Annotated in this window: 89 protein-coding genes, 1 tRNA gene and 3 pseudogenes (1 of these 93 running past the window's edge); 35 read left to right on the top strand and 58 right to left on the bottom strand. The window is 69.7% G+C overall.

All coding sequences use genetic code 11. The features are described 5' to 3' along the window. Positions 1-766: the 3' end of an ATP-binding protein gene (locus ACGFY9_RS25130; RefSeq protein ID WP_393757604.1), read on the top strand. It extends 2,033 nt beyond the left edge of the window; only the last 766 of its 2,799 coding nucleotides appear in the window; the start codon falls outside the window, past its left edge; the stop codon is at positions 764-766. Positions 767-776: 10 nt separating this feature from the next. Here ACGFY9_RS25130 and ACGFY9_RS25125 read toward each other — a convergent pair whose 3' ends face one another. From ACGFY9_RS25125 to ACGFY9_RS25095, 7 genes and pseudogenes are all read right to left on the bottom strand, one after another. Continuing rightward, positions 777-1,628: a GNAT family N-acetyltransferase gene (locus tag ACGFY9_RS25125; protein WP_393757602.1), complete on the bottom strand. Its 852-nt coding sequence runs from the start codon at positions 1,626-1,628 to the stop codon at positions 777-779. Between the two features lie 113 nt (positions 1,629-1,741). Then, positions 1,742-2,431, bottom strand: a complete 690-nt coding sequence (locus ACGFY9_RS25120; RefSeq protein WP_393757600.1) for an alpha/beta hydrolase — start codon at positions 2,429-2,431, stop codon at positions 1,742-1,744. A gap of 82 nt (positions 2,432-2,513) precedes the next feature. After that, positions 2,514-3,452 (bottom strand): alpha/beta fold hydrolase, encoded by a 939-nt coding sequence (locus ACGFY9_RS25115; RefSeq protein ID WP_393757598.1) that lies wholly within the window; start codon positions 3,450-3,452, stop codon positions 2,514-2,516. Positions 3,453-3,537: 85 nt separating this feature from the next. Then, positions 3,538-4,511 (bottom strand): annotated as a pseudogene (locus tag ACGFY9_RS25110) (RNA polymerase sigma factor). 244 nt (positions 4,512-4,755) lie between these two features. Further along, the gene (locus tag ACGFY9_RS25105; protein ID WP_393757596.1) at positions 4,756-6,111 is read right to left on the bottom strand and encodes an MATE family efflux transporter; all 1,356 of its coding nucleotides are present in this window, start codon (positions 6,109-6,111) and stop codon (positions 4,756-4,758) included. A gap of 71 nt (positions 6,112-6,182) precedes the next feature. Beyond that, the gene (locus ACGFY9_RS25100; protein ID WP_393757594.1) at positions 6,183-7,163 is read right to left on the bottom strand and encodes a dipeptidase; all 981 of its coding nucleotides are present in this window, start codon (positions 7,161-7,163) and stop codon (positions 6,183-6,185) included. 25 nt (positions 7,164-7,188) lie between these two features. Further along, the gene (locus ACGFY9_RS25095) at positions 7,189-8,196 is read right to left on the bottom strand and encodes a LacI family DNA-binding transcriptional regulator (RefSeq protein WP_393757592.1); all 1,008 of its coding nucleotides are present in this window, start codon (positions 8,194-8,196) and stop codon (positions 7,189-7,191) included. A 137-nt stretch (positions 8,197-8,333) separates the two neighbouring features. Here ACGFY9_RS25095 and ACGFY9_RS25090 point away from each other — a divergent pair, with 137 nt between their 5' ends. Together ACGFY9_RS25090 and ACGFY9_RS25085 are read left to right on the top strand one after the other, a co-directional pair. Then, positions 8,334-9,488 carry a Gfo/Idh/MocA family protein gene (locus tag ACGFY9_RS25090; RefSeq protein ID WP_393757590.1) on the top strand — a complete coding sequence of 385 codons (1,155 nt, stop codon included), beginning with the start codon at positions 8,334-8,336 and terminating at the stop codon, positions 9,486-9,488. 142 nt (positions 9,489-9,630) lie between these two features. Continuing rightward, positions 9,631-11,952, top strand: a complete 2,322-nt coding sequence (locus ACGFY9_RS25085; protein ID WP_393757588.1) for a LuxR C-terminal-related transcriptional regulator — start codon at positions 9,631-9,633, stop codon at positions 11,950-11,952. A gap of 270 nt (positions 11,953-12,222) precedes the next feature. Here the strand turns inward: ACGFY9_RS25085 and ACGFY9_RS25080 are convergent, their stop codons facing one another. The 7 genes from ACGFY9_RS25080 to ACGFY9_RS25050 form a co-directional block, all read right to left on the bottom strand. Then, positions 12,223-13,146, bottom strand: a complete 924-nt coding sequence (locus ACGFY9_RS25080) for a trypsin-like serine peptidase (RefSeq protein ID WP_393757586.1) — start codon at positions 13,144-13,146, stop codon at positions 12,223-12,225. A 45-nt stretch (positions 13,147-13,191) separates the two neighbouring features. Further along, positions 13,192-13,581, bottom strand: coding sequence for a hypothetical protein (locus ACGFY9_RS25075; RefSeq protein WP_393757584.1), 390 nt, complete (start codon positions 13,579-13,581; stop codon positions 13,192-13,194). A 46-nt stretch (positions 13,582-13,627) separates the two neighbouring features. Beyond that, positions 13,628-14,332 (bottom strand): DUF4232 domain-containing protein, encoded by a 705-nt coding sequence (locus ACGFY9_RS25070; RefSeq protein WP_393757582.1) that lies wholly within the window; start codon positions 14,330-14,332, stop codon positions 13,628-13,630. 239 nt (positions 14,333-14,571) lie between these two features. Then, on the bottom strand, positions 14,572-15,459 hold the full coding sequence (locus ACGFY9_RS25065) for a glycoside hydrolase family 19 protein (RefSeq protein ID WP_393757580.1): 888 nt from the start codon (positions 15,457-15,459) through the stop codon (positions 14,572-14,574). A gap of 228 nt (positions 15,460-15,687) precedes the next feature. Further along, positions 15,688-16,674, bottom strand: coding sequence for a penicillin acylase family protein (locus tag ACGFY9_RS25060; RefSeq protein ID WP_393757987.1), 987 nt, complete (start codon positions 16,672-16,674; stop codon positions 15,688-15,690). After that, positions 16,584-18,095 carry a penicillin acylase family protein gene (locus ACGFY9_RS25055; protein ID WP_393757578.1) on the bottom strand — a complete coding sequence of 504 codons (1,512 nt, stop codon included), beginning with the start codon at positions 18,093-18,095 and terminating at the stop codon, positions 16,584-16,586. The genes ACGFY9_RS25060 and ACGFY9_RS25055 overlap by 91 nt, the downstream gene beginning before the upstream one ends. A 196-nt stretch (positions 18,096-18,291) precedes the next feature. Then, on the bottom strand, positions 18,292-19,200 hold the full coding sequence (locus ACGFY9_RS25050) for an SGNH/GDSL hydrolase family protein (RefSeq protein WP_393757576.1): 909 nt from the start codon (positions 19,198-19,200) through the stop codon (positions 18,292-18,294). 144 nt (positions 19,201-19,344) lie between these two features. Here ACGFY9_RS25050 and ACGFY9_RS25045 point away from each other — a divergent pair, with 144 nt between their 5' ends. Then, positions 19,345-19,629, top strand: a complete 285-nt coding sequence (locus tag ACGFY9_RS25045) for a Smr/MutS family protein (RefSeq protein ID WP_393757574.1) — start codon at positions 19,345-19,347, stop codon at positions 19,627-19,629. A gap of 25 nt (positions 19,630-19,654) precedes the next feature. Here the strand turns inward: ACGFY9_RS25045 and ACGFY9_RS25040 are convergent, their stop codons facing one another. Further along, positions 19,655-22,987 (bottom strand): lectin, encoded by a 3,333-nt coding sequence (locus ACGFY9_RS25040; protein WP_393757572.1) that lies wholly within the window; start codon positions 22,985-22,987, stop codon positions 19,655-19,657. 875 nt (positions 22,988-23,862) lie between these two features. Here ACGFY9_RS25040 and ACGFY9_RS25035 point away from each other — a divergent pair. Beyond that, positions 23,863-25,458 carry a carbohydrate binding domain-containing protein gene (locus ACGFY9_RS25035; RefSeq protein ID WP_393757570.1) on the top strand — a complete coding sequence of 532 codons (1,596 nt, stop codon included), beginning with the start codon at positions 23,863-23,865 and terminating at the stop codon, positions 25,456-25,458. 96 nt (positions 25,459-25,554) lie between these two features. On the opposite strand, the gene ACGFY9_RS25030 is transcribed toward ACGFY9_RS25035, so the two are convergent. The 5 genes from ACGFY9_RS25030 to ACGFY9_RS25010 form a co-directional block, all read right to left on the bottom strand. Beyond that, positions 25,555-27,261, bottom strand: coding sequence for an MFS transporter (locus ACGFY9_RS25030; RefSeq protein ID WP_393757568.1), 1,707 nt, complete (start codon positions 27,259-27,261; stop codon positions 25,555-25,557). Between the two features lie 188 nt (positions 27,262-27,449). Beyond that, positions 27,450-30,059 (bottom strand): glutaminase domain-containing protein, encoded by a 2,610-nt coding sequence (locus tag ACGFY9_RS25025; protein ID WP_393757566.1) that lies wholly within the window; start codon positions 30,057-30,059, stop codon positions 27,450-27,452. 277 nt (positions 30,060-30,336) lie between these two features. After that, positions 30,337-32,163 (bottom strand): coagulation factor 5/8 type domain-containing protein, encoded by a 1,827-nt coding sequence (locus ACGFY9_RS25020; protein ID WP_393757564.1) that lies wholly within the window; start codon positions 32,161-32,163, stop codon positions 30,337-30,339. A 197-nt stretch (positions 32,164-32,360) separates the two neighbouring features. Beyond that, positions 32,361-32,445 (bottom strand) — tRNA-Leu (locus ACGFY9_RS25015). Positions 32,446-32,629: 184 nt separating this feature from the next. Further along, entirely contained in the window at positions 32,630-33,073 is a 444-nt protein-coding gene (locus ACGFY9_RS25010) for a MarR family winged helix-turn-helix transcriptional regulator (RefSeq protein WP_393757563.1), read from the bottom strand. Between the two features lie 72 nt (positions 33,074-33,145). Here ACGFY9_RS25010 and ACGFY9_RS25005 point away from each other — a divergent pair, with 72 nt between their 5' ends. Beyond that, positions 33,146-34,102: an LLM class flavin-dependent oxidoreductase gene (locus tag ACGFY9_RS25005; RefSeq protein WP_393757561.1), complete on the top strand. Its 957-nt coding sequence runs from the start codon at positions 33,146-33,148 to the stop codon at positions 34,100-34,102. Here ACGFY9_RS25005 and ACGFY9_RS25000 read toward each other — a convergent pair. From ACGFY9_RS25000 to sucC, 3 genes are all read right to left on the bottom strand, one after another. Next, a complete protein-coding gene (locus ACGFY9_RS25000; protein ID WP_393757559.1) occupies positions 34,092-35,660 on the bottom strand; it encodes an aldehyde dehydrogenase family protein in 1,569 nt (522 codons plus the stop codon). The two genes, ACGFY9_RS25005 and ACGFY9_RS25000, sit on opposite strands and share 11 nt — an antisense overlap. Before the next feature lie 167 nt (positions 35,661-35,827). Then, on the bottom strand, positions 35,828-36,709 hold the full coding sequence (sucD, locus tag ACGFY9_RS24995; protein ID WP_393757557.1) for a succinate--CoA ligase subunit alpha: 882 nt from the start codon (positions 36,707-36,709) through the stop codon (positions 35,828-35,830). Between the two features lie 11 nt (positions 36,710-36,720). Next, entirely contained in the window at positions 36,721-37,851 is a 1,131-nt protein-coding gene (gene sucC, locus ACGFY9_RS24990) for an ADP-forming succinate--CoA ligase subunit beta (protein ID WP_393757555.1), read from the bottom strand. A 143-nt stretch (positions 37,852-37,994) separates the two neighbouring features. Here sucC and ACGFY9_RS24985 point away from each other — a divergent pair, with 143 nt between their 5' ends. The 5 genes from ACGFY9_RS24985 to ACGFY9_RS24965 all read left to right on the top strand — a co-directional run bounded on the left by ACGFY9_RS24985 (position 37,995) and on the right by ACGFY9_RS24965 (position 45,978). Beyond that, entirely contained in the window at positions 37,995-39,677 is a 1,683-nt protein-coding gene (locus ACGFY9_RS24985) for a thiamine pyrophosphate-binding protein (RefSeq protein ID WP_393757553.1), read from the top strand. Between the two features lie 11 nt (positions 39,678-39,688). After that, on the top strand, positions 39,689-40,921 hold the full coding sequence (gene frc, locus ACGFY9_RS24980) for a formyl-CoA transferase (RefSeq protein WP_393757551.1): 1,233 nt from the start codon (positions 39,689-39,691) through the stop codon (positions 40,919-40,921). Between the two features lie 4 nt (positions 40,922-40,925). After that, positions 40,926-43,070, top strand: a complete 2,145-nt coding sequence (locus tag ACGFY9_RS24975) for an acetate--CoA ligase family protein (RefSeq protein ID WP_393757549.1) — start codon at positions 40,926-40,928, stop codon at positions 43,068-43,070. A 120-nt stretch (positions 43,071-43,190) separates the two neighbouring features. Next, positions 43,191-44,579 (top strand): OFA family MFS transporter, encoded by a 1,389-nt coding sequence (locus ACGFY9_RS24970; protein ID WP_393757547.1) that lies wholly within the window; start codon positions 43,191-43,193, stop codon positions 44,577-44,579. 1 nt (position 44,580) lies between these two features. Further along, a complete protein-coding gene (locus ACGFY9_RS24965; protein WP_393757545.1) occupies positions 44,581-45,978 on the top strand; it encodes an OFA family MFS transporter in 1,398 nt (465 codons plus the stop codon). 110 nt (positions 45,979-46,088) lie between these two features. Here the strand turns inward: ACGFY9_RS24965 and ACGFY9_RS24960 are convergent, their stop codons facing one another. From ACGFY9_RS24960 to ACGFY9_RS24940, 5 genes are all read right to left on the bottom strand, one after another. After that, entirely contained in the window at positions 46,089-46,766 is a 678-nt protein-coding gene (locus ACGFY9_RS24960; protein WP_393757543.1) for a GntR family transcriptional regulator, read from the bottom strand. Between the two features lie 181 nt (positions 46,767-46,947). Continuing rightward, positions 46,948-47,886 (bottom strand): beta-ketoacyl-ACP synthase III, encoded by a 939-nt coding sequence (locus ACGFY9_RS24955; protein WP_393757541.1) that lies wholly within the window; start codon positions 47,884-47,886, stop codon positions 46,948-46,950. A 149-nt stretch (positions 47,887-48,035) separates the two neighbouring features. Then, positions 48,036-48,170, bottom strand: coding sequence for a hypothetical protein (locus tag ACGFY9_RS24950; RefSeq protein WP_318019845.1), 135 nt, complete (start codon positions 48,168-48,170; stop codon positions 48,036-48,038). Then, positions 48,139-49,470, bottom strand: coding sequence for an OFA family MFS transporter (locus ACGFY9_RS24945; protein WP_393757539.1), 1,332 nt, complete (start codon positions 49,468-49,470; stop codon positions 48,139-48,141). The genes ACGFY9_RS24950 and ACGFY9_RS24945 overlap by 32 nt, the downstream gene beginning before the upstream one ends. Positions 49,471-49,650: 180 nt before the next feature. Next, positions 49,651-50,175, bottom strand: coding sequence for an ATP-binding protein (locus ACGFY9_RS24940; protein WP_393757537.1), 525 nt, complete (start codon positions 50,173-50,175; stop codon positions 49,651-49,653). Between the two features lie 209 nt (positions 50,176-50,384). Here ACGFY9_RS24940 and ACGFY9_RS24935 point away from each other — a divergent pair, with 209 nt between their 5' ends. The 3 genes and pseudogenes from ACGFY9_RS24935 (at position 50,385) to fdhD (ending at position 52,360) form a co-directional block, all read left to right on the top strand. Further along, on the top strand, positions 50,385-51,356 hold the full coding sequence (locus ACGFY9_RS24935; protein WP_393757536.1) for a 2-dehydropantoate 2-reductase: 972 nt from the start codon (positions 50,385-50,387) through the stop codon (positions 51,354-51,356). A gap of 10 nt (positions 51,357-51,366) precedes the next feature. Beyond that, a pseudogene (locus ACGFY9_RS24930) lies at positions 51,367-51,504 on the top strand (Fe-S-binding domain-containing protein); the annotation flags it as partial. A 7-nt stretch (positions 51,505-51,511) separates the two neighbouring features. After that, the gene (fdhD, locus tag ACGFY9_RS24925) at positions 51,512-52,360 is read left to right on the top strand and encodes a formate dehydrogenase accessory sulfurtransferase FdhD (protein ID WP_393757534.1); all 849 of its coding nucleotides are present in this window, start codon (positions 51,512-51,514) and stop codon (positions 52,358-52,360) included. 115 nt (positions 52,361-52,475) lie between these two features. Here fdhD and ACGFY9_RS24920 read toward each other — a convergent pair whose 3' ends face one another. Next, positions 52,476-53,294: a LysR family transcriptional regulator gene (locus tag ACGFY9_RS24920; protein ID WP_393757532.1), complete on the bottom strand. Its 819-nt coding sequence runs from the start codon at positions 53,292-53,294 to the stop codon at positions 52,476-52,478. A gap of 138 nt (positions 53,295-53,432) precedes the next feature. Here ACGFY9_RS24920 and ACGFY9_RS24915 point away from each other — a divergent pair, with 138 nt between their 5' ends. Then, entirely contained in the window at positions 53,433-54,152 is a 720-nt protein-coding gene (locus ACGFY9_RS24915) for an SDR family oxidoreductase (protein WP_393757530.1), read from the top strand. Between the two features lie 78 nt (positions 54,153-54,230). Here ACGFY9_RS24915 and ACGFY9_RS24910 read toward each other — a convergent pair whose 3' ends face one another. Both ACGFY9_RS24910 and ACGFY9_RS24905 read right to left on the bottom strand, forming a co-directional pair. Further along, entirely contained in the window at positions 54,231-54,779 is a 549-nt protein-coding gene (locus ACGFY9_RS24910) for an isochorismatase family protein (RefSeq protein WP_393757528.1), read from the bottom strand. Positions 54,780-54,798: 19 nt separating this feature from the next. Next, a complete protein-coding gene (locus ACGFY9_RS24905) occupies positions 54,799-55,236 on the bottom strand; it encodes a MarR family winged helix-turn-helix transcriptional regulator (RefSeq protein WP_393757526.1) in 438 nt (145 codons plus the stop codon). 82 nt (positions 55,237-55,318) lie between these two features. Between ACGFY9_RS24905 and ACGFY9_RS24900 the strand changes: the two genes are divergently transcribed. The 3 genes from ACGFY9_RS24900 (at position 55,319) to ACGFY9_RS24890 (ending at position 59,543) form a co-directional block, all read left to right on the top strand. Further along, entirely contained in the window at positions 55,319-56,245 is a 927-nt protein-coding gene (locus ACGFY9_RS24900) for a zinc-binding alcohol dehydrogenase family protein (protein ID WP_393757524.1), read from the top strand. A 177-nt stretch (positions 56,246-56,422) separates the two neighbouring features. Then, entirely contained in the window at positions 56,423-58,294 is a 1,872-nt protein-coding gene (locus ACGFY9_RS24895) for an exo-alpha-sialidase (RefSeq protein WP_393757522.1), read from the top strand. A 10-nt stretch (positions 58,295-58,304) separates the two neighbouring features. Next, positions 58,305-59,543, top strand: coding sequence for a DUF4185 domain-containing protein (locus tag ACGFY9_RS24890; RefSeq protein ID WP_393757520.1), 1,239 nt, complete (start codon positions 58,305-58,307; stop codon positions 59,541-59,543). On the opposite strand, the gene ACGFY9_RS24885 is transcribed toward ACGFY9_RS24890, so the two are convergent. Further along, on the bottom strand, positions 59,476-60,546 hold the full coding sequence (locus ACGFY9_RS24885; RefSeq protein ID WP_393757518.1) for a bile acid:sodium symporter family protein: 1,071 nt from the start codon (positions 60,544-60,546) through the stop codon (positions 59,476-59,478). The genes ACGFY9_RS24890 and ACGFY9_RS24885 overlap by 68 nt on opposite strands. Positions 60,547-60,730: 184 nt before the next feature. Between ACGFY9_RS24885 and ACGFY9_RS24880 the strand changes: the two genes are divergently transcribed. Then, a complete protein-coding gene (locus ACGFY9_RS24880) occupies positions 60,731-61,600 on the top strand; it encodes a LysR substrate-binding domain-containing protein (protein WP_328676604.1) in 870 nt (289 codons plus the stop codon). 145 nt (positions 61,601-61,745) lie between these two features. On the opposite strand, the gene ACGFY9_RS24875 is transcribed toward ACGFY9_RS24880, so the two are convergent. Then, positions 61,746-62,894, bottom strand: coding sequence for a DUF3500 domain-containing protein (locus tag ACGFY9_RS24875; protein ID WP_393757516.1), 1,149 nt, complete (start codon positions 62,892-62,894; stop codon positions 61,746-61,748). 239 nt (positions 62,895-63,133) lie between these two features. Between ACGFY9_RS24875 and ACGFY9_RS24870 the strand changes: the two genes are divergently transcribed. Both ACGFY9_RS24870 and ACGFY9_RS24865 read left to right on the top strand, forming a co-directional pair. After that, a complete protein-coding gene (locus tag ACGFY9_RS24870) occupies positions 63,134-63,322 on the top strand; it encodes a hypothetical protein (RefSeq protein ID WP_393757514.1) in 189 nt (62 codons plus the stop codon). A gap of 241 nt (positions 63,323-63,563) precedes the next feature. After that, positions 63,564-65,390: an AMP-dependent synthetase/ligase gene (locus ACGFY9_RS24865; RefSeq protein WP_393757512.1), complete on the top strand. Its 1,827-nt coding sequence runs from the start codon at positions 63,564-63,566 to the stop codon at positions 65,388-65,390. A gap of 12 nt (positions 65,391-65,402) precedes the next feature. On the opposite strand, the gene ACGFY9_RS24860 is transcribed toward ACGFY9_RS24865, so the two are convergent. Genes ACGFY9_RS24860 through ACGFY9_RS24845 form a run of 4 tightly spaced genes read right to left on the bottom strand, consistent with a single transcriptional unit; the run spans position 65,403 to position 73,958 of the window. Next, positions 65,403-67,469: a PQQ-dependent sugar dehydrogenase gene (locus ACGFY9_RS24860; RefSeq protein WP_393757510.1), complete on the bottom strand. Its 2,067-nt coding sequence runs from the start codon at positions 67,467-67,469 to the stop codon at positions 65,403-65,405. Beyond that, positions 67,466-71,980, bottom strand: a complete 4,515-nt coding sequence (locus ACGFY9_RS24855) for a glycosyl hydrolase family 28 protein (RefSeq protein WP_393757509.1) — start codon at positions 71,978-71,980, stop codon at positions 67,466-67,468. Before ACGFY9_RS24855 ends, ACGFY9_RS24860 begins: the two co-directional genes overlap by 4 nt. A gap of 12 nt (positions 71,981-71,992) precedes the next feature. Beyond that, entirely contained in the window at positions 71,993-72,778 is a 786-nt protein-coding gene (locus tag ACGFY9_RS24850) for a Tat pathway signal sequence domain protein (RefSeq protein WP_393757507.1), read from the bottom strand. Between the two features lie 4 nt (positions 72,779-72,782). Continuing rightward, on the bottom strand, positions 72,783-73,958 hold the full coding sequence (locus ACGFY9_RS24845; protein ID WP_393757505.1) for a glycoside hydrolase family 105 protein: 1,176 nt from the start codon (positions 73,956-73,958) through the stop codon (positions 72,783-72,785). Positions 73,959-74,513: 555 nt separating this feature from the next. Between ACGFY9_RS24845 and ACGFY9_RS24840 the strand changes: the two genes are divergently transcribed. Continuing rightward, on the top strand, positions 74,514-75,350 hold the full coding sequence (locus ACGFY9_RS24840; RefSeq protein ID WP_393757503.1) for an aldo/keto reductase: 837 nt from the start codon (positions 74,514-74,516) through the stop codon (positions 75,348-75,350). 187 nt (positions 75,351-75,537) lie between these two features. Beyond that, positions 75,538-76,230, top strand: coding sequence for a glycoside hydrolase family 75 protein (locus tag ACGFY9_RS24835; RefSeq protein ID WP_393757501.1), 693 nt, complete (start codon positions 75,538-75,540; stop codon positions 76,228-76,230). A gap of 56 nt (positions 76,231-76,286) precedes the next feature. Here ACGFY9_RS24835 and ACGFY9_RS24830 read toward each other — a convergent pair whose 3' ends face one another. Continuing rightward, the gene (locus ACGFY9_RS24830) at positions 76,287-76,991 is read right to left on the bottom strand and encodes an SDR family oxidoreductase (RefSeq protein ID WP_393757499.1); all 705 of its coding nucleotides are present in this window, start codon (positions 76,989-76,991) and stop codon (positions 76,287-76,289) included. A 101-nt stretch (positions 76,992-77,092) separates the two neighbouring features. Then, the gene (locus tag ACGFY9_RS24825) at positions 77,093-77,980 is read right to left on the bottom strand and encodes a class I SAM-dependent methyltransferase (protein WP_393757497.1); all 888 of its coding nucleotides are present in this window, start codon (positions 77,978-77,980) and stop codon (positions 77,093-77,095) included. Positions 77,981-78,104: 124 nt separating this feature from the next. On the opposite strand from ACGFY9_RS24825, the gene ACGFY9_RS24820 reads away from it, so the two are divergent. Continuing rightward, entirely contained in the window at positions 78,105-78,884 is a 780-nt protein-coding gene (locus tag ACGFY9_RS24820; protein WP_393757495.1) for a phytanoyl-CoA dioxygenase family protein, read from the top strand. A gap of 87 nt (positions 78,885-78,971) precedes the next feature. On the opposite strand, the gene ACGFY9_RS24815 is transcribed toward ACGFY9_RS24820, so the two are convergent. Both ACGFY9_RS24815 and ACGFY9_RS24810 read right to left on the bottom strand, forming a co-directional pair. Further along, positions 78,972-80,687: a glycoside hydrolase family 6 protein gene (locus ACGFY9_RS24815; protein WP_393757493.1), complete on the bottom strand. Its 1,716-nt coding sequence runs from the start codon at positions 80,685-80,687 to the stop codon at positions 78,972-78,974. A 65-nt stretch (positions 80,688-80,752) separates the two neighbouring features. Next, positions 80,753-82,234: a cellulase family glycosylhydrolase gene (locus ACGFY9_RS24810; RefSeq protein ID WP_393757491.1), complete on the bottom strand. Its 1,482-nt coding sequence runs from the start codon at positions 82,232-82,234 to the stop codon at positions 80,753-80,755. A gap of 278 nt (positions 82,235-82,512) precedes the next feature. On the opposite strand from ACGFY9_RS24810, the gene ACGFY9_RS24805 reads away from it, so the two are divergent. Beyond that, the gene (locus ACGFY9_RS24805) at positions 82,513-85,431 is read left to right on the top strand and encodes a glycoside hydrolase family 48 protein (RefSeq protein ID WP_393757489.1); all 2,919 of its coding nucleotides are present in this window, start codon (positions 82,513-82,515) and stop codon (positions 85,429-85,431) included. A gap of 250 nt (positions 85,432-85,681) precedes the next feature. Then, positions 85,682-88,348, top strand: a complete 2,667-nt coding sequence (locus tag ACGFY9_RS24800) for a cellulose binding domain-containing protein (protein WP_393757487.1) — start codon at positions 85,682-85,684, stop codon at positions 88,346-88,348. 46 nt (positions 88,349-88,394) lie between these two features. Here ACGFY9_RS24800 and ACGFY9_RS24795 read toward each other — a convergent pair whose 3' ends face one another. The 4 genes from ACGFY9_RS24795 to ACGFY9_RS24780 form a co-directional block, all read right to left on the bottom strand. Then, positions 88,395-90,299, bottom strand: coding sequence for a rhamnogalacturonan lyase (locus ACGFY9_RS24795; protein ID WP_393757485.1), 1,905 nt, complete (start codon positions 90,297-90,299; stop codon positions 88,395-88,397). A 39-nt stretch (positions 90,300-90,338) separates the two neighbouring features. After that, positions 90,339-91,118, bottom strand: a complete 780-nt coding sequence (locus tag ACGFY9_RS24790; protein WP_393757483.1) for a class I SAM-dependent methyltransferase — start codon at positions 91,116-91,118, stop codon at positions 90,339-90,341. 46 nt (positions 91,119-91,164) lie between these two features. Continuing rightward, a complete protein-coding gene (locus ACGFY9_RS24785) occupies positions 91,165-91,470 on the bottom strand; it encodes a 4a-hydroxytetrahydrobiopterin dehydratase (RefSeq protein WP_393757481.1) in 306 nt (101 codons plus the stop codon). A 152-nt stretch (positions 91,471-91,622) separates the two neighbouring features. Next, entirely contained in the window at positions 91,623-92,651 is a 1,029-nt protein-coding gene (locus tag ACGFY9_RS24780; protein WP_393757985.1) for an ADP-ribosylglycohydrolase family protein, read from the bottom strand. A 93-nt stretch (positions 92,652-92,744) separates the two neighbouring features. Here ACGFY9_RS24780 and ACGFY9_RS24775 point away from each other — a divergent pair, with 93 nt between their 5' ends. The 4 genes and pseudogenes from ACGFY9_RS24775 to ACGFY9_RS24760 form a co-directional block, all read left to right on the top strand. Continuing rightward, entirely contained in the window at positions 92,745-93,578 is an 834-nt protein-coding gene (locus ACGFY9_RS24775) for a helix-turn-helix domain-containing protein (RefSeq protein ID WP_393757479.1), read from the top strand. 86 nt (positions 93,579-93,664) lie between these two features. Further along, entirely contained in the window at positions 93,665-94,528 is an 864-nt protein-coding gene (locus ACGFY9_RS24770) for a helix-turn-helix domain-containing protein (protein WP_393757477.1), read from the top strand. A 51-nt stretch (positions 94,529-94,579) separates the two neighbouring features. After that, complete coding sequence (locus ACGFY9_RS24765) at positions 94,580-95,395, top strand: SAM-dependent methyltransferase (RefSeq protein WP_393757475.1); 816 nt, start codon at positions 94,580-94,582, stop codon at positions 95,393-95,395. A 152-nt stretch (positions 95,396-95,547) separates the two neighbouring features. Next, positions 95,548-95,871: pseudogene (locus ACGFY9_RS24760) on the top strand (nitrate reductase); the annotation flags it as partial. A gap of 122 nt (positions 95,872-95,993) precedes the next feature. Here the strand turns inward: ACGFY9_RS24760 and dnaK are convergent. The 6 genes from dnaK to ACGFY9_RS24730 form a co-directional block, all read right to left on the bottom strand. Then, a complete protein-coding gene (dnaK, locus tag ACGFY9_RS24755; RefSeq protein WP_393757473.1) occupies positions 95,994-97,877 on the bottom strand; it encodes a molecular chaperone DnaK in 1,884 nt (627 codons plus the stop codon). 116 nt (positions 97,878-97,993) lie between these two features. Beyond that, on the bottom strand, positions 97,994-98,419 hold the full coding sequence (locus ACGFY9_RS24750) for an OsmC family peroxiredoxin (protein WP_033279332.1): 426 nt from the start codon (positions 98,417-98,419) through the stop codon (positions 97,994-97,996). 53 nt (positions 98,420-98,472) lie between these two features. Next, positions 98,473-100,290 carry a hypothetical protein gene (locus ACGFY9_RS24745; RefSeq protein ID WP_393757471.1) on the bottom strand — a complete coding sequence of 606 codons (1,818 nt, stop codon included), beginning with the start codon at positions 100,288-100,290 and terminating at the stop codon, positions 98,473-98,475. Then, positions 100,287-101,348, bottom strand: coding sequence for an ATP-binding protein (locus ACGFY9_RS24740; RefSeq protein ID WP_393757469.1), 1,062 nt, complete (start codon positions 101,346-101,348; stop codon positions 100,287-100,289). Before ACGFY9_RS24740 ends, ACGFY9_RS24745 begins: the two co-directional genes overlap by 4 nt. Before the next feature lie 79 nt (positions 101,349-101,427). Continuing rightward, a complete protein-coding gene (locus ACGFY9_RS24735) occupies positions 101,428-103,503 on the bottom strand; it encodes an alkaline phosphatase family protein (protein ID WP_393757467.1) in 2,076 nt (691 codons plus the stop codon). 94 nt (positions 103,504-103,597) lie between these two features. Further along, positions 103,598-104,029 carry a hypothetical protein gene (locus ACGFY9_RS24730; protein ID WP_393757465.1) on the bottom strand — a complete coding sequence of 144 codons (432 nt, stop codon included), beginning with the start codon at positions 104,027-104,029 and terminating at the stop codon, positions 103,598-103,600. Between the two features lie 85 nt (positions 104,030-104,114). On the opposite strand from ACGFY9_RS24730, the gene ACGFY9_RS24725 reads away from it, so the two are divergent. Together ACGFY9_RS24725 and ACGFY9_RS24720 are read left to right on the top strand one after the other, a co-directional pair. Continuing rightward, complete coding sequence (locus ACGFY9_RS24725) at positions 104,115-104,888, top strand: MBL fold metallo-hydrolase (protein ID WP_393757463.1); 774 nt, start codon at positions 104,115-104,117, stop codon at positions 104,886-104,888. Beyond that, on the top strand, positions 104,885-105,505 hold the full coding sequence (locus ACGFY9_RS24720) for a DedA family protein (protein ID WP_393757461.1): 621 nt from the start codon (positions 104,885-104,887) through the stop codon (positions 105,503-105,505). Before ACGFY9_RS24725 ends, ACGFY9_RS24720 begins: the two co-directional genes overlap by 4 nt. Before the next feature lie 92 nt (positions 105,506-105,597). Here ACGFY9_RS24720 and ACGFY9_RS24715 read toward each other — a convergent pair whose 3' ends face one another. From ACGFY9_RS24715 to ACGFY9_RS24685, 7 genes are all read right to left on the bottom strand, one after another. Then, positions 105,598-106,653, bottom strand: coding sequence for an MBL fold metallo-hydrolase (locus ACGFY9_RS24715; protein ID WP_393757459.1), 1,056 nt, complete (start codon positions 106,651-106,653; stop codon positions 105,598-105,600). Then, entirely contained in the window at positions 106,650-107,897 is a 1,248-nt protein-coding gene (locus ACGFY9_RS24710; protein WP_393757457.1) for an aminotransferase class I/II-fold pyridoxal phosphate-dependent enzyme, read from the bottom strand. Before ACGFY9_RS24710 ends, ACGFY9_RS24715 begins: the two co-directional genes overlap by 4 nt. Before the next feature lie 53 nt (positions 107,898-107,950). Beyond that, the gene (locus ACGFY9_RS24705) at positions 107,951-108,547 is read right to left on the bottom strand and encodes a hypothetical protein (RefSeq protein WP_393757455.1); all 597 of its coding nucleotides are present in this window, start codon (positions 108,545-108,547) and stop codon (positions 107,951-107,953) included. Positions 108,548-108,734: 187 nt separating this feature from the next. After that, complete coding sequence (locus ACGFY9_RS24700) at positions 108,735-109,553, bottom strand: RNA polymerase sigma factor SigF (RefSeq protein WP_393757453.1); 819 nt, start codon at positions 109,551-109,553, stop codon at positions 108,735-108,737. Between the two features lie 144 nt (positions 109,554-109,697). Further along, complete coding sequence (locus tag ACGFY9_RS24695; protein WP_393757451.1) at positions 109,698-109,970, bottom strand: DUF6158 family protein; 273 nt, start codon at positions 109,968-109,970, stop codon at positions 109,698-109,700. Between the two features lie 31 nt (positions 109,971-110,001). Beyond that, positions 110,002-111,621, bottom strand: a complete 1,620-nt coding sequence (locus ACGFY9_RS24690) for an ABC-F family ATP-binding cassette domain-containing protein (protein WP_393757449.1) — start codon at positions 111,619-111,621, stop codon at positions 110,002-110,004. 99 nt (positions 111,622-111,720) lie between these two features. Beyond that, positions 111,721-112,392, bottom strand: a complete 672-nt coding sequence (locus ACGFY9_RS24685) for a histidine phosphatase family protein (RefSeq protein ID WP_393757447.1) — start codon at positions 112,390-112,392, stop codon at positions 111,721-111,723. Positions 112,393-112,524: 132 nt separating this feature from the next. Between ACGFY9_RS24685 and ACGFY9_RS24680 the strand changes: the two genes are divergently transcribed. The 3 genes from ACGFY9_RS24680 to ACGFY9_RS24670 all read left to right on the top strand — a co-directional run bounded on the left by ACGFY9_RS24680 (position 112,525) and on the right by ACGFY9_RS24670 (position 115,195). After that, complete coding sequence (locus tag ACGFY9_RS24680) at positions 112,525-114,078, top strand: bifunctional phosphatase PAP2/diacylglycerol kinase family protein (protein ID WP_393757445.1); 1,554 nt, start codon at positions 112,525-112,527, stop codon at positions 114,076-114,078. An 81-nt stretch (positions 114,079-114,159) separates the two neighbouring features. Further along, positions 114,160-114,981 carry a class I SAM-dependent methyltransferase gene (locus ACGFY9_RS24675; RefSeq protein ID WP_393757443.1) on the top strand — a complete coding sequence of 274 codons (822 nt, stop codon included), beginning with the start codon at positions 114,160-114,162 and terminating at the stop codon, positions 114,979-114,981. A 43-nt stretch (positions 114,982-115,024) separates the two neighbouring features. Continuing rightward, positions 115,025-115,195, top strand: a complete 171-nt coding sequence (locus tag ACGFY9_RS24670) for a hydrophobic protein (RefSeq protein ID WP_352177549.1) — start codon at positions 115,025-115,027, stop codon at positions 115,193-115,195. The last annotated feature ends 148 nt before the right edge of the window (positions 115,196-115,343 follow it).

Here is a 115,343-nt window from a genome sequence, read left to right as displayed (position 1 = left end):
CCCGCGCGGACTGGGCGCGCTGCGGGTCTACGCCTCGCACATCCGGGCCCTGTCGGCGCTCGGCGGCGCGGACTTCGACGCCGCCCGCCGGCTGCTGCGCACCCTCGTCACACCCGGCGAGGTGCCGCGGTTCATGCCGCACGCGCTGTGGCTCCTGCTGGACTTCACCGAGGCCGCCGTGCACACCGACCACCACGCGGAGGCGGCCGCGCACATCGCGGCGGTCCGCAAGACCGACATCCCTTCGATCTCACCCCGGTTGGCCATGCTGGCGGACGCCGCCGAGGCGATGGCGGACCCGGACGTCATCGACCATGACCTGTTCGAGGCGGCCATCGCCACGTCCGGTGCCGAGCGCTGGCCGTTCGACTGGGCGAGGATCTGCCTGGCCTACGGCGAGCGACTGCGCCGCGCCAAGGCGGGCGGCGCGGCCCGGGTGCACCTGGACGCGGCGCTCGGCACGTTCGAGCGGCTCGGCGCCACCCCGTGGAGTGCGCGGGCGGCCAACGAGCTGCGGGCGAGCGGGATTCCCGTCAAGCCGTTCCAGCCCGTCGAGTCCGACGGCCGGGACCGGCACGCGCTGCTGACCCCGCAGGAGCGGGTGGCGGCCCAACTGGCCGCCACCGGGCTGACGAACAAGCAGATCGCCGCGCGGCTCTTCCTGTCGCCGCGCACGGTGGCGGCCCATCTCCGCAGTGTCTTCCGGAAGTTGAACGTCACCTCACGGGGCGGCCTGCGCGACGCGCTGACCGGCCCCATGCCGTGACGCCTCCCGCTCAGCCCGCGTCGGGTTCCGACTGCCAGGTCCAGTTGGGGCGTTCGTAGGCCACCTCGAAGCCGAGTCGGAGCATGTTGTGCAGGGAGCTGTTGTGGGTGCCGGGCTGCTCGGCGCCGGTCTCGGCGACGAGGACACGGCACCCCAACTCCCGTGCCGTGCGCGCCCGGGCGGCGAGCAGGGCGGTCTGCCCGCCGCGCCCCCGCGCGTGGGGCAGTACGGCGCCGGCGAACATCTGCGCCGTGTCACCGCGGACGAGCATGGTGCCGGTGCCGACCAACTCGCCCTCCAGCCACGCCCCGTAGGGATGCCAGCCCGGCCGGGACACGGTCGCGGCGCCCATCTCGGCGTAGTGCTCGACCGGTGTTCCGAAGGCCCGCATCATCACCGTGCCCCATTCCAGGGCGTGTTGGGCCTCCAGCGGGGTGACGCTGATGCCGTCGGGCGGTACGTCCAGGGCGTCGGCGCGGGCGATGGCCTCCTCGGTCGTGCCGACGAGCTTCGCCCAGGACGAGGACTGGACGATGCCCTCCCGTGCGCAGATCTCCGGCCAGTCCTCGGGCAGGAAGGCGGGCGCTATCTGGAAGGCGGCCTGCGGGGTACCCGCCGCACGGTAGAAGTCGCAGACCTCCTCGACGAGTTGGGCCGTGACGGGGGCGGTGATGCCGAAGCCGAGGGCCTTGCTCCAGAAGCGGGTGATGTCGTCGCGCATCGACAGCACCACACCGCCGCCGATCCTCGTGGCGGTCATGCCCAGCGCGGTGCGGACGGGCTCGGGGGTCTCCGTCTGGAATCGGTAGAGGGCCTCCGCCTCGGACTGCTCGGCGACGGACGGCTGGACGACGGTCGTCATGGATCTGTTTCCCTCTCGGGTTCACTCGGCTTCCCTAGGGAAGCGACGCGGACAGCCCGCCTGCGAACAGGCGGGCTGAAGCGGGGGGTTGGCATGTGGTCAGGGGCGGGACGTCAGGCCTGGCGGGCCGCCGCCTGCTTGATCAGGTCGGCCACCGCCGCGGGCTGGGACACGTAGATGGCGTGGCTGCCGGCGGCCTCGGCCACGGTGGCTCCGGCGCGCTCGGCCATCTGGTGCTGGACCGGCGGCGGGATCATGTGGTCGTCGGTCGCGACGAGGTACCAGCTGGGCTTGGCCCGCCAAGCCGGCTCCGTGATCGGTCCGTTGAGCGCGTCGAGGCCCCACGGAACCTGCGAGTCGGCGAGGAACGCGGCGTCCTCGGCCGGCAGGTCGCCCGCGAAGGACGCGGCGAACTTGTCACGGTCCAGGAAGAGGAAGCCGTCGACGGGCGGCAGGATCGGCGGCACGGGCGCGCCGGGCGCGGGGTCGGCGACCAGCGTGCCGACGGACTCGTCCTTGTCCGGCGCGAAGGCGGCGATGTAGACGAGCGCGGCGACACCGTCGTGGCGGCCGGCCTCGGTGATCACGGCACCGCCGTAGGAGTGGCCGACGAGGACGGCCGGGCCGTCGAGGGCGTCGAGGGCCCGCTGGGTGACGGCCACGTCCTCGACGAGGGACAGGGTCGGGTTCTGCACGACGCTGACGTTGTAGCCGTCCTGGGTGAGCAGGCGGTGCACGGACTGCCAGCCGGAACCGTCGACGAATCCGCCATGCACGAGAACGATGTTCTTCACGGCATTCATGCCGATGCTCCTTGTTTGTGGGAAACCCTGCGGGCAAGTCCAAACTAGGCCGGACCGCCCGCCGGGGCTTCGACCAAATGACCTAGTTGCCCATGACCTGGTTGCCGGCAGGGGTCCCGTCGCCGCCGACGGGGGCCTCGACGAACGCCGTCACCGCCTTCGCGAAGGCCTCGGGTTCCTCCAGGTGACCGAAGTGCCCGCTGTTCTCGAAGATCACCAGCTCCGAGCCCGGGATGAGCTCGTGCAGCTCCTGCGCCCAGCGCACCCCGCAGATGACGTCGTGGCGGCCGACGAGGACGAGGGCCGGCACGGTGAGCGAGCCGAGGTCGGCGCGGTCGTCGATGACGTCCGGGGTGAGGTCGTCGTCCAGCCCCGAGATGTAGGTGGCCGTCACCGCGGTGCGCGCGGGGCCGAACTCGTCCTCCCGGCCCCAGAAGTCGGCGAAGTACGCGGGGAAGATCCCCCGCGCCACTGCGATCATCTGGGCGTCGTCGGAGATGGCGGGGATGCTCTGGAACGCTCCAACGACCTCGGGGAGCCCCGGGTTGTCGGCGCGCCGGGCGGCGAACTCCTGCACCTTGCGCATGGCCTCGGCGCCGTGCTCGGGACCGGTCACCGGCGCGCTGTCGTAGAGGATCACGCCGGCGACGCGGTCGGGGTGGTGCAGGGCGTGGTACTGGGCGACGAAACCGCCGTGCGAGTGCCCGAGGAGGTGTACCTCGGGGACGCCGAGGTGCTCGATCAGCGCCGCGAGGAAGCGGCTGTAACGGGCCCGCGTGTAGCCGTGCGGGTGGGAGGGCAGGCGGTCGGAGGCGCCGGTGCCGATGGGCTCCGGGTAGACGACCGTGAGGTGCTCCTCCAGCGCGGGCATGCGCAGGTAGTCCCAGAAGATGCCCGGTCCGCCGGAGTGCGCGATGCAGACCGGTCCAACGCCGTGGACGTGGTAGCTCTGCGTGACCCCGTCGATCTCGACGGTGTGGGTCCCGGTGGCGAGTGGATCGGTCGAGGGGGTGGTGCTCATGGGATCTCCCTGTTCGGCATACGGCGATGACAGGGACAGGACGCGGGAGGAAGCACGAAGTTCGAAGTGAACGATGTGACGCCAGTCACACGACAAGGGCGCGCGGGATGGGCACCGGCCGGGGATGCACGAGACGCAGCCGGTGGACCCGCCCGGCACTGTCCAGACTCATCAGCCAGGCCACGGCGGGCGGGCAGTGGTCGGGGTCGTCGTCGGGATTGCTGATGTCCATCTCCCAGACGACGAGCGACCGCCCGGCCACGGCGTGCGCGAGATGCTGTCGTACGCCTGCCTCCAGATCGCACTCCATCCCGCGCACCAACAGGCTTCTGCCGCCCACCGGTTGGTTCCCCTGCACCAGCGCGGCCTCGGGCGACCAGCGCTCGGTGAGCAGCTTCCCGAAGTGCCCGCTCTCGGCCGCGTGCAGCGTCTCGCGCGCCTCGATCCGGCTGGCCCGGGTGCGCCGGCCGACGTCGCCGTGCGGGGCGTCGGCCGTGGCGGCGAGGGCCAGCGCGAGCTTGGCCCGCCCCTGGCTGAGCCTGCTGCGGACCGTTCCAACGGGCACCCCGCAGGCCTCGGCGATCTGCTCGTACGACGTGACCCCGACACTGAAATGCCGCAGCACGAGCGGCAGCCGCAGCGTGGGAGACAGTTCCTCGACGGCTTCCCAGATCCAGTCCCGCAGGGCGTGCCGCTCCAGCCACCGCTCAGGACCGGATTCCGTGACGGGCACATGCAGATCGTCGAGCGGCCGAAGATCGACGGTCCCGCGCAGCAACGAACGGGCATGGTTGCGCACGATCATCCGCAACCAGGCCCCTACGGCCCGGCCTCCGGGTCCCGCACATCCCCCACGCGCCGGAGGGCGGTCAGCGCCGCGTCCTGCACCACGTCGTCGACATCGGGCCCCGGCCCCAGCACACTCACCGCGACGGCCCGCATCCCGGCCCGGTGCCGTTCCAGCAGCAGCCCCAGGGAGGCGACGTCCCCGGCCTGCGCGGCCAGGGTGAGTGCCGCGTCCTCGATGCGCGTGATCTCACCCGGGTTCCGGCTGCTCATGCTGCCCCTCTTCCGGCGCCACCGTCGTCCGTACGACCGTAATGGGCGCGTGCCGTGACGTCACATCGCGCGGACGCCCGACGGGTCCGGCGTCGCACCAGGTGCCCGTTACGGACACCCGGGTCCCGCACACCGTCGATACGCCCCGGGCCAAGGATGTTCAGCGACTGTTCAAGGACTTGGACCGGTCCCCACGACCGTTGCGGGCACGCCCGGTTGACGACCGGAGGGGATCAGCAACTGCTCAGCGCCCCCGACCGGGCTCTCGTACCGCGCCCGTGTTGCCGTCCCGCACGCCCGCCGGCGGGGTCGCGCCGACGATCCGCCCACTGTGCCGCCGGAAGGAGACGAACTTGGTCACGGCCTGGAGGAGGTTCGCGCAGGCCAGCGCGGTCCACAGCCCGGCCAGCCCCGCCGTGTCGGCGACCGGTACGGCGAGGGCCGCGAGCACCCCGAACCACACCGCCGTTGACACCAGGCTCGGCACGGTGCGCTTGAGCCCGACGAGTCCGAAGCCCGCCACGGCCTGCAGGGCATCGGTGACGACCACCGCGAGGACCAGCGGCAACAGCCGTACCACCTGGTCCGCGAGCCCCTGATCCCTGGTGAACAGGCCGATCACCGGGTCCCGCAGCACGACCAGGACGGCCCCGAGCACGACGACCGCGCACAGGGCGACCCCGATCCCGGCATCCACACTGCGCCTGATGCGCGCGAGGTCGCGTTCCTCGGCGTACCCGGCGATCAACGGCACCGTGGCCTGCCCGACCGCCACGGCGGCGGTGAAGACGACGTTCACCAGGGACTCGGAGACGCTGTGCACGGCGGCGCTGTCGGTGCCGATCCGGGCGGCGGCGAAGGTCAGCACGCCCAGCACGGAGAACTTCACCAGCACGGTCGCGCCGAGCGGCACCCCGACCCGGGCCAGCCGCAGCACCTCGCGCGGATCGGGCCTGCCGGGCCGGATCGGCCGCCCGGCGAGCACGGTCCGCCGACGCAGCGCGTACTGATTGAGCCAGGCCCCGACCGCGCTGGAGCCGAGCATGGCCACCCCGGCGCCCGCCAACCCGAAACTCGGCAGCGCCCCCGGCCCCCCGACCAACACCACCGACAACACCACGGACACGCCGGCCCCCGCCAGCCCGGACCGCATCACCTGCGGAGACCGCCCGAGCGCGACAAGCACGGACGCAGCCGACGAGTTGACGGCGATCAGCAGCACACTCCCCGCCAACATCCAGGGAAACAGCCCCAGTTGATCGACGACCGCCCCCGGCACCCCGAACAGCCCACCGAGCAACGGCACAGCGGCCACCGCCGCCGCACACACCCCGCCCACCGCGAACCCCAGCCACATCCCACTCCGCACCAACGGCAACAGCCCGTCGGGGTCCTCGCGATGGGGCGCGACGAACGGCATGACCCCGCGCAACGCCCCCGCCACAGTGGCGGTAGCCGGACTGAACACGGCGACCGTCACGGCAAAAGCGGCCAGCGAGACGGTGGCATGCCGCCCCAGAAGCGCCGTATCGACAAGCGACCAGGCCGACGCGGCGAGGGTGCTCACGTACAACGGCGCGGCAGCCCTGGCGATGGTCATAAATGCGGTGCGTTCACTCACGCTCGCCCATCCTGCCAGTCAACTGCCCTGCGCCGCCCACGAGTTACGTGCTACCGCCACACCGCCTCGGCGACCCGCCGGAAGTTGCCGCCCAGGATCGCGGTGACGGCGTCGTCGGGGTATCCCCGGGCGAGCAGCGCGCCCTCGACGGTCAACAGGCCCTCCGGGGGCATGAAGTCGATCGGGCCCCAGCGGGTGTAGCAGTCGGGGAACAGCTCCGGGCTCTGTTCGAGCATCGCGTTGAAGTCCCCTTCGTCGAACGGGTAGTCGGTGGACACGCCGACGTGTTCCGGGCCGACGAGGTCGACGGCGTGGTCGATGTGCCGTACGAGGGCGTCGACGGAGGCGTCGTTGGGGCCGAGGAAGATGCCGACTCCGGTGATGCCGACCACCCCGTCCGTGGCCGCGCACTCTCTGGCCTGCTCGTCGGTGATGTTGCGGGGGTGGTCCCACACCGCGCGCATGCAGGAGTGGCTGTAGACGACGGGCAGTTGGGACACCTCGCACAGGTCGAGACCGGTACGGGCACCACAGTGCGAGCCGTCCGCGACCATGCCGACGGCGTTCAACTCCCGTACCAGCGCCCGGCCGTAGGCGGTGAGTCCCTCGTCGACCTCGTCGAGGCAACCGCCGCCGGCCGCGTTGCGGGTGTTGTAGCTCGGCAGCATCGTGCGGACGCCGAGGTCGTAGAAGTGCCGTACCCGGTCCAACTGCCCTTCCAGGGGCCCGGAATCCTCCAGGTCGAAGGCGACGGCCACCTCCCCCGCGCGCCCGGCGGCGTCGATGTCGTCGACGCTCGCGGCCAGCCGCAGCCGGTCGTCCGCGTCGATCCGTTCCCGCCAACTGGCGATCAGTCCGGTGACGTCGTCGGCGCCGTGGGGCGCGTAGCCCACGTTGACCGAGACGAAGCTGCCGCCCGGTCTGCGGTAGCGGGCCAGTTCGCCGACGTCGGCGTTCTTCTCCAGCGCCAGGCAGCAGTGTTGTTCCCAGAGGAGGGGCGGGCGGCGCGCTTCCGCGGATTCGTTCGACACCCAACGGATCATGCCCGCACCGGAGTTACTCCGTCGAGGGCGGTCCCGTACTCCCCCGCACCTCAAGCCTCGGTTCCGACAGCACCGTCTCCGGCATCCGCCTCGGATCCCGCATCCGCTGGACGAGAAGCTGCGCGGCGCGACGGCCGATGTCGTGGCTGCCGTTGTCGACGGTGGTGAGCCAGAGGTGTCGTAGGCGCGCGAGGTACGTGTTGTCGTAGCCGACGAGGGACAGGTCCCGGGGCACTTGGAGGTCCAGTTCCTCGGCCGCCGAGAGCGCGCCGACGCACGCGATGTCGTTGAAGGCGAAGACGGCCGTGGGGCGCTGCGGGGCGGTGAGCAGGCGGACCATCGCGCGGTACCCGCCCTCCTCCGTGTGGTCGCCCTGCTCGACCGTCGCGAGGTCGGTCAGGCCGTGGCCGTCCATGACCTCTTCGAAGGAGATGCTGCGGAGTGCGCCGGCGACGCCCGGGCCGGCGATGTGGGCGATACGACGGTGTCCCAGGTCGATGAGGTGTTCGGTGGCCAGGGCGGCGCCGTACGAGTCGTCGCCGGCCACAACGTCGACGTGGGGCAGGACCGGTTCAATGGCGCCCGCGACCACCGTCGGGATGCGGGTCGCGGCGGCGGCGAGGAGTTCGTCGGAGCCGGGGAGGGTGCCCACCGCGACCAGGCCGTCGACGCGGAGTTCCGTGAAGATGCGGGTGAGGTCCTCGCCGAGATGACGGTTGAGGCGGCCGTCGGCCAGCATCATGTGCAGGCCGTTCTCGTGCAGGCGGGAGCCCAGGCCGTCGAGGAGTTCCACGAACCACGGGTTGCGCAGGTCGTTCAGCAGGACGCCGATCGAGCGGGTGCGGCGTTCGCTGAGGCTGCGGGCGGCAGCGTTCGGGCGGTAACCGAGTTCCGCCACGGCGGCCAGCACGGCCTGCCGTTTCTCCGGTCGGACCTGCTCGGAGCCGCGCAGCACCAGGGAGACCAGGGACTTCGACACACCGGCCCGCTCGGCGACGTCACGGATGGTCGGAGCGCTCATGGCTGGACCGTTCCATGCGGTCGCGCACCCTGTCAAAGGCGCGGACACTCGTTGTTGACGTCCATGTATTGACATCAGGACGAACGGGTTCCACTGTGGCGGAGACAGTTTATGGACCGGTCCAAAGAAGGGCAGTCATGGTGACCTCGCTCGGTGTTGCCGTCGTGGGCTTCGGATGGATGGGACGGGTCCACACCCAGGCGTACGCCCGTGTCCCGCACCACTTTCCGCAGCTGACCCTGCGACCGCAGCTCGTGACGGTCGCCGAGGAGGTGCCCGGGCGGGCCGAGCAGGCCGCCGAGCAGTTCGGCTTCGCCTCCACGACCCGCGACTGGCGCGAGGTGGCCGACGACCCGCGGGTGCAGGCCGTGAGCATCACCGCGCCGAACTTCCTGCACCGCGAGATCGGCGTCGCGATGGCGGAGGCCGGCAAGCACATCTGGATCGAGAAACCGGTGGGCCTGTCGACGGCGGACGCCTCCGCCGTGGCCGAAGCGGTCTCCAAGTCCGGCGTCCAGAGCGCGGTCGGCTTCAACTACCGCAACGCGCCCGCCGTGGAGGCCGCCCGCGACCTGATCGCCTCGGGCGAGCTGGGCACGGTCACCCACATCCGCGTCCGCCTCTTCAGCGACTACGCGGCCCACCCGGACGGCGCCCTGACCTGGCGCTACGAACTGGAGCGCGGCGGCCACGGAGTCCTGGGCGACCTCGCCTCGCACGGCGCCGACCTGGCCCGCTACCTCCTCGGCGACATCACGTCCCTGGCCGCCGACACCGCGATCTTCCTGCCGCAGCGGGCCCGCCCCACCGGCGCGACCGCGGGCCACGCCCTCGCCACCGGGGGCGAGTTGGGCCCGGTGGAGAACGAGGACTACGTCAACTGCCTGCTGCGGTTCGCCTCCGGCGCCCGGGGTGTCCTGGAGGCCTGCCGGGTCTCGGTCGGCGAGCAGAACAACTACGGCTTCGAGGTGCACGGCACCAAGGGCGCGGTGTTCTGGGACTTCCGCCGGATGAACGAGCTGGCGGTCAGCCGCGGCACGACGTACCAGGACCAGCCCGTCACCACGGTGTATGTCGGCCCGGGCGACGGCGAGTTCGGCGCGTTCCAGCCGGGCGCGGCGAACGCGATGGGCTACGACGACCTCAAGGTGATCGAGGCGTACCGCTTCCTGCGCTCCGTCGCCGAGGGCACGCCGTACGGCGCCACGCTCCCGGATGCCGTACACAGCGCGTCAGTTCTGGACGCCATGGTGCGTTCCGTCGAGACCGGCACCTGGGCGAGCCCGGCGTGAACGGCGCGCGCGTCGCCTGATCGGCGCGCCGCCGGGCGCCCGCGCGATCTCGCGCCCACCTGCCGGACTCGACTACCGTTCACGCTCGGGAGTCACTCGCCTACGCTGTGGTGACCGGTTGGCGGACGGGTATGGGGGCGGCATGGGATACGGCTTCGGACAGCGGCGGGGCGGTCAACTCCCCGTGGAGTTGACCAGCTTCGTCGGACGCGCCGAGGAACTCGGGATGCTGCACGCCGAGTTGGCGCGGTCGCGGCTGGTCACGCTGGTCGGTCCGGGTGGTGTCGGCAAGAGCCGTACGGCACTGCGCGCGGCCCGCGCGGTCGCGGACCGGTTCGCCGACGGGGTGCGGCTGGTGGAGCTGTCGGCCCTGCACGACCCGGAGTTGGTGCCGCCGACGCTCGCGGGCGTCCTCGAACTGCCCGAGCAGTCCGGCATGACCCCGTTGGACGCCATCGTGGAACACCTGCGCGGGCGGCGGATGTTGATCGTCCTCGACACCTGCGAGCACCTGGTCGACGCGTGCGCGATGCTCTGCGACATCCTGCTGCGCGAGGCCCCCGGACTGAGCGTCCTCGCCACCAGCAGGCAGCCGCTGGACGTGCCCGGTGAGCGCTGCCTGCCGATCGCCCCGCTGGCCCGCGCGGACGCCGTCGACCTGTTCGCGCAGCGCGCCGCCGCCGTCACCGGCTCACCCGCGCTCGACGGCGCCGAACGGGAGCACACCCTCGCCCTCGTCGACCGCCTCGACGGCATCCCCCTCGCCCTCGAACTCGCCGCCGTACGCCTGCGGGCCGTGCCCCTCGCGGAACTCGTCGCCCGCTTGGACCGCCACTGCGAGGTCCTCACCGGCGGCCGGCGCACCGCGCTCACCCGCCACCAGACGCTGCGCGCGGCCATCGACTGGTCCTACGACCTGTGCACACCCCAGGAACAACTCCTGTGGGCCCGGCTGTCGGTGTTCGCCGGTTCCTTCGAACTGTCCGCGGCCGAGCAGGTGTGCGCGGGCGGCGACCCTGGTGGAGCGGTCCAACTGGACGGCGAGCAGGTCGTCGAGGCCCTGATCGGGCTCGTCGACAAGTCGGTCGTCCAGCGCATCGGCGAGGACGGCGGCCGCTACCGGCTCCTGGACACCATCCGCGAGTACGGCACCGCGCGCCTGGCCGCCACCGAGGACTCCGAGGCCGTACGACAACGGCACTTCGCCCACTACGACGAACTCGTCGGCCGCTTCTGGAACGGTCTGATGGGCCGGGGCCAGGTCCAACTGCACCATGCCGTACGTGCGGAGATCGCCGACGTGAGGGCCGCCCTGGAGTACGGCTGCGCCACCGAGGGACGGGCGAGCGACGCGCTGTGGCTGGCGACGCGGCTCGGGGCCTACTGGCGGGCGGCGGGCACGCTGTCGGAGGGCCGGTACTGGATCGACAAGGGGCTCGGCCTCGTCCCGCAGGACTCGGCGACGCGGGCCTGGGGGTTGTTCATGACCGGGGTGTTCGGGGTCTGGACGGCCGATCTGGAGACGGCGTTGGACCGGTTCCCGCAGGCCCTCGACGTGGCGCGCCGCGTCGGCGAGAGCCGCGTGGAGCTGTTCAGCGAGGGCTACTTGGGCGCCCTGACGCTGCTCGGCGGGGCCGTCGAGGAAGGGGCGTCCGCCCTTGAAGCGGTCCGGCGACGGATGATCGCGGCGGACGACGCGCTGGGCATCGGCGTCGTCCACTACGAAGGCGCCCTGCTGTACGCCGCCTTGGGCTTCACGGACCGCGCGCTGGAGTGGTGCGAGACGGGCCTCACGTATCTGGAGGGCCGCGGCGAACGCCAGTTGTACGGCTCCACGCTCTCCGTCCAGGGCGTGATCCTCTGGCTCGTCGGCCGCCCCGAGGAGAGCGCGACGGCGTTGCGCCGGGGCCTGGAGGCGGCGAGCGAGATCGGCGAGGTACTCGTGGCCGCGCTCGCGTCGCTGGGCCTCGCCTGGCACGCGGCCGGGCAGAAGCGGTACGTCAGGGCCTGCTGGCTGATGGGATACGCCGAGCACGCGCGACGGCTGGGCGGCGACCCGGTCGGCATGCTGCCCCGCCTGCTGGAGGAACAGGAGTCCCAACAGCGGGCGGTACGAACGGCGTTGGGCGCCGAACAGTACGAGCGGTGGCGGGAGGCGGGCGCCCGGATGTCGGGCCGCGAACTCCTGGACGCCGTACGCACGGACGCGGACGAACCGCCCGGCATCCCTACGGCCCGCCCCGACACGTCCGGCACCCGCCCCGCCGACCCCCTCACCCGCCGCGAACGCGAGGTCGCCGCGCTCGTCACCCAGGGCCTGTCCAACCGGGAGATCGCCGAACGGCTCGTCATCTCCAAACGCACCGTGGACGCCCATGTCGAGCACATCCTCGCCAAGTTGGGCATCGCCTCCCGTACCGAGATCCTGGCCGCGGCCCAGCCCGAGGGCACCAAGTCGGCGTAGGTACCCGGTACCTACGTACCCCCTCCGAGCCCCGCGCCGACGCCTACGTGCACCCATATCGCCACCGATCTACGGGAGTTCACTCCCCCCGCACCCGCCCGCCGCCCCAAGCTGGTCCTACCGCCAGGGGAACGGGAAGTGTCGGGGCCGGCAGTGTTGGTCAACCCCACGGCTGTCATGGCAAGGCATCCGGCACCGCACCTCCCCTGGCGGTATGCGCGCGGGGCTGCCCCTGTCGGCGGGGGCAGCCCTCCTCAAAGGGCCCGGGGATCAGCCGCGTTCGGCCCGCCCGTACATCGTCTTGGCCGTGGCGCCGAGGATCTCGCCGTACATCTTGGTCGGCGTGAAGCCGTCCAGCCCGCTGTTGACCGACACGAGGGTGCCCTTCCCGGTGGCCTCCTTGAAGTCGGCCAGCCACGGGCCGCCGCTGGAGCCGCCGGTCATGTCGCAGGGGATCATCTGCTGGCCGTTCTCCTTCTTCGCCGCGCCCACACAGCGCAGGAGTTCCTCGCCGAGCTGCGGATGGGTGGCGGGATAGCCGAAGGAGGAGATCGTGCCGCCGACCGCCCGGTTGAACGCGACCGGCGTCCCGCCCACGACGTCCGTGAGCTTACGACCGCTCTTGTCGGCGTCGACGACCATCGCGGCCACGTCGTTCGTGCCCTCCTCCGCGAAGGTCCGCGGCGTCAGGACGGTACGCACCGCGAAGGCCCCGTACGGCTGCCTGCCCTTGCTGTAGGCCGGGACGAAGACGATCGACATGTTGGTGTTGTCGGGTGAGGCGGAGCGGCGGACGCAGTGTCCCGCGGTCATCACCACGGAACGGTTGGCGCTCGTCACGGCGGTGGCCGTGCACCAGGTGTCGGCCCCCGCGGCGTTGACCATGAACATCCGCCCCACGGTCTTCAGCTGTGGACCGGTCCACGTCTTGGTCTTCGGCCCGGTCGGGCCCAGGTCCACCGACTTTCCTACGGCCTTGATCCGGGCCGGGCTCCAGTAGGCGAGGGCGTCCTTGCGTTCCTGGGCGGTGAACGAGAAGGAGGACACCGGGTCGGGGGCAGCGGCGGCGCGGCCGGCGCCGGAGACGGCCGTGGCCGAGACGGGGACGGCGAGCGAGAGGGCCGTACCGGCCACGGCGAGCGCTGTGACACGGCGGCTCAGGCGCCGGTCCGCCGGAGGGGAGCTGTCGAACATGGGGGATGTCTCCTCGACTGGTTCAAGTGGTTCGAATGGGTCCGGCTACGCACAGTCCAAGAGAGGTGAATCCGGTGATTCGGGTTGCGTCGCCGGGGGCGCGGCCGTCTCACGGAGGAAGGCGAGGAACTCCCCCACCGTGCAGCTCCAGAGCCGGCGTTCCACCAACGCGCTGTGCCTGCGGGCGAGTTCGCGGTCGTCGCCGTAGGTGAACCTGACGACGATCGGGCCTTCGCACGCGCGGATCTCGATGGCGCTCGGCTGCACCTCGTCGGCGGACCGCAGGCCGACCGCGATGCCGATGATCTCCCAGACCAGCACGCCCGCTCTCTTGAACGCGCCGTCGGACGAGGTGTGCCACACCACCTCGAAGTGCTCGTGCGCGGGCGCTCCGGGATCGGGCCGCCGGTTCACGTTGTTCGATGTACTGGGCACACCTGCGTCCTCTCTGTGCGGCAGGGAACTTCGCGGCACGGACTGCCTAGTTGAGGGCGTCCTGGGGGTCGGTCAGCCAGTAGGTGGTGGTCAGGGAGCTGTCGATGTAGACGCCCTTGCTGGGCAGTGCGACCTTGACGCCCGAGCCCACGAAGTCGAGCGCGCGGTTCTGGAAGATCACCTTGAGCGTCTTCGCGGTGCGGCCGCCCGAGCCGCTGCCGTCGGCGGCGGAGAGGAGGACGCCCGCGTAGCCCGACTGTCCGGGGCGGAGCGTGGTGACCGCCTGCGGCTGCGTGTCCTCGTCGACCGGGGGCACGGACTGGGCGTCCTGGAAGTTCAGGGCCGGATAGCCGTACAGGTAGCAGGTCTTGGAGCCGGTGTTCTTGACGGTCAGCAGCAGGTGGTTCAGCGGACGCGTAACGGTCTGCGCGGTGACCTTGGTGTTGGCGCCGGCGCAGGTGACGATGGCTGAGGTCGACCCCTTGGACCCGGTGGACCCCTTGGCGGTGGTGCTGCTGCGGCCCGAGTTCGAGGTCACGGCCGCGTCCGTACCGGAGGCCGCGGCCTTGGTGTCCCCGGCGTCCGCCTTGGGCGTCGCGGTCGAGGAGATGCCGTTGTCGGCGGCGACGGTCGGGGTCTTCTCGGCCGCCGAGTCCAGGTCGGTGCCGCAGGCGGTCAGTGCGAGCGAGGCGGCCGCGGCGATGGTCGCGGTGAGGAGTGCCGTACGGCGGCGGAAGACGGTGTCGGACATGATCGGGTTCCCCCTGAGTGCGGTGCTGGAAGGCGAGCCACCGGGTTTCGTGGTGGGTCTCGCTGCGAACAACCGCAGCTTGCGCGGCGATTCGTCCCAGCCGCCAGAACAGTCGGGGGAAACGGGAAGCTGGAACGCTCACACAGGTGCTGACCTGCGGGAACGTACCTTCCCTGGAACGCGCGGGTGGGACGGGCACCGGCCGTTGGAACGGTCCAGCCGGTGCCCGTACCGCACGATCAGCAGTAGAGGTTGGCCCCGGTGCTGGTGCCGAGGATCGAGGTGAACCGCGTGTAGGCGTCCACGCGGCTCTGCACCTGGGCGGGGCTCTTGCCGTCGCACTCGATCGAGCCGTTGATGCTGCGGATGGTCTGGCCGAAGCCGGCGCCGTTGACCATCGCGTTGTGCGGGGTCATGGAGCCGGGACCGCTCTGGGTGTTCCAGTACCAGAGCGCGGTCTTCCAGGCCACGGCCGAGTCGTTCTGCACCAGCCAGGGATTGCCCAGCAGGTCGATGCCGAGCGCGTCGCCCGCCGCCTTGTAGTTGAAGTTCCAGCTGATCTGCAACGGACCGCGCCCGTAGTAGGCGGCCTGACCGGCGGGGCAGCCGTACGACTGGCTCCAGTCGCAGTACGTCGGGTAGTTGGCGGTGTTCTGCTCGACGATGTACACCAACCCGCCCGTCTCGTGGCTGACGTTGGCGAGGAAGGCGGCGGCCTCCTGCTTCTTCGTGGTGTCGCTGCCGGTGTTCGCGAAACCCGGGTAGGCGCTGAGGGCGGCGGTGAGACCGCTGTACGTGTAGAAGGAGTTCCGGCTCGGGAACATCTGGTTGAACTGGGCCTCGCTCACCACGAAGTTGCCCACGGGCGTGCCGGAGCCGTCGCAGGCGTACGGCTCCCAGTACCAGGTGCTGATGACGGGGTCGTAGCCCGGGTTGTCGTGCTCGGCGATGTACGCCTTGCCGTCGGTGTACCGGACGATCTGGCCGGTGACGTACGACTGGCCGGCCACCCAGTTCGGATAGCTGGAACAGGAGGCGGCGGACGCGCCTGCGGCGGGAAGGACCACGGGCGTAAGGCTACCGAGGACGAGTGCGGTCAGTACTGCGGCGATGCGGCGTCTCGACACAGGGTTCAACTCCTCTGTGGAGCACGGCCGTACCCCGCCAGGGGCAGGGCGAAGCGGAGCCTTGGTGCGCACGGGCCGGTTGGACCGGTCCCGGCGTGGGGGGCGGCCGTGGTGGGGGATGACGCCCCTCACTGAACCGTATTGGTATGTACCAGTCAAGGGTATAGACCAGTCAACCCCACACCCCGGCCGCCGAGTTACGACCGGCCCGCGCGACGTCGACCCCTGTCACCTGCGCAGAGTCGTCACCTCCAGACCCGGGTCGCCGGAGATCTCCGCTTGGGTGAACCGTTCGGTGACCCACTGCTTGCGCGAGAACAGGCGGGTCTGGTCCGAGAAGTGGGGCGATGTCGGGTTCGCCGACTGGCCGTAAGTGAGGAGGGTGTGGGCGCGCGGCCCATCGCGGGTCAGTTCGACGGTCATCAGGAAGCTGCTGCCGAAGGCGCCGACGGTCGGGGTGCCGGTGCCCGAGTCGGGGCTCGCCTCCACGACGTCGAAACAGCCCGCGTCACAGCCGGGCAGCGGGATGCCGTCCCACTTCTGTACGGCGCCGAGTTCGACGTCGACCGGGAGGTCACGGGCCGCGAAGTCCTGGACCGCGTCGGCCAGGGAACGTTGGACGCGCGGGTCCTCGCCGTTGAATCCCCTTGGTGTGGTGAGGGGTTGGGCGGGGTCGTAGGGGACGCGGCGCCAGGTGTCGGGCGGACCGCCGTCGAGGAGACGGTTGTAGAACGCGCTCCAGAGCACGATGCCCCGGCTGGTGGTGTCGGCGCGGGTGTCCCAGCGGGCGAGAGTCGTGCAAGCCTGCCGCACGTCGACCGCCGTACCGTCCGTGGCCGTCAGGCTCGGGTGGGCGCGGCACAGGCCGACGATGTCGTCGCGGCCCGTCTCGGCCGACAGGACGCGGTTGCCGAGCATCGAGTCGCGCAGGGTGCTTTCGGTGAAGCCCGGGGCGCCCAACCCGTCGGTGCCGTCCCGGCGTTGGGCGATCATGCGGAGTCCGAGCTGGGCCCGTCCGTCGAGGTGGGGATCGGTGTCGTACACGCCCGGGAGGCCGGTGATCTGCGCCTCCGGATTGACGTACTGGAGGCCGTTGTTGGAGTTGGCGACGTAGTCGGTGCGGCTCAACTTCGGCTGGTGCGCGGGTCCATAGATGCCGGGGACGAGTGCGTCGGGGTCACTCCCCCAGGCACAGGCCGACGTCGAACCGTCCAGGGCGCTCGGCCCCGAGTCGTCCGGGAGGGTGCAGTGGGCGAGTGGGCATCGGTGAGGTGCGGGACGGCCGAGGAGTCGGTGAAGTACGTGCCGCCACTGGTGTCGGCCGCAAGGGTGTAGGTCCAGGGAATGCCCTGGAACTCGTCCTGGGTGGCGCGGAGTTGGGTGAGGTTCCGCGCCTTGCCCATGGCCAGCCAGGTGTTCATGGAGCGCAGGTTGCCGGCGTTGACGTCACGGATCGCGTAGGCGGTCGTCGCGGTCCAGCCGGTGGACAGGACGGCCCCGAAGTGCGAGGAGTACAGGGTCCGTTGGACGGTCGAGAGGTCACCGTTCGCGTCCCGGACGGTGACCGGGACCGTACGACGCTCCATCGGCACGGTCCTGCCGTCGAGCACGTAGCTGGTCGGGTCGCCGGGTGCGAGCTTGAGCGCGTAGAGGGAAGCGTGCTGGGCGTCGGTCGCGGTGTGCGTCCAGGCGAGGGTGCTGTTGTGGCCGATCTCGACCAGGGGTGTGCCGTAGAGGCCGGCACCGGTGACGTCCAGGGTGCCGGGGATCGTCAACTGCACTTGGTAGAAACGGAAGTAGCCGACCGCCCAGGGGAGGTGGGGGTTGGCGAGGACCATGGCGTTGCCTGTGCGAGTGGCGTCACGGCCCAGGGCCCAGCCGTTGCTGCCGATGCCGGGAGCTGTGGCTGTGGCTGTGGTTGTGGCAGTGGCAGTGGCAGTGGCAGTGGCAGTGGCAGTGGCAGTGGCAGTGGCGAGGGTCGCGGCTGTCGCGCTGGAAGCGGCCGTGTTCTTGCCGTCGGCGGTCGTCGTCGGAGGCTTCGCGTCGCCGATGTCCGGGACCAACGGCACTGTCGCGGTGACCCTGTTGACGTCGTAGACGACGTTCCACAGGTCGAGTGCGGTGATCGGCCGTACCCAGGGCTTGCCCTTGCACGTCGGGTCCGGCAGGTGGTCGACGCCGGTGTCGCGGAGATAGCGGTTGTACCCGGCGGCGTATCCCTCGACCATCCGGCGCAGTTCCGCCGTCGGGCCCAACGGGGCTTTCTGGGCGAGCAGTTGGCGGACGGTGCCCGCGCGCAGCTGCCCGCCGTAGTACGTGTCGCTCGCGAGGTTGGAGCCGCCCACCTCACCCTCGCCGGGCTCTCCGTCGGACCCGAAGAACCGGGACCGCTCACCCCTCAACGTCACCACGTGGTCGGCGAGTTCGCACACGTTGTCCTGCGCGAACGCGTACCCGTATTCGTACCCGAGCCCGTCGAAGTCCTGGGCCAGGATGTGCGGGACGCCGTACTCGGTCCGGCTGATCCGGACCGTGTGACCGCCCTCGGCCACCGTCTCGCCGCCCTTCCCCGTCACGGCGGACGAGGACGCGGGCAACAGGGCGACAGTGGCCGTGGTGAGACACAGGACGGCCACGACGGCCGCCAACCGACTTGCTAAGGACCGTCTATGACGCTTGGTCAGTTCTCTGGGTTCTCCCATGGCCGCCACCTCGCAGGCAGGACCGAGCGAGCGTCATCGGGCCTCCGGCGGATATCCGGGCGGCCTGTCAGTCTGGGGATGTACGCCTCGGGGCGCTGCCGTCCGTCCGGCGTCGTCTGTCGTCTGTCGTCTACGGCTTGTAGATCTGCCGCAGCGTGGCGATGGCCATGGCCAACTGGCCGGACTCACTGGGGTGCGCGGCCGCGGTGTCCGCGGCGGGGGTGAGCGACTCGACCCACCGTTCCTCGCGGGGCCGGCACATGTCGTGGCCCACCGTCGGCGTGTAGGTGTCCGTGTAGGACGCGTGCACGCCCTCGGCCGTCGCCTGGCGTCGCAGCTCCGCGTTGGCCCGCTTCGTGGTGTCCCGCAGATAGGCGAAGTCGCCCTGGGCGAAGGGGACTTCGGCGCAGCCGACGCTGTTGTCGGGGAAGAGTGCGGGGTACCCGACGACGATCACCTTGGCGTGCGGACTGCGTCGCCTGATGTCGGCGAGAACGTCGTGGACGCGCTCCTCCATGGTGGCGACGCGGTCGGCCAGTACGTCCTTGCCCTCCGCCGTGAAGTACTGCTTGCAGGGGGTGCCCTCCCGGTCCGTCGCGGCGACGCGGGCGCAGGTGGCCAGCACGCTGCTGAAGGCGACGTCGTTGCCGCCCATGGTCAGGGTGACGAGTCTCGTGCGGGGAGTGAGCGCGTCGGTCTGGGGAGCCTTACTACCCCTGGGATTCCAGTAGTTGTTCGTGGTGGCGCCGCTGCAGGTGACGTCGTCGAACGTGTGGTTCCGCCCCGCCAACGTGGCGAACTTGGAGATCAGACTGGGGTAGCCGCCGGTCGTACGGTCGCACTCCTTGTCCTTCACGCCTGCCAGTCCGGCCCCGGAGGCGTAGGAGTCACCGAGCGCCACATAGGCGGGCCCGTCGGTGGAGGTGGCCGCCGCGGTCGGCGCGCTCAGCGTGGGGACGACGGCCGAGGCGGCCAGGACTCCGGCGGCGGCGCGGCGCGTCCGGGACTGCCTGCCCGGGAAACCGTTCGATCCGATCAATCCGAAAGGGGACACAACGCCTCATCGTTCTCGGGGAATTGGACAGGCGTCGGCCGGTGCCACGGAAGAGCTGTCGCTCTCTCGATGTGATCGAGCCTAGGGTCGAGGCGAGGATCCCTCCTCGCGCTACGGGACGACCGTTTCGTGGAACCAAAGTTGGAGAACACCTCGGAGGCGATGGCCCTGATCACCCTGGATCTGCACCCCTACTTCCGCAGCGATCGCGACATCGACACGGCCCTGCGGCAGACCCTCTTCAAAGCCGCCGCGACCGGGGTCGACACCGTCCAGATCATCCCGGGCAAGGGGACGGGCCAGCTGAAGAAGCGGGTGCTGGCCGTGCTGGCGCAGAAGCACATCAAGAAGCTCTACGCCCGCGTGGACCAGGACCCGACCAACGCGGGCCGGATCCTGGTCCACCTTCGCTGACTAACTCTTGGCTGTTGGCTGTTGGCTACTGGCCGAAGCCGTACGAGAACAAGTGATCCGTGCCCGTGGAACCCGTCACCGGCAGCGTGATCGACGCGACCTGCTTGGACGGGTCCAACGGGACCTTCGCGGCGAAGACGTAGGTCTTCACGCTGTCCCGGCCCCCGCTCCCGGTGTTCCGGTAGGCCGTCGTCGCGGCGGTCGTGTCGCCCGGAATCGGCTTGCTGGAACCGCCGTTGAGGGTCCAGTCCGGGAAGGCGACCGTCCCCTGCGAGGTGGTGCCGTCGGTGTAGGTGACGGTCACCGCGCCCGAGACACCGCTGCCGTCGGTCGGCGCGTTGGTCGCCGTGCCGAGCAGACCCAGCGACGCACCCGATATACCGGCCGGCATCGAGATGGTCTGGCCGGCCATCTCCAGGTTGTCCAGCTGGCCCGACGTCACCGTCGGCCAGGTGTAGTTGATGCCGTCGACCGTGAGGGGTGAGCCGCTCGTGACGCCGGCGGCCGTCAGCGCGTTCTGCGAGAAGGCCCAACCGCCGCCGTCGAAACCGCCCGAGAAGGTCGCGCCGTCGGGATAGATGCCCTCGTTCGTGTTGTACGGCCACAGCGCACCGGCCTTGGCCACGGCCACCCGGAGGGTCGCCCCGGACAGTGCCGCACCGGAGTTGTGGTCGGTCAGCGCGAACGTGACCGGGAAGAGCCCCTCGTCCGCGCCCGCCGTCACCTTGACCTTCGCCTCGGCACTGCCTGCGGCGGGCACCGTGAGCGAGCCGGACGCCGGGGCCGGCGTGACGCCGGAGGGAGCCGTCGCCTTCCAGTCCACCGTGACGGCCGCGCTGCCGAGGTTGGTCAGGTCGAGCGTGCCGTCACCGGCCGAACTCGGTTGGAGCACCAGGCCGTTGGCGGGACCGGTCGCGGCCAGCACCCGGCCGCCGCCCGTGGTGTCCGACGGCGGGGCCGCCGAAGGGGCGGACGCCCAGGCCGTGTTGGGCTGCGTGCCGAGCGTGAAGTCGAGCGTGCCCGCGCCCTGGAACTTCTGGTACGTCAGCCATGGAGCGTTCCAAGCCTGCCCCTTGACGGCGAGCGACTGCACGTACGGCGCGTCGGGCGCGGCCTGCGGCGCGTTGATCAGCACCGTCTTTCCGCTGCCGAAGGTCACTTTGGCGGACGGGAACGCCGGGCTGCCGAGCGCCAGCGTGTCCGTGCCCGGGGTCTCCGGGTACATGCCGAGTTCGGACCAGACGTACCAGGAACTCATCGCGCCGAGGTCGTCGTTGCCGAACGAGCCGACCGGAGCGTTGAAGTACAGCTTCTGCTGCGCCTCACGGACGGCCGCCTGCGTCTTCCAGGGCTGGCCGGTGTAGTCGTACTCCCAGGGGATCTCGACGCTGGGCTCGTTGCTGAGGTCGGCGTCGGTGTTGCCGGGGGCGGTGATGTCGTCGAGCAGGCTGTCCAGGTAGGACGAGTACGCCTTGGTGCCGCCGCGCGCCTGGATGAGCTGTTGCAGGTTGAAGGGGACCATCGGCGTGTACTGCGCGGAGGTGCCCTCGACGAAGCCGTTGGAGGTGCCGGGGGTGAAACCGCCCGCGAACTGGCCGTCCTTGTTCTTGGCCTGCATGTAACCGGTCTGCGGGTTGAAGACGTTCATCCAGTCCTGGGCGCGGGTGGCGAACTTCTCGTAGACCGACGTCTTGCCCAGCGACTTCGCGAAGGCGGCGAGGGCGTAGTCGGCGGAGTCGTACTCCAACTGCGTGGAGACCGGTCCATAGAAGTTGCAGCAGTTGTAGTCGTTCTCGTCGAGCGGGAGGTAGCCCTTCGCGTCCCGGACCGACTCGCCGGGGCGGTCGTTGTTCGGGACAGTGGCCTCGTGCTGGAGGGCGGCGAGTGCCTTGTCGGTGTCGAAGCCCGTCGCGCCGAAGGCGTACGCGTCGGCGATGATGCCGGCGGCCGGGTCGCCGACCATGACGTAGCTCTCGCCGTTGTTCGAGGCCCACTTGGGCAACAGGCCTGTCTGGTCATAGCCGTTGAGCATCGAGGTGACGACGTCGGCGGTGACCTTGGGTTCGACCAGCGCCATCAGCTGGGTCTGGGAGCGATAGGTGTCCCAGCCCGAGTAGTTGGCGTACTGCGCCTTCTGTCCCTTGGCCAGTGTGTGGACCTGGTTGTCCATGCCCATGTACTGGCCGTCGTCGTCCGAGAAGACGTTGGGGTGCAGCAGCGCGTGGTAGAGCGCGGTGTAGAACTGCGTCTGCTGGTCGGCGGATCCGCCGCCCACCTGGATCTTGTTCAGTACGGCGTTCCAGGCGTCGTGGTTGGACCGTTCCACGGCGCCGACGTTCCAGTTCTTGATCTCGGTGGCGAGGTTGTTCGCCGCGCCCGCGTCACTCGTGTACGAGACGCCGACCTTCGCGCTGACGGTGGGGTGCGCGGTGGTGTCGAAGGTGAGGTACATGCCGTTCGCGCCGGTCGTGGGCGGCTGGGCGGCCTTGGCCTTGGCTTGTGGACCGGTCCCGTGGATCGTGGGGGCGGGCTTCGCCGGGACGGTGAAGTGCTTCTCCTTCAACGGGGCCGACTTGGTTACCTGCGGGGCGAGTTGGGCCTTGCCGGCCTTCAGCGACGTCGCGTCGGGATTGATGGTGCTGCCGACCCAGGTGCCGCTCGCGGTGAACGGCTGGTCGAACTTGATGTCGAAGTGCAGTGTGTACCTGTTGCTCGCGCCGCAGAAGTGGCCGCTGTCGATCGCGCCGCTGATCTCCTTGTCGCCGACCACCTGGACGCGGGTCCCGTCGACCTGCGTGGCGCCGCCGCTCAACTTGAAGAGCAGGTTGGCCTGTTGACCCGCGGGGAAGGTGAAGGTGCCGAGACCGGCGCGGGTGGTGTCGGTCAGCTCGGTCTTGACGCCGTTCGCGTCGGTGACCTTGTAACTCCCGATGGCGGCCTGCTCGTCGGCGTGGCTGAAACCGACGGACGTACTGCCGAGGTCGCCCGACAGCGAACCGGTCACCGGCAGGATCGGCAGGTCGCCCGCGACGGGACAGCCGGGTCCCGAGACGTGGGTGAGGCTGAAGCCGGAGAGCTTGGTGTCGTTGTACTCGTAGCCGCCGCCGTCGGGGCGGTTGGGCGTCGTGTCGGGACCCCACTGCACCATGCCGGCCGGCATGTCGGGACCGGGGAAGGTGTCCACCGCACCGGAGGTGCCGATGAGCGGGTTGACGAGGGACGCGGGGTCCGTCACGAGGGCGGGCGTCGCGGCGCTCGCGGCCTGGGCGCTGCCGATCGCCGTGAGCGGAAGGGCGGTCAGGCCCAACACGCAGACCGCGGCGAGGCGTTGACGGAATCTGTTGCGGTCACGTGGCACGGCTGAACGTCGGGGTCTCACCATCGGTCGCCTCCGCAGCGGTTCGTGCTTCGCAGATCAGGTGGTGGCGCACCGGAGAACACCGGCACGCCGGCGACAGGCAACGGTTCCTGGTCGCTCCCACGGCCTGACAACGTTGCCATGCACGAGTGTCGAGTGAAACGCGCGTGGTGATGGTGTGTCAACGAGGCGAGCGGGGGTTTCTGGAAGGGGAGTTCCTGGGCGGGCGGGGTTGGCGGAGGCGCGCCGGGGCCGGGTGCCGTGCTCGCGCGGAAGCGTGCGACCAGGGCGACCCGGGGCGCCGGGCGGGGCGGGTGAGCGCTGCCGGATCCCGGTGGATCCGGCGAACCTTGCTGGTCCGGCGGGTGCGGCGGGCGGGGCGGGTCCGGCGACTCCGAACTCGGCCACCACTTCGTCACAGGCCCAGGCCGTCAAGGACGTAGACCCGCCCCGCTCCCCCGCGCGAGACCGGCCAGGAGCCGAGCCGAGCAGACTGAACTGCCCGAGTCTTTGCGGGAGTTTTAGCTCCCGAACAGAGGCGCTTTTCGCGCCGTCAGGACGAGCGCACACCTGCGGAGAACCCGCGAGCCGAACAGGGAGCCACAGCCTCTACGGCCGTTCCCCTACCCGGAGTTGACGCGACCCGACCCAACCGAACCAAGTTGGTCTAGTCCTCTTGACGGAGGGCTCCACGAGCTGTTTGGTATGTACCAATATCCTGAGCCCCCTCTCCCCCAGCGGGCACCCCGAAAGGGGAACTGTCATGCGCCTGGCAAGATTCGCGGCTACCGTCTCCGCCCTCGCGCTCGCGGCCACCGGCGTCACCGTCGCCCTGGCCCCCCGCGAGCAGCGCCGCGGGAAGCAGCGTCTACTCCGTGGCTCCCTACGTGGACATGTCGAACAGTCAGGAAGGACTGCTCGACACCGCCATCACCGGACACAAGCTCAAGGCCTACACCGCGGCCTTCGTGCTCGGCGTCGGCTGCAACCAGATCTGGGGCGACACGCTCCCCATCGGCAACGACTCCTACACCGACCCCCTGATCGCCAAGGCCAAGTCCGAAGGCGCCTCCGTCATCGTCTCCTCCGGAGGAGCCAGCGGCGAACCCCTGGCGTGGACCTGCTCCACCCAGAGCAGCATCGACACCGGCTACCAGGCCATCATCAACGACTACGGCGTCACCCAGCTCGACTTCGACATCGAGGGCGCCGCCATCGCGGACACCGCGGCCGCGGCCCGCCAGATGCAGGCGATGAAGGACCTCAAGGCGTCCAACCCCAACCTGCAGTTCTCCATGACCCTGCCTGTGCTGACGAGCGGGCTGACGGGCGACGGCGTCAACATCCTCAAGGCCGCCAAGAACGCGGGCATCAAGATCGACGTCGTCAACATCATGGCCATGGACTACTACGCCGGCACCGGCACCGAGATGGGCCAGGGTGCGGTCTCCGCGGCCAAGGCCACGCTGGCGCAGATGCAGTCCGTCGACTCCGGTTACACCTACGCCAACCTCGGCATCACACCGATGATCGGCAAGAACGACGACGGTTCCACCTTCACACTGGCCGATGCCCAGACCGTGGAGAGCTTCGCCGCGCAGAACAGCGTCGGCCGACTGGCGTTCTGGGCGATCACCCGGGACCAGGCGTGCAGCGGAAGCGCCAACTCCCTTCCCACCTGCAGTGAGATCAGCCAGAACAGCCTCGCGTTCACGGACGCGTTCGTGCCCTACGAGGGCAGTTCGGGCGGCGGCGGAGGCACCACCAGCGACTTCTCCCTGTCCCTGTCACCGGGTTCGGCCTCGGTCACCCAGGGCGGTTCGGCAACCGCGTCCGTCTCTACGGCGGTTACATCCGGCAGTGCCGAGTCCGTGAGCCTCGCCGCGTCCGGCGCACCGTCCGGCGTCAGTGTCTCGTTCAGCCCCAACTCCGTGACGTCCGGCGGCAGTTCGACACTGACGGCGACGGTCGGTTCGTCGGTGGCGGCAGGCACGTACCCGATCACCGTCACCGGTACGGCGGCGACGGGCAGCCACAGCGCGGCCTACACCCTCACGGTCACCACCACGGGAGGCGGAGGTGGAGGCGGCGGCTCGCTGACCAACGCGAGCTTCGAAACCGGCAGTTTGAGCCCGTGGACCTGCACGGGCGGCAGCGCGGTGGTCTCCACCCCGGTCCACAGCGGCAGCCACAGTCTCCAGGTCACCCCGAGCGCCGGCGGCACCGGCGAGTGCGACCAGAACGTCACCCTGTCCCCCAACACGAGCTACACGCTGACCTCTTGGGTCCAGGGGCCGTACGCCTACATCGGCGTCACCGGCGGCGCCTCCGCGAGCACCTGGTCGAACAGCTCGGCCTGGAACCAGCTCAAGGTCACCTTCACCACCGGCAGCAGCGGAGCGGTCACGGTCTTCGTCCACGGCTGGTACGGCCAATCCAACGTCACCGCTGACGACTTCACCCTCGGCTGAGCAAATCGACACGGCCAGAACCGAGTTGACACTACGTCACCAATGCGCCGCGGCCGGGCAGTTGCGCCCAGGCCGCGGCGTCGTTCCATACGTCGGTCAGGCCTCGCTCCCTGCCAGCGCGGCCAGTTCGCGGTCGACGGCTTCCTGGTGGGCCCGGGCGTCCTCGCGGGCCTTCTTCGGGCTCCAGCGGCCCGCCATCACGAACACGAAGGGCAGGAAGAGGACTTGCCCGCCCACGCAGATCCACCACCAGGTGCGCCACTCCCCGGGACCGTTCTTCACGGCCTTCTGCACGTCCGGCCCGTACTCCTTGAGCACCTTGAGCTGCGGCTGCGCCTTCTGCACGACGGCCAGATCGGCGGCACCGACCTCCTTCACCGCTTGGGCCGCCAGAGCGGGAGGCGTCGTCGTCGGCGTGTACTTGCCCAGTTCGGCGAAGAGTTGGGGGTGGGCGTCGACGATCGCCAGCGCCGGGGCGGCCTGCTTCTGCGCGACCGCCACCTCGGCGCCGTGCTCGACGAGCGGGGTGACCGAGGTGACCAGCACCGGGATGAACGCCGCCGACACGGCGACCACGATCCGTACCGTCCAGCCCCAGACCGCGAGCCCCGCGGCGGTCGCGGCCGGGTTGCGCTTCTCGACGGTCTCGGTGAAGCTCGCCATCCACGGCGCGTAGGCGACCCCGCTGAACACGCCGATCGCGACGAAGAGCCAGGCGAAGGTGTAGTAACCGGTCGTCGCGTGGGTGGCCAGCGAGGCGAAGATCCCCGTCGCCACGATGGCGCCGATCCCACCGATGATCATGAAGGGCTTGCGCACCAGCAGCCGGTCGGAGAGCAGGCCGGCCACGATCAGCGCGAGGGCGTTCGCGGCCCAGTACCAGTTGGCCAGGCCGTTGGTGCGCTGCTCGCTGTAGCCGAAGGTGGTCGAGAAGTAGACGACGAAGTTGCCGACGGCGGCGTAGTACAGGAGCAGGAAGACCGCGATCGCGAAGGCCGAACCGAGGATGTCCAGGCGCAGCATCTGCCGCCACTCGCCGCGCCGTACGGCCTCCGTGTCGAGTCCCTTGGCGCGGGCCTCGACCAGGGCGCGGTCGCGCAGGCTCACCATGATCTGGTCGCGCAGGCCCGGCGACAGCTCGCGCAGGGCGAACAGGGTGACGACGAACACGGCCAGCCCGGCCGCCCCGGAATAGCGCAGCTCGTCCTGCCAGCCGGCGGTGTCGAGCGTGCTGCTGGTCACCGAGGTGACGACCAGGCTGCCGATGACCGGACCCATCGTCCAGTAGCCCATCGCGGTGGCGCGGCCGAGCTGCGGTGAGAAGTCCCGGATCAGTGCCGGGGTCGCGACCAGCACGATGCCCTCGATGAAGCTCACGACCGCGAACAGCACCAAGTACGTCGTCTTGTCACCGGCGTTGGGCAGCCCGAAGAAGACCAGAAGGGCGGCGACGAGCAGACCGTAGACAACGAGGTTCGCGCGCCCCCACCGGTCCGCGAGGCCGGCCACGAGCGAGGCGAAGGCTCCGACCGCGTTGCCGATGACCGAGACCCACACGAAGTAGCGGTAGGTCATGTCGAAGTGCGTGATGATCGACGTCGCCACCGCGTACTGGATGTAGAGCATGTAGTAGAGCACGACGGTCGTGACCACCACGATCGCCAGATACGACATGCGCCGCCCGGTGGCCGGATACGCCGCGAGGTCACGGCGGTACAGCCGGGCGAGCGAGCCGCGAGCACCGGCTCCGGGCGCGTCGGCACCGGGGCCTCGTGTGTCGAATGGTGCGGAGGCGGAGGGCATACGGCTCCCTTTGGAACGGGCGGGGACAGAGGAGGCGGTGGGAGGTGGGGGCTCCTTCCGTTCGAGCGGAGGCTAGTACCGACTAGTCGGTATGACTAGATGTGCGACATGACTTCGCGCGCGGGGTGGCCCGGACGGGACACCCCGCGCACCGAGCGTTCATCGAGGTCGGCTGCGACAGGGGTGGATCAGACGAGCCGCCAGAGGTGGTCGGAGGTGCCGTTGTCGTTCCACTGGGTGACCTGGGCGCCGTTGGCCTGGGAGGCTCCGTCGACGGCCATGAGCTTGCCGCTGTGCACGTTGACGATCTTCATCCAGCCGTCGCCGTTGTCGACAAAACGCCAGAGGTGGTCCTGGGTGCCGTTGTCGTTGTACTGCTGGACGTGGGCGCCGTCGTCGAGGCTCTGGTTGTGGACGGCGAGCAGTCTGCCGCTGTTTCGGTTGTAGATCTTGACGGTGCCGTCGCCGTTGTCCACCACGGTCCACAGGTGGTCGGCGGTGCCGTTGTCCTCGTACTGGGTGACTTCGGCGCTGTCGGCGAGGGACATGCCGCTGACGGCGAGCAGCTTGCCGGAGTTCTTGTTCTGGATACGTTTCCAGGCGACGGAGTCGGCCGCCGGGGCGTTCATCAGGGCGAGGACACCGCCGATCACGGGGCGGTCGGCGAAGCCCCGCTGGGCGCCGGTGGCGACGACGTACCAGTCGGTGAACGGCACTCGCGACGGCGTGCTGTTGGCGAAGCCGTAGACACCGTTGATCAGCATGGCGCGGGCGTCGGCGTGGTCGGCGAGCCAGGCCGCGGTCCACACCTCCCAGTCGGTCTTGGTGTAGTCGTTGCGCGGGTCCAGCAGCACGCCGTAGGTACCCGCCTTGGACAGGTACCAGGCGGCCTCCTGCGTGGCCACCCCGGTCGGCACCAGGTCCACGCCCAGCAGGCGGTCGGCGTAGCCGTTGTACTTCAGGCTCCAGGTGCCGTCCTGGTCGTAGGCGAGCTTGAGGTGCGTGCCGGAGGAGTCCTGGGCCAGGGTGACCCACCGGCTGATGTAGCCGCGGGCCACCGTCAAGTAGTGCGTCGCGTCGGAGGAGTTGGACGCCGCCTTGGCGATCACGCTCATCGCGCCGATGCCGATGATGCCCTTGAGCGCGAGGTTGGCGCTGTGCGCGATCCAGCCGGTGAAGTCGTCGGTCTGGTTCTGGTTCTCCGGGTCGAGGGCGTTGGCCACCAGGTACTCGGCCCACTGGTGGAGGATCGCGTAGTGCGCGGTGGCGAAGGAGGCCGCGTCGGCCGCCGGAAGGCGCTGGGCCACGGCCGCCGCCATGATCAGCATGTTCGCGGACTCCTCGATCGGCATGGCCTCCTCGTTGCCGTCCAGGTGTCCGGTCGCGTTCGGGTAGCTGGAGCCGAGGTCGTGCTCGGCGTACACCTTGGGCCAGCCGGCCTGCTCCGCGTAGAAGAAGTGCGGTTCGAGCAGCAGCCGCAGATACGCGGGCGAGAGGTGCAGGTAGGCGGGGGACGCGGGGTAAATCACGTCTACGGTCGAGAAGTTGCCGTTGGAGGAGATCTCCTTGAGCATCGCCCACGGCGAGCCGTTGCGGTCGACGAGTTCAGTCCCGGCCACGGCCTGACGCACCGCCAGGGCGCAGACGGCCGCGTAGTGCTCGCCGGTGTCACCGCCGCCCGCAGCGCTTACGGCGTCGTCGTGGATCGCCTTGTCGAAGGCGACGGCGGCGGTCAGGGCGGCGGCACGGTCGCCGTTGAACCAGTCGAGCATGGCGGTCCACGAGCTCCAGTGGTGCGTCCACCACGGGTTCAGGTTCGTGCCGAGGTAGCTCACCGCCGGGGTGCGCACATGGCCGACGACGATCTGGAACACCGCCGAGGGGGCGGCCGCGGTGACGGTGCCCAGGTTCTGGTTGAGGCCCAGCACGGGCCAGCGGTCGTTGATCGCGCGGGGCTGGGCGGTGTCGGAGGTGCCGGCCAGCGTCCCGTTCGCGGCCGACGCCGCCCGTACGACGGTGTCCTGGCCGATCTGCCAGGTCAGCCCGCTCGCGGTGGGCGCGGCCAGCACCAGCGAACCCCACGAGGCCTGGTCGTTGTTCTCGGCCAGCATTCCCGGGGAGGCCGGCTGGCAGGTCAGGGCGGTCATGCTGCCGGTCGCCTGCTTGGCCCAGGTGACCTGGGTGGAGCTGTCGCCGTGCACCCACTCGGCGGAGGCGTCGACATGCACGTCCACGGTGTGGCTCGCCCCGTCACCACTGGCGGCCTGGACGCTGATGTAGCTCAGCGGCACGCACTGGCGCTGCAGGTTGCCGAGGTCCACGGGCGAGAAGAAGGTGACCGTCAGTGTGACGCCGCCTCCGGTGAGCGTGAAGATCGACCGGGTGGCCGTGAGTTGAAGCGACGTCTGCGTCATCGTGCTGAGCGTCGGACCACTGGGCAGCGCCGGGGCGCCGAGGAACACGTACGGTGTGCCGTCGATGCGGGCGATACCGGCCAGCGCGGTGATCCGACCGTTCCAGAAGGTGGGCCAGGTGCCGGCCAGGTTGTCCCCGGCCAGCCAGGTGGTCAGGTACGGGGACCGCACGGCGAGGGGGGTGGCGGGCGGGCGCAGCGGGCTGAACGTCGAAGCAGCGGCGCCTGCAGCCGAGTTGGCGGCATGCGCGGGCGACCCACCGATGCCGAGGCCCCCGATGACACCTGCGGCGGCCACCCCTCCCCAGCGCAGCAGGTCACGTCTGGACAGCGGTGGCAGTCCGGTGGTGAGGGGAGGGCGGTCGTCATCTTCGGGATGGGGCATGGGGGGCTCCTTCGATGGGGCGACGAGCGTTCGACATCGTTGTCAGCAAGCCATGCTGACGGGGTGTCACGGAGAACATGCTTCGTGCCGACAGAACCGAGAGCAGCGGACGGCACGGTGTGCGGGGCGGGCCGCCGCATGGGCGGGTGCTGGGCCAACTGCCTTTCCGGCGAGGGAAAGTGCGCCGTGAGGGGATGACAGCACCCCTCGGGGCGGGTGTCCAGCCCTCGCGCAACACCCGCCCCTCACAACGGAGTCAGGGATCTGCCGTGTCCGGTCAGGGATACGAGGTCACCGTGGACGGCACTGTGTCCGTTCCCGAGGTCGGCGAGCCCGTCTCGTTGATGACGTGTTCGTACTGGCCCTGGCCACCCAGCGAGACGACCATCACGTCATGGAACTTCACGCCCGAGGTGTCCGGAACGGCGAATCCGTTGTGCTGGACGATCGTCGGGTCGACGTTGAAGTAGCAGTAACTGCCGAGCCCCCACGCCTCGTGCGTGGCCACGGAGTCGGCGACCTTGTAGGCCGCGTACCCCTTGATGTCGCCGTTCTGGATCGCGGCCTGGTTCGGGGCGTCGTACGCCTTCTCGTTCTGGAAGAAGATCGTCCGACCCCGCTCGCCGTTCCACTGGACGTCGTACTTGTTGAAGTGCTCCACGAACAGACCGGTGGCCAGCACGTCGGCGCCGTTGACGAGGAGGCCGTAGTCGGCGCGGTTGGTGTCCCAGCCGACACCGTCGCCGTGGTCGGCGCGCCAGACCCAGGTGTGGTCGACGATGGTGTGGCGGTTGTTGATGACCATGCTGGTGGTGGCCTTGCCGGCGCCCGCGCCGCCGATCCGGACGAAGACGTCCTGCACGGTGGTCGGGTTGGCCGAGTGGTCCGCCGACGCTCCCGTGGGGCCAACTTCCAGCAGTGTCTCCGAGTTGACGGTACCCGCGTCGATCAGGAAACCCGCGAGCCTTACGCCCTCGACGTCGGCGACGGTCAGGGCCGTGACGCCGTTGTCGGGGATCAGGGTGGCGTAACCGAGCCCGAGGACCACGGAGTTCGCGCTGTTGACCTGGATCGGCTGGTCGAGGTGGTAGATCCCCGGGGTCAGCAGGAGGTGAAGTCCCTGCGTGAGCGCCTGGTTGAGGGTGGCCGCGGTCACGCCGGGCTGGGCGACGTAGAACTGGGTCAGCGGAACCGAGGTGCCTCGGGGCGTGCCATTGCCCCACGTCACCCCGCGCGCGTCGGTGCGCAGTTCGGGCAGGAAGACTTTGTAGTCACTCCCGTCGAGGTAGAGGAAGGGCTTCTCGCGGGAGACGGGTGTCGTGTCGAGCGTGGTGTACGGCGGGCTCGGGAAGCTCTGCGCCGGAGCTCCTTCTACGCCCGAAAACACCATGTTCCAGACGGCGTTGAGCCAGCCGCCGACCGAACTGTCCCGGGTGTACCACTGCTGCTGCGAGTACGGCTGGACCTGGCCGTCGATCCGGCTGTCGGCGATGTAGCCGCCGCTGGCCCAACCGTAGCCGGTGGGCGCGAGGTTGAGGCCGCCCCTGACATGCATGCGCCGGAACGGAGCGGCCTGCGCGACCGCCCAGCGGTTGGTGCCGCTGACCGGGGTGAGAGCGAGGTTCTCCGCCGAACGCCAGAAGTTCTGCGTGGCGTTGCCGTTGAACCAGCCCGCGTCGACGGTCACGTCCCCGTTGATCGAGGTGTCGTCGGGAGACAGACCGAGCCCGGAGATCGAGGTGTAGAAGCCCAGTTGGGCATTGAGCCCGCTGTACGTGCCCGGCTTGAACAGCAGTTGATAACGGCCCGTGCCGAACTGCGCCGTCTCCTGCTGGGCGAATATCTCGTCCAGCTTCGCCTGGATACCGGCGGTGGACGGGTCGAACACGATGACGTTCGGGCCGAGATCACCACCTCCCGGCAGATCCAGGGCGCGGTCGGGAGCGGCGGACGCCGACGGTGACGAAAGGGCGAGCAGCCCCGGCGCGGCCGCCGCCGCGGCCACCGCACCGAGAACCGACCGGCGGGCAAGGGGAGTTCGGCCGAAGGACGAGGCAGACGCAGACGCAGACGCAGACGACGCTTCTGTGGGGGAAGGAGGCATGGGGGGCGACACTCCTGGTTCAGGAAATGAACGGTGGAGGGAATTGGGAGCGCTCTCTCGCCGATGCATGCTTCATCCGCGTGAACCATGCGTCAAGAGTTGTGACCGGAGTCCATGCATGGCGCGGCTGACGTAGGGCCATGAAACGCAGAAGGTGCCGACCGAGAATCGGCCAGCACCTGTATGCGTACTGCGAGTGTCCGAGGGGGGACTTGAACCCCCACGCCCGATAAAGGGCACTAGCACCTCAAGCTAGCGCGTCTGCCATTCCGCCACCCGGACTAGGTGTCTGCCGCCTGGCCGGGGGTGTTCCCCGCGGCGACATGGACAACAATACCAAGCTTTCGGAGCGCCTTTCACCTGCATATCCACCCCTGGGAGAGCCTGCCGCGACAGGCCCGCGACCTGCGGGAAGTCGCCACCACGGGTGAACGATCGGCTACGGAAACGGGCCGGTTTCCGGCACTCAGTCCCGCTCCCTGAGCACCAGGGTCCGCAGTGCCCGGACAAGTGACGCGGCCGCCTCTTCGTCGAGCGGCGCGAGGAAACGGCGCTCCGCCGCGCGGCGCGCCTTTTCGGCCTGGCACAGGCAGTCCTGACCCGCCGGTGTCAGTTCGACGATGTTCTTACGGCGGTCCTGGGGGCTGCGCCGCCGCTCCACCAGGCCGTGGTCCTCCAGGCCGTCGATCAGCGACACCATCGTGGTGCGGTCGACCCCGAGCCGCCCGGCGGCCTCGACCTGCGACAACGGCTCCCCTTCGGCGAGCACCACCAGGACGGCCAGCTCATGGCCGTCCACTCCGTGCGGCGCCAGCGCCTCGGCCGACGTCCTGGCCAGTTTCGCCTGGGCGTGCTTGAGGAGGTAGCCGAGCCGGGACTCCAGGGGGGTGGGCTGCTGATCGTTGGCCATTCGTCGACTGTATCCCGACTGAATCCTCCATCTGATCGTCAGCAAGCCTGACGATTGGCTAAGCTGACGGCCATGACGGACAAGGCAGACACGACCACCGTGCGCTTCGGGATCAAGACCACCCCCATGCATGTGTCGTACGAGGACATCCGACGGGTCTGGCTGGAGGCCGACACCGTTCCGGAGATCGCGGATGCCTGGCTGTGGGACCACCTGCTGCCGGTCGCCGGACCGAAGGACGGGCAGATACACGAGGGCTGGACCGTGCTCAGCGCACTCGCCGCGCAGACGCGGCGGCTGCGGCTCGGGCTCCTCGTCACCAGCAACCGCGTCCGTCCGCCGGCCCTGCTCGGCAAGATGGCGTCCACGGTGGACGTGATCTCGGGCGGACGTCTCGTGCTCGGGCTGGGGGTCGGCGGCACGCATCAGCCGCCGGGGGCCGGAGGCGTCGAGGGCGCCAATCCGGCGATCGCGGAGTACGAGGCGTACGGCCTCTCACTGGTCCCGCCGGGTGAGGGCCTCGCGCGGCTCGCGGAGACCGTCGAGATCCTGAAGGGGATGTGGACCCGGGACGTCTTCGACTTCGAGGGCCGCCACTACCGGCTCCGGGGCACGCGGTGCGAGCCGAAGCCCGTGCAGCGGCCCGGTCCCCCGCTGCTCATCGGCGGCTGGGGCACCCGGCTTCTGCGGCTGGTCGCCCAGCACGCAGACATCTGGAACGTTCCAGGGCCGCCGCACAACACCGTCGAGTACGTCGCCGAGCGTGCCCGCGTCCTCGACGCGCACTGCGCCGAACTGGGCCGGGATCCGGGCGGGATCACGCGTTCGGTGCAGGTCCTCGTGTCGTACGACGATCCGGCAGCGACGCGGGAGACGGTCGGCCGGCTCGTCGACGCCGGGATGAACCACATCGTGCTGAGTCTGCCGCGTCCCTATCCGCGGGGTGTGGCGCGGTGGTTGGCCCACGAGATCATCGCCGGGCGGCACCCGGTGGACGCGAGTGCCGCCCGGCCGCCGGTCACGGCATGAGCTGGTACTCCGGGAAATTGCCCGGCAACCGCTCCCCCACCGGTCCGTGTGTCACCGCGCGGACGAGGAGTTCGCCGCCGACGAAGGCGCCCCGCCAGGAAGCGCCGAACCCGCCGAACAGCTCGTCGCGGTCGCCGCGGGAGCGTGGCTTGCCGTGGCCGACCTTGAACGCGCGGATCTGCGGGGCCAGTCGGTCGTAGGTCGCGCGGTCGTCGGTGGACAGGGTGGCGACCAGCGCGCCGTTGGACGCGTTCATCGCGGCGAGCAGTTCCGCCTCCGTGTCGACCAGGACGATGGTGTCGACCGGGCCGAACGGTTCCGCGTGGTGCAGCGGGGACGACGGGGGCGGATTGAGGAGCGTGACGGGACGGACGTACGCCGAAGTGTCCTGCCCTGGAAGGAAGTTGGCCTCGGACAGCTTGCCGCGGTGCAGCGGTACGGCGCCGCGGTCGATCGCCTCGGCCACCTGGTCGTGGAGTTCCTTCGCCTTGGCCGCGTTGATCACCGGCCCGAAGTCCAGTTCCGGATACGGGTCTTGGGCGTGCCGGACCGCAAGAGGGTGGCCTACACGGAGAGTTCGGACCGCAGGGAGGTAGGCCATGAGGAACTCGTCGAACAGCTCACGCTGGACGACGAAGCGCGGGTACGCCGTGCAGCGCTGCTTGCCGTAGTCGAAGAGCTTGGGGATGACCGCGGTGAGCGTGTCCCAGTCCGTGTGGTTCCAGATGCCCCAGGTGTTGAGTCCTTCCTGTTCGAGGATGTGCCGCTTGCCCAGGTCGGCGACGGCCGTGGCCACCGCGGCTCCGGTGTCGCGGCCGCCGACGAAGGAGACGCAGCCGATCTCGGGCGCGCGGACCAGTGCCTCCGACAGTTCGCCTCCGCTGCCGCTGACGAGGGTGACGGGAATCCCCTCGCGCGCGGCGAGCGCGGCGGCCAGGGTGAGGCAGGCGACGCCGCCGTCGGTCGGGGTCTTGGCGATGACCGCGTTCCCCGCCAGTGCCTGCACGAGCATGGCGTGGACGAGCACGCTCATCGGGTAGTTCCAGCTCGCGATGTTGGACACCGGGCCGTCGAGCGGGGTGCGGCCGGCGAGCATCGGCTCGATGCCGTCGACGTACCAGCGCACACCGTCGATGGACCGGTCCACGTCCGCCTGCGCGAGCCGCCATGGCTTGCCGATCTCCCAGACCAGCAGCAGCGCGAGGAGTTCGCGGTGCTCGGTCAGGGCATCCAGCGTGGCGGCCACGCGGGCGCGCCGCTCGTCGAGCGGGACGTGGTGCCAGGCGCGGTGCTGGTCGAGGGAGGCGCGTACGGCCTGGTGGGCGGTGGACCGGTCCAAGCGGGGCGGGCCGGCGATCGGGCTGCCGTCGACGGGACTGGTGGCGGGCAGGGCCCGGCCGTCCCGCTGCCAGGCCGCGTTCCAGAGGTTGAGGACACGGTCGTCCTGGAACGCCTCGGGCGCGACGGCGAGACAACGCCGCCAGGCGTCACTCCAGGACGTGCCCGCTTTGAGGGTCGGGGGATGAACAGTGAGGCTGGGGCTAAGGGTTGATGCCATGCTTCGGCTCCGCTCTCGGTGCACAGTCGGGGCGGGGTGAGGCAGGAACGGTCCAACGTACGAACTGTCGTACAGATGAAGCTAGTTGCGCTCGAAGGAGCGCAACAGTCACGGCACCTCAACTATGAGTGACGTCACGTGCCGCTCACAGGAGGGTCCAGTGCCTCTTACGGAAGATCCAGCCGGTCCAGCACCAGCCGCGCGGTCTCCGTCGGCGTCCTTCCGACCTTCACTCCTACGGCCTCCAGCGCCTCCTTCTTCGCCGCCGCCGTACCGGAGGAGCCCGACACGATGGCGCCCGCGTGGCCCATGGTCTTGCCCTCGGGTGCGGTGAAGCCGGCGATGTAGCCGACGACCGGCTTGGTGACGTGGTCGCGGATGTACGCGGCGGCGCGTTCCTCCGCGTCGCCGCCGATCTCCCCGATGAGGACGACGAGTTCGGTGTCGGGGTCGTCCTGGAACGCGGCGAGGCAGTCGATGTGGGTCGTGCCGACGACGGGGTCGCCGCCGATGCCGACGCAGGTCGAGAAGCCGATGTCCCGTAGTTCGTACATGAGTTGATAGGTGAGCGTGCCCGACTTGGAGACCAGGCCGATACGGCCCGGCTTGGTGATGTCGGCGGGGATGATGCCCGCGTTGGCCTGGCCGGGGGTGATCAGGCCGGGGCAGTTGGGGCCGATGACCCGGGTGCCCTTCGACGTGGCGTACGCCGTGAAGGCGACCGAGTCGTGGACGGGGATGCCCTCGGTGATGACGACGGCCAGGCCGATGCCCGCGTCGGCGGCCTCGATCACGGCCGCCTTCGCGAAGGCGGGCGGCACGAACACGACGCTGACATCGGCTCCCGTCGACCGCATACCGTCGGCGACCGACCCGAAGACCGGCACGGCTCGGTCGTCGAAGTCGACGGTACGTCCGGCCTTGCGCGGGTTGACGCCGCCGACGACGTTCGTGCCGGCCGCGAGCATCCGGCGGGTGTGCTTCATGCCCTCGCCGCCGGTCATGCCCTGGACGAGGACCTTGCTCTCCTTGGTGAGGTAGATCGCCATGTCCCGGCTCCTTAGCGTGCGTTGGCGAGGTCGGCGGCGCGGCGGGCGGCGCCGTCCATGGTGGTGGCCTGCTGGACCAGCGGATGCGCGTGCCCGTCGAGGATGGCCCGGCCCCGGGCCGCGTTGTTTCCGTCGAGCCGGACTACCAGCGGCTTGGTCAACTGCACGGATCCCAGGGCCCGTACGATGCCGTCGGCCACCGCGTCGCATGCGGTGATCCCGCCGAAGACGTTGACGAACACCGACTTCACGGCCGGGTCGGAGAGGATGACGGACAGCCCGTCCGCCATGATCTGGGCCGACGCCCCGCCGCCGATGTCGAGGAAGTTGGCGGGCCGGGCGCCGCAGCCTGCGACCACGTCGAGCGTCGACATGACCAGGCCCGCGCCGTTGCCGATGATGCCGACCTCGCCGTCGAGCTTGACGTAGTTGAGCCCCTTCGCGGCGGCGGCCGCCTCCAGCGGATCGTCGTGCGCCGCCCCCTCGGCACCCCAACGCGCCTGCCGGAAACGGGCGTTGTCGTCGAGAGTGACCTTGCCGTCGAGGGCGAGGATCTGCCCCTGCTTCGTCCGGACGAGCGGGTTCACCTCGACGAGGACTGCGTCCTCGCGGACCAGCACCTCCCACAGCCGCACGAGGACGTCGACGGTCTGCGGCGGCAGGCCGGCCGCTGCGGCGATCTCGCCCGCCTTGGCCGAGGTGACTCCCTCGGCCGGGTCGATGTGTATACGGGCTACCGCATCCGGTCGGCTGGCGGCGATCTCCTCGATGTCCATACCGCCCTCGGCTGACGCGATCGCGAGGAAGCGGCCGGCCGCGCGGTCGAGGACGTAGGAGACGTAGAACTCGCTCTCGATGTCGACGGGTTGGGCCAGCATCACCTTGCCGACCCTGTGGCCCTTGATGTCCATGCCCAGGATCTGCCGGGCCGTGAGTTCGGCGGCGGCCGGGTCGGCGGCGAGTTTGACCCCACCCGCCTTGCCTCGTCCACCGGTCTTCACCTGGGCTTTCACCACCACTCGCCCACCCAGCCTGCGAGCGATCTCCCGTGCCTCCTTGGACGAGGCGGTGACCTCGGCCCGGGGCACCAAGATGCCGTGTTCCTCGAAGAGTTCCCTTGCCTGGTGCTCGTACAGGTCCATCTCGGCTCCTGACTTAAAAGTGCCGCACGCCCCCTGGACACCACCCACCGGATGCGGGATAACAAGCTTCATACAGTATTCGTCGACTGTATGCAATGTACCGCGAGAGCGTTCCAACCCCTACGAAGGGACAGGACTTCGCCATGCCCGACGACACCCAGGACGTGATTTCCGGTGGTCATCTCGTCGCCAAAGCCTTGAAGGCCGAGGGGGTCGACCGCATCTACACCCTGTGCGGCGGCCACATCATCGACATCTACGACGGCTGCGTCGACGAGGGCATAGAAGTCGTCGACGTACGCCACGAACAGGTGGCAGCCCACGCGGCGGACGGTTACGCGCGGATCACCGGCAGGCCCGGCTGCGCGGTGGTCACCGCGGGGCCCGGTACGACCGACGCCGTCACCGGTGTCGCCAACGCCTTCCGCGCCGAGTCCCCGATGCTGCTCATCGGCGGCCAAGGGGCCCTCACCCAGCACAAGATGGGGTCCCTCCAGGACCTGCCGCACGTCGACATGATGACGCCGATCACCAAGTTCGCGGCGACCGTGCCGGACACGGCACGCGCCGCCGACATGGTGTCGATGGCGTTCCGCGAGTGCTACCACGGCGCGCCCGGCCCCTCCTTCCTGGAGATCCCGCGCGACGTCCTCGACGCGAAGGTGCCGGTGGGCAAGGCGCGGGTGCCGAAGCCCGGGGCGTACCGAGCCTCGACCCGCTCGGCCGGCGACCCCGAGGCGATCGAGAAGCTCGCCGACCTGCTGGTCCACGCCGAGAAGCCGGCGATCCTGTTGGGCAGCCAGGTGTGGACAACTCGCGGCACCGAGGCGGCCATTGACCTCGTCCGCACCCTCAACATCCCCGCGTACATGAACGGCGCGGGGCGCGGCACCCTCCCGCCCGGCGACCCGCACCACTTCCAGCTGTCGCGCCGGTACGCCTTCTCCAACGCCGACGTCATCGTCATCGTCGGCACGCCCTTCGACTTCCGCATGGGCTACGGCAAGCGGCTCTCCCCCGACGCGACCGTCGTGCAGATCGACCTCGACTACCGCACCGTCGGCAAGAACCGCGACATCGACCTCGGCATCGTCGGCGACGCGGGGCTCGTGCTGAAGTCGGTCGCGGAAGCCGCCTCGGGACGCCTCAACGGCGGTGCGTCCAGGCGCAAGGAGTGGCTCGACGAGCTGCGCGCCGCCGAACAGGCCGCGATCGAGAAGCGGTTGCCCAGTCTGAAGTCGGACGCGTCACCGATCCACCCCTACCGCCTGGTCAGCGAGATCAACGACTTCCTCACCGAGGACTCCATCTACATCGGCGACGGCGGCGACATCGTCACCTTCTCCGGCCAGGTCGTGCAGCCCAAGTCGCCCGGCCACTGGATGGATCCGGGCCCGCTGGGCACCCTCGGCGTCGGCATCCCCTTCGTGCTGGCGGCCAAGCAGGCACGGCCCGACAAGGAGGTCGTCGCGCTCTTCGGCGACGGCGCGTTCTCCCTCACCGGCTGGGACTTCGAGACCCTCGTCCGTTACGACCTGCCCTTCGTCGGCATCGTCGGCAACAACTCCTCGATGAACCAGATCCGTTACGGCCAGGCCGCCAAGTACGGCCTGGAACGCGAGCGGGTCGGCAACACCCTCGGCGACGTCCACTACGACAAGTTCGCCCAGATGCTGGGCGGTTACGGCGAGGAGGTCCGCGACCCCGCCGACATCGGCCCCGCGCTGCGACGCGCCCGCGAGTCGGGCAAGCCGTCGCTGATCAACGTCTGGGTCGACCCGGACGCGTACGCCCCCGGAACCATGAACCAGACGATGTACAAGTGAGGTGAACGGCCATGACCGCCAGGGCACTTGAGGGCATCCGCGTCCTCGACATGACGCACGTCCAGTCCGGCCCCTCCGCGACCCAACTGCTCGCCTGGCTCGGCGCCGACGTCGTCAAGCTGGAGGCACCGACCGGCGACATCACGCGCAAGCAGCTGCGCGACCTCCCGGACGTCGACTCGCTCTACTTCACGATGCTCAACTGCAACAAGCGGAGCATCACCCTCAACACCAAGACCGAGCGCGGCAAGGAGATCCTCACCGAGCTGATCCGGCGCTCCGACGTCATGGTCGAGAACTTCGGGCCGGGCGCGGTCGACCGTATGGGGTTCACCTGGGATCGCATACAGGAGATCAATCCCCGCATTGTGTATGCGTCCATCAAGGGCTTCGGGGACGGCCCGTACACCAACTTCAAGGCGTACGAGGTCGTCGCGCAGGCGATGGGCGGGTCGATGTCGACAACCGGCTTCGAGGACGGGCCGCCGCTGGCGACGGGCGCTCAGATCGGTGATTCAGGCACAGGAGTGCATACAGTAGCCGGGATACTGGCGGCACTCTTCCAGCGTGAGAGCACCGGCCGAGGTCAGCGGGTCAACGTCGCCATGCAGCACGCCGTGCTGAACCTGTGCCGGGTGAAGCTGCGCGACCAGCAGCGTCTGGCGCACGGGCCGCTCGCCGAGTACCCGAACGACGACTTCGGCGACGAGGTGCCCCGCTCGGGCAACGCGTCCGGCGGTGGTCAGCCCGGCTGGGCGGTGAAGTGCGCGCCGGGCGGCCCGAACGACTACGTGTACGTCATCGTGCAGCCGGTCGGCTGGAAGCCGCTCACCGAGCTGATCGGCCGGCCCGAGCTGGCCGAGGACCCCGAGTGGTCCACGCCCGAGGCCCGGTTGCCCCAGCTCTCCAAGATGTTCCAGCTGATCGAGGAGTGGTCGTCCACGCTGCCCAAGTGGGAGGTTCTGGAGCGGCTCAACGCCCACAACATCCCGTGCGGGCCGATCCTTTCGACCAGGGAGATCATCGAGGACGAGTCGCTGGTCGCCAACGAGATGGTCGTGACGGTGCCGCACCCCGAACGCGGCGAGTTCGTCACCGTCGGCAGCCCGCTCAAGCTCTCCGACTCCCCTGTGGACGTGACCAGTTCACCGCTGCTCGGCGAGCACAACGAAGAGGTCTACATCGGCGAACTCGGTCTCGGAGACGAAGAGTTGCGCCTCCTCAAGTCGAACGGGGTGATCTGACGTGATGGCAGAGGACCGGGTCCTGAAGGTGCGGGCGCTTCTCGACTCCGTGCGGGCCGAGGGGCGGTTCGCGCTGACCGCGCCCGAGGGCAAGGTGATCGCCGACGCGTACGGGATCGCCGTACCGGGCGAGGAGTTGGCGACGGACGTCGACGAGGCGGTGGCGTTCGCGGCCCGGTTCGGCGGGCCCGTCGTGATGAAGATCGTCTCTCCCGATATCCTGCACAAGACCGACGCCGGCGGAGTGATCGTCGGAGTGGAGGGCGCGGCGGACGTACGGGCCGCGTTCCACAGGATCGTCGACAACGCGCGGGCGTACGACGCCGGCGCCCGCATCGAGGGTGTCCAGGTACAGGAGTTGCTGCCACAGGGGCAGGAGGTCATCGTCGGCGCGGTGACCGACCCGACGTTCGGGAAGGTCGTCGCGTTCGGGCTCGGCGGGGTGCTCGTCGAGGTGCTCAAGGACGTGACGTTCCGGCTCGCGCCCGTCAGCCCGGACGAGGCGCTGTCGATGCTGGACTCGATCCGCGCGGCGGAGATCCTGCGCGGGGTGCGCGGCGCACCGGCCGTCGACCGGTGGGCGATCGCCGAGCAGATCCGCCGGGTGTCCCAACTGGTCGCGGACTTCCCGGAGATCGCCGAGGTGGACCTCAACCCGGTGATCGCGACTCCGGAGGGTGCGGTCGCCGCGGACATCCGGGTGATCCTCGCCGAGTCGCAGCCGGTACCCCGTCGACGGTATACACGCGACGAAATCCTGACGACGATGCGCCGGTTGATGGAGCCGACCTCGGTCGCCGTGATCGGTGCCTCGAACGAGCAGGGCAAGATCGGCAATTCGGTGATGCGCAACCTCGTCGACGGCGGCTTCGCCGGGGAGATCCATCCGGTGAACCCCAAGGCCGATGACATTCTGGGCCGCAAGGCGTACAAGAGTGTCACGGACGTTCCCGGTGAGGTGGATGTGGCCGTCTTCGCCATTCCCGCCAAGTTCGTGGCAGCGGCACTGGAGGAGGTGGGACGCAAGAACATCCCCAACGCCGTCCTCATCCCCTCCGGGTTCGCCGAGACCGGCGAAGTCGCCCTCCAGGACGAGATCGTGGCGATCGCCGAGCGCTACGGCGTGCGCCTCCTCGGGCCGAACATCTACGGCTACTACTCGACCTGGCAGGACCTGTGCGCCACGTTCTGCACGCCGTACGACGTGAAGGGCGGGGTGGCGCTGACCTCGCAGTCCGGTGGCATCGGGATGGCGATCCTGGGGTTCGCGCGGACCACGAAGACGGGGGTGTCGGCGATCGTCGGGCTCGGCAACAAGTCGGACCTGGACGAGGACGACCTGCTGACCTGGTTCGGCGAGGACCCCCACACCGAGTGCATCGCGATGCACCTGGAGGACCTCAAGGACGGCCGCGCCTTCGTGGAGGCAGCCCGAAAGACCGTACCCCGTAAGCCAGTTGTGGTACTGAAGGCGGGTCGTACGGCGGCAGGCGCGAAGGCCGCCGGGTCGCACACGGGCGCGCTCGCGGGCGACGACGCGGTGTACGAGGGCATCCTCAAACAGGCCGGGGTCATCCGCGCCCCCGGGCTCAACGACATGCTGGAGTACGCGCGCGGCCTGCCCGTGCTGCCAACTCCCAAAGGTGACAACGTAGTTATCATCACAGGCGCCGGAGGGAGTGGCGTACTCCTCTCCGACGCGGTGACCGACAACGGCCTTTCCCTGATGGAGATTCCGCCGGATCTGGACGCGTCCTTCCGGAAGTTCATCCCGCCCTTCGGGGCCGCGGGCAACCCGGTGGACATCACCGGGGGCGAGCCGCCGTCGACGTACGAGGCGACGATCCGGCTGGGACTTGAGGACCCGCGCATCCACGCGCTGGTGCTCGGTTACTGGCACACCATCGTCACTCCCCCGATGGTCTTCGCGGAGCTCACCGCCCGCGTAGTGGCCGAGTTCAAGGAACGCGGCATCGAGAAGCCGGTGGTGGCGTCACTCGCGGGTGACGTCGAGGTCGAGGAGGCCTGCCAGTACCTGTACGAGCGCGGGGTCGTGGCGTACCCGTACACGACCGAGAAGCCGGTGGCCGTGCTCGGCGCGAAATACCGATGGGCCCGCGCGGCAGGGCTGTTGGGCGGTGGTTCATGACGTGAGCCGACGCGGGGCCGGCCGACAGTGCGGTCGGCCGGCCCCGGGGACCCGTGCGCACGCGAAAGGCATTGGACAGGGGGCGCTGGCCAGAACTTTCGACGCAAGGGGCACTGAGCGATGGCACCAACGGACTACCAAACGTCCGCCCCCTACAGGGAGGTGACGGACCGTCACGGCCGTGTGTACCGCATCGGTGAATCCGATGTCGACATCATGGGCCGGGCGCGCAAGTGGATGGTCGTCCTGCCCTGGGTGGGCATGATGGGCATCAGCTCCGCCGAGTACGCGTTCACGTCGGCGGAGGACACGCTCCACGACGCGCATCTGTGGAGCAGTGGACACATCTTCTGGCTGATGGGCGTCTGGGTGTTCTTCCAGGCGGCCGTGGCCTTCCCGGCCGGGCAGTTGCGAGAAAGTGGCAAACTCCCCGCCCGTACGGCCATGTTGATCGGCGCGCTCGGCACCCTGCTGGGCTATCTGGCGCTGGCGTTCGCGCCGAACGTGCTCGTCGCCTACTTCGGCTTCGGCATGTGCAGCGGTATCGGCGCCGGTCTTGTGTATGCGACCTGCGTGAACATGGTCGGCAAGTGGTATCCGGAGCGCAAGGGCGGCAAGACGGGCTTCGTCAACGGCGGATTCGCCTACGGGTCCGTGCCGTTCGTGTTCCTCTTCACCTCCGTGCTCGACCTCGGCAACTACAAGGTGCTGCTGAGCCTGGTCGGCGTAGGCCTGTGCCTGGTGGTGGCCTCGGCGGGCTGGTTCTTCCGCGATCCGCCGAAGAACTGGTGGCCCGCGCACGTCGATCCGCTCACGGCGGCCCAAGACCCCAGGATCCGGCGGGCGTTGGAGAAGAACCCGCCGGCGGTCAAGCAGTACACACCCAAGGAGGCCGCCCGTACCCCCGTGCTCTGGATGATGTGGTTCTGTCTGCTGTGCACGGCCGGCATCAACATCTTCGGCATCGCCTTCCAGGTGCCGTTCGGCAAGGACATGGGCTTCGCGGGCGGGATCGTGGCCACGGCGATGTCCCTGAAGGCGATCGTGAACGGCACCGGGCGCGGTGTCATCGGCTGGATCTCCGACCGTTTCGGCCGCCGCCACACGCTGATCATCGTGTGTCTCGTGCTCGGCACAGCGCAGTTCGGCGTGCTGGTGTCGGGCCAGATGGGCAGCATGCCGTTCTTCCTGTTCTGCTCCATGGTCTCGGGTTTCGGCGGCGGGGCGATCTTCCCGCTGTTCGCGGCCATGACGGCCGACTACTTCGGTGAGAACAACAACGCCAGCAACTACGGGATGGTCTACAGCTCCAAGCTGATCTCGGGGCTCGTCGGCTCCGGTCTGGGCGCGGTCGTCGTGGGTGAGTGGGACTACCACGGCGCGTTCGTCCTGGCCGGTTCGGTGGGCCTGGCCTCCGCGGTGCTGGCGCTCTTCCTCAAGGCTCCGGGCAGGCCCAACGCCCGGCGCATCGTGCCCAATCCGCACCCGCTCGGCGAGGAGATGGCGTGACATGACCGCAGATCCCATCACCACGAACGAATCCGGCGCCGCGAACCGTCCCTACCGTGAAGTGACCGACGCCCACGGCCGCGTCTACCGCGTCGGCGAGACCGACCGGGACATCCTCGGCCACTCACGCAAGATCATGATCTATCTGCCGTGGATCGCCATGATGGCGATCAGTGTCTTCGAGTACGCGTACGGCTCCGCGGAGGACACGCTGTCCAGCGCGCACGGCTGGACGCAGAGCAACACCTTCTGGATCCTGAGCATTTGGGTCTTCTTCCAGGCCGGCATCGCCTTCCCGGCGGGCTGGATGCGGGAGAAGGGCATCCTGTCGGCCCGCAGGGCGATGTACGTCGGCTCCGTGATGTGCGTCCTCGGCTTCCTCGCCCTGTCCCACCTGGACAACGTGTGGCTGGCGATCATCGGCTTCGGCGTCATCGGCGGCATAGGCGCAGGCCTGGTCTACGCGACCTGCATCAACATGGTCGGCAAGTGGTTCCCCGAACGGCGGGGCGCCCGCACCGGGTTCGTCAACGGCGGCTTCGCCTACGGCTCGCTGCCGTTCATCTTCATCTTCAACTACGCCTTCGACACCGGGAATTACCACCGCGTCCTGGACCTGATCGGCTGTTACATCCTGATCGTGGTGTTCGGGTGCGCGTTCTTCTTCAAGGACCCGCCGAAGAACTGGTGGCCCGCCGACATCGACCCGCTGACCTACGGCGGCAACGACAAGAGCGCGACGAGCCTCGCCAAGAACCCGCCCGCCGTAAAGCAGTTCACCCCCAAGGAGGCCATCCGCACGGGCATGCTGCCCCTGATGTGGCTGTCCATCGTGCTGACCGCCGGGGTGTCGATCTTCGGGATCTCCTTCCAGGTCGACTTCGCCAAGGACGTCGGTTTCGGCCCGCTGGTGGCGGCCTCCTCCATGGGCATCATGGCCGTCATCAACGGCATCGGCCGCGCGGTCGTCGGCTGGCTGTCCGACCTGTGGGGCCGCAAACTCACCCTGGTCTTCGTCATTCTGGTCCTGGGCCTCGCCCAGTTCGGCGTGATCTGGGCCGGCCATCTGCGCAGCGAGTGGCTGTTCCTGTTCTTCGCCTTCCTCTCCGGCTTCGGCGGCGGCGCCTTCTACCCGATGTTCGCCGCGCTGACCCCGGACTACTTCGGCGAGAACTTCAACGCCACCAACTACGGCCTGGTGTACAGCGGAAAGCTCGTCAGCGGTCTCTTCGGCGGCGGACTCGGCTCCATGGTGGTCGCGGCCTGGGGCTACAACGGCGCGTACGCACTGGCCGGCGGAGTCTCGATGGTGGCGGCGGCGATCGCGTTGCTGCTGCGTCAACCGGGGCGCGGCGACAGGGAGTTGACCCAGGTTCCTCAACCACAGCCCGCGGCCTGACAGTTCGTACGACACGGTCGCCGACCTGGACCTGCCCCTGCCCGATGGCCCTCCCCGAGGGGAGGGCCATCGCCTTCATGCCTGTCGGCGCGTCAGGAGGCGTACCGGGCTCAGGACTTGGCGCGCTCGTGATACGACCGCCGGGTGTGCTCGGTGTGTTCACGCATCAGCAGGCCGGCACGCAGCTCGTCGCGGGCGGTGATCGCGTCGATCAGGGTGCGGTGCTCGATCCACGACGTCAGGCCGCGCTGACGGGCCACTGGCGTGTAGTACCAGCGGACCCGGCGGTCGACCTGCGCGGCGAGTTCGGCGAGGACGGCGTTGCCCGCCAGCTCCATGATCTTCGCGTGGAAGCGGGCGTTCATGGCGACGGCGGCGTCCACGTCGTCGGCGTCGACGGCGCGCTCACCCTCCGCGCACAGCTCCTCCAGGACGGTGATCCCGGCGCTGCCCGCGTTGACGGCGGCGAGGCGGGCGGCCTCGGCCTCCAACAGCGTGCGTACGGTGAGGAGTTGGTCGGCCTCCTCCTCCGTCGGCTCGTGCACGAACGCGCCCTGGGCGGGCCGTAGATCGACCCAGCCCTCGGTGTTGAGCCGCTGCAGCGCCTCGCGCACCGGCTGCCGGGACACCCCCAGGTGCCCGGCGAGTTCGCTCTCGACGAGATGCTGACCGGGCTGCAGGGCGCGGGTGGTGATGAGTTCGAGCAACGCCTCGTAGACGCGGTCACGCAGCGGGCCCGGGCGTTCGAGTTTGGGCACCGCCCCCTGCGGCAGTCCTTGCGACAACATCGCGGTCCCCCTCCTGGGCAACATCGGCATTTTGCAGACAGTAGCCAGCAGACAGTCGCCGTACATGGCCGTACGACCAAGTATCGATTGTCTATCGTCTACAGTCTACGGCGCACAGTAGCCAGAGGGTGCGGAAGTCGGCCTCGTCACATCCGAGGTCATACCTGAGCGGGTGCGCAGGTCACGGGCAGCGGACGACCTGGCCGGCGTACGACAGGTTCCCGCCGAAGCCGAACAGCAGGACGGGGTCGCCGGTGCGGATGGCACCCTGTTCGACGAGTTTCGAGAACGCGAGGGGGATGCTGGCGGCCGAGGTGTTGCCCGATTGGACGACGTCGCGGGCGACGACCGCGTTGACGGCGCCGATCTTCTCGGCGAGGGGCTCGATGATGCGCAGGTTCGCCTGGTGGAGGACGACGCCGGCGAGGTCGGCGGGGGTCAGGCCCGCCTTCTCGCAGGCCTTGCGGGCGATCGGCGGGAGCTGGGTGGTGGCCCAGCGGTAGACGCTCTGGCCCTCCTGCGCGAACCGCGGGGGCGTGCCCTCGATCCGTACCGCGTGTCCCATCTCGGGCACGGAACCCCACAGCACCGGTCCGATGCCGGGTTCGTCGGCGGCCTCGACGACGGCGGCCCCCGCTCCGTCGCCGACGAGGACACAGGTCGTACGGTCGCTCCAGTCGGTGACCTCGGACATCTTGTCGGCGCCGATGACCAGGGCCCGGGTGGCCGCTCCCGCGCGGACGGCGTGGTCGGCGGTGGCCAGGGCGTGGGTGAAGCCGGCGCACACGACGTTGACGTCCATGGCCGCGGGCGACGGGATGCCGAGGCGGGCGGCGACGCGCGCGGCCATGTTCGGGGAGCGGTCGATGGCCGTGGAGGTGGCGACCAGGACCAGGTCGATGTCCCCGGGCGTCAGGCCCGCGGCGGCGAGGGCCTTGGCGGCGGCGTGCGCGGCCAGCTCGTCCACGGGTTCGTCGGGCCCGGCGATGTGTCGCGTCTGGATGCCCACCCGGGAGGTGATCCACTCGTGACTCGTGTCGACCATGCCCGCCAGGTCCTCGTTGCTGAGTACCTTGGCGGGCTGGTAGTGGCCGACGGCGGCGATCCGCGTGCCGTTCATGGGTGGTCCCCCTCGTTGCCTTGGGTAGCGGGATCCACCAGTCTTGCCAGTGACTCGCGGGTACGACGGCAGGTGATGCCACAGGAAACAACCGTCCGGGTTGTCGGCTTCTGTCATCCATCCTGTGATTGGCGGTGTCGCCCGAACATTCAGCCGGTGAACAGCTGCTTCGCCTTGAGGACGAGTTCGTACAGGCCGTACGCGAGCGGTGCGCCCACCCAGAGCCAGGCGAAGGCGATGAGCGGCCGTCGGTCAGGCGGACTCTGACTGCTGTCGTTCGACATCGGCGGCCTCCCTCGGGGCGGGGATGTGGTGGCGGACGTTGACGGGCTTGACGAGCTCGTTCGCGACGAAGCCGATGACGAGCAGCCCGATCATGATGATGAAGGACGTGTCGTAGAGGGACGCGCCGTGCTTGCCGGCGGCCTTCTGGTGGTCGGCGATCCAGTTCACGATCAGCGGTCCGAGGACACCGGCCAGGGACCAGGCGGTGAGCAGCCGGCCGTGGATCGCGCCGACCTGGTAGGTCCCGAAGAGGTCCTTCAGGTAGGCGGGCACGGTCGCGAAACCGCCGCCGTAGAAGGAGAGGATCACCAGCGCGCACAGGATGAACAGCGGCTTCGAGGAGTCGCCGAACAGGGCGATGAGCGCGTACATGACCGCTCCGACGCCGAGGTAGACGCGGTAGATGTTCTTGCGGCCGATGAGGTCGGAGGTCGAGGACCAGCCGATGCGGCCCGCCATGTTGGCCGCGGAGAGCAGCGCGACGAAGCCGGCGGCGGCCGACACCGTGACGGGGGTGGAGGAGTCCGCGAAGAAGTCCGTGATCATCGGGGCGGCCTTCTCCAGGATGCCGATGCCCGCGGTCACGTTCATGCACAGGACGACCCACAGGCACCAGAACTGCGGGGTGCGTACAGCGCTGTTGGCCGAGACCTGCACGCCGGAGAGGACGCTGGGCGCGTTCTCGACGGGCTTGTCGGTGCGTGGCACCCGCACGAGGAACACGCCGAGTGTCATGAATACCGCATACGAAAGACCGAGTACGAGGAACGACTGGGCGATGCCGGTGTTGTCGGAGCCGAACGACTTCAGCATCTGAGCCGACCACGGGGAGGCGATGAGCGCGCCGCCGCCGAAGCCCATGATGGCGATGCCGGTGGCCATGCCGGGGCGGTCCGGGAACCACTTGATGAGGGTCGAGACCGGTGAGATGTAGCCGATGCCGAGGCCTATCCCGCCGACGAAGCCGTAGCCGAGGACGATCAGCCAGAACTGTTTCGTCTCCGCACCGAGCGCGGAGATCAGAAAGCCGGAGGAGAAGCAGACGAGGGCGACGGTCATCGCCCAGCGCGGCCCGTTGCGTTCGACGAGGGTGCCGCCGAACGCGGCCGACAGGCCGAGCATGACGATCGCGAGCTGGAAGGGCAGGGCGCTCTGTGTGCCGCTGAGGTTCAGTGAGGATTCGAGCGGCGGCTTGAAGACGCTCCAGGCGTAGGCCTGGCCGATGGAGAGGTGTACCGAGAGGGCGGCGGGCGGAACCAGCCAGCGGCTCCACGCCGGGGGTGCGACTGGGGGACTCATGATCCCGGACGGTAGGGAGTGGCAAGGGAGTTGAGAAGGCGGCGCGTCGACCGTATGCGATGAGCGGTATGCAGAGTGCGCCGAACGGTCGCCGCGGAGTTCCGACTCCCGCCTCGCGCCCCGGTTCGCGCGTCTGAACTCGCTCCTCTCCCACGCCTGTTCTCGTCCGGCGGGCGAGCCTCAGCCCTGGACGGACTCCGCGATCCGCCGGGCGGCCTCGGCGGGGGTGAGGTGCGTGGTGTCGACGACCTCCGCCTCACGATGGAGCCAGGTGCGGGCCGCTTCGGCGTACGGCTCCAGGTATCGCAGACGGAACGGGGAGTTGGGGCCAAGGACAGTGTCACCCGCGATACGCCCGCGGAGCGTGTCCTGGTCGGCGTGGAGGACGAAGTGCCGTACGGGGATGGCGTGTTGGGCGAGACCCGCGCTGATCTCACGCCAGTACTGCTCCACCAGGACCGTCATGGGCACCACCAGGGTGCCGCCGGTGTAGTCGAGGACGCGGCGGGCGGTCTCGACGACGAGTGGTCGCCATGGCGGCCAGTGCTGGAAGTTGTCCGTCGCGGGCAGTCCCGGCGTGATGTCCATGAGTGTCTCGCCGACCTTCTCGGCGTCGAACACCCGTGAATCCGGGAGCAGTCGCTGCACGAGCGGGCTGGTCGTGGTCTTGCCCGCGCCGTGGGTGCCGTTGAGCCATACGATCATGGACCCGACGCTAGCGCGGCCCGGGCCGCGGGCTCAGGGATACAGCGCGATCAGGGGCACAGCGCACCGTCCCTGTCCGAACTCTTGCCGACCCATCTTCCATACTGTAGACAATATTTCGTCGACACTGTTCGGCCAGGGTTCCGCCCGGCGCCGTCGGGGCGGCACCCACCTCCGCGGTACTCCCTCGACCGAACGGAGAGTCTCCAGTGAGAGTCGCAGTCCTCGGCGCCGGTGCGATCGGTGCCTATGTCGGCGCCGCGCTGCACCGTGCGGGCGCCGATGTGCATCTCGTCGCCCGTGGACCGCATCTCGCGGCCATGAGGCAGCACGGCGTCCAAGTCCTCAGCCCGCGCGGCGACTTCACCGCCCGCGCCCATGCCACCGACGACCCGGCCGAGATCGGCCCGGTCGACTTCGTCCTCCTCGGCCTCAAAGCCAACTCGTACGCGGCGTGCGGGCCGCTGATCGAGCCCCTGCTGCACGACACCACGGCGGTCGTGGCCGCCCAGAACGGCATCCCCTGGTGGTACTTCCACGCGCACGGCGGGCCCTACGACGGGCAGCGCATCGAGAGTGTCGACCCGGACGGCGCGGTCAGTGCGGTGCTCGCGCCCGAACGGGCCGTCGGCTGTGTGGTCTACGCGGCAACGGAGCTGGCGGGACCGGGAGTTGTGCGCCATCTCGAAGGCACCCGCTTCTCCGTCGGCGAGCCCGACCGCAGCGTCTCGGCGCGCTGTCTGGCGCTGAGCGAGGCCATGCGGGCGGGCGGGCTGAAGTGCCCGGTGGAGCCGGATCTGCGCAACGACATCTGGCTCAAGCTGCTCGGCAACATCTCCTTCAACCCGATCAGCGCGCTGGCCCGCGCCACCATGCGGCAGATGTGTCTGCATGGCGGCACCCGCAAGGTCATCGAGATCATGATGACCGAGACACTGTCCGTCGCCGGGGCGCTGGGCTGCGAGGTCGGCGTCTCCATCGAACGGCGGCTGGCGGGCGCGGAACGCGTCGGCGACCACCGCACCTCGACCCTTCAGGACCTGGAGCGCGGCAAGCCGCTCGAACTCGACGTACTCCTCGCCGCGGTGGTCGAGTTGGCGGAGATCACCGGTGTGGAGGTGCCGACCCTGCGCACCGTGCATGCCATCTCGGACCTGCTCGCGCTGAGGAGTGCCGCATGAGGAGATACGAGTGGGCCGCGAGCCCACTCCGCACATGCAGGACAATGAGAGCGGGAAGGTCATCTCGCCGCACGACGGCCCGGTGACCCGCGGCACCCTCCGCAGCAAGGGCCGTTTCGGCCACCAGCACGTACAGAACCGGGGCTGATCAGGACATGGGACGAGTCACGGAACGACGCAAGGTGACCCGTATCCGGGACGGCGTGGTCACCAGCCGCCCGGACACGCTCGTCGCCGAGGAACCCCTGGAGATCAGGCTCAACGGCAAGCCGCTCGCGATCACCATGCGCACCCCCGGCGACGACTTCGCGCTCGCCGCCGGGTTCCTGGTCAGCGAGGGTGTACTGGCCAACGCATACGATCTGCAGAACATCGTGTACTGCGCGGGGGCGACCGTAGACGGTTCGAACTCGTACAACGTGGTGGACGTACGGACCTCTCCCGACGTCGTCATTCCGGACATCACGTTGGAACGCAACGTGTATACGACGTCCTCGTGCGGTCTGTGCGGCAAGGCGAGCCTGGACGCGGTCCGTACGACGGCGCGCTGGCCCATCGCCGACACTCCCCCGGTCCGTGTCGAGCCCTCGCTGCTCGCGGGCCTCCCCGACCGGCTGCGCGCGGCCCAGCGGGTCTTCGACCGGACCGGGGGTCTGCACGCGGCGGCCCTGTTCAGCGAGGAGGGCGAGCTGCTGGACGTACGGGAGGACGTCGGCCGGCACAACGCGGTCGACAAACTGGTCGGCCGTGCCCTGCAGAACGGCGACCTGCCGCTGTCCCGGGTGATCCTGCTGGTGTCGGGCCGGGCCTCCTTCGAGCTGGCCCAGAAGGCCGTGATGGCCGGGATCCCGATGCTGGCGGCGGTGTCCGCGCCCTCGTCGCTCGCCGTGGACCTGGCGGCGGAGACGGGTCTGACCCTGGTGGGCTTCCTGCGGGGCAGCAACATGAACGTGTACGCGGGCGAGGACCGCATCGCCCTGCGGGCCGCGGCCGCCCAGGGCTGAGATCCGCGCCCCGCGTCACGGCGGCGGGGCCCCGACCGGCGGGGAGCGCCCCCTGCGCCGCAGGGGCCCCGCCTCAGCCTCACCCTCACTCGCGGCCCCCGCGAGAACCGCGCCCTCAGCCTCTGGCGACCTGCGCGGTCTCCACGAACGCCGTGATCAAGGGTGACCGGCGGGCCGCCTCCCAGGCCAGGATCACCTCGTCGGGTTCCGCGTCGGTCACGGGGACGTAGGTGATGTCGGGGCGGGAGTACTGCTCGGCGACGGAGACGGGGACGAGGGTGATGCCCGCACCGGAGGCCACGGCCTCGAACTTCTCCTCGATGCTGCGGATCGGTACGTCGTCCGGGCCGGGGTTGGCGTACCGCAGCCAGGTCTCGCCGTCCAGGTCGGCCCGCACGAGGTCCTGCTTGCCGGCGAGGCGGTGGTCGGCGGGCAGCATCGCCACCCGGGCCTCGGTGAACAGCGGCAGCAGCGTGAGGCCCTGCTCGCGGATCGGGCGGCGCAGATAGGCGAGGTCGACGGTGCCGTCGAGGATCAGCTGCTCCTGGTCGTCCCATTCGACCCGGCGGGCCTTGACCTCGATGCCGGGGTGGGCGGCACCGTAGGCCCGCAGCGTGTGGGTGATCACGACACCGGCGCGGAAGCCGACGACGAGCCGGTGCGGCCCCCGCGCGGACCGATGTACCCTGCGGCGCGTCGCGTTCGCGGAGGCGAGCAACGCACGCCCGTCGTCGAGGAGTTGGCGCCCGGACGCCGTCAACGTCACCCCGTGACTGTCACGTTCGAAGAGAGTGGCGTCCAAGTCCTTTTCCAGGGCCCGGATCTGACGGCTCAACACCGGCTGCGCGATGTGCAGCTGCTCGGCCGCGCGCCCGAAGTGCAGCAGCTCGGCCACCGCCACGAAGTAGCGCACCTTGCGCAGGTCGAGGTCCATGGGTGCCGCCCTTCCGTGCGCCGTCGGCGATGCCTTCAGGGTATCGCCACCGTCGAAAGAGGTCTTGGACGGCGGGGCGACGACGGCCGCAGGCTGAATGGCGTCACAGCAACGCGCACAACCCGGAAGGGGCAGGACATGGGACTGCGAGGACAGCGGATCGTCGTCATCGGCGGTACGGCGGGAATCGGGTTCGCGGTCGCGGAGGCGGCCGCACGGGAGGGCGCCCGGGTGGTCGTCGCCTCGCGCCGGCAGGAGAGCGTGGACGCGGCGCTGAAACGGCTCCCGGAGGACGCCGAGGGGCGGGTGCTCGACGCGAGCGACGAGAACGCGGTGCGGGCCTTCTTCACGGGGCTCGGCGGCTACGACCATCTGGTCTACACGGCCGGTGAGGCGCTGCTGATGGAGAGCCTCGCCGAGTCCGACCTCGGGCGGGCCCGCGCCTTCCTGGACACCCGGCTGTGGGGCGCCTACACGGCGGTGAAGTACGGCGCCCCGTCGATCCGGGAGGGCGGTTCCGTGGTCCTGACCACGGGCACCGCCGGACGCAGGCCGCTGCCGGGCACGACCGTCGCCGCCGCGCTGTGCGGGGCGATGGAGTCGCTGACCCGGGCGCTGGCCCTGGAACTGGCCCCGCTGCGGGTCAATGTGGTCGCGCCCGGTGTGGTCCGCACCGAGCTGTGGCGGGAGTTGGACGACGAACTCCGGGACGGGCTGTTCGAGTCCGCCGCCGGGTCGTTGCCGGTGGCCCGGGTGGGCGAGCCGGAGGACATCGCCGAGGCGTATCTGTATCTGATGCGCGGCGGCTATACGACCGGCTCGACGGTGGTCGTGGACGGCGGCACGGTCCTCGTCTGACCGCTCCGCCCCCGCGTCAACCACCCGGTCGGCCAACCGACTTGAAGCCCGCTTCAGCCGCCCGGCGCGCAGCCCGCCTCAGTCGCTCGTCCCAAAGCGCACCTCCCCCGCCGTGACCACCGACCCCAGCCGCGGGAAGTCGAGCTTCACCGACGCCTGGTGCTCGGCCGCGGTGAGCGCACTCATCGCGTCCTCGACGAAGACGAGTCGGTGGCCCAGGTCGCCGGCGGCACGCGCGGTGGACTCCACACCGAGGTTGGTGGCGATCCCGCCGAACACCAGGGTGTCGACGCCCCGTTCACGCAGTCGCTCCTCAAGTCCCGTGCCCTGGAAGCCCCCGATCGTCCGCTTCACGATCTCCAGGTCACCGTCCCGGAACAGCCCGTCGGCGAGTCCACTGCCGGCGGGCTGCTCGGTGATGCCGGGACGCTCCACCCGGATCAGCACGACGGGCGCACCGGCGGAGCGGAAGGTGGCCGCCAACTCCTCGGCCACGGCGAGGACTTCGGTTCCCTTGTACGGTTCGAGCGGCAGCGCGACGATGCGGTCCATCAGGTCGACGAGGACCAGGGCGGTGCGCTCGGGGTCGAGAGCCGGCCGGGATTCGACAGTCTGGGGTGGGGTCATGACGGAACGTTAGCTGCCGTCAGCCGTCCGTACCGGAAATCCGGATCAACAGGCCCATGAACTGGTCGCGTTCGGCCTCCGACAGCGGGGCGAGGAGCTGCTCGTTGGCCGCACGGGCCGCCATCTCGCAGCGCTTCAGCAGCCGCGCGCCCTCGGTCGTCAGCGACACCGCGTTCTTACGGCGGTCCTTCGCGTCGGGCTCCCGTACGACGAGGCCGGCGGACTGGAGGTCGTTCAGCACGCCGACCAGATCCTTGGGGTCGAGCCCGACACCGCGGCCGAGGTCGGCCTGGGCGACCGGTGCGAGGTCGCGGACGGCGGAGAGCACCACGTGGTGCCACATCTTCAGCCCCTCGGCCGCCAGCGCGTCGGCGACGAGCGCCCGCCCCCGGGCGGCTGCCCGGCCGAGGAGCCAACTGGGGAGGGAGCGGATCGCGGAGAGAGGTGCTTCGGGCATACGGGCAGCCTAACGAAAAATCGTTGGACCTCCCAACGACATTCCGAATACCATTGGACCTCCCAACGATTCTGGAGGTGCGATGCGTCGTGTCCGGTACGAGTCCACTGGCGGCCCGCTGTTCCTGGAGGACGTCCCCGCCCCCGCACCGGGCCCCGGCGAACTCCTCGTCCGTACCGAGGCGATCGGGGTCACCCTGCCCGTCGTCCGCAAGGTCACCGAGGCGGCCGAGCCGATCCCGCTCGCCGGCGAGATCGCGGGCGAGGTGGTCGCCGTAGGACAGGACGTGACCCGTTTCCGGGCGGGCGAGCGGGTGACCGGGCTCTGCTTCGGGCACGGGTACGCCGACTTCGCGGTCCTGCACGAGGTGATGGCCTCCGCCATCCCCGACGCCGCCTCCGCCGTCGACGCGGTCGCGCTCGTCCGCAGCGGACTGGTGGCCCTGGGCGCGCTGGACGCGGCCCGACCCGAACCGGGCGAGACCGCGCTGATCACGGCCGCGGCGAGCGGAGTCGGCCATCTGGCAGTGCAGTTGGCCAGGGCGCGGGGTGCCGGGCGGGTCGTGGGCGCGGTCTCCGATCCGGCGAAGAGCGACTTCGTGCGGGCGCTGGGCGCCGACGAGATGATCACCTACGACCACCTGGACCGGCCTGGCTGGGGCGAGCCCGTCGACTACGTACTCGACGCGGTGGGCGGCGAGTTGCTCACCCCGGCCATAGCGACGCTCGCCCCGGGCGGGCGGCTCGTGGCGTACAGCTCGGGTGGCGGGACGAGCCGGGCGTACGACCTTCTCGTGGGCGCCAAGTCCGTGATCGGGTTCCAGATGGCGCGGATCGCGCGCGGGAAGCCGGAGTTGTACGAGCGGTGGCGGCAGGAGCTGTGGAGGCTGTTCGCGCAGGGCGCCCTGAAACCGTCCGTGCACGGGGAGTTCGCGCTGGCGGAGGCGGCGAAGGCGCACGAGGTGATCGAGTCGCGGAGCAACCTCGGCAAGGTCGTGCTGCGCCCCTGAGGCACCCCGTCCCCACCTGACGAACACTCACCATCCGCCCGGCGTTGCGAAGTTATGGGGCGCCGGGCACTGCACGCTTCTTGTGAGGCGCCGGAGGCCCCAACTAACGTCTGTGACGCGCCCGTTGGACGTGGGATGTCCGGATGTCCAGACGAATGAAGGGCAGGTAGCACCACCATGCCGTCGAGTCTTCGCGCACGTCTGAGATCCACCCTCACCGCCGCACTCACCCTGGCCGCGCTGCTCATGCTCCCGAGCCACGCGCACGCCACCGCCCAAACCACCTCTCCCAGCCCCGAGTTCGACCAACAGGTCCTCTTCAAGGCTCCCCAGGACGCGGGCTACGCCTGCTTCCGGATCCCGGCCATGGTGAGGACCGACGACGGCACCCTGCTCGCGTTCGCCGAGGGCCGGGTCCTCAACTGCGGTGACGCCGCCGACATCGACATCGTCGTCAAACGCTCCACGGACGACGGTGTCACCTGGAGCCCGCTGCAGGTCGTCAACCACGGCGGCGGCGACACGCACGGCAACCCGGCACCCATCGTGGACCGCAGGACGGGCCGCATCCTGCTCGCCGAGACGTACAACACGGGCCGCACGGACAGCGCCAGTTGCTCGGTCCCCTGCGACCGCACCCCGCACATGCAGTACAGCGACGACGACGGTCTCACGTGGTCGCAGCCGCGTGACCTGAGCGACGAGATCCTGCCCCCGAACTGGAACTCCTGGTACGCCACAGGACCCGTGCACGGCATCCAGCTCACCCATGGCCGGCACAAGGGCCGGCTCGTGTTCGGCGTCAACACCGAGACCTGGGACGGGAGTCGGGTCACCGCGAACAACGCGGCGCTGATCGTGAGCGACGACGGCGGCGACCACTGGAGGATCGGCGCGACCGACTCGTACCCGATCGCGGCCGACGGGACGTGGCGGCAGAAGCCGTCCGAGATGACCCTGACCGAGCGCACCGACGGTTCGATCCTGGTGAGCGGCCGCGAGCAGGACGGAACCGACCTCGGCCACCGTACCCAGGCGGTCAGCCGTGACGGCGGCGACAGTTTCACCGCGCCTTTCCGCGACCTGCCCGACCTGTACGCCCCGCAGGTCCAGTGCTCGACGCTCGGCGTCGGCTCCCGCATCCTGCTGGCCTGCGACGCCGACCCCGACCGCCGCCGCACGATGATGATCCGCTCCTCCTACGACGGCGGCCGCACCTGGGACAGCGTGGACCGCGGCACGGTCGTGACGAAGGACTGGTCGGGCTACTCCGACATGGCGCGCATCGACGGCGACACGGTGGGGCTGCTCTACGAGGGCGGCGCCGTGACCGCGACCGACGAGATCCGCTTCGCCCGCTTCAACGAGGCCTGGCTGCAACCGCGTCGGGGCCCGGACCCGACGACCGCCGACCTCGCCCCGCACGCCCAACGCGCGGCGGTCCTGGGAGGCGCCCAGGAGACCGACGGCGTGTCCGGCGGCGCCCTGTCCTTCGACGGCGTGGACGACGCCGTGCGCCTGCCGTACAGCGACCGACTCCCGCTGGGGACAAAGGACTTCACGGTGTCCCTCTGGTTCCGCTACACCGCCACGACCGGTGATCAGCCGTTCCTGTGGATGGGCGGGGTCGGCACCACCGAACCGCAGGTCTGGCTGCGCGGCGAGCCCGCGGGCAACCACGTCCGGGCGCTGATCACCACCCGGGCCGGCGCGACGACCGTCCACACCATCTCCGTGGTGACCGCCGGCGCCTACAACGACGGCCAGTGGCACCAGGCCGTACTGCGGCGCGGCGGTGGGCAGTTGACCCTGTCCGTCGACGGCACGACGGTGAGCACCGCGGACATCGTGGGCTCGGTCAGCCGCAACTCTCCGTTCGGTGTACACATCGGCCAACGCATGGACAGCATGCAGTACTTCACCGGGTCGATCGACGAAGTCCACGTCTGGGACCGGCTGTTGACGGACGACGAACTGGCCGCGCAGCACCCGTCCCCCGCCGGGACCGTCCTGTGGCTGCCCATGGACCATGTGAGCGGCAGCCACTAACGTCCCGGACGTGCCCGAGGACCGACGAGCACGACAGCGGAGGGGAGCCGGGGTCGGTCTGCTGCTGACCCTGGTTCTCGCCGCCGTGCTGCTCACCGCCCTCCCCGGGCACCACGACCGGAAGGGCGGCGGCGCGTGCACGGCCCGTACGGTGCGCTCCTGGTCTCCGGACGCGAGGCTCACCGACTCCTTCGCCGCGTACGGCGACGACGAGTCCCGCGCCGACGACTGGACCGGCGGCGACGGCACCCACTCGGTGCGGCTGCCGGACGGCCGGGTGCTGTGGCTGTTCTCCGACACCTACCTCGGCCAGGTGTACGCCCCGCCCAACCCGGTCGGCGAGTCGTACACCTGGCGGGACACCAGCGCGCCGCTGGTGCGCAACTCGGCGGTGGTGATGCGGGACGGCCACCCCCAACTCACGCTCCCCGCACCGCTGTTCCTCGATCCCGCCCCGAACGAGTGGCGTTGGCCGGTCGCGGCCCGCGTCGAGCCCCGCTCCCCCGGCTCGCCCGAGTCGGTCGTACGGGTGCTGCTGTGGACGCGGACAGCGGGGGCGTACCCGTGGATCTACGGCGTTCCGATCGCGACCGAGGTCGCCACGCTGTCGCTGCCGGATCTGCGGGTGGAGTCGATCGTGAAGGTCTTCGGCCAGGAGCTGGTCCAGGACCCGTCCCGGCGTGTGCAGTTCGGGACGACGACGGTCGCGGTGGGCGGCTGGACCTACGTCTTCGGCGGGAACGACGCACAGGCCGCGGCCCGGCCGACCTCCTCGGCGTATGTGGCACGGGTGCCGGAGGGACGGCTCGGGGAGCCGGGTGCCTGGGAGTACTGGGACGGCTCGGCGTGGACGACCCGGGCCGGGCCTCGGCCGGTGCTCGGCGATGGTCGACACACCGGCGTGGGCAGCGCGTTCTCGGTGGTGCGGGACGGCGGGACGTACGTCCTGTTCACGATGGCCGCGGGCAGCCGGGGGCTCACCACCGTCACCTCGTACTGGGCCTGTTCGCCCACCGGACCGTGGCACGGCCCGACGAGGAGTTTCAGCCCGCCGCTGCCGCGAGGACAGGTCGCCGCGTACAACCCGCAGGTCCACACGGAGTTGGGCGACGAGGACCGGCTCGTCCTCAGCTACGACGTCAACTGGCTGGACGCGACCGCCACTTCGGCCGCGCTGAACCTCAGCCGGAACGTGTCCCTGTACCGACCGCGGTTCGTGACCCTGCGGTTGGGGCCGCCGGCTCGGTGACCTCGGGCAGCGGATCGCGGGCGCGGCGCTTGGCGATGACCGCGCACACCATCAGCTGCATCTGGTGGAAGAGCATCAGCGGCAGCACGGCCAGCGAGGCGTGGGCGCCGAACAGGACGCTGGCCATGGGCAGTCCGGAGGCGAGGGACTTCTTCGAGCCGGCGAACTGGATGGCGATCCGGTCCTCCCGGTCGAAGCGCAGCGCCTTGCCGCCGTACCAGGTCAGGGTGAGCATCACGGCGAGGACGACGGCCTCGACGGCGAGCAGTCCGGCGAGACGGATCGCGCTGACCTGGTGCCAGATGCCCTGGACCATGCCCTCGCTGAACGCGGTGTAGACGACGAGGAGGATCGAGCCGCGGTCGACGTAGCCGAGGATCTTCTTGTGCCGGGTGATGAACCCGCCCTCCCGTCGCCCACCACCACCCTGCTCGACGCGCTTCGCGCGGCCCCTTTTGACTCCGCAGCGCCGCAGCACCTGCCCGGCCAGGAACGGCACCAGGAGTTGCAGCACGATCTTGAGAAGCGAATCGGCGGAGAAACCACCGCCGCTGCTGCCGAGCAGCGCCGCCGCGAGCAGCGGGGTGACGACGATGCCGGCGAGCGAGGAGAAGGAGCCCGCGCAGATCGCGGCGGGCACATTGCCGCGCGCGATCGAGGTGAACGCGATCGACGACTGCACGGTCGACGGGACCAGGGTGAGAAACAGCAGCCCTTGGTAGAGGGGGTGGGTCAGGATCACCGGGACGAGCCCCCGGGCGGCCAGGCCGAGCAGCGGGAAGACGACGAAGGTGCAGGCCAGGACGGTGGTGTGCAGCCGCCAGTGCTTGAGGCCGTCCAGTGCCTCACGAGTCGACAGGCGCGCACCGTAGAGGAAGAAGAGCAAGGCGATCGCGGCCGTGGACGCGCCCGAGGCGACGTCGGCGCCCGTACCCCTCGCGGGGAGGAGTGCGGCGACGCCCACCGTCCCGAGCAGCAGCAGGATGTAGGGGTCGACCGGCATCCGACGCGGCCATCGCAGGCGTTTCACTGTGCTCCACTGTCTCGCTTGTCTCGCTGTACGTCCGGTCCGTCGTCCGGCGCGGACTCGTGCCCTCCCCATCCTCCTCTCCGGACTCTTGATCGGGAATCCGTCATACCGCTCTGACTGCCATCACGTTTCGCGATAACCGGCTACGATGTATGCCATGTACGACCTCTCCCACCTGCGTACCTTCCTCGCGGTGTCCCAGACGCTGAGCTTCACGCAGGCCGCCCGGCGGCTCGGGCTGCGCCAGTCCACGGTGAGCCAGCACGTGCGGCGCCTGGAGGACGCGACGGGACGGCAGCTGTTCACCCGGGACACCCACTCCGTGGAGCTGACGGAGGACGGCGAGGCGATGCTCGGCTTCGCGCGCCGCATCCTGGAGGTGCAGGAACAGGCGTCGGCGTTCTTCACCGGCACCCGGTTGCGCGGCCGCCTGCGCTTCGGCGCGTCCGAGGACTTCGTCCTCACCCGGCTGCCCGAGATCCTGGAGGGCTTCCGCTACGACCATCCCGAGGTGGACCTGGAGCTGACGGTCGAGCTGTCCGGCACGCTGCACGAGCAACTGGCGGCCGGGAAGCTGGACTTGGTGCTGGCGAAGCGCCGCGCCGAGGACCCGCGGGGCGAACTGGTCTGGCACGACAAGCTCGTGTGGATCGGTGCGGAACGGCTCCGCCTGGACGCGGATCGCCCGGTGCCGCTGATCGTCTATCCGCCGCCCGGCATCACCCGGGCGCTCGCGCTGGAGGCGCTGGAGCGGCAGGGGCGGGCGTGGCGCATCGCGTGCACGAGCGGGAGCCTGAACGGGCTGATCGCCGCGGCCCGGGCGGGGCTGGGGGTGATGGCCCACTCGCGGGGGCTGGTGCCACCGGGGCTGGTGCGGATGCCCGAGCGGGCGGGGCTGCCGGAGTTGGGCGAGGTCGACTTCGTGCTGGTGCACGGGCGGCGGCGGGTTTCGGCACAGGGGGCCGCGGATGCGTTGGCGGCGGCGATTCTGGCGGGTGGGGACCGATTGCACCGGCGCGGCCCGTAGTTTCTGTTTTTCAATGCGGAAAACGTAAGCCGACTTCTACAAGAATGCCGACGTCCATGAATTCCTCGGCCGGCCGTGATGGAATTCCCGACAGCGGGCGGCGCCGCCGGAAGCAGCGCCGCCCGTTATGTCATCGGCGGACGATTCAGGAGAACGAGAACTCTCCTCCGTAATCGGTGTCGTGGTCGCGGTACACGGAGCTGTAGTTGAGCTGGCTGGTGTCGACCACGCCGTCCTTGACCGAGAACTCGATCCAGACACCGGGTCCGTCGATGCGGACGTAGTCGCCCGCGGTGTCCAGTGCGGTGGTGCCCGAGTACGAGATGTAGGTGTCGTCGAGCTCGGACTTGTAGGTGCTCAGGGTGGACGCGGCGGTCGTGTCGTCCGCGGCCTCGACCCACGGCGTGATGGCGTCGAGCACCAACTGCTGCTGGTCGTCGGTCAGTTCGCTGACCGCGAGGCCCTCCTTGGTGTCGGGGAAGTCGCCGTCCTCGTCCGGGCCGAGCACGACGTCGGTGGTGGAGTCGGAGAGCTCCGCCTCCGACAGCTCGTCGTCGCTCAGGCCTTCGAGCATCGACTCCATCCCGTCGTGCATCCCGGACAGGGGTGCGTAGGTGGTGCCGTCGTCGTCGGTCCAGGTGGCGGGTTCCACTCCGGCGAAGTACGGGGTGGTGCCCACGACCTCCCCGTCCTTGTAGGTGAGGTTGACGGCCAACTGGTCGCCGCCGAAGTGCAGTTGCCAGGTGCCGGAGGTGCTCGGGGTGCCCAGGAGGGCGAGGTAGTTGTTGCCGCTGCCGTAGCTGCTGTCGGTCTCGCCGAGGACGTCGTCGGCCGCCAGGATCTGGCTGATCTGGTCGTAGCCGGTGCCGGTCCCGGTGCCCGTGGCCGCCTCGACCACCGCCTCGGCGGCGGCGAGCTGGGTGTCGCTGAGCGTGCTCAGCTCGATGCCGACCCGGCAGTCCGCACCGCACGCCTCGTTCGACCAGGCGATGGCGTTCGCCTGCGTGAAGTCGAGGAGTACGTCGGCCTGTTGGTCGTCGTCCAGGGTCTTCAGGAACGCGTTGGCGGCGTCGACCACTTCCGATACGGACGAGCCCGTGCCGGCCGTGCCCGTGGGCTCGGGGGCGGACGCGGAGGCCGGCGTGGAGGGGGAGGTGGATCCAGGGTTCGTCGGGGAGGTCGATCCGGGGGTGGTCGGGGACGCGCTGGTGGAGGGGTCGGGCGTGACGGAGGCGGCGTTCGCGTTGGCGTACATCGCGCCACCGAGGAGGGTCGTCGCCGCCGCTAAGGCCATGACCACCTTCCGGTGACGTCCCAGCGACCTGCGGTGAGCGTTTTTGGTCTTCAATTCGACATTCCCTTCAGGGGGCTCACCGGAAGGACTTCCGAAGACTAGTTCCAAAAGATCTTTCGGGAAATCCCTGCGGCATCGGTTTGGACGAGCCACAGTCGATCGCCGAACACTGTGATTCCCATCTCCGGGTGCTTGGTTTTGCGCATGATTTATCTTGAACCTACTTTGAGGAGGGCGAGTTGAGGAGAAGCGTCCGATACGTCAGCCGTTTGACCCTGCGCGGGACGTTCTCCGAGCACGTGCTGCGGGCCGCGTGCGCGTCGGGGCTCGACTCGGCGCTCGTGACGGCCGGCCGCGTCGAGACGGCGGAAGTGACGGAATCCGTCGCGCGGACGCTGACCGGGGAGGAGAAGGCGTCACACCGGTGACGTCCCGTCACCGGGACGCCACGGGTAATCGGGTCGTACAGATTCAGTGGAGATTACGGGCCCGAAACCTACGGAACCGTAAGGATTTCTGTCCGACCCTTCCCCTTGTGAGGGCATTTTCCGCTGCTGACCAGTGCGGACATGAACACCGCTCCCTTTCCCACCCCCTCCCGCCCTTCCGCCCGGTGGGGTAGCTTTCACGGCGCTGTAGGGGAGTGCCAACAGGAGCGGGGAGCGGGGTTTGCGCGAGTACAACAACCCTCCGTTGGCGTTGGCACCGCCGGTGGGCGGTCTGGCCGACGTCGTCTTCGAGCGTGCCCAGGACGACCCCCTCCACGTCTCCCTGGGCCGCAAGGACGGGCAGGACGAGTGGCGGGACGTGACCGCCGCCGAGTTCCGCGACGAGGTCCTCGCCCTCGCCAAGGGCCTGCTCGCGCAGGGCATCCGCTTCGGCGACCGGGTCGCGATCATGTCCCGTACCCGCTACGAGTGGACGCTGTTCGACTTCGCGCTGTGGACGATCGGCGCCCAGGTGGTGCCGATCTATCCCACGTCGTCGGCCGAGCAGTGCTTCTGGATGCTGCACGACGCGCAGGTCTCGGCGGCGATGGTCGAGCACGAGGACCACGCGATGACCATCGCCACCGTCATCGACCGTCTCCCCGCGCTGCACCAGCTGTGGCAGCTCGACACGGGCGCCGTGCAGGCGTTGTACGACGCCGGCGCGCACATCGAGGACGAGGTGGTGCACCGGCACCGCCAGGCCGTCACCCCGGACTCGACCGCGACGATCATCTACACCTCGGGCACCACGGGCAGACCCAAGGGCTGTGTCATCTCGCACGGCAACTTCATGTACGAGGCGGACACGGTCATCGACTCCTGGGAGTCCGTCTTCCACTCGAAGAAGGGCGACGAGGTGGCGACCTTGTTGTTCCTGCCGCTGGCGCACGTCTTCGGGCGGATGGTGGAGGTCGCGGCGATCCGCGGCGGGGTCCGCTTCGGCCACCAGCCGCAGCTGAACGCGGCCGCCCTGCTGCCCGACCTCGTCGCGTTCAAGCCGACGTTCATCCTCGCCGTGCCGTACATCTTCGAGAAGGTCTTCAACGCGGCCCGCCGCAAGGCCGAGAAGGACGGCAAGGCCGGGCCGTTCGAGAAGGCCGTCGAGATCGCGGTGAAGTACGCGGACGCCATCGAGGCGAAGGCGTGGGGCACCGGACCCGGCCCCTCGGCGAGCCTGCGCATGCAGCACCAGCTCTTCGACAAACTCGTCTACTCCAAGGTGCGGGCCGCCATGGGCGGCCGGATCCGCAACGCCATGTCCGGCGGGTCGGCCATGGACCGCCGCCTCGGACTGTTCTTCGCGGGCGCGGGCGTCCAGATCTACGAGGGCTACGGCCTCACCGAGTCGACGGCCGCCGCGACCGCCAACCCGCCCGACCGCACCCGCTACGGCACGGTCGGCCAGGCCATCCCCGGTGTCACCGTGCACATCGCGGACGACGGCGAGATCTGGCTGAACGGACCCAACGTCTTCCAGGGTTACCTCAACAACCAGAAGGCCACCGACGAGACCCTGCACGACGGCTGGCTCGCCACCGGTGACCTGGGCTCCCTCGACGAGGACGGCTATCTCACCATCACCGGGCGCAAGAAGGAGATCCTGGTGACCTCCGGCGGCAAGAGCGTCGCGCCCGGGCTGCTGGAGGAGCGGGTGCGGGACCATCCGCTGGTCTCGCAGTGCATCGTCGTCGGCAACGACCGCCCCTACATCGCCGCGCTCGTCACCCTCGACCACGAGGCCGTCGAGCACTGGCTCACCATGCGCGGCAAGCCGCAGATGTCCCCGGCCGAGCTGGTGCGCGACACCGACCTGGAGACCGAGGTGCGGCGCGCGGTGGTCGCCGCCAACACCCTGGTCTCGCAGGCCGAGTCGATCCGCACCTTCCGGATACTGGCCCAGCCGTTCACCGAGGAACACGGTCTGCTGACCCCGTCCCTGAAGCTGAAGCGCAAGGCCATCGAGAACACATACTCCAACGAGGTCGAGGCGCTGTACCGGGCCTGAACTCCCGCTGCCCTAGCCGATGTTCACGCGGAAGATCTTGTCGGATCCGTCCGCCTGGTTTCCGTTGTTGTCGCAGTTGGTGGTCGACAGCCACAGCTGGTCGGCGCCGGGGACCTTGGTGACCGTGCGCAGGCGTCCGTACGTTCCGACGTAGTACGCCGTCGGGGTGCCGACGCTCTCGTTGTCGCCGTTGATGGGGACGCGCCACAGGCGTTCGCCGCGCAGGGACGCCATGTAGACGACGTTGCGGACGATCGCGATCCCGCTGGGCGAGGCCTCGTCGACGTTCCAGGTGGCCTTGGGGTTGGTCATCCCGGCAACGCCGCAACTCCCCTCGCAGGTGGGCCAGCCGTAGTTCGCGCCCGGCTTGATGAGGTTGAGTTCGTCCTTGGAGCTGTTGCCGAACTCCGCTTCCCACAGACGGCCGTTGCGGTCGAAGGCGAGACCCTGCGGGTTGCGATGGCCGTACGAGTAGACGTAGTTGCCGAACGGGTTGCCGGGGGCCGGCTTGCCGTCCGTCGTCATGCGCAGGATCTTGCCGTTGAGGGAGGTCTTGTCCTGGGCGAGGTCGGGTGTCTGGGCCTCGCCGGTGGAGACGTAGAGGTAGCCGTCCGGGCCGAAGGCGAGGCGTCCTCCGTTGTGGTAGCGGTTCTTCTTGATGCCCTGGAGGAGGACCGTGTAGCCGGTGAGGGTGGTGCCGTTGTACGTCATGCGGACGACGCGGTTGCCCTCGGACGCGGTGTGCATGAAGTACACGTAGTGGTTGGTGGCCCACTTCGGGTCGACGGCGACGCCGAGGAGGCCGCCCTCGCCGTTGGTGGTCACCACGTTGGGCACGGTCCCGACCTGGGTCCGGGTGCCGTCCTTGGCCGTCTTCCAGACCCGGAAGTCGTCCCGCTCGGTGACGAGAGCGCTCTGGCCGTCGGGCATCCAGTAGGTGCCCCAGGGGATGGTCCAGCCGGTGGAGAGCGTGGCGATCGACGAGGGGACACCGCCGTCGGTCGCGCAGGCCTTCGTGGTGAAGGTGACGGTGTTGCTCGGCTCGGAGAGGTTGCCGGCCGCGTCACGCGCTACGACGTTCAGCGAGTACGGGCTGTCGCAGGCGAGGCCCGTGAGGGTGGTCGAGGTGCCGGTGGTGACCGTCTTGTAGACGGTGTCCCCGCTGCGGATGTCGTATGCGACAACCGATCGGTCGTCGGTGGACGCGCCCCAGGTGAGGTCGACCGTATTCGATGTGCTGTCGACCGCGGACAAAGTACCGGGCTTGGTCGGCGGGCTGGTGTCGGAGCTGGGTTTCGTCGTGCAGTCGACGACCGGGCTCGCCGCCGAGGCGTTGCCGGCCGCGTCCCGGGCGATGACGGTCAGGTCGTAGGTGGTGTTCGGGGCGAGCCCGGTGAGGGCCTCGCTGGTCGAACTCCCGGGCGTCTCACCGATCTTGTTGCCGTGCTCGTAGAGGTCGTACGCCGTGACGCCCACGTTGTCGGTCGAGGCGCCCCAGGCCAGCGTCAGGCCGTCCTCGCCGATGTCCGGGCAACTCGGCTGGCCGGGACGGGTCGGTGCCTGGCCGTCGGAAGCCGTTCCGACGCTGATGCGGTCGAGGTTGGGGCCTCCGTTCGCGGTGGTCGCGGTGGCCCGGATCTTGTCGGTGCCCGCGGTCAGGGGGACGTTCACGGTCTTCGTCACCCAGGTGTTCCAGTCGGCGGTGGCGGGGAAGGAGACGGCGGTCGCTACGACCGTGCCGTTGACGGAGATGTCCAACGGGCGGTCGGTGGCGGTGCCGTTGGCGTAGCGCAGCGCGACCGACGCGGTGCCGGTAGCGGCGGCGCTCACCGTGAACTCCACATACGAACCAGTGACGTTGGTGTAGTCGACGAAGCCCGTGCCCGTGTAACCGGTGTGGTTGGTGGCCACGGTGCCCTGGACGACGGCGGCGTCCTCGGCCTGGTAGTCGGTGCTCGCCGCGTGCGCGGCAGTGCCGGTGAGACCGGCGAGCGGCGCGGCGAGCGCCAGAGTGAGGGCGAGGGAGAGGATCGGCGTGAGGCCTCGCGTGCCCCGCGCCGGTGTTCTGCCGCGTGTCATGAGTGCCCCCTCAGGGTGCTGTCGACCGGGTTCACACGGATCAGGCGGGTCTCGCCCGGCCGTAGCGTCGCGCTGTACGAGTCCGCGATGGTGCCCTTGTGGGAGCCGGACCAGAGGTCGGTGACGTCGCCGGAGCCGGTGAAGCCGACCTGCGACCAGTTCACGGAGACCGTCGCGCTGCCGGACGTACCGGTGTTGAACAGGGCGACCACGTAGGCGCCGTCGCTCTCGCGTTTGCTCCAGGCCTGCTTCACGCCGCTGTTCACCACGCGTTTCGCGGCGACGCCGTCCTGGTCGACGCCGATGAGGCGGTCGTTGGTGAGCATCGCCTTGTCGACGGTGTCGAGGTGGGTGAGGTCGGTGCCGAGCAGCAGGGGCGAGCCCGCCATCGCCCACAGGGTGAAGTGCGAGCGCCGCTGGTCGGCCGTCAGGCCCACCTGGTCGCCGTTGCCGACCTCCAGGGAGTCCAGGTCGTTCCAGCCGCCCGGACCGGCGTACGGCTGCCAGGAGGCGGCGGTGTTGAAGCGTGCGGAGACGTGCGACCAGTCGGTGAGCGGATAGCCGCTGCCGTTGGCGCCGGGGCCGCAGTAGCACTCGACGTCGCCCTGCGTGCGCCAACTGTTCGCCAGCGAACGCCAGGTGGCGGCATCGGCGATCGGAAGGTTGTTGGACAGCGCGAAGTTGATGGGCCGGCCAGTCGCCCGCAGGGCCTTGTCCCAGGCCTGGACGTCGGGGATGTCGGCGCTGCCCACGCCGTCGATCTTCAGGTAGTCGACGCCCCAGGAGGCGAACTGCTTCGCCCACAAGTTCACGAACTCCTGGGCGCCCGGCTTCCCGTAGTCGATGTAGTACATGTTCTTGCAGTTGTAGTTCTTCTCGGTCCTGGTCGTGTCCGCGATGTCCTTCGCGTGGTACGAGGTGCCCTCGATCGGCGTGTTCGCGGTGACCGCGTTCTTGGCGATGCCCGGGGTGACGTAGAAGCCGAACTTCAGTCCCTTGGAGTGGATGTAGTCGGCCAACGCCTTGATTCCGGACGGGAACTTGGCCGTGTCGACGGCCCAGCGGCCGTAGGAGTCGACCGTGAAGCCGTTGGCGTCGCACTTCTGCCAGAAGTCATCGAGGTTGACGTACACGAAGCCGTGGTTCTTGAGGCCGCTCGACACCAGGGCGTCTGCCTGGGCCTTGATCTTGGCCTCGGTGGGCGTGCGGCGGACATAGCTCCAGCTGCTCCAGCCCATGGCGGGGCGCAGCGACTGGCCGTTGTCGGACATGGGGGTGAGGGTCGCGGGGGTCGCGTAGGACGTGCCGATCCAGGCCTCGTCGATACGCAGCCGCTCGTAGCGGGTGGTGTCGGTCGACGCGGCCCAGGTGGAGTCGACTTCGAGGCGGACGTAGCGGGCGTTGGCCGCGGTGAGGTCAATGCCCTGGATTCCGCGGCGACTTGGGAGCTGCCCGGTCTTGACGGCGCTCCCCCAGTTCGTGCCGTCGTTGCTCAGGAACACCTTGTAGTCCTTGATCCGCGCCGACTGTTCGGTGTCGGAGCGGGCGTAGGCCACGGAGTCCTCGCGCTGGTTGAGCCCGATGTACTGCGTCCTCTTCGAACTGCCCAGGTCGAAGGTGAGGTTGACCGGCAGGGTCTTGCCGTTGTCCCAGTAGGTGAGGTAACTCCCGTCCCCGGCGGCCGAACCCGCGTGCCCGCTCGCCGAGGCGCTCGCGCTCACGGTGACGCCGGACAGAATGCCCTGGCGGCCGGCGGTCGTGACCTTGAAGACGGTGTCGTACGGGTCCCAGCCGCCGAGACCGCTGAGCGTGAGCACTCCACCGGACTGGGACCATGAAATCGCCGCGCCGGTACGGAGGTTGGTGACGGAGGCGATGCGGTAGCCGTTGTCGCGGATGCGCAGGGTGCTGGTGCCGGGCGGGGTCAGGACGTGGACGTACTGGAGGTTCGGGTCGGTCCGGCTGATCGTGGTGACGCCGTGGGCGCCGTCGTTCCAGAAGCCGGGTTTGAGGCCGCCGTACATGTAGCCGCCGCCCTCGGTCCCGTGCAGGGATTCCCAGATGGGGTCGAGGTAGGAGTCGGCGAAGGTGTTGAAGGCGGTCTGGTTCGCCGGGAATCTGCCGTTGACCTGGGCGGTCTCCGCCATCAGCGCCTTGACCGAGGAGCCTGCGTTGGTGACGAGGCGGCCGAGGGTGAGGGCGCGGTCGACGGACGGGTCGGAGCCGTCGTACCACCAGGCTCCGGTCGACGGGAGTTTGAAGTCGGCCTCCGTCAGGCGGGGTTGAGCGGTGTATACAGCCTGCGGGTAATTGTATGCGGGCGACATTCCCGTCTTCTGCTCGTTGCTGATCATGTCCATGATCGGGGTGTCTTCGTTGTTGTTGCTGAGCGTGTAGTTGGGGCGTTTCTGGTAGATCTGCTGGTAGAGGTCGTGGCTCTCCCAGTACGCGTTGTCGTTGTCGATCCAGAAGCCGCCGAGGTCGGGATAGCGGTCCATGACCTCGAAGAAGTTGTCGTAGCTGAACTGCCCGAAGCCGTCCCGGGTGGTCAGGTCGACGTTCTTGCCCTTGTAGGCGGAGTAGGCGGCCGAGTCGAGCCACTCGTGGCCGCCCTCGTCGTGCCACTGCGGGTCGTCGGTCATGTAGAGGACGACCTTCATGCCCTTGGCCTTCGCCGCCGTGATCAGTTCACCGAGGAAGTCCCGCTTGGTGGAGCAGGATCCGGGGATCTTCGAGGGCCAGGGGCGGGCGTAGCCGAGGCGACTGTGGAATGTAGCCAGTACGAGGTATTGCGTATGCAGTTTTCGGGCCTCGTTCACCCAGTAGTCCGGCGTCCAGCCGCCGTTCGTGACATCGCTCTCCCAGCCGGTGCAACTGGTGTGGGCGGGCGCGGTGCGCAGACCCCAGTGCAGGAAGAGGCCGCCGACGGAGTGACGGAGGAAGTCCTGGCGGGGGTTCTCCAGATCGAGGGGCCGGGCAGCCGTGGTTCCGCAGTTCTCCGTTGATCCCGTGCTCGAAACCCGTGGCGCGCCGGCGCCGCTCACGCAGTAGCCGTTCACGTCCTGGAAGCCCATGTCGTACGGCGAGTTGGAGCCGCGCTGGGCGGTGAAGCCCGTGAACCGGATGCCGCTCGCCGCGTTGGCGACGACCGCCGGCCGTCCGTCGTTCGCCGCGAACTTCACCGAGCTGTCGGTGAATTGGACGTTGTCGGCGTTGTGGAGATACCAGCCGTAGGCCGGCCGGGTGCCGATGGCCTTGGGGTTGTAGTCCTTGGGGTCGTTGCTCGGCACGCCGGTGGACATCGTGCCGTTGCCGCCGGGGACGGTGATGTCGACGTTCGTGAACGTGATCCCGTTGATCCGGTGACCGCTCTCGCCCCACAGAGTCGGGCTGAACGAGGGGCTGTTGCCGGTGGCCGTGATGTTGTCGTAGGTGACATCGCTGATCGAGCCGACACCCGGACTGTTGCCGCAGCGTTTGCGGGTGCCGATCTTCTCCATGATCGGTGAGTGGACGCCGGTCATGGTGATGTCGCGGTAGTGGACGTCGGAGATCTTCGCGCCGTCCATGGAGACCATGCCGAGGCCGGACTTGTCGGCGCCCTCGATCCGGATCCTCTGGAACTGGTAGTTCGTGAAGTCGCCGCAGGTCTCGGAGCCGAACATGAGGGCGTTGCAGCACTTGGCCGACAGATACGAATCACTCACCCGCACATGGCCGTTGGGGAGTTTGGCGCCGAGCGCGTAGTCGCTCTTGAAGACGAGTGCGTCGTCGTTCGCCTTGATGCTGGCGTTGGTCACGGTGACGTTCGTCGTGGAGATGACGTTCCAGCCGTCGCGGTCGCTCGCGGTGTCGATGGTCAGGTGGTCCGAGGTGACGTTCTTGCAGCCGTTGACGAGCGCGGCGAAGTGGCCGCCCCGGCGCAGGGTGAGCCCGTCACCGATACGGAGTCCGTCGCAGCGCGTCAGCGACAGGATCTTGTCGGCCTGGCCCGCCTTGGGGTTGCCGGTGACCAGGTTGCCGAGCCCGTCGATGACCCCGCCGCCGACGAAGCCGATGTTGGTGAGCCGGTCGCCGTAGATCATCGCGTCGTGGAAGTGGCTGTGCCCGTAGTCCTGGTACTGGTCGTACGGGTTGGGCTCGGCCGCGTCGTATGTGTCAGCCGACGAGCCCTGGATCGTGGCGCCGGTGTCGACCTGGAGCGTCACGTTGCTCTTCATGTGAATGGTGTTCTTGGACTTGTAGGTGCCGGCGGGGAACCGGACCGTGCCGCCACCGGCCGAATTGGCCGCCGTGATGGCCTTGTTGACGGCCGGGGTGTCGTTGGCTGCGCCGTCGCCCTTGGCGCCGTAGTCGCGGACGTCATACACGACGGCGTGCGGCGCATGCGGTGCGGGATGTGCCGCCGCGAGGGCCGAGGGGTGGGCGAGGCCGAGGACGACGGCGAACGCGAAGAACACACTCGCCGCCCAACTGCGCTGATACGTGGGCGATTTCACGGGGGGTTTCATGGAGCGTGCTCCTCACACGAGCTGGTAGCCGCGGAGATCGGTGAGCAGGAGGTAGGTGTCCTGCAGGGACCCGGAGGTGTCGCCGAGGGAGCGGTAGATGCCCCACTTGGGCCGCACCCGGTCGGCGAGGAAGGTGTCGACGCCGGTCCTCGACTTGTCGATCACCGTCGTGGAACCGGACTTGAGGATCCAGCGGACCGAACCGGCCGTGCCGTCGCCGACCTTGATCTGGAAGTCGACGTCGGTCCACCGGTCGTGCAGCGGATCGAGGCCGGTACGGCCGACCAGGACTCCGGCGACCGGCAGGTTCAACTCGATGGTCTGCACGCCGTTCACGCGGCGCAGGGACTGCACGACGATCGGCGAGGTGCCGTTGCCGGGCTGCTTCATCTGCATGATGTGGGTGAAGGTCGTGGTCGCCTTCAGGGAGCTGGGGATGTACATCGAGTACGTGATCCGCCAGGTCTGCCCCTGGGTCCACTTGAGGTAACTGCCGCCGGTGCGCAGACCGGTGACCTCCTGGCGCTGCCGGTCGGTCGACGTGTCGCGGTCGACCGTATGCATGGTGAAGCGCCAGTTGTCTCCGGTGGCGTAGATGTGCGGGTGCCCGGCCGGGTGCGAGTCGGCGCGGTCGTCCTCGACGGTCTCGAAGGCGCCGAGGCCGTCGCCGGCCGCGGTCGGCGCCCACTTCTGCTGCCAGGAGGCGGCGTGCGCGGGGGCGGCGGCCAAGAGGCCCGTCGCGGTACCGGCCGCTCCGCTCACGGCGGCCCCCAGAAGAGCCCTTCTGGACGTGCTCATGTCACTAATCACCTCGCAGTTGTTCGTTCATGATCAGGAAGGCCCCCAGTCCGTGGAAGTCGTTCACGGCCCGGGTGCGGGCGACGTAGTACGCGTAGTCGCCGACGTTCGTGCCGATGGAGATGTCGGCGAGGTCGGTGCGGCCGTCGGTGCCGACCGAGAGTTGCGCGAGGACGCCCTCGTAGCCGCGCCGGGCGACGTCGGCGTAGTGCCGGTCCAGGTAGCCCTGTTGGGCGCCGCGCGAGAGGGCGTAGGTGAACATGCTGGAGCAGGACGTCTCGGTCCAGTTGTCGCTGCGGGCACCCTTGTCCACGACCTGGAACCAGCGGCCGGTCGCCGGGTCCTGGTACTTCTCCAGTCCGGCCGCCAACCGGCGCAGGATACCGAGGAGTTGGGGCCGTCGCGGATGGTCGGCGGGGAGTGCGTCGAGGACGTTCGTGATGGCCATCGCGTACCAGCCGACCGCCCGGCACCAGTGCTCCGGCGCGAGTCCGGTCACCGGATCGGCCCAGCTCGCGGTGCGCGACTCGTCGTACGCGTGCCTCAACAGGCCGTTCGCGACCTGGAGATGACTGCCGTAGACGTACAACTGCTTGGACGCCTCGTCGTTCGTGTACGCGCTGTCGCCGAACTCCTTGCCGTACTCGACGAGGAACGGGTTCACCATGTAGACGCCGTCCGCCCAGAGTTGATGGGCGCGGCTGCTGCTGTCGGCATGCCAGAAGCCGCCGTCGCCCGTGCGCGGGTAGGTGTCGAGGCGATCGCGGATCTTCTTGGCGGCCTTGCGGTAACGGTCCTGGCCGGTCTCGTGGTGCAGGATCACCAGGAGGCGGCCGGCCTGCATGCTGTCGAGGCTGTCGAAGGACTGGCCGATCGAGCCGTCGCTCTTCACGAAACGGTCGACGTAGCTCTTGATGTAGGTCAGGTAGCGGGCGTCGCGGGTGCGCTTGTAGGTGAGGTACTGGCCGTAGAGGTAGAGGCCGACCGGGTACGACCAGCCGCCGATGGTGCTCGGTGTGTAGCGGGCCGTGGTGGAGTCGACCACGGCCACGGACCAGTCGGGCGCTGCGGCCGGGCGGCTCGCCGCCGCCACCGTTTCGAGCGGCGGGGCCGCCGCGGTCAGGGTGGCGGTGGCGAGGGCTGCCGCGGTCAAGGCCGCTCGTAGTCGTCGGCGTCTCATGTTCCTCCCTTTCGCGTCGGTTCGGTTCGAGTGGGCTGTGCGGGTTCGCCGGCGCGGGCCCGGCGCCCGGGATCACCGCGCCGCCCGTCATTGCTATTGACCGACTGATCAGTCGGTCCAAGCGAAGGAGCACCTGCTCGCCCTCGCAGGTTCGTTCGGCGTGCGGACCCGTGGTCGACGAGGCCTTCACCACACCTTTTCATCCGACGTTTCCTGTATACGATGCGCTGCCTACAAGATCCCGGGCAGCGTCAGCTCGTGTATGCATACCTGCTCTCCTGAGGGGTGGGGAGGTCTCGGAGTCCGAACAGGTGCAGATGTTCACATGGGCGTATCGCGTTCACGGACACGTCCATGGCGTGCTTCAGCGTTGCGGCATGAAGGTCCGCGGTCAATGGTCCGGACCGAAAAAGGTCGGATGCATTTCTCGCCAATCTCCAGCGGACGGCGCCTACTCGCCGGTGGGTCCGGACGGATTTCGCGGTCAGGAATGCGGCGCGGCCCGTGATCGTTGACGATATGAGTACCACCCGACGACTGAAGGATCGAGAGCTCGTGAGCAGCAAGGTCCCCCCGATCATCCTCAACAACGGTGTCGAGATGCCCCAGCTGGGCTTCGGCGTCTGGCAGGTGCCGGACGACGAGGCGGAGCGGGCGGTGGCCACAGCGCTGGAGGCCGGGTACCGCAGCATCGACACAGCCGCGATCTACGGCAACGAAGAGGGCACCGGAAAGGCCATCGCCGCGTCCGGCGTCCCGCGCGAGGACCTCTTCGTCACCACCAAGCTCTGGAACAGCGACCAGGGATACGACGCCACGCTGCGCGCCTTCGACGTCTCGTTGGAGAAGCTCGGCCTGGAGTACCTGGATCTGTATCTGATCCACTGGCCGACCCCGGCCCGGGACAAGTACCTCGACAGCTACAAGGCGTTCGAGAAGCTGTACGCGGACGGCCGCGTGCGCGCCATCGGCGTCTCCAACTTCGAACCCGACCACCTGGCCCGGCTGATCGAGGGCACCTCGGTCATCCCGGCGGTCGACCAGATCGAGCTGCACCCGCAGCTGCAGCAGCGCGCGGCGCGTGAGTACCACGCGGAGCAGGGCATCGCGACCGAGGCCTGGTCGCCGCTCGGCTCGGGCCGCGGTCTGCTGGAGGTCCCGGCGATCGTCGCCATCGCCCAGAAGCACGGCCGCACCCCGGCCCAGGTCGTCCTGCGCTGGCACATCCAGCTGGGCAACGTGGTGATCCCCAAGTCCGTGACGCCGTCGCGGATCAAGGAGAACATCGAGGTCTTCGACTTCAGCCTGGACACCGAGGACCTCGCGGCCATCAGCGCGCTGAACGAGGACCGGCGCCTGGGGCCCGACCCGTCGACGTTCAACGCGGCCTGAAATCAAGGCACATGGGCTGAACCCCAGGTAGTGCGAGCGCCCCGGAGCCTGCCGGCTCCGGGGCGCGTCGTTTTTCCGTGCCGTCGGCCCACTTGGTTCGTACCAGGGTCTTGACGCGAGCATGCAGACGGGTCCACCTTGTTGCGCACCCGGTAAGGAAACTTTCCTAACAGAAGGGTCCCCCACAGTGCGCATGCGAACACTGACCCTCGCCGCGGCCTCAGGCGCCGCCCTGCTCGCCGCCGGAGTGCTCCCCGCGAGTGCCTCCGGCGCCACCCCCAAGTCGGCTCAGGAGGGCTCGGTCAGCGCGGCCGACCTGCTCTCCAAGGTGACGTCCTGCTCGCAGATATCGAACGGCAAGTACCGCACCGACGACGAGACATCGGCCACCATCCCGGTCTGCGGCAAGAACGGCGCCGTGTTCTGGAAGGCCGACATGGACATCGACTGCGACGGCCAGCGCACCTCCAACTGCAACGAGAACGCCGACCCCTGGTACCAGGACGACACGGCGTTCCACCAGTCCAACGGCCAGCCCCTGAAGGCGGATTCACTGCCCTACATCGTGGTGCCCAGCTCCAGCAGCATCTGGAAGTACTCCAGCTACGGCATCAAGGGCGGCGGCGTGGTCGCCGTCGTCTACAACAACAAGGTCGAGTACGCGGTCGTCGGCGACACCGGCCCCACGAACATCATCGGCGAGGCCTCGTACGCCACGGCCAAGGCCCTCGGCATCGACCCCGACCCGGCGACCGGCGGCGCCGACTCCGGCGTGACGTACATCCTGTTCAAGAACTCGACGGTCTCCCCCATCGAGAGCCACAGCGCGGCGGTCTCCCTGGGCGACCAGCTGGCGAAGCAGTTCCTGGCGAACAACTGACGCACGTATGGGGCCTGTTGCCGTTTTCCCCAGCGGCAACGGGCCCCATACGTCTGTCAGTTGGGCTGCCCGATCGGTCGTACGACGACGGTGTTGATGTCGACGCCGGCGGGCTGGCGGATCGCCCAGAGGATGGTGTCGGCGATCTGGTCGGCGGTGAGGAGATGGCCGGGCGGCAGGCTTCCGTTGCCGTCCCAGAACGGGGTCTCCACCCGGCCCGGGGCGACCAGGGTCACCCCGATGCCGAACTCCGTGACCTCGCGCCGGGTGTTCTCGGCGAGACCGGTCATCGCCCACTTGGTCGCGCCGTAGATGTTGCCGGGCGTGTGCACGAACCCGGCGACGCTGCCGATCAGCACGATCCTGCCGTGTGTCTGCTTCAGCGCGTCGACGGACGCCCGGATCAGCAGGGCGGGACCGAGGACGTTGGTCAGCACCATCTCGGTCCACCCGGCCGGGTCGCCCTCGGCGACCGAATCGTGCGTGGCGACACCGGCGTTGGCGACGACCGCGTCGAGCCGCCCGAACTGCTTGAGCGTCGTCTCGACGGCGGCCTGCACCTCGTCGTACTCGGCAGCACTGCCGGGGATCGTCAACAGGCCCTCGGGGTTGCCCAGTTGGGCGGCGAAGTCGTACAGGCGCTGCTCGCTGCGGCCGGTGACGGCCACCCGGCCTCCGGCGCTGAGGAGTTGACGGGCGACGGCGGCGCCGATCCCGCTGCCGCCGCCGGTTATGAGCGCGACGTGAGAGTTGTCGTTCATGGTGATGGTCCCCCCGTGGGTCGGTGAACTCCGCGCAGTCGGAGGGGCAGTTCATCACCTTGAGCAGGCTCGAAGTCAAGCCGTCGAGATCACGGGTCGTCTCAGCCGGCCCGCACCGCCGTGTGCACGGTGTGCGCGGCGAGCACGAACACGTCGGCGCGCTGATGCACACTCGCCGGGTCCTGCGGGTCGACGAGCCGGTCGAGGGCGGCCCGGTCGTCGGCGTCCATCGCCTCGCCGTAGGTGTCGCGCACCCGGGTCAGCCAGGTCGCGACGTAGACGCGGACGCGGTCCGGGGCCGGGGCGGGCAGGTCGAGGAGGAAGCTGCGGCTGCCGGTGTGCTTCAGACCGGCCGAGGTCAGGAGGGCGGGCCAGTCCTCGGTCTCGGTGACGGCGCCGGGGAGGTCGGCACGCATCTGGGCGAACCACTCGGCCTCGATCGCGTCGATCCGCGCCTCCAGTCCCGGGCGGCCGATGCCGAAGTCGCGGGGCAGGAACCGGGAGGGCAGGCCGCCCTCCATGATCGCGAGGGTGCCGCCGGGCGCGAGCCGCTCCGCGAACGCGGCGAGACCGGCCCGCTGGTCACCAAGGTGATGCAGACTGCGGCCGGCCCACATGAGGTCGGCGGGGTACTCCAACTGCCCCAGGACCTCGGGCAGTTCACCGGTCAGCGTGCCGAAGCGGTCACCGAAGCCCAGTCGGTCGGCGCGGGCACGGGCGCGCTCCAGGAGCGGTTCGGAGAAGTCCACCGCGACGACCCGGGCCCCCGGGAACGTCTCCGCGAACAGACACGCGACCACACCGGGTCCGCTGCCCACGTCGACGATCAGCCCCGGATCCGTCCGCTCCTTCGCGAGCCACGCCATCGCCCGCTCGTACAAGGGTGAGAACAGCTCCGCCTGCGTCTCCAGCAGGGGGCCCATGACGGCCCAGTCGATGTCGGTGTGGTCGTGGTGGTGTGCGTGCTTCTCGTTGTGGTCGTGCGCCATGGTGGTCACCCTCTCGTCCGCGTGCCGTCAGCCTGCGCCGACGCACCGTCCGGCGGCCACTTCCGTTGCCGAAGCGGCAAAAAATGAGGTGCGGAACAGGTCGTCCGTCGCCGAGCATGCCCGTATGGACGACACGGCCGACGTGATGGTGGAACGCTTCCTCGAAGACGGGTTCGTGAAGATCGAGGGCGCCTTCCCACCGCGGGTCGCCGAGGACTGCGCGCGGCTGCTCTGGAGGGAGACGGGTTACGCCCCGGAGGACCCCGGCACCTGGAAGGACCCCGTGGTCTGGGTGGGCGACATGGCCCAGGGACCGTTCGCCGCGTCGGTCAACTCCCCGGCCCTGCACGAGGCGTTCGACCTCCTGGTGGGCGCCGGCCGATGGCAGTCCCGCTACTCGGTCGGCAACTTCCCCCTGCGCTTCCCGCACCCGACGGAACCGGACGACGCCGGCTGGCACATCGAGGGCAGCTATGTAGCTGAGGGAGCGGAGCACGAGTGGCCGTACACGAATCTGGTCTCGCGCGGCCGGGCCCTGCTGATGCTCTACACCGAGGTCACGGAGGAGAACGCGCCGACGCGCATCCGGGTCGGCTCCCACCTCGACGTCCCACGCGTCCTCGAACCGTACGGCGAGAAGGGCGCCTCGTCGCTCACACTCGGCCCGAAGGTGGCCGAGGCATCCGCCGGGCGCCCCCTCGCGCACGCCACCGGCAACCCCGGCGACGTCTACCTCTGCCACCCCTTCCTGGTCCACGCGGCCCAGCCCCACCATGGCGACCACCCCCGTTTCATGGGCCAGCCACCGTTGATGCCGGCGGTGCCGTACGAGTTGGAACGGTCCAACGGCAACTATTCGGTGGTGGAGTTGGCGATCCGCCGGGCCCTGTCGAACGAAGGTTGACCCCCGCGCCCCTCTTTAGGGGCGCGGGGAACTGCGCGACCAGCCACATACGGCCCGCAGCTAAAAACGCGACGCAATCAACGGCACCTACAGCGGCGGGTACGCGTTGGCCATCAGCTGCTGGAACTGCGCAGAGAACCAGTGCCCCGACAGCGGAGCGTTCGGCAGCGCACCCGACATGTTGTTGCCGTTACGAGCGTTACCCGTGTACGTCGGATCGCACATCCGGTCGAACCCCTTGCCCTCGTCGTTCGCGATGGCCGTGCTGGACCCGTCGGACTCACCCGGCGGCTTCATCCACACATACGCGTCGATCCCGGTCGCGGGGGCGGCCTGCGGCCGCTCGCCCAGACCCGCACCGGACTGGTTGCACCAGTTCCCGACCTGGATCCGGCGGTCGTAGCGTCCGCCGTCAACATACGTGTCCACACTGGTGGTTGCACCAGGACCGGTAGGCCGGGCCGAACCGCCCCAGCCGTTCCGCGACGTGTCGATCAGCATGCCGATACCGGAGTTGAAGCCCACGGACACCAACTCGTTGCGGAATGCCTGGGCGTACGACTGCTCGTCCACGTAGCGGTTCCAGTCGACCCACTTGGACTGGCGCACGGAGACGCCGCCCACGCTGTCGTTGATGGTGAAGTTGTTCTCCTTCAGGGCGCTGTAGTTGGCCGTGTTGGTGATGAAGCCGGCCACGTCGTTCACGGTCGCGCCCTCGGCGTTCGCGGCCTGGTAGAAGAGGTTCGCGGAGGGGGCGAAGTTGTCGTCCCAGCCGAGCCAGCCGTGGTGTCCGGCGTCGATGTAGTTGTAGACGTTGGGGATCGCGCCGAGCTTGTTCAGCGCGTAGCCGACGCCCTTCACGTAGTTGCCGTTGGCGAGCATCGTGTCGCACTGCGGGGTGGCGGTGGCCTTGCTGCCGGTGTTGGTCACGAGGTTGGGCAGCGAGTCGATCTCGATCGTGGTGACGATCCGCAGCGAGGCGTACTTGCTGTCGGCGAGGATCGCGGCGATCGGGTCGATGAACTCGCTCTCGTAGCGGCCGATTTCGGTCGGGCCGAGCTCACCGTTGGAGGCGAGGGCCGCGCAGTCGCGCCCGGGGAGGTCGTAGACGACGAGTTGGACGACCTCTTCGCCGGTGCCCTTCTGGGCGAGCGCCGCGTCGAGGTGGGCGCGCAGGCCCATCCCTCCGTTGACGCCGTTGATGGCGGCGATGCGGTCGAGCCAGACGCCGGTGGGCTGGCTGGAGACGCGGCTGCCACCGGTCTCGGCCGCGGCCTTCGCGGACCACTCCGGGTTCACGTACACCTTGGCGCCCGCGTACGGGTTGTCGACCCGCCCGCTGGGATCGGTGCCGCCACCGCCCCCTCCCCCGCCGCTGCCGTCGTCGACGTTGCAGGTCACGCCGTCGAGGGTGAAGGTGGTCGGCAGCGCGTTGGTGCCGCTGTAGGAGGCGTTGAAGCCGAAGCTGACCGAACTCCCGGTCCCCAGGCTCCCGTTGTAGGTCTCGTTGGCCGCCGTGACGGCGGTCCCGCTCTGGCTGATCTTCGCGTTCCAGCCGCTGGTGATCTTCTGGTTACCGGCGTACGACCACTTCGCGGCCCAACTCGACTTCACGGCCCCGTTGTTGGTGATCGTGACGGCGGCGGTGAAGCCGGTGTCCCACTGGTTCTGCACCTTGTAGTCGACGCTGCAGGGGATCGCGGCGATGCCGACGTCCGCCGAGGGAGCGGCGGCGACCGCCGTCCCCGAGGCCCCGGCGACGAGCACCAAGGCAGCGAGCAACGCTGTTCTGGTACGGCTCATGAGTGCGGGTTTCCTTGTCTGTGAAGGAAGTTGGTTGCGGGTGCTGTCGGTCTGGCTGAGGGCGCCTATCCGTTGAGGGCGCGCAGATGGTCGCGCAGCCCGATGCCGTACGCGGTGGGTGTACCGGCGTAGTCGGAGATCAGTGACGGACCCGCGGAACAGTCCCAGGTGTTCCAGGTCCAGCCGAGATACGAGAGCCCGCGGTCGTCGAACCACTTCATGACCTGGTCGACGAAGGCGTGCGAGCAGGTGTTCTCGCCGATCTCCCCTGCCACCAGCGGCACTTGGGCCGCGACGGGGGCGAGGGTGGAGTTCCAGCAGCTCTCGCTCGCGCAGGTGTTGAAGTTGTACACGTGGTACGCGGCGACGAGATTGCCGGTCGGATCGGTGGGCTTGTACGTCAGCCACTGGCTCAGGTCGTTCGAGTACGCGAGCCCGCCGGCCATGATCACGTTCTTGGCGCCGGTGGACCGTACGGAGTCGACGAGATCCTGCATACCGGCGACCTCGTACCCGATGCCGGGGCAGGTGCCGCCATCCCGCCAGCACTCCCACGCCTGGGTGGTCGTGGAGGTCGCGCGGTCCGGGTAGGGCTCGTTGAACAAGTCGAACGCGACGGCCTGGTCACCCTTGAAGGTGCTGGCGACCGAGGACCAGAACGACGGTGAGTACTGCGCGTCCGGCATCGGCTTCTGGCAGGTGGCGTGCACGTCGGAGCAGCCCGCCGAGTTGCCGGTGTACTGCCCGTAGGTCCAGTGCAGTTCGACGATCGGCGTCATGCCGTGCGCCTCGACCTTCGCCACCAGGTCCTTCACGGCGGCGATGTAGTTGGCGCCCGCGTACTCGGGCTTGATGTTCGAAAGGCCCAGCCAGCACTCCTCGTTGAGGGGAATGCGGACCACGTTCGCCTTCCAGTCGGCGATGGCCGCGACGGCCGCGTCGTCCACCGGGCCGTCCCAGATGCCGTAGCCCTGCACGCACATGAACTCGCCGCCGGACCGGTTGACGCCGAGCAGACGGCGGTTGGTGCCGTCGGCGTCCACGAGCTTGTTCCCGGAGACGTGCAGTGCGGGTGCTGTGCCGCTCGGCGGCGGTGAGGTCGGCGGGGGCGACGTGGGTGGTGTCGGCTCCGCATCGACGTTGCAGGTCGTGCCGTTGAACTTGAACGCGGACGGTACGGCGTTGCTCCCCGACCAGTTGGCGAGGAACCCGGCGCTGACGCTCGCGCCGGTGCCGAGCGAGCCGTTCCAGCTCTCGTTGGCGGCGGTGACCGTCGTACCGGACTGGGACCACTTGGCGTTCCAGCCCTGGGTGACCTTCTGGCCGCCGGCGAAGTCGAAGCTGAGGCTCCAACTGCTCACCGGTGCCATGTTGTTGGTGATCTGCACTGCACCTTGGAATCCGGTGTCCCACTGGCTGGTGACCGAGTACTCCACCGTGCACGCGGGAGTGGCGCCGGACGCCGTGACCACCGGAACGACCATGGCCCCGACAAGGGCGGTCGCGCCGGCCACGGCTAAAAGCATTGAACGCGGGGGGTGTCGCATGAGCGAGTCCTTGCAGCTCGGACGCGTCGCACGGACGCGTCGACTGACGGATTCGCTCCCACTGGTGTCCAGGAAGGTAGCGCCAAGTGACGGCAAAGGACAGGGGAGTCACAGACTTTCGCTGACTTTCCCTCAACCCACGTCCGTCGAATCTTTTCGACTCCGTAAGCACCTTGACGGCTCCCACCCCCGTCCTCACGATGGGAGCGCTCCCACTGGTTCAAGGCTTGTTGCTGCTCCGCCCCCACCTTCTCCGAGCCGCAAGGAGGAACCAGCACATGCACCCCAGAAGGAGACGCCGCGTAACGCGGAGACTCTGGACCGCCGTAGTAGCGGCCCTCGCACTTCCGTTGTCGATGCTCGCGACCGGCACAACTCCCGCTCAGGCGGCGACAGTTCAGTGCAGCGTGGACTACAAGACCAATGACTGGGGCTCCGGCTTCACCGCGGATCTGACCCTCACCAACCGGGGTACGGACGCGATCAACGGCTGGACCCTGACGTACGACTACGCCGGCAACCAGAAGCTCAGCAACGGCTGGAACGGCGCCTGGTCCCAGTCCGGCAGCGCGGTCTCGGTGACGAACGCGTCGTACAACGGGACGATCGCCGCGGGCGCGGCCGTCTCGACCGGCGCGCAGTTCAGCTACAGCGCCACCAACACCGCGCCCACCTCGTTCGCGGTCAACGGCACCACCTGCGCCGGCGCGCACCAGCCGCCGATCACCGTGCTGACCAGCCCGAGCGCGGGCGCGATCTACACGCAGGGGGCGGCGGTCCCGCTCGCGGCGACCGCGGCGGCGGCCGACAACGCGACGATCAGCAAGGTCGAGTTCTACGACGACACCACGCTGCTCGGCACGGACACGAGTTCGCCGTACTCTCTTGCGGCCTCTGGGTTGACAGTGGGCAGTCATTCGCTGGTGGCGAAGGCCTACGACAGCCTGGGCGCGTCCGGGGAGTCGACTCCGGTCGGCATCACGGTCGCGTCGGGACCCGCGGTGGTGGCCTCACCGGCCCAACTCGGCGTCCAGCAGGGCAAGTCGGGCACGTACGCGGTGTCGCTGTCCACGCAGCCGTCGTCGAACGTGACGGTCACGACGGCACGGGCGAGCGGAAACACCGGTCTGTCGGTCACCGGTGGCGGGACGCTCACCTTCACGCCGTCGAACTGGAACACCGCGCAGACGGTGACCCTCACAGCCGACGCGTCGGGCACCGGTTCGGCGTCCTTCGAGTCGACGGCGACGGGGTTCACCAAGGCGACGGTCACAGTGACGGAGCTGGCGGCGGCGAACGCGTACGACGCCCGCTTCCTGGATCTGTACGGCAAGATCACCAACCCGGCGAACGGCTACTTCTCGCCCCAGGGCATCCCCTACCACTCGGTGGAGACCCTGATCGTCGAGGCGCCGGACCAGGGGCACGAGACCACGTCGGAGGCGTACAGCTATCTGCTGTGGCTGCAGGCGATGTACGGCAAGGTGACGGGCGACTGGTCCAAGTTCAACGGCGCCTGGGATCTCATGGAGAAGTACATGATCCCGACCCACGCCGACCAGCCGACCAACTCCTTCTACAACGCCTCGAAGCCGGCGACGTACGCGCCCGAACTGGACACCCCGAACGAGTATCCGGCGAAGCTCGACACCTCGGTGCCGGTGGGATCGGATCCGATCGCCGGTGAACTGAAGACCGCATACGGTACGGACGATGTCTACGGTATGCACTGGCTGGAGGATGTCGACAACACCTACGGCTACGGCGACACGCCGGGCGGCGGGTGCGAGGCCGGGCCTACGGCGAGCGGGCCGTCGTACATCAACACCTTCCAGCGCGGAGCGCAGGAGTCGGTGTGGGAAACGGTGCCGCAGCCGACCTGCGACGCCTTCAAGTACGGCGGTACGAACGGGTACTTGGACCTCTTCACCGGTGACTCCTCGTACGCCAAGCAGTGGAAGTACACCGACGCGCCGGACGCCGACGCGCGGGCCGTGCAGGCCGCGTACTGGGCCGACGTGTGGGCGAAGGAGCAGGGCAAGGGCTCCGATGTCTCCACGACCGTCGGCAAGGCGGCGAAGATGGGCGACTATCTGCGCTACGCCATGTACGACAAGTACTTCAAGAAAATCGGCAACTGTGTCGGGCCGTCCACGTGCCCGGCCGGGACCGGCAAGGACGCCTCGGACTATCTGCTGTCCTGGTACTACGCGTGGGGCGGCGCCAATGACACCAGTGCCGGGTGGGCTTGGCGCATCGGGTCCAGCCATGTGCACGGGGGTTATCAAAACCCGTTGGCTGCCTACGCGTTGAGCTCGTACGCCGACCTGAAGCCCAAGTCCACTACGGGTGCGGCGGATTGGGGTACCTCGCTGTCGCGGCAGCTGGAGTTCTACCGTTGGCTGCAGTCGAGCGAGGGTGCCATCGCCGGTGGGGCGACGAACAGTTGGCAGGGGCGGTACGCGAGTCCGCCGGCCGGGACGTCGACGTTCTACGGCATGTACTACGACCAGCAGCCCGTCTATCACGACCCGCCGTCCAACCAGTGGTTCGGCTTCCAGGCGTGGTCGATGGAACGGGTCGCCGAGTACTACCAGCAGACGGGGAACGCGAGCGCGAAGGCGGTTCTCGACAAGTGGGTGGCGTGGGCGCTGTCCAAGACCACGATCAATCCGGACGGCACGTATCTGATCCCCTCGACGTTGCAGTGGTCGGGGCAGCCGGATACGTGGAACGCGTCAAGTCCCGGTGCCAATGCGGGACTTCATGTCACCGTGGCCGATTACACCAATGACGTGGGTGTGGCTGCCGCGTATGCCAAGACGCTGACGTACTACGCCGCGAAGTCCGGTTCCGCGGCGGCGAAGACGACCGCGAAGGCGCTGCTCGACGGGATGTGGGGCAACTACCAGGACAGCCTGGGTGTTGCCGTTCCGGAGACTCGCGCGGACTACAACCGGTTCGACGACAGTGTGTATGTGCCGAGTGGGTGGAGCGGGACGATGCCGAACGGGGACGCGGTCAACTCCGCTTCCACGTTTGCCTCGTTGCGGTCCTTCTACAAGAACGATCCGGCTTGGTCGAAGATCCAGAGTTATCTGGCGGGTGGGGCCGCGCCTGTCTTCACGTATCACCGGTTCTGGGCTCAGGCGGATGTCGCCTTGGCCATGGGGTCGTATGCGGAGCTTCTTGAATAGTCCCCGCGAGGCGCTCCGCGGGTTGCGCCGTTGTTCGCTGCGGGTCCGTTGTGGCTGGTCGCGCAGTTCCCCGCGCCCCTAAAAGCAAAACCGGGGCGTTGGACAGCGCCGTTTCTCGGAGAGTGCCTCGGAGTTCCGCGTGCGTGGTCCCGTCACCTGACGGCGGGGCCTACCGGCCGGGCGGCCCCCACCCGCACTGGGGGCCGCCCGGCGCTCGTGTCTTGAACCCCTCTTCATGAGAGGACCTCCCGTGCGAAGAACCCGAATCCTCACAGCTGTACTGGCCCTCGCCGCCGGTCTGCTGGTGGGCAGTCCGTCCGCCCTTGCGGCGCCCAGCCCCTCAAGAGTCACGCTCGCCGCCGACACGTACACCTGGCACAACGCCCGGATCGACGGTGGCGGTTTCGTGCCCGGCATCGTCTTCAACCGGAGCGAGAAGAACCTCGCCTACGCCCGTACCGACATCGGCGGTGCCTATCGATGGCAGGAGTCGACGAAGAGCTGGACGCCCTTGTTGGACTCGGTCGGGTGGGGCGAGTGGGGGCATACCGGGGTGGTGAGTCTCGCGTCGGACTCGGTTGATCCGGCCAAGGTGTACGCGGCTGTCGGTACGTACACGAACAGTTGGGATCCGACGAACGGGGCCGTGCTCAGGTCGGCGGACCGGGGCGGGAGTTGGCAGAAGACCGATCTGCCGTTCAAGCTCGGCGGGAACATGCCGGGGCGCGGTATGGGGGAGCGGCTGGCCGTCGATCCCCACAAGGACAGCGTGCTGTATCTGGGGGCGCCGAGCGGGAAGGGGTTGTGGCGGTCCACCGACTCCGGGGTCACCTGGTCGCAGGTGACGAACTTCCCCGACGTCGGGAACTACGTGCAGGATCCGACCGACACGAGCGGCTACGCCAGCGACAACCAGGGCATCGTCTGGGTCACCTTCGACGAGTCGACGGGTACGGCCGGCAGCGCGACGAAGACGATCTATGTCGGGGTCGCCGACCAGGCCAACGCCGTGTACCGGTCGACGGACGCGGGGGCCACGTGGTCGCGGGTGGCCGGGCAGCCCACCGGGTACCTGGCGCACAAGGGTGTACTGGATGCGGTCAACGGTTATCTGTACATCGCATACAGCGACAAGGGCGGCCCGTACGACGGTGGCAAGGGGCAGGTGTGGCGGTACGCGACCGCGACCGGCACCTGGACGAACGTCAGCCCGGTCGCGGAGGCCGACACCTACTACGGCTTCAGCGGGCTGACCGTCGACCGGCAGCATCCCGGGACCGTGATGGCGACGGCGTACAGCTCCTGGTGGCCGGACACGCAGATCTTCCGCTCCACGGACAGCGGCGCCACCTGGACGAAGGCGTGGGACTACACGTCGTATCCCAACCGTGCGAACCGCTACACCATGGACGTGTCGTCCTCGCCCTGGCTCACCTTCGGCGCGAACCCGTCGCCGCCCGAACAAGCCCCGAAACTCGGCTGGATGACCGAGTCGCTGGAGATCGACCCGTTCGACTCGAACCGCATGATGTACGGGACGGGGGCGACCCTCTACGGCACGGAGAACCTGACGAACTGGGACAGCGGCGGCCAGTTCACCGTGAAGCCGATGGTGCAGGGGCTGGAGGAGACGGCCGTCAACGACCTCGCCGCTCCCCCGTCCGGCGGGGCCCAACTCCTCAGCGCGCTGGGCGACATCGGCGGGTTCCGGCACACCGATCTGACCAAGGTCCCCTCGATGATGTTCACTTCGCCGACCTTCACGACGACCACGAGCCTCGACTTCGCGGAGACCGATCCCAACACCGTTGTGCGCGTGGGCAATGCGGACTCGGGGGCGCACATCGCGTTCTCGACGGACAACGGCGCCAACTGGTTCGCGGGGACGGACCCTTCGGGTGTCAGTGGGGGCGGGACCGTCGCGGCGGCAGCTGACGGCAGTCGGTTCGTGTGGAGTCCGGCGGGTGCGGGTGTGCAGTACACGACGGGCTTCGGCTCGTCCTGGGCCGCGTCCAGTGGTATCCCGGCGGGCGCGATCGTCGAGTCGGACCGGGTGGATGCGAAAACCTTCTACGGCTTCAAGTCCGGCCATTTCTACGTCAGTTCGGACGGCGGGGCGACCTTCACCACGTCGGCGGCAACCGGCCTCCCCAGCGGTGACAGCGTGCGCTTCAAGGCGCTGCCCGGCACGAAGGGGGACGTCTGGCTCGCGGGCGGGGCCAGCGACGGGGCGTACGGTCTGTGGCACTCCACGGACGGCGGCGCCACCTTCGCCAAGCTCGCGAACGTCGACCAGGCCGACACCGTCGGCTTCGGCAAGGCGGCGACCGGCTCCTCGTACCAGACGCTCTACACCAGCGCGAAGATCGGCGGCGTACGCGGCATCTTCCGCTCGACCGACAAGGGCGCGACCTGGACGCGGATCAACGACGATGCGCACCAATGGGGTTGGACGGGTGCGGCCATCACCGGTGACCCCAGGGTCTACGGCCGCGTGTATGTGTCGACGAACGGGCGCGGCGTCGTCTACGGCGACTCCTCCGACGCCGGTGACGGAGGGAGCGGGGGTGGCGGCGGGGGCGATCCGACGCCCACGGGTGTCTGCACGGTGACCTACACGATCACGAACCAGTGGGCGGGTGGCTTCCAGGCGGACGTTCAGGTGACGAACACCGGGTCAACCGCCTGGAACGGCTGGACACTTGGCTGGTCCTTCGCCGACGGGCAGCAGATCGGCCGGCTGTGGAACGCCGACTGGACCCAGTCGGGTGCGGCCGTGACGGCGAAGAACGTGAGCTGGAACGGGACGGTGGCGGCGGGGTCTTCGGTGGGATTCGGGTTCACGGGGAGCTGGTCGGGGGCGAACACGAGACCCGGCGCGTTCAATGTGGGGGACCAGGCCTGCACGGTCGCCTGAGCGCGGAGGGTGGCCGCGCGCACCGCGGTGCGCGCGGCCACCTGTCTCACGGTGTGTATACGGTCGGCCGAGGCGCCGTCGTCATCCCGTCGCCGATGTAGAAGCTCGGGTGGGGCGGCTGGTTGTAGGCGGTGTTCTGCCAGGCCAGGGCCGTGCGGTACTGGGTGTCGTGGAGCAGGGTCGTGATCCTGGTGGTCGTCTCGTACGGGGTCGAGTAGATCCGTAGGGCCGTGTTGTCCGTGGTGGGCCAGACGGCCTCCTCGCGCCAGTCGCCGAGGATGTCTCCGGACAGGGCCGGGGTCGCCTTGGTGCTGTTGTTGGAGTGGACGCCGGAGGCGGTCAGGAGGCGGGTGTCGGCGGTCGTGCCGTACTTGTCGATGTGGGTGGCGTCGAGGAGTTCGCGTACCGGGTCGCCGTCCCACCAGGAAAGGAAGTTGGTGCTGGAGGGCTTGCGGCTCGCCACCACCGTGCCCTTGGGGTTGCGGACGCCGCTTTCCGACGCCGACCAGGACTCGGCGCCCGCGCTGCCCGCCCAGATGTCCCCGGAGACACCGCGGCCGTTGTCGCCGTTGGGAGGCGTGGACCAGATGACCGCGCCGGTCTTCGCGTCCGCCATCCACGAGGACGGTTTCGAGGAGTCCTCGTCGACCTTGAACTCCTCCAATCCCGGGCGGGAGGGGTCCAAGTCGCCTACGTGCAGGGCGTCTCCGTGGCCGTTCTTGGTGTTCCACAGGCCGGAGCCGTTGTCGTCGACGGCCATCGAGCCGTACACGATCTCGTCCTTGCCGTCGCCGTCGACGTCCGCGATCGCCAACTGGTGGTTCCCTTGGGCGTCGTAGCCCTTGCCGGTGTTGGTCGAGGAGTTGGTGTCGAAGGTCCAGCGGCGGGTGAAGGCGCCGTTCCGCCAGTCCCAGGCAGCGATCACCGTGCGCGTGTAGTAGCCGCGCGCCATGATCAGGGAGGGGCGGGAGCCGTCCAAGTAGGCGGTGCCGGCGAGGAATCGGTCGACGCGGTTGCCGTAAGAGTCGCCCCAGGAGGAGACCGTGCCGCGCGCCGGGACGTAGTCGACGGTGCCCATCGCCTTGCCGGTCGAGCCGTTGAACATGGTCAGGTACTCGGGGCCCGACAGCACGTAGCCGCTCGCATTGCGGTAGTCCGCCGCGGAGTTGCCGATGACCGCGCCCGTTCCGTCGACTGTGGCGTCGGCCGTCTTCATGGCGACCTCGGCCTTGCCGTCGCCGTCGTAGTCGTAGACCTGGAACTGTGTGTAGTGCGCGCCCGAGCGGATGTTGCGGCCCAGGTCGATGCGCCACAGGCGGGTGCCGTCGAGGGTGATCCCGTCGAGGATCGTGTCGCCGGTGTAGCCGGACTGGGAGTTGTCCTTGGCGTTCGTGGGCTGCCACTTGAGGACGAAGTCGAGCCGGCCGTCGCCGTCGAGGTCGCCCACGGAGGCGTCGTTCGCCTCGTAGGTGTACGCGACTCCGTCGGGGGTCGTGCCGCCGGCGGGCGGAGTGATCGGGACGTCCTTGTAGCCGGTGCGGAACTGGATCGCGTGGACCGAGTCGGACTGTTCCACACCGCCGACGATCGCGCGGACCGTGTAGTCGGCCTGGGCGGGCGCGCCGGCGTGGAAATAGTTCGTGGAGCCGGTGATCGGGGCCGAGTTGACCTTCGTACCGGCGCGGTAGATGTTGAAGGACACGTCGTCGGGGTCGGTGCCGAGCCAGCGCCAGCTGACCAGGTTGCCGCTGTCCGTGTGGACGCTGACGACACCCCGGTCGAGGGCTTCGACCTGGCGGGCGGCGGCGGCTTCGGCGACGCCGCCCGTGGTGAGTGTGGTGAGTCCGGCTGCGACCAGGGCCGCGGCAGTGAAGAGTGCGGAGAGTACGGCCCTTCGTCTGCGGGGGTGTTGGGGCGAGTCTGCGTGTACGTGCGGGTGCGGGTGGCTCACGTGACGTACCTCCATGGAGGACGGACGGGTTGCGTACCCTCAGTTGCCGCTGTGCGCAGGCGAGTTGCCGGGTGTTTCCGCCGATTTCCGGAAGGCCAGAAGGGTGAACTCCGGGTCCGCGCGCGGCCGTTCCTGGTCCGGGAGCGACTCCAGTTCCGCAGCGAACCGTTCCGTGAGCGGTTCGCCGGGTGGCAGCATGGTGAACCAGCCGCGTCGCAGGTCCGCGGTGGTGCTGCGGGGGCTGCGGCCCTGGCCGTGGCCCCGGAAGCGGGCCGTGCCGGCCGGGCGGAGGCCGAACTCGCCCGCGTACGCGCGGACTTGGTCGGTGCGGTCCTGGGCGGGGCGGCGTGGGCGGGGTGCGAGGACGGCGTCGATGTCGCTGCCGACGTCGTGGGCGGCGGCCTTGTCGACCGTGGTGATGTACACGCCGCCTGAGCGGAGGACCCGCGCGCACTCCGCGATGATCGCCCTGGCGTCCTCCGGGCCGTCCACCAGGTGCAGCAGCCATACCGTCGTGACCGCGTCGAACACCCCGTCCGGGAAGGGGAGTTGGCGGCTGTCCGCGAGGAGGATCGCACCGGGGAGCCGGGCTGCCGCCGTGCGGGCCATGGCGGGTGCGGCGTCGAGGCCCGTCACCCGCAGGCCGGGGCGGGCCCCGGCCAGGCGGCGGGTGACGATGCCGGTGCCGCAGGCCACGTCCAGGAGGCTTCGGGCGTTCTGCGGGACGAGGCCCAGTACCGCTTCGGCGGCCGCGGCGGCGCGGGGCTCACCGCCGCGGGTCGCGTCGTACGCGTCGGCTTCCTTGTCGTAGTCGAGCACGCGCTTCTGCCCTGCCTCTCCCCCCGTCTCCCCTCTTCGCCTCCGGTCAGCCCGCGCCGTGTCCGGGCGCCAAGTCCTCGACCCTGCGCGCGAGTTGGAAGTCCAGCTCGGTGATCGCGCCGCCGACGCTGTGGGTGTTCACGGTGAGGGTGACGGTGTTGTAGCCGAGGGTCAGGTCGGAGTGGTGGTCGAGTTCCTCCTGGACCTGGGCGATGTGGACGACCATCGCGGTGGCCGCGAAGTGGGAGGCGAGACGGTAGGCGCGGGCGAGGCGGTCGGAGTCGACGGACCAGCCGGGAAGTTCCGCGAGGCGGTCCTCGATCTCCTTCTGCGACAGCGGGGCGACGGGCATGGCCTCGCTCCTTCCTCTGGCTCGGGGTTCGGATCGGGCTTCGGATCAGGTTTTGTGGATGGGTTTTATTTTCAGCGTGCCACAGGCGGCGCGCCACCCGCCGCGGGTCCCGGGCAGGTGGTCGCGTCCCTGGTCAGACGGGTGCCCGGAGGTCAGCCCGGTACGCATTCCGCCGCGAGGTCGTCGGCGAGGGCGGCGATCGTGGCGCGGCCCTCGACCCGCTGGACCCAGCTGTGGGGCAGGCCGTGGTCGCCGTAGCGGGCGCCGAGGAGGTTGCCGCAGATGGAGCCGGTGGAGTCGCTGTCGCCGGAGTGGTTGACGGCGAGGAGCAGCGCGGCCTGCGCGTCGCTCGCCGCGAGCGCGCTGTAGACGCCGATCGCGAGGGCCTCCTCCGCGACCCAGCCCGCGCCGAGCGACTCGACCTTCTCGGCGGTGGGCGAGCCCTCGGCGGCCAGGTCGAGGGCTGCGCGCAGGGCGGCCGAGGTCTCCTCGTGGGCGGGATGGCGCTCCAGGAGGCATAGCGCGCGCAGGACCGAACCCTCCAGGGAGTCCCCGGCGACCAGGTGCGCGACGATGGCGGCGAGGGCGCCCGCCGCGTAGTAGCCGGTGGGGTGACCGTGGGTGATCTGGGCGCCGCGGGCCGCCATGTCGAAGGCTCCGTCGGCGGTGTTGACCAGGCCGAAGGGGGCCGAGCGCATCACCGTGCCGCAGCCCTTGGAGTCGGGGTTGACGCGGCCGGGCTTGCCGTCGAGGGGGAGCCACGGGTCGGGCGCGTACATCTGGGCGACCCCGGACAGGCAGGCGTTGCCGGGGGCGCGGCGGGCGTACAGCCAGGGCTCGGCGAGCAGGCCGGACGTGGCGCTGTCGCCCGGTGCGGGCTTGGACTGGGTCTCCAGCCAGCGCTCGTAGGCCTCGCGCAGCAGCATGGACCAGGCGCCGCCGATCCCCTTCGCCCGCTCCCGCGCGTGGGCCGTGATGAGCGCCTCGACGGTGAACAGGGTCATCTGGGTGTCGTCGCTGATCAGGCCTACGGCGCCATGCGCACCGGGCGCGTACCCGGTCACCCCGCGCTGTCCGTGGCTCGCGCGGATCCGGTCGAGGGAGGCGAACTCGATCGGGTAGCCGAGGGCGTCGCCGACCGCGCCGCCGAGGAGGCAGCCGCGGACTCTGGCCCGGTACATCGCCGTGGCCTCCCCCAGGGAGTTCCCGGCGGCCTGCCCGGACGGGATCCTCGACTCGTTCACGTGCGCTCTCCTTCGACTACGGTCGTGTGTATGACCATTGTCCCGACCGCCACCGACACCGCTGCCGCCGCCCCGGCCGGCAGGGGTGTCGGCCCGTTGCTGCGTGCCTGGCGGGAGCGGCGGCGGGTCAGTCAGCTGGAGCTGGCGTTGCGGGCCGACTCCTCGGCGCGGCACATCAGCTTCATCGAGACGGGGCGGTCCCGGCCGAGCGAGGAGATGGTGCTGCGCCTCGCCGAGCACCTGGACGTGCCGGTGCGGGAGCGCAACTCCCTTCTCCTGGCGGCCGGTTACGCCCCGCACTACCCGGAAACCCCGCTGGACGACCCGGCGTTGGACGCGTTGCGCGAAGGACTTGAGCGGCTGATTCAAGGCTATGAGCCGTATCCCGCGCTGGTGGTCGACGCCGGCTACACCGTCGTCGCGGCGAACCGGGGCATCACCATGCTCCTGGACGGCGTACCGGAGTCCCTCCTCCAACCCCCGCTCAACGCCATGCGGTTGACGCTCCACCCGCAGGGGATGGCACCGCGCATCCGCAATCTGAATGAGTGGCGCGGGCATCTCCTCGCGCAGATGGAACGGCAGATCGCCCTGCACCGCTCCGAGCCGCTGCGCGCGCTGTACGAGGAGGTCGCGGCGTACCCGGCGCCCCAGGCGGCCGGCGACGAAGACGAACCGGCCCCGTCGGTCCCGTACTTCGCGCTGCCGATGCGGATCGAGCACGACGGCCGGGTGCTGTCCTTCGTCTCCTCGATCTCCACGTTCAACACACCCATGGACGTGACGGTCTCGGAACTGGCGATCGAGACGTTCCTCCCGGCCGATCCGGCGACGGCCAAGTACCTGCACGCGCTGGGGGACTGACGAATGATCACCTCCGAACCGCTGAGACAATGGCCGGAACATGGCACACTGCCCCCAGACTTCGGCGCGTATGGGGAGGCGTGGCTGTGAGTGAACGACGGCCCGCGCCCACGGTGGGTCAAGTGGTGCTGGGCAGAAGGCTGCAGGAGCTGCGTGAGGCGGCCGGCATCAAACGCGAGGAGGCCGCGCAGGTCCTGCGGGTGGCCCCGGCGACCGTACGGCGGATGGAGATGGCCGAGGTCGCGCTCAAAGTGCCGTACGTCCAGGTGCTGTTGACGACGTACGGGGTGCCCGAGGAGGAGACGGACGCGTTCGTCGCGCTCACCGAGGAGGCGAACCAGCCGGGCTGGTGGCAGCGGTTCCACGATGTGCTGCCGGAGTGGTTCAGCCTGTACGTGAGCCTGGAAGGTGCCGCCGGGCTGATCCGTTCGTACGAACCGCACTTCGTGCCGGGCCTGTTGCAGACCGAGGACTACGCGCGCGCCGTGCTGGAGGCCGGGACGATCGGGCAGACCGGGCCGGAGACCATCGAGCGGCATGTGTCGCTGCGGATGGCGCGGCAGGGGCTGCTGGAACGGGACAACCCGCCGCACCTGTGGGTCATCATGGACGAGACCGTGCTGCGCCGGCCGGTGAGCATCCGCGGCGAGGTCATGCGCGAACAGCTCGACAGACTCCTGGAGTTCGGCGAGCGCGACCGGGTCACGCTCCAGGTCGCCGAGTTCGGCAACGGCCCGCATCCGGGGACATACGCTCCCTTCTCGCTGTTCCGTTTCACCGAACCGGAGCTGCCCGACATGGTGTTCACGGAGTACCTGACCGGCGCCCTGTACCTGGACTCCCGTACGGAGGTCTCCGCGCATCTGGAGGTCCTCGACCACATGACGGCGCACGCCGCGTCCGCACAGCGCACCAAGAAGATCCTGCGGGACTACCGCGAGACCTTCTGAGCAAGCACGGCCCGGGCACCAACACGCGAACTCCCGAGGAGACGACACCGCATGACCGGATCCGACGCCGCGCCCATCCGTATCGACACCAGCAGGCCGCATCCGGCGCGGGTGTACGACTGGTGGCTCGGCGGCAAGGACAACTACCCGGTGGACGAGGAGCTGGCGCGCAGGATCCTCGCCACGGACAGTGCCGCGGTGCGCGGGGCGCGGGCCAACCGCCGGTTCATGCACCGGGCGACCCGGACCGCCGCCGAGGCCGGGATACGCCAGTTCCTGGACATCGGCACCGGCATCCCCACCGAGCCGAACCTCCACCAGGTGGCGCAGAGTGTCGCCCCGGACGCCAAGGTCGTGTACGCGGACAACGACCCGATCGTGCTGCGGCACGCGGAGGCGCTGCTGCACGGTGAGGCCGAGGGCAGCACCGAGTACGTGCACGCCGACGTCCGCGACCCGGACACGATCCTGCGGCTGGCCGGCGAGACCCTCGACTTCACCCAGCCGGTCGCGCTGTCGCTGGTCGCACTCACCCACTACCTGAGCGCGGATCCGGCAGGCGACGACGTGTACGGCCTGATCAAGCGGTACGTCGACGTGCTCGTCCCGGGCAGCTACGTGGTGCTGTCGCAGGTCACCCCGGACCTCAGCCCCGCCGCCATCGCGAAGGCCGCCGAGCACTTCCAGCGCAGCGGCACCCCCTTCTTCCCGCGCACCCTGGCCGAGTTCTCCCGCTTCTTCGACGGCCTCGACCTGCTCGGCCCGGGCGTCATCCCGGTCTACGGCTGGCGCCCGGCACCGGAGGACGTGGCCGCCCAGGCGGAGGGTATCGTCCCGGTCTACGGCGGTGTCGCCCGCAAGCCCTGACCCGTACGGCTGGGGTGAACGGGTGCGCTCCCCTGCCCCGCCCCAGGTTCGACACCACGGGCGGGCAAGGGAGCGCAGGTGACGGAGACGACAACACCGGGAGAGGCACTGAGCCGGGGTGGTCCGGCGCCCCACGAGGCGAGGGACGCCCGATGCCCTCCGACGCGGTGCTGTACCAGGCGGCCGCGGTCTGCCTGACCTACCCCGACGACGACTTCCGCGCCCGGCCCCCCCTGCTGCGCGAAGCCGCCCCGCAGCTACGGGAGTTCGTCTACCGCGCGGCCCTCACCCCGGCGGAGGAGCTGACCGACTTCCTGCCCGCGGTCCTGGAGTTCACGTCCCGCACCGGCACCCTCGACCTGCTCGCCGCGCACCGCGCCGCCGTGGACCGACTCCGCGCCCGCCTGACCGACTTCGGCACCCCGTACGCCTCCGTCCTGGACGCGGTCCGCGCCACCCTGCCGACCGCACCTACAAAGACGGACGCCTGCGCAGCGCCCCAAAGGGGCGCGGGGCTCTATCGATTTGCGGCTCCGCCGCGTGGGCGCGACCAGCCCCCACCGGCCCGCACCCAACGAACCACGTACCCAGGGAACCTCTACGCCGCTCCGCCCTTCATGTCCCGTTCGTCGTCGACGATCTCCGCGTCGACGACACCTTCCTCCTCGTCGTGCTGCCGCGGGGAGTCGGGCTCCTCGGCGCTCTCCGCCTGTTCCGTGGGTGCCTGCTGCGCCGCCTGCGCGTACATCGCCTGCCCCATCCGCTGGCTGACGGTGGCGAGTTTCTCGACGCCGGTGCGCAACTCGGCCGTATCGGCGTTGTGTTCCAGCAGCGACTTCACCTCCGCGGCCGCCGCCTCGACCTCGGACCTGATGTCGGCCGGTACGCGTTCCTCGTTCTCGTGGACGAACTTCTCGGTCTGGTAGACGAGTTGCTCGGCCTGGTTGCGGGTCTCGGCCGCCTCGCGGCGCTTGCGGTCCTCGTCCGCGTACTGCTCGGCCTCCCGCGTCATCCGGTCGATGTCGTCCTTGGCCAGGGCGGATCCGCCGGTGACGGTCATCTTCTGTTCGCGGCCGGTCGCCAGGTCCTTCGCCGAGACGTGCATGATGCCGTTCGCGTCGATGTCGAAGGCGACCTCGATCTGCGGCACCCCGCGCGGGGAGGGCGGCAGGCCGGTGAGGTCGAAGACGCCCAACTTCTTGTTGTACGCGGCGATTTCACGCTCACCTTGGTAGACCTGGATGCCGACGGAGGGCTGGTTGTCGGTGGCGGTGGTGAAGATCTCCGAACGCCGGGTCGGGATGGTCGTGTTGCGCTCGATGAGCGTCGTCATGATGCCGCCCTTGGTCTCGATGCCCAGGGACAGCGGGGTGACATCGAGGAGGAGGACGTCCTTCACGTCGCCGCGGATGACCCCGGCCTGGAGGGCTGCGCCGAGCGCCACGACCTCGTCGGGGTTGACGCCCTTGTGCGGGTCCTTGCCGGTGAGTTCCTTGACGAGGTCGGTGACGGCGGGCATCCGGGTCGAGCCGCCGACGAGGATCACGTGGTCGACCGCGGACAGCTTGATGCCCGCGTCCTTGACCGCCTGGTGGAAGGGGTTCTTGCAGCGGTCCAAGAGGTCGGCGGTGAGTTCCTGGAACCCGGCGCGGGTCAGCTTCTCGTCGAGGTGCAGCGGGCCTTCGGCGGAGGCCGTGATGTAGGGCAGGTTGATCGTCGTCTCGGAGGACGAGGACAGCTCGATCTTCGCCTTCTCCGCGCCCTCGCGCAGGCGTTGGAGCGCCATCTTGTCCTTGCCGAGGTCGATGCCGTACTGCCCCTGGAACTTCTTGACGAGGTGGTCGACGACCCGCTGGTCCCAGTCGTCGCCGCCGAGATGGGTGTCGCCGTTGGTTGCCTTGACCTCGATGACGCCGTCGCCGATCTCCAGCAACGACACGTCGAAGGTGCCGCCGCCGAGGTCGAAGACCAGCACGGTCTGCTCCTCGCCCCGGTCCAGGCCGTAGGCGAGCGCGGCGGCCGTCGGTTCGTTGATGATCCGCAGCACCTTGAGGCCCGCGATCTCGCCGGCCTCCTTGGTGGCCTGGCGCTGGGAGTCGTCGAAGTAGGCGGGGACGGTGATCACGGCGTCCGTGACGTCCTCGCCGAGATAGGCCTCCGCGTCCCGCTTCAGTTTCTGCAGCACGCGCGCGGACAACTCCTGGGCGCGGTACCGCGTTCCGTCGATGGCGCCCGTGTCCGGGAATCGCCAACTCGTATCGCCCATATGCCGTTTCACCGAGCGCGCGGTGCGCTCGATGTTCGTCACGGCCTGCCGTTTGGCGACCTCGCCGACGAGCACCTCGCCGTTCTTGGCGAAGGCCACGACCGAGGGTGTGGTCCTCGCCCCCTCGGCGTTGGCCACCACCGTGGCCTCGCCGCCCTCCAGCACCGCGACCACCGAGTTCGTGGTCCCCAGATCGATCCCGACCGCACGTCCCATCGCCGTCCCCTTCCGCCAGGCGCTGCCCGATCTCCAGCTGAGAACTTGAGTGCGGGAATGTCAATGCCGCACCCGTTTTTCCGGGCGCGGCATCGAGGCGGGAGGGGAAGCGGGGGTCAGGCGGATTCCACCGTCAGCGTGATCGTCGTCCCCGCGAGGGCCTGGCTGACCGGGCAGTTCTTCTTGGCGTCCTCGGCGGCGGCGGCGAAGCCGGCCTCGTCCAGGCCGGGGACCTCGCCGCGGACGGTGAGGTGGATGCCGGTGATGCCCTCGCCGGGCTGGAAGGTGACGTCGGCCTTGGTCTCCAGGCGGGTGGGCGGGGTGCCCGCGCCGGTCAGGCCGTGGGAGAGCGCCATGGAGAAGCAGCTGGAGTGGGCGGCGGCGATCAGCTCTTCGGGGCTGGTCCTGCCGTTGGCCTGCTCGGCGCGCGACGCCCACGTCACCGGCTGCACACCGATGCCTGACGAGTCGAAGGTGACCTCGCCGCTGCCCTTGATGAGTTCGCCTTCCCAGACGGTGTGTGCGGTGCGCGTGGTTGCCACGATGATTCCTTTCGACGCGGATGTCGTTCGGGTCCATCCGATCACATTCCGCCTCAGCGCACGCGGAAGACCGGCCCACGTGCGGTGAACGGCAGGCGAGCATCCCGCGGTAGGAGATAGGCGTGTTCGCGCCGCACCCGCAGCACGTCGCACCAGCCGTCCGTGATGATCAGGATCGGCGCGCCCCGCGGGAAGTCGTCCGCGCGGTGCAGCAGGTCGATCCCGGGCTGCAGGACCGTACCGCCGCGCCCGTGCACCCGGACCCGGCCCGCGATGTCGGTGACCGACACATAGCCCGCGTCGTGCGGGGCCGCGTCGCAGAACACGACCCGGGCGGCCGGTACGTCACGGGCCTCGGCGTACGACGCGATCGCGCCCAGTGCCTTGCCGAGGAGGCCGCGGTCCATGGAGCCGGAGGTGTCGAGGACGACACCGAAGGTGCAGCGGGCGATCTCCTCGGGCGGGAACCAGTGGCCCGCGCGCGGGATGTCGGGCGTGGAGGACTGACGGCGCGAGGGGCGAGCGTACGACCGGACGGGCTCGGGGCGTGGCACGAACTCGTCGAACCAGCGGGCGAGTTGGGCGTCCCACGGCAGCGGCGGATGACTCAGGGCGCGGATCTCCTCGACCAACCCGCCGGGCAGGAAGCCGCGTTCGTACTGCTGGTGCAGGTCGAGGCCGTGGGCGAGGCCGCGCCGGTAGAACTCGTCGAGGTCCACGTAGTCGCGCGGGCTGCCGAGCGGGCCGCCGAGGATGTCGCCGACGCCCTTGCCGCGCAGGGTGGCCAGGCGGCGCATCCGGCGCAGGTCGCCGGCGATCCGGTCGTAGACCTCCTCGGCGGAGAGGTCCTTCAACTCCGGGTCGTGCAGCAGCCCTTCGGGCATCCGGCCGACGTCCATCTCGCACAGCCAGCCGTTGATGACGTAGTCGGCGGCGATGTTGAAGAGGAACGGGTCGCGGACACCGCAGCGGTCGCCGTGCCGCAGGGCGGCGTGCAGCATCTCGTGGGCGAGGACGAACCGCCATTCCTCGTCGTCGAGTTGGCGCAGCGGGTTGACGTAGATCTCGGCCGCGCCGGTGTCGACGGCGGCGACGGAGATGCCGTGGGCGCGGGCGAGTTCGGCGTCGGCGACGAGGGTGATGCCGGCCGCGATACCGCCGAGGAGCGGGTAGGAGGAGACGAACCAGCTCAACGCCCGTTCCCAGGGCTGGAGTCGGGTGGGTCCGCCGCGCATCGAGGCGCGCCGGCCGCCCGCCACGTCCATCGCCATGGCCACGGTGCGGGTGAGGGCGTTCGCGAAGTTGAGCTGCCAGTCCGGGGCGCTGCCGCCCTGCCAGGTGTCCCACGGCACGAGCAGCTGGTCCGGATCGCCGCCCGCCGTACCGCAGCGCTCGTAGAGGGGCGGGATGCCGTCGCGGCGCCAGCGCGCGGCGAGTTGCTCCTCGTCGCCGCCCGGGTAGGAGGCGGGCAGGTCCTCGGGGGTGACCCCGATGGGGAAGCCGAGCAGGAAGCGGTTGACGACGGCGCAACGCGCCGCGAGCGCGGGTCCGTCGGGCTGGTCGCGGAGCTTCGGCGCGGCCGGGACATGGCCGAAGCCCAGGTGGATGATGCAGTGCGCGATCGCCCAGGCCCACGCGGCGGGTTCGGCCCGGCGGGTGGGGTGGACGTGCAGCACACCGTTGGAATCGACGCGCACCAGACCGGAGTCGGGCGTGTGGTGGCAGTCGTCCCGGCGGCAGATGCTGAACCCGATGGCGGCGAGCGCGCGGTTGGCCCGCACGAGGCGCAGCCCCTCCTCGAAGGCCTCGGCGGCGAGGTCCTTCTTCTTCGGCTTCCCCTTGCCCCCTTTGCTCCGTTGCGTGCGGCTCACTGCCGGGCCTCGACCAACCGGGGCATGTCCCGGGCGGCCTCGACCAGGAACCAGGCGGGCAGCAGCGGATTGCCGTCGGTGTCCGGGGCGATGACGCTCTGCGCGACCTCCACGGAGATCTCGGCGAGCTGCACGAGCAGCGACTTGGCGCGGTACGCGGTCTGCAGTCCGTTCGCCGACAAGTGCTCCTTGCTGACCGGGAGTTCCTTGACCAGCCGGCCCCGGAACGACTCGGCGAGGTAGTACAGCAGGTCACGGTCCTCGGGGCGGTGCGGCCAGCCGGCGTCGCCCTTGATGATCGCCTCGATGCCGAACCGGCTGCGCACGATCTTGACGTACCCGCAGAACGCGACCGCGTGCGCCGGGGTCAGCGTGCCGTGCGCGATGACCTTCAGGGTGTCCTCGTCGAGGTCGGGCCCGAAGGAGCCCAGCGCGTCGGAGAGCATGTGCCAGGACCGGGGCGTGGAGAAGGCTTCCTCGGTCTTCGGCGGCTTGGACCACAGGTGGTCGGGCCGGTCGGTGAGGTGGTCCAGGATCCACGGGTGAATCCCGTTGGCGGCGGCCCAGTTGAGCCAGTCCTTCGGCGACGCCTCAAGGTGGACATGGGTGAGCCGGTTGATCAGCGCGGACGAGATCGGCCGGGCCAGCGCGTTGTCGGTCGCCCGGTTGCCGGCGCCGATCACGATGGACCCCTTGGGGAGTTCGTAGTTCCCGATACGGCGGTCCAGGATCAGCGAGTAGAACGCCTTCTGCACATCCGGTGTGGCCGCGTTGAGTTCGTCGAGGAACAGGCAGTAGGGCTCGTCCCGCGCGATCGCCTCCGGCGGACAGAACACCGACCGCCCGTCCCGGATCTGCGGCACACCGATCAGGTCCTCGGGCGCGAGCTGCGTACCGAGCAGGCTGACGCACTCAAGGCCCAGCGACTCGGCGAACTCCCTTACCAGGGACGACTTTCCGATGCCGGGCGCACCCCAGATGAACACGGGCCGCACGGTCGCGAGACCGAGGAGAAGCTCGGGGATACGAGCCGGAGTGACAGTGACGGCAGCCTGCAAAGCAGCAGCTCCTGAAGGAGATCCGAGGTGGGGAGACTCGAACAGTGTGTGCTCGCGGCCGGTCCACCGCAGCTCATTTTCAGGCGGCGCGTTCCGACTGCTCGTCCGTCAGCGGCACTTGGGGCCCGTCGCACTCACGCAGCCACCGCCGCAGAACCCGGTGGACCTGCTCCGCGCCGACGAGGTCCTCGCCGTCGTCGACCGGTGCGGAGAAGGTGTGCGGCGACAGCAGGAACGGCTTGGCCTGGGCGCCGCCGAGGCCGCCGTGGGAGCCGATCTGCTCCTCGAAGGCGAGGACTTCACCCTCTGCGGGGTCGTACCAGGAGTTGACCATGATGTCGGCGGTGTGCGGGAAGGAGTGGGTGCGCCGGACGGCGTCCGCGACGCCGGAGCCGAAGTCCGCCAACGGGCCCTGTTTGTCGTCGAGTTCGGCCACCGGAAGTTCGGCGCCGTGCGCCCCCAGCACGACCCCTCCGTGCTCCTCGCTGCGCACGAGGACGAAGCCGACACCGGGATGGTTGGCGAGGGTCGTCAGCAGCGCCGGATGCCGGGCGTCGATCTCCTCCTTGGTCATGCGGTGCGGCACGTCCGGGAAGGAGACCAGGCCGAGGTTGCCGGAGGCCAGCACGATCGGCTCCGAGCGGCGGCCGGGGTGGCGGTGCTGCCCGTCCTTCTCCTCGACCGGCCGGCGCAGCGCCGCACGGACGGCGGCGCGGGCCTCGGCACCGCTGTGGGTGCGCCGGGCGCGGCGCGGCACGGGCAGCCCGCAGCCCGCGCGGACCAGGTCGCCGAGGGTGAGGCCGTAGCGGCCCTGGAAGGTCTCGCCGGGGCTCTGGCCGTGGTCGGAGAGGACGACGATGCGGTACGGGCGCGGGGCGTGCTCGGCGACGTTCTCGATCAACGCGATGGAACGGTCCAGGCGTTGGAGGACCTTGGCGGCGTCGCGGCTGTGCGGTCCGGAGTGGTGGGCGACCTCGTCGTAGGCCACGAGGTCGGCGTAGAGGGCGGTGCGGCCCGCGAGCATGTCGCCCGTGACTGCGGCGACGACGACGTCCCGTTCGACGACGGTCGCGAAGGCGCGGACGAGGGGGTAGAGGCCGCCGCGCTTGATCCGGGGGCGCTGCTTGGTGAGGCGGCTGCGGGTCGACTGGCCGATCTCGCGGCCGACCTCGGCGACGAAGGACATCGCGGTGCGGACGGCGTTGGCCGGGTCGGAGAAGTAGGCGAAGTAGCCCGCGCGGGAACGGTTCTCGCGGCCGCGGCGGCGGATGGCGATGGACAGGACGAGGGCCTGTTCGTCGGCGCCGCCGCTGAACAGGTTGCCGCGGCTGGCGCCGTCGAGCGTGAGGAGACCGCCGTCGCCGGTGAACTCGACGGCCCGGCGCTGGAGTTCGGCCGCGCTGGTCGGGCGGTTGCAGACCATCACCTCGCCGGTGTCCTTCTCGTACCAGCGGAACGCGGGGATGTCGTGGTTGGAGCCGTGCAGGATGCCGAGCTGGCTGGCGCCCGTCTGACTGGACCAGTCGGTGCGCCAGGGGGTGAGGCGGTGGCTGGGGCGGTCGCCGCCGAGGAGCTTCGCGACGGTCGGCATCAGCCCCTTGGCCACGGCCGCGAGCAGCACGTCGTGGCCGACGCCGTCGAGCTGCAGGAAGACGGTGCCGGGCGAGGAGGGGCCGGGGGGCATGGCTCTGCGGCGGCGGTCGGCGAGGCGGTAGAGGCGGCGGCGGTAGGCGTCGTCGTCGCGCACGGCGAGGGCACCGCCGGTGGCGGAGGCGACGGCGGACATCACGGCGGCCACGACGACGGCGGTCTCGGGGGCGACCTGGCCGCGCAGCCCGCCGTCCGGGTTGATGCGCAGGGCGATCAGCAGCAGCGACCCGTTGAGCACGAAGACGAGGAGACCGAGGACGAGCGCGGGCACCAGCAGCAACAGCCGTACCAGCAGCGGCCACACCAGGGCCGACAGCAGACCGAAGGCGCCGGCGCCGAACGCGGCCGTGACACCGATCCGGGTCGCGCTGTCGCCGTCCGCCGACTGGAGCTTGAAATCCGGCAGGATCCCGGCGAGCACCAGCATGGTGACCGTGGAGACCGCCCACACCGCGATGCTCCGCCCGGCCTGACTGGCGAGCCGCCGCCAACGCGCTCCACCCACGCCCCGTACACCTCACGTCCCTGGCCCGACGACCTGGCGGACCTGTCCCCAGCCTGTCATACGGGACGCGGGGACCCCGGAGCCGGCGGAACAGCTACCGGCCGTCGTAGCCCGCCGTCGGCATGGACAGCCGTCGGTGCACGCTGGCCTTCATCTGGGCGTCGTAGCAGGGTTCCGCGCGGCCGACCGTCTCGATCCGCACCCCGCGTCGCGCGCACTCGTCGGTGAACTCCTCGACGGAGGACAGCGCGCTCTCCAGGACCCGGCGACTGGGGGCCACGAACAGATCGAGGCCGGGGCGGACGCCGTCCCACAGGGCACAGTGGTCGGGGCGCAGTCCTCGTACGAGGAGTTCGCGGGCGATCACATAGCCGTGGTCGGCGGCCCAGCGGGCGCACATCGCGTGCTGGCTGCGGGAGTCGACCAGGAAGGGGTCGTCGTCCAGCTCCTCCAGCGGCGTCAGGCTGGCGATCGCCGTGACCCGCAGCCGCGAAGGCATACCCAAGGCACCGCGTACCTGTCCCATGGTGTCCCCCTCACCTCCGGGTTTCGCCGCCGACCCTACTCCTGCCCGTAGGCTTCGGGGGAGTCGCGCGAAGGAGGCAAAGAAGGTGCCGGTGGAGATCACCTGGTGGGGTCACGCCACCTGCACGATCGAGGACTCGGACGTACGCGTCCTCACCGACCCCCTGTTCGCGCGCCGCCTCGCACACCTACGGCGCCGCCGGGGCGCGGTGCCGCCGCCCGAGGCCCGGCGCGCGGACCTGGCGCTCGTCTCCCACCTCCACGCCGACCACCTGCACCTCCCCTCGCTCGCCACTCTCGCCCCGGGCACGCGCCTGCTCGTGCCCCGGGGCGCACTCCGCGCGGTACCCGGACTGCGCCGGCTCCGGCAGCTGCGGATCGACGAAGTGTCCCCCGGCGACCAGACCATGATCGGTGACCTGGTCGTACGGGCCGTCCCCGCACGGCACGACGGACGCCGGCTGCCGGTCGGACCGCACCGCTCCCCCGCGCTGGGCTACGTCGTCGAGGGCGAGGCGCGCACCTACTTCGCCGGGGACACCGGACTGTTCGACGACATGGCCAAGGAGGTCGGGCCGGTCGACGTGGCGCTGCTGCCGGTGGGCGGCTGGGGCCCGTATCTCGGCGAGGGACATCTCGACGCGGGCCGCGCGGCCCAGGCCCTCGCCCGGCTCTCGCCGCGCAGCGCGGTGCCGGTGCACTACGGCACGTACTGGCCGATCGGGATGGACGCGGTGCGCCCGCACGAATTCCACACGCCCGGCGACGAGTTCGTACGGATCGCCGCCCAACTCGCGCCCTCGGTCTCGGTGCACCGGCTCGCGCACGGGGAGAACGTGCGGCCGGAGGTCGCCCGGTGAGCTGGATCGCGGCCGCTACAGCCACGACATCGCCCGAATCCGCTCAACAGGCCATCGGTTACCCGTCGTTGTTCCTGCTGGTGCTGTTCGGGGCGCTGGTACCGGTGATTCCGACCGGCGCGCTGGTGAGTTCGGCGGCTGTGGTCGCCTTTCACCAGACGGCGCCGTTCGCGTTGGCGCTGGTCTTTGTTACCGCCTCGCTGGCCGCGTTCCTCGGGGATGTCGCGCTGTACTGGCTGGGGCGGCGGGGGATGAGGTCGAAGAACGGGTCGCGGTGGTTGGAGGCGATCCGTGCGCGGGCGCCGGAGGAGCGGCTCGCTCAGGCGCAGGAGAAGTTGGCCGATCATGGGGTGACGGTCTTGGTGCTGTCTCGGCTGGTGCCGGCCGGCCGGATTCCGGTGATGTTGGCCTGTCTGATGGCGGAGTGGCCGATCCGCCGGTTCGCCCGGGGGAATGCGCCCGCGTGTCTGGCGTGGGCGGTGACGTACCAGCTGATCGGCATCCTTGGTGGCTCGCTGTTTCCCGAGCCTTGGGAGGGTGTGGTGGCGGCCGTTGCGTTGACTGTGGTGATCAGTGTGGCGCCGACTGTTTGGAAGCGGGTTCGGGCTGCCAGTTGATGTTGCGTTGCGGGGTGCGGGTCGTATGTGGCTGGTCGCGCCCCGCGGCGGAGCCGCAAATCGACACAGCCCCGCGCCCCTAAAAAGGGCATCTAGTTCAGCACTCTTGAAGCTCCCACCGGTAGGTCCCACAGGTCCTGCCTCGCCAGGCCCGCTTGGTCCCAGGCCGCCCGCACCCGCGTCAGCGGCTCCAGGACTGGTTCCGCCGACAGGACGAACGTGCCCCAGTGCATCGGAGCCATTCGTCGCGCCCCCAGATCCTGCAGCGCCCGAACCGCCTCCTCCGGGTCGCAGTGGACGTCGCGCAGCCACCAGCGGGGGTCGTACGCGCCGATGGGGAGGAGGGCCAGGTCGATTCCCGGGTAGCGGTGGCCGATTCGGGAGAACCAGTGGCCGTAGCCCGTGTCGCCGGCGAAGTAGACGCGCCGGCCGTCGGGGGCTGTCAGGACCCAACCGCCCCACAGGGAGCGGCAGGTGTCGGTGAGGCTGCGCTTGGACCAGTGGTGGGCGGGGACGAAGTCGAGGCGGACGTCGTCGAGTTGGGCCGCTTCCCACCAGTCGAGCTCGGTGACGTGGGTGAATCTGCGGCGCCGGAACCAGCTGCCGAGGCCGGCGGGGGCGAACACCGGGGTGTGGCGCGGGAGTCGGCGCAAGGTGGGGGCGTCGAGGTGGTCGTAGTGGTTGTGGCTGATGACTACGGCGTCGATGGGCGGGAGTGCTTCCCAGGCGACGCCTACGGGGGTGATGCGGGCCGGGGTGCCGAGGATGCGGCGGGACCAGACCGGGTCGGTGAGGATGGTCAGGCCGCCGATGCGGATCACCCAACTGGCGTGTCCCGCCCAGGTGACGGCGACGGTCAAGGCGTCCACCTGGGGCAACGGCTCGGGGGCGAACGGGAGTTGGGGGATGTCGGCGAGTCCCTCGGGCCGGGGTCGTACGGAACCCTCGCGGGCGAAGCGGGCGTAGGCGTTGAGGCCGGGGAGCGGGGCGGTGAGGCGGTCGTGGAAAGCGCGGGGCCACACGCGCCGCTCGCCGAGGGGGCGGGGTTCGGCGAGCGGCGGGGACGAGGGGGTGAACGGGGTCGTCGGGACGGCCGTTTCCCGCATGGCCGTACCGCTGTCGGTGGTCGACTCGGACTGCTGCGTCATCGAGGAGGCTCCCATCGCTGAGCGTCGTCGCGGAGATCGTCGAAGATCGACCTCAAGGACATCAACGCGCGTTGCACGTGTGGCAGTTCCAACGGCAAGGGTGACGTGAGGCATTCCGCGCGTTCCGCATCGGTTCGGCCCAGCAGCGGTCCGGTGGACAGCCGGACGCGCAGCGCGCCCAGGTCGTCGCCGAACCGGTGGCCGCCCGGCGCGGGCATGCCGAGCCGGGCGGTGAGGAACTCCTCCAGATCCTGCGCGTCGCCCACCCCCTGCGGGGTGAGCGCGTGGCGCAACGGCCCGAGATCGACGTACAGATGACGTCCCGCCTGCGGCGGCCGGGAGAACGCGCCCGCCCCGGTGACGGCGGCGTGCGCAGCGGCGGCCACGCGCGCGTGCAGGCGTACGGCGGTGTCGCGGCGGGCGAGGACGGGCGGGGGTTCGCCGAGGGCGTGGCCGGCCGCGGCGGCGACCGGTGCGGCGACGCGGGCGCCGAGTGCGGTGAGGACGTCGAGCACGCGCGCGCGTAGCGCCTGCCCGGCGCGGCCCGCGGGGAAGCGGGCGACAGCGGCCGGCCAGCCGGACGGCAGCAGCGCGCCGGCCAGGTCGGTGACGACGGTGACCTTGTCGGGCAGCATCTCGGCGGGGCTGAGCAGCATGGTGGTGCGGGGTGCGTGCAGGGTGTCGCGCCAGGTCTCGTCGCTGACCAGGTGCAGGCCCTCGGCCGCGGCGGCCTCGACGGTCTCGTGCATGACCTCGGGCGGCGCCACGGTGGCGGTCGGGTCGTCGGCCACCGAGAGGACGAGTAGCCGCGGATCACCGCCCTCGTCCCGGACCCGGCGCACGGTCTCCAGCAGGGCGTACGGATCGGGCACCCCGCCGCACTCGGCCGGGGTGCCCACATGGAACACGGATCTGCCCAGCAGGCGCGCGTACGGCGCCCACCAGGCGGCGCAGGGTCTGGGCACCAGGACGTCACCGCCGAGTGCGGCGGTCAGCGCGACCAGCAGCGCGGGGGCACCCGGGGCGGCGGCCACGCGGGCGGGTTCGGCGGGCAGACCCCGGCGTTCGAAGTAGCCGCAAGCGGCGTCCAGCAGTACGGGAGCTCCGCCCACCGGCTGTTCCTCGGTACGGGACGCGGCGACGGCGAGCACGGCGGCCAGATCCGGCAGCACAGGAAGCCCGTCATCGGGAAACACCGGCCCATACCGGACGGGCCCCTGGCCCACCGCGTCCGCCTGCCGCATCGTGCCTCCGCGCAGTCCCTCGTGCAGTGCCGTGCCGTGTCCCGCTCGCGCGCTCAGTGCCCCGGCGTCCGCCTGCGCAGCCGGTACACGGCGCCACCGAAGGCGCCCGCGATCAGTACACCACCGGCGACCAGAGCCGGAACGGAGTCGGTGAAGGTCCCGCCTTCCCCGGCCTGCACCCCACGCTGAACCGCGGCGGGCACATCGCCACGCACATCACCACAGGCATCCCCCCGGGGCTCCTGACAAGGCGGCTGCCCGCCGCCGCGCTCGATGCTGAAGGTCGCGCTCCAGGGCCTCCCCTGTCCGCCGGGCGGCGCGGGACAGGTCCCGTCGACGGTCCACGCGGAGTCCCGCTCGACCCCGTCCGCGGAGATCCGCGCGGTCCCACGGTAGGCGGCTCCGGCAGCCCGGTCGTCGTTGCCGGGCACACGTTGCAGCTGGACGGTCCCGTCGTCGAACCCCTGGGACGTGGCGTCGATGGTCTCGGCCACGGTCCCCCCAACGGCCTCGCAGGTGACGGAAACGGTGACACTCCCGCCCGCCCGCACACTGCTCGGACTGACCTCGGCCCCCGGATCAGCGGCCAGAGCGGGCCCGGCGGCACCGACAAGGCCGACAACGGCCAGAGCAAGGGCGATGCGACGCATGAGCGGGTCTCCTTAGACCGAGGACGACGGCAACACCATCGAAGCCCGGCCGGAAGAGAGCCGCGCGCGGCCAGGCCCCATTGGGGTGAAACCCAGGCCGGCTGCAGCTTTTAGGGGCGCGGGGCTGTGTCGATTTGCGGCTCCGCCGCGTGGGCGCGACCAGCCACGACGAGCTCGCACCCGACGTCTAAGCCGCATCCTCGAGAACCTGCTGCCGGATCCGAAGACAACACCGCCTGATCAACCGGGACACATGCATCTGCGAAATCCCGAACCGCTCAGCAATTCGGCTCTGCGTCATGTCCCCGAAGAACCGCAGATACAGAATCTCCCGATCCCTCTGAGGCAACGCGGCAAGCCGAGGCTTCACGGCCTCCCGGTCAACGACGACATCCAACGCCGGATCAGCAGTCCCGAGAACATCGCTCAGCGAATACCCGTCCGAACCGCCGGGGGCAACCGCGTCCAGCGACAACGCACTGAAACTCTCCAACGCCTCAAGCCCCACCCACACCTCCTCCTCGGAGAGACACGCGTGCGCGGCGATCTCCGCCACGGTGGGCCCCCGCCCCGGCACGGTCTGGGCAAGCTCCTGCCCGGCAACCCGCACCCGGTTCCGCAGATCCTGCACCCGCCGAGGCACATGCAACGTCCACATGTGGTCCCGGAAGTGCCGTTTGATCTCCCCGGTGATCGTCGGCACGGCATAGCTCTCGAACGCGTTCCCGCGCTCGGGGTCGTACCGGTCGACGGCCTTCACCAGCCCGAGGGCGGCGACCTGGCGTAAGTCCTCGGTGCTCTCACCCCGGTTGCGGAACCGGCCCGCGAGCCGGTCGGCCATGGGCAGCCACGCCTCGACGATGCGTTCGCGGACGGTGTCGCGCTGCGGACCGGGAGGCAGCGCGGCCAGCGTGCGGAACGCCTCCGCGGTGTCGGGGGCGTCATGATGGGAATGGCGTTTCGTGCGCGTGCTCGTGCGAGCAGGCCGATTGGTCCGAGTAGGCATGGTGCGTCACAACTCCCTTGAGCATGCTCCGGGTTGGACGGTCACCGTCGGTGGGAACGCGTTTGCGATCCAGCGCTGAAAGTTCGCCTGCCCCCGACCTCAAGGCACAAACACACACCATCTCAAGGCACAGACACCCACCGCTCAGTCCCGCTCGCGCGCCCCCTGCCGGGTACGGCCAGGGGCCACGAGGCGACGCGGATGGCGGCGCAGATACTCGCCCTCCAGTCCGGCCATACGGGCGTTGTGGGCGCGCAGCGCGTCGTTCGAGCCGTACAGCAGGGTGTCGTGGCGCGTGCGGTGGATGGTCTCCAGCTCCTTCATGAGCTGAGCATCGTCCAGGCGCGCAGGGTCGACTCCGGTCATGGTGTGCCCCGCTCGTCGAGTCTCACGGTCCTGAGTCCACTCTACGAACATTCGGGCCCCGCGGCCTCCGCACTGAGCGGAACTATCGCGCCCGCTCCACCCGCCGCTCGTCCCACACGGGCTCTGTCGTCTCCCGGACCTTGCCGTCGCTGCCGAAGACCAGATACCGGTCGAAGGACCGGGCGAACCACCGGTCGTGCGTGACGGAGAGCACCGTGCCATCGAATGCCTCCAGACCTTCCTGCAGCGCCTCGGCGGATTCCAGGTCGAGGTTGTCGGTCGGCTCGTCGAGGAGGAGAGCCGTCACGCCCTGGAGTTCCAGCAGCAGGATCTGGAAACGCGCCTGCTGCCCCCCGGACAGCCGGTCGAAGCTCTGCTCGGCCTGGCCGGTCAGCTCGTAGCGCCGCAGCCGGGACATCGCGGGCCCCTGGGCCTGTGCGTGCTCCTTCCACAGGATGTCGAGGAGGGTACGGCCCTGGAGTTCGGGATGGGCGTGGGTCTGCGCGAAGTGGCCGGGCACGACGCGCGCGCCGAGCTTCCACTCCCCCGTGTGCTTCACCTCCTCGCCGGCGAGGAGCCGCAGGAAGTGCGACTTGCCCGAGCCGTTGGAACCGAGGACGGCGACGCGTTCGCCGTAGAAGACCTCCAGGTCGAAGGGGTTCATCAACCCCGTCAGCTCAAGTCCCTTGCAGGTGACGGCCCTTACGCCGGTGCGGCCGCCCTTGATGCGCATGGTGATGTCCTGCTCGCGCGGGGGCTCAGGGGGCGGTCCCGCCTCCTCGAACTTGCGCAGGCGGGTCTGGGCTGCGGCGTAGCGGGACGCCAACTCGTGGCTGATGGAGGCCGCCTGACGGAGGTTCAGGACGAGCTTCTTCAGCTGGGCGTGCTTCTCGTCCCAGCGGCGGCGCAACTCCTCGAAGCGGGCGAAGCGTTCGCGTCGGGCCTCGTGGTAGGTGGCGAAGCCGGCGCCGTGCACCCAGGCGTCGGCGCCGGTGGGCGAGGGCTCCACGGAGACGATCTTCTCGGCGGCGCGGGCGAGGAGTTCACGGTCGTGGGAGACGAACAGGACCGTCTTGCGGGTCTCCTTGAGCCGCTCCTCAAGCCACCGCTTTCCGGGCACGTCAAGGTAGTTGTCGGGCTCGTCGAGCAGCAGCACTTCTTCGCTGCCGCGCAGCAGCGCCTCCAGCACGAGCCGCTTCTGCTCACCGCCGGAGAGCGTGCTCACCTGCCGGAACTGCGCCTTGTCGTACGGCACTCCGAGCGCGGCCATCGTGCACATGTCCCAGAGGGTCTCGAACTCGTAGCCGTGCACCTCGGCCCAGTCGGACAGGGCCTGCGCGTAGGCGAGTTGGGCCGCCTCGTCGTCGACGGTCATGATGCCGTGCTCGGCCTTGTCGACCTCGGCGGCGACCTCGCGGATGCGGGGCGGGGCGACCGACACCAGCAGATCCCGTACGGTCGTCTCGTCGCGTACGGAGCCCACGAACTGGCGCATCACGCCCAGGCCGCCGCTCACGGTGACCGTGCCGCCGTGCGGTTTCAGCTCGCCGGAGATCAGCCGCAGGAGGGTCGTCTTGCCGGCGCCGTTGGGCCCGACCAGGGCGACCACGGCGCCTTCGCCGACCCGGAAGGACACATCGCCGAGCAGCGGCCTCCCGTCGGGGAGGTAGTACTCGAGGTGTGCGGCTTCCAGATGTCCCATGACCACGCATTCTGTGGGGCGGCCTCGCGGCCGGGCAAACCCTTATTGTGCCCGTCAGGGCCTCGCCAGACCTGGCCCGGAGCTTCGCCAGGACCTGGCCTAGGGCTTCTGGTCCTCGTCGAGCGGCTGTCCCGTCGGGCCGCCGTCCGTGTCCGGTCCCGGTGTCTCGACCAGGGCGCCCTCCCAGGACAGGGCCTTCCAGCCGTCGGCCGGGGAGCCGTCCAGGATGACGATGCCGGTGTTGTCGAGGGGGCGGGCGGCGGCGAAGGCCACGTCGATGTTGTCGGCGCGGGCGGACGTCCACATCCGGATCGCGGCGCCGTGGCTGATCATCGCGACGGTGCGGGCGCCGCTGTCGGCGGCCTCCGCGATCACGCCGTCATAGCGGGCGAGGGCCTCGGTGCCGCTCTCACCGCCCGGCATCCGCAGCTCCGTGTCACCGGCGGCCCACGCGAACACGATCCGCATGTACTCGTGCCCGGGCTCGGTGTCGCCGGGCAGCATCTCCAGGTCACCGGCGGTGAGCTCCCGGATGCCGTCGCGGACGCGTACGTCGAGGCCGCGGGCGGCGGCCAGCGGGGCCGCGGTGTGCTGGGTGCGGATCAGGGTGGAGGCGTAGAGGGCCTCGATGTCCTCGTCGGCGAGCGCTTCGGGGAGGGCGGCGGCCTGGCGGCGACCCAGGTCGGTCAGCTCCGCGCCGGGTATGGCCGTGTCGAGGCGAAAGTCCACGTTGGCCGTGGTCTGGCCGTGGCGGATGAGGATCAGGCGCATGCGGGGGTCCTCCGATGGAACGGTCCGCCGACGGTCGGAACGAAGCGGTCCGCCGACGGTGGACGGCGGTGGAAACGTTCCGCCGACGGTCCGCCGGGCAGCAAACGGCCATTTCAGGGTACCCGGCACCGCATGAGCCCTGACGTCGACCTCACGGTCCCCCTCCCCGGCCGCCACGCCCTGCGCCAGTGGCTGATCTCCGTGGACAGCCGTCTCTTCGAGGTGGCCGCCGAGCGGAACTGGCCCGCCGGTGAGCCCGTGCTGCCGCGGCTGAGCCGGAGTGCCAATCACGGCGTGCTGTGGTTCGCCACGGCCGCCGCGGTGGCCGCCAGCCGTACTCCGCGCGCCCGCCGGGCCGCCGCCCGGGGCATCGCCTCCCTGTCCCTGGCCTCCCTCGCGATCAACACGATCGGCAAGCGGACCGTGCGCCGCCCCCGGCCCGTCCTGGACCCGGTTCCGCTGGGCCGGCAGCTGAAGCGGCAGCCGATCACCACCTCGTTCCCGTCCGGTCACGCGGCGTCGGCGGCGGCCTTCGCGACGGGTGTGGCCCTGGAGTCCCCGGCCTGGGGCGCGGTCGTGGCGCCGATCGCGTTCTCGGTCGCCATGTCCCGCGTCTACACCGGTGTCCACTTCCCGAGCGACGTGCTGGCGGGCGCCGCCCTGGGGGCGTGCGCGGCGTTCGCGGTGCGCGGCATGGTGCCGACCCGCGGGCAGTTCGTGCCGCCGGCCCGTGTGCGCGCCGAGGTGCCGGCGCTGCCGGACGGGGAGGGCCTGGTCATGGTGGTCAACTCGGTCTCGGGCAGCGCGGACCGGGCGGACGCGCTGACGGACTTCCTGCCCGGCGCGGAGGTCGTCGCCTGCCAACCAGCCGACATACACGCCGAGTTGGAGAAGGCGGCGATCCGCGCCCGGGTCCTCGGGGTGTGCGGCGGCGACGGCACGGCCAACGCGGCGGCCGCGGTCGCCCTGCGCCACGGCCTGCCCCTCGCGGTCCTCCCGGGCGGCACCCTCAACCACTTCGCCTACGACCTCGGCGTGGAGGGCCCTCGCGACCTGAGCAAGGCGATCAGGCAGGGTGACGCCGTACGCGTGGACGTGGGCCGGTTCAGGTCCGGCGCCACCCGGGGCATCTTCCTCAACACCCTGAGCCTGGGCGTCTATCCGGAGCTGGTGCGGGAGCGGGAGCGCTGGGCGCCCCGGATCGGCGGCCGGCCCGCGGGCGTGCTCGCGGCGCTGTGGGTGCTGCGCGCGGACCGGCATCCGCTGGAGGCCGAACTGGGCGGCCGTACCCGCCCGTTGTGGATGCTGTTCGCCGGCAACGGCACCTATCACCGCAAGGGGGTCGCCTCCGGCCGCCGCGTCGACCTGGCGGACGGGCGTCTCGACATCCGGATCGTGCACGGCGGCCGCAGGCCCGCCCTGCGCCTGCTCGCGGCAGCGCTCGCGGGCCCGTTCCCCCTCCCCCACTCTCGGCTTCGCTCGAGCGGGAGGTACCCCCACCCCGCCCACGCGGCGGCCCAGGTGCACCGCCTGCGCCTGAGCGGCCTGGCCCCCGGCACGCTGCTTGCGTACGACGGCGAAGTCACGGACGTCAAGGGCGAGTTGATGCTGGAGGAGATGCCCGAGGCACTGACGGTGTACCGGCCGCTGATGGAGCCCCTGATCACCCGTCAGTCCATATCGTAAAACGCGGGTCTCATTATTCGGCATGCGCGCGTACCTTCGTGGATACGACGAAGAAGCCGCCGCGAAGGGGTAGGTAGAGCCATGCCGAAGCCGCAGGAGACCGCCGTCTACACACACGGGCACCACGAGTCCGTGCTCCGTTCGCACACCCAGCGGACCGCCGCCAACTCCGCGGCCTACCTGCTCGGTTCGCTCAAGCCGCACATGAGGATCCTGGACATCGGCTGCGGTCCGGGCACCATCACCGCCGACCTGGCGGCGCTGGTCCCCGACGGCCATGTCACCGGCGTCGACCATGCGCCGGGCATCCTGGACCAGGCCCGGGCCACCGCGGCCCAACGCGGCCTGACCAACGTCGACTTCGCGGTCGCCGACGTCCACGCGCTGGACTATCCGGACGACACGTTCTGCGTGGTCCACGCCCATCAGGTGCTCCAGCACGTGGGCGACCCGGTGCAGGCGCTGCGGGAGATGATCCGGGTGACCAAGCCCGGCGGGTTCATCGCCGCCCGCGACGGGGACTACGCGGTGATGACCTGGTACCCGCTGGTACCGGGCCTGGACGACTGGCTGGACCTGTACCGCCGGGTGGCCCGCGCCAACGGCGGCGAGCCGGATGCCGGACGCCGTCTCAAATCATGGGCACTGCGGGCGGGCCTGACGGACGTCACGGCCACATCCAGCACCTGGACGTTCCACACTCCGGACGAGCGGGCCTGGTGGAGCGGCCTGTGGGCGGACCGTACCGTCGCGTCCTCGTACGCCGGGGTCGCCACCGAGGGCGGCCATGCGACCACCGAGGAGCTGGCCGCCGTAGCGGAGGCGTGGCGGGAGTGGGGGAAGCAGGAGGACGGCTGGTTCGCCGTGCTGCACGGGGAGATCCTCGGCCGCAAGGACGTCTGATCCGCCTGATCGGGGGCACTCGGCGGTCAGGAGGTTACACACTATGGTTCCGATCCTGATCGTCCTTCTGCTGGCGCTGATCCTGTTCGGTGCCGGCTTCGCAGTGAAGATCCTCTGGTGGGTGGCGCTGATCGTGCTCGCCGTGTGGCTGCTCGGCTTCCTGGTGCGCGGCACCTCGGCGGGCGGCGGCAGGGGACGCTGGTACCGCTGGTAGCGGGCCCGTCCCCAGAACTACACAGAGATCGGGGCCCGGGGCCGCCGGGCGGGGGGGGGGGGCCGGGGCCCGGGGGGGTGGGGGGTGTGGGGCGGAGAGGCGGCGGCCCCACCCCGCCCCCCCCGCCCCCGGGGCTCGCCGCGGCGGG

It is taken from the genome of Streptomyces sp. NPDC048504, from assembly GCF_043200035.1.
Taxonomy (GTDB): domain Bacteria; phylum Actinomycetota; class Actinomycetes; order Streptomycetales; family Streptomycetaceae; genus Streptomyces.
The sequence above is the reverse complement of the archived record's forward strand: the minus strand, read 5'-3'. Positions and strand labels throughout refer to the sequence as shown.

Bases quoted from the DNA above. Each gene is read 5' to 3' on its own strand.
- ACGFY9_RS24950 (WP_318019845.1), bottom strand. From the start codon at position 48,170: ATGTCGAACGACAGCAGTCAGAGTCCGCCTGACCGACGGCCGCTCATC.
- ACGFY9_RS24940 (WP_393757537.1), bottom strand. From the start codon at position 50,175: ATGATCGTATGGCTCAACGGCACCCACGGCGCGGGCAAGACCACGACC.
- ACGFY9_RS25105 (WP_393757596.1), bottom strand. From the start codon at position 6,111: ATGACCATCGCCAGGGCTGCCGCGCCGTTGTACGTGAGCACCCTCGCC.
- ACGFY9_RS24675 (WP_393757443.1), top strand. From the start codon at position 114,160: ATGCCGAAGCCGCAGGAGACCGCCGTCTACACACACGGGCACCACGAG.
- ACGFY9_RS25115 (WP_393757598.1), bottom strand. From the start codon at position 3,452: ATGAGCACCACCCCCTCGACCGATCCACTCGCCACCGGGACCCACACC.
- ACGFY9_RS24780 (WP_393757985.1), bottom strand. From the start codon at position 92,651: ATGTACCGGGCCAGAGTCCGCGGCTGCCTCCTCGGCGGCGCGGTCGGC.
- ACGFY9_RS24960 (WP_393757543.1), bottom strand. From the start codon at position 46,766: ATGTTGTCGCAAGGACTGCCGCAGGGGGCGGTGCCCAAACTCGAACGC.
- ACGFY9_RS25125 (WP_393757602.1), bottom strand. From the start codon at position 1,628: ATGACGACCGTCGTCCAGCCGTCCGTCGCCGAGCAGTCCGAGGCGGAG.
- ACGFY9_RS25080 (WP_393757586.1), bottom strand. From the start codon at position 13,146: ATGTTCGACAGCTCCCCTCCGGCGGACCGGCGCCTGAGCCGCCGTGTC.
- frc (WP_393757551.1), top strand. From the start codon at position 39,689: ATGACCGCCAGGGCACTTGAGGGCATCCGCGTCCTCGACATGACGCAC.
- ACGFY9_RS24715 (WP_393757459.1), bottom strand. From the start codon at position 106,653: ATGACGCAGCAGTCCGAGTCGACCACCGACAGCGGTACGGCCATGCGG.
- ACGFY9_RS24825 (WP_393757497.1), bottom strand. From the start codon at position 77,980: ATGGCGCACGACCACAACGAGAAGCACGCACACCACCACGACCACACC.
- sucD (WP_393757557.1), bottom strand. From the start codon at position 36,709: ATGGCGATCTACCTCACCAAGGAGAGCAAGGTCCTCGTCCAGGGCATG.
- ACGFY9_RS24860 (WP_393757510.1), bottom strand. From the start codon at position 67,469: ATGACACGCGGCAGAACACCGGCGCGGGGCACGCGAGGCCTCACGCCG.
- ACGFY9_RS24730 (WP_393757465.1), bottom strand. From the start codon at position 104,029: ATGGGACAGGTACGCGGTGCCTTGGGTATGCCTTCGCGGCTGCGGGTC.
- ACGFY9_RS24785 (WP_393757481.1), bottom strand. From the start codon at position 91,470: ATGCCCGTCGCCCCGCTGTCGCAGAAGGAGATCGAGGACCGCCTCGCG.
- ACGFY9_RS24955 (WP_393757541.1), bottom strand. From the start codon at position 47,886: ATGAACGGCACGCGGATCGCCGCCGTCGGCCACTACCAGCCCGCCAAG.
- ACGFY9_RS25010 (WP_393757563.1), bottom strand. From the start codon at position 33,073: ATGGCCAACGATCAGCAGCCCACCCCCCTGGAGTCCCGGCTCGGCTAC.
- ACGFY9_RS24985 (WP_393757553.1), top strand. From the start codon at position 37,995: ATGCCCGACGACACCCAGGACGTGATTTCCGGTGGTCATCTCGTCGCC.
- ACGFY9_RS25090 (WP_393757590.1), top strand. From the start codon at position 8,334: ATGGTGACCTCGCTCGGTGTTGCCGTCGTGGGCTTCGGATGGATGGGA.
- dnaK (WP_393757473.1), bottom strand. From the start codon at position 97,877: ATGGGACGTGCGGTCGGGATCGATCTGGGGACCACGAACTCGGTGGTC.
- ACGFY9_RS24815 (WP_393757493.1), bottom strand. From the start codon at position 80,687: ATGAGCCGTACCAGAACAGCGTTGCTCGCTGCCTTGGTGCTCGTCGCC.
- ACGFY9_RS24875 (WP_393757516.1), bottom strand. From the start codon at position 62,894: ATGGCCTTAGCGGCGGCGACGACCCTCCTCGGTGGCGCGATGTACGCC.
- ACGFY9_RS24920 (WP_393757532.1), bottom strand. From the start codon at position 53,294: ATGGACCTCGACCTGCGCAAGGTGCGCTACTTCGTGGCGGTGGCCGAG.
- ACGFY9_RS24680 (WP_393757445.1), top strand. From the start codon at position 112,525: ATGAGCCCTGACGTCGACCTCACGGTCCCCCTCCCCGGCCGCCACGCC.
- ACGFY9_RS24910 (WP_393757528.1), bottom strand. From the start codon at position 54,779: ATGACCCCACCCCAGACTGTCGAATCCCGGCCGGCTCTCGACCCCGAG.
- ACGFY9_RS24915 (WP_393757530.1), top strand. From the start codon at position 53,433: ATGGGACTGCGAGGACAGCGGATCGTCGTCATCGGCGGTACGGCGGGA.
- ACGFY9_RS25095 (WP_393757592.1), bottom strand. From the start codon at position 8,196: ATGAGCGCTCCGACCATCCGTGACGTCGCCGAGCGGGCCGGTGTGTCG.
- ACGFY9_RS24845 (WP_393757505.1), bottom strand. From the start codon at position 73,958: ATGAGACGCCGACGACTACGAGCGGCCTTGACCGCGGCAGCCCTCGCC.
- ACGFY9_RS24850 (WP_393757507.1), bottom strand. From the start codon at position 72,778: ATGAGCACGTCCAGAAGGGCTCTTCTGGGGGCCGCCGTGAGCGGAGCG.
- ACGFY9_RS24685 (WP_393757447.1), bottom strand. From the start codon at position 112,392: ATGCGCCTGATCCTCATCCGCCACGGCCAGACCACGGCCAACGTGGAC.
- ACGFY9_RS25085 (WP_393757588.1), top strand. From the start codon at position 9,631: ATGGGATACGGCTTCGGACAGCGGCGGGGCGGTCAACTCCCCGTGGAG.
- ACGFY9_RS24695 (WP_393757451.1), bottom strand. From the start codon at position 109,970: ATGTTCGTAGAGTGGACTCAGGACCGTGAGACTCGACGAGCGGGGCAC.
- ACGFY9_RS25070 (WP_393757582.1), bottom strand. From the start codon at position 14,332: ATGTCCGACACCGTCTTCCGCCGCCGTACGGCACTCCTCACCGCGACC.
- ACGFY9_RS25120 (WP_393757600.1), bottom strand. From the start codon at position 2,431: ATGAATGCCGTGAAGAACATCGTTCTCGTGCATGGCGGATTCGTCGAC.
- ACGFY9_RS24820 (WP_393757495.1), top strand. From the start codon at position 78,105: ATGGACGACACGGCCGACGTGATGGTGGAACGCTTCCTCGAAGACGGG.
- ACGFY9_RS24895 (WP_393757522.1), top strand. From the start codon at position 56,423: ATGCCGTCGAGTCTTCGCGCACGTCTGAGATCCACCCTCACCGCCGCA.
- ACGFY9_RS24880 (WP_328676604.1), top strand. From the start codon at position 60,731: ATGTACGACCTCTCCCACCTGCGTACCTTCCTCGCGGTGTCCCAGACG.
- ACGFY9_RS24810 (WP_393757491.1), bottom strand. From the start codon at position 82,234: ATGCGACACCCCCCGCGTTCAATGCTTTTAGCCGTGGCCGGCGCGACC.
- ACGFY9_RS24775 (WP_393757479.1), top strand. From the start codon at position 92,745: ATGACCATTGTCCCGACCGCCACCGACACCGCTGCCGCCGCCCCGGCC.
- ACGFY9_RS24970 (WP_393757547.1), top strand. From the start codon at position 43,191: ATGGCACCAACGGACTACCAAACGTCCGCCCCCTACAGGGAGGTGACG.
- ACGFY9_RS24975 (WP_393757549.1), top strand. From the start codon at position 40,926: ATGGCAGAGGACCGGGTCCTGAAGGTGCGGGCGCTTCTCGACTCCGTG.
- ACGFY9_RS24765 (WP_393757475.1), top strand. From the start codon at position 94,580: ATGACCGGATCCGACGCCGCGCCCATCCGTATCGACACCAGCAGGCCG.
- ACGFY9_RS25030 (WP_393757568.1), bottom strand. From the start codon at position 27,261: ATGCCCTCCGCCTCCGCACCATTCGACACACGAGGCCCCGGTGCCGAC.
- ACGFY9_RS25020 (WP_393757564.1), bottom strand. From the start codon at position 32,163: ATGCCTCCTTCCCCCACAGAAGCGTCGTCTGCGTCTGCGTCTGCGTCT.
- ACGFY9_RS25005 (WP_393757561.1), top strand. From the start codon at position 33,146: ATGACGGACAAGGCAGACACGACCACCGTGCGCTTCGGGATCAAGACC.
- ACGFY9_RS24855 (WP_393757509.1), bottom strand. From the start codon at position 71,980: ATGAAACCCCCCGTGAAATCGCCCACGTATCAGCGCAGTTGGGCGGCG.
- ACGFY9_RS24905 (WP_393757526.1), bottom strand. From the start codon at position 55,236: ATGCCCGAAGCACCTCTCTCCGCGATCCGCTCCCTCCCCAGTTGGCTC.
- ACGFY9_RS24670 (WP_352177549.1), top strand. From the start codon at position 115,025: ATGGTTCCGATCCTGATCGTCCTTCTGCTGGCGCTGATCCTGTTCGGT.
- ACGFY9_RS24690 (WP_393757449.1), bottom strand. From the start codon at position 111,621: ATGGGACATCTGGAAGCCGCACACCTCGAGTACTACCTCCCCGACGGG.
- ACGFY9_RS25025 (WP_393757566.1), bottom strand. From the start codon at position 30,059: ATGCCCCATCCCGAAGATGACGACCGCCCTCCCCTCACCACCGGACTG.
- ACGFY9_RS25000 (WP_393757559.1), bottom strand. From the start codon at position 35,660: ATGGCATCAACCCTTAGCCCCAGCCTCACTGTTCATCCCCCGACCCTC.
- ACGFY9_RS24805 (WP_393757489.1), top strand. From the start codon at position 82,513: ATGCACCCCAGAAGGAGACGCCGCGTAACGCGGAGACTCTGGACCGCC.
- ACGFY9_RS24830 (WP_393757499.1), bottom strand. From the start codon at position 76,991: ATGAACGACAACTCTCACGTCGCGCTCATAACCGGCGGCGGCAGCGGG.
- ACGFY9_RS24900 (WP_393757524.1), top strand. From the start codon at position 55,319: ATGCGTCGTGTCCGGTACGAGTCCACTGGCGGCCCGCTGTTCCTGGAG.
- fdhD (WP_393757534.1), top strand. From the start codon at position 51,512: ATGGGACGAGTCACGGAACGACGCAAGGTGACCCGTATCCGGGACGGC.
- sucC (WP_393757555.1), bottom strand. From the start codon at position 37,851: ATGGACCTGTACGAGCACCAGGCAAGGGAACTCTTCGAGGAACACGGC.
- ACGFY9_RS24885 (WP_393757518.1), bottom strand. From the start codon at position 60,546: ATGCCGGTCGACCCCTACATCCTGCTGCTGCTCGGGACGGTGGGCGTC.
- ACGFY9_RS24965 (WP_393757545.1), top strand. From the start codon at position 44,581: ATGACCGCAGATCCCATCACCACGAACGAATCCGGCGCCGCGAACCGT.
- ACGFY9_RS24700 (WP_393757453.1), bottom strand. From the start codon at position 109,553: ATGCCTACTCGGACCAATCGGCCTGCTCGCACGAGCACGCGCACGAAA.
- ACGFY9_RS24705 (WP_393757455.1), bottom strand. From the start codon at position 108,547: ATGCGTCGCATCGCCCTTGCTCTGGCCGTTGTCGGCCTTGTCGGTGCC.
- ACGFY9_RS24710 (WP_393757457.1), bottom strand. From the start codon at position 107,897: ATGCGGCAGGCGGACGCGGTGGGCCAGGGGCCCGTCCGGTATGGGCCG.
- ACGFY9_RS24945 (WP_393757539.1), bottom strand. From the start codon at position 49,470: ATGAGTCCCCCAGTCGCACCCCCGGCGTGGAGCCGCTGGCTGGTTCCG.